Annotated in this window: 104 protein-coding genes, 1 pseudogene and 3 riboswitches (1 of these 108 cut by a window edge); of the genes and pseudogenes, 45 read left to right on the forward strand and 60 right to left on the reverse strand. The window is 75.4% G+C overall.

Features of this window, described 5'->3' with window-relative positions; all coding sequences use genetic code 11:
- From ACI79S_RS06175 to ACI79S_RS06215, 9 genes are all read right to left on the reverse strand, one after another.
- On the reverse strand, positions 1 to 757 hold a 757-nt coding region (locus ACI79S_RS06175), incomplete at its 3' end, for a siroheme synthase family protein (RefSeq protein ID WP_456592557.1).
- On the reverse strand, positions 754 to 1,155 hold the full coding sequence (locus tag ACI79S_RS06180) for a cobalamin biosynthesis protein (RefSeq protein WP_456592558.1): 402 nt from the start codon (positions 1,153 to 1,155) through the stop codon (positions 754 to 756). The genes ACI79S_RS06180 and ACI79S_RS06175, both read right to left, overlap by 4 nt.
- On the reverse strand, positions 1,152 to 1,997 hold the full coding sequence (locus ACI79S_RS06185; protein ID WP_456592559.1) for an energy-coupling factor ABC transporter ATP-binding protein: 846 nt from the start codon (positions 1,995 to 1,997) through the stop codon (positions 1,152 to 1,154). Before ACI79S_RS06185 ends, ACI79S_RS06180 begins: the two co-directional genes overlap by 4 nt.
- Positions 1,994 to 2,731 carry a cobalt ECF transporter T component CbiQ gene (gene cbiQ, locus ACI79S_RS06190; protein WP_456592560.1) on the reverse strand — a complete coding sequence of 246 codons (738 nt, stop codon included), beginning with the start codon at positions 2,729 to 2,731 and terminating at the stop codon, positions 1,994 to 1,996. Before cbiQ ends, ACI79S_RS06185 begins: the two co-directional genes overlap by 4 nt.
- Positions 2,728 to 3,048: an energy-coupling factor ABC transporter substrate-binding protein gene (locus ACI79S_RS06195; RefSeq protein ID WP_456592561.1), complete on the reverse strand. Its 321-nt coding sequence runs from the start codon at positions 3,046 to 3,048 to the stop codon at positions 2,728 to 2,730. Before ACI79S_RS06195 ends, cbiQ begins: the two co-directional genes overlap by 4 nt.
- Positions 3,045 to 3,746 (reverse strand): energy-coupling factor ABC transporter permease, encoded by a 702-nt coding sequence (locus tag ACI79S_RS06200; protein WP_456592562.1) that lies wholly within the window; start codon positions 3,744 to 3,746, stop codon positions 3,045 to 3,047. The genes ACI79S_RS06195 and ACI79S_RS06200 overlap by 4 nt, the downstream gene beginning before the upstream one ends.
- Positions 3,733 to 5,139, reverse strand: a complete 1,407-nt coding sequence (locus ACI79S_RS06205; protein ID WP_456592563.1) for a cobyrinate a,c-diamide synthase — start codon at positions 5,137 to 5,139, stop codon at positions 3,733 to 3,735. The genes ACI79S_RS06200 and ACI79S_RS06205 overlap by 14 nt, the downstream gene beginning before the upstream one ends.
- Positions 5,133 to 5,732, reverse strand: coding sequence for a cob(I)yrinic acid a,c-diamide adenosyltransferase (cobO, locus tag ACI79S_RS06210; RefSeq protein ID WP_456592564.1), 600 nt, complete (start codon positions 5,730 to 5,732; stop codon positions 5,133 to 5,135). Before cobO ends, ACI79S_RS06205 begins: the two co-directional genes overlap by 7 nt.
- A 16-nt stretch (positions 5,733 to 5,748) precedes the next feature.
- On the reverse strand, positions 5,749 to 7,830 hold the full coding sequence (locus ACI79S_RS06215; protein ID WP_456592565.1) for a putative cobaltochelatase: 2,082 nt from the start codon (positions 7,828 to 7,830) through the stop codon (positions 5,749 to 5,751).
- A 63-nt stretch (positions 7,831 to 7,893) separates the two neighbouring features.
- Positions 7,894 to 7,984, reverse strand: a riboswitch (adenosylcobalamin (AdoCbl) riboswitch).
- Between the two features lie 123 nt (positions 7,985 to 8,107).
- Here ACI79S_RS06215 and ACI79S_RS06220 point away from each other — a divergent pair.
- The 3 genes from ACI79S_RS06220 (at position 8,108) to cobM (ending at position 11,192) form a co-directional block, all read left to right on the forward strand.
- The gene (locus tag ACI79S_RS06220) at positions 8,108 to 8,710 is read left to right on the forward strand and encodes a TetR/AcrR family transcriptional regulator (protein WP_456592566.1); all 603 of its coding nucleotides are present in this window, start codon (positions 8,108 to 8,110) and stop codon (positions 8,708 to 8,710) included.
- A 512-nt stretch (positions 8,711 to 9,222) separates the two neighbouring features.
- Positions 9,223 to 10,455 (forward strand): precorrin-6y C5,15-methyltransferase (decarboxylating) subunit CbiE, encoded by a 1,233-nt coding sequence (cbiE, locus tag ACI79S_RS06225; protein WP_456592567.1) that lies wholly within the window; start codon positions 9,223 to 9,225, stop codon positions 10,453 to 10,455.
- On the forward strand, positions 10,452 to 11,192 hold the full coding sequence (cobM, locus tag ACI79S_RS06230) for a precorrin-4 C(11)-methyltransferase (RefSeq protein ID WP_456592568.1): 741 nt from the start codon (positions 10,452 to 10,454) through the stop codon (positions 11,190 to 11,192). The genes cbiE and cobM overlap by 4 nt, the downstream gene beginning before the upstream one ends.
- A gap of 74 nt (positions 11,193 to 11,266) precedes the next feature.
- Here the strand turns inward: cobM and ACI79S_RS06235 are convergent, their stop codons facing one another.
- Positions 11,267 to 12,358 (reverse strand): cobalt-precorrin-5B (C(1))-methyltransferase, encoded by a 1,092-nt coding sequence (locus ACI79S_RS06235; protein WP_456592569.1) that lies wholly within the window; start codon positions 12,356 to 12,358, stop codon positions 11,267 to 11,269.
- Positions 12,359 to 12,384: 26 nt separating this feature from the next.
- Between ACI79S_RS06235 and ACI79S_RS06240 the strand changes: the two genes are divergently transcribed.
- Positions 12,385 to 13,122 carry a cobalt-precorrin-6A reductase gene (locus ACI79S_RS06240; RefSeq protein WP_456592570.1) on the forward strand — a complete coding sequence of 246 codons (738 nt, stop codon included), beginning with the start codon at positions 12,385 to 12,387 and terminating at the stop codon, positions 13,120 to 13,122.
- A gap of 208 nt (positions 13,123 to 13,330) precedes the next feature.
- On the opposite strand, the gene ACI79S_RS06245 is transcribed toward ACI79S_RS06240, so the two are convergent.
- From ACI79S_RS06245 to ACI79S_RS06285, 9 genes are all read right to left on the reverse strand, one after another.
- Complete coding sequence (locus tag ACI79S_RS06245; RefSeq protein ID WP_456592571.1) at positions 13,331 to 14,557, reverse strand: MFS transporter; 1,227 nt, start codon at positions 14,555 to 14,557, stop codon at positions 13,331 to 13,333.
- A gap of 47 nt (positions 14,558 to 14,604) precedes the next feature.
- Complete coding sequence (locus ACI79S_RS06250; protein WP_456592572.1) at positions 14,605 to 16,101, reverse strand: precorrin-2 C(20)-methyltransferase; 1,497 nt, start codon at positions 16,099 to 16,101, stop codon at positions 14,605 to 14,607.
- Positions 16,098 to 16,724 (reverse strand): precorrin-8X methylmutase, encoded by a 627-nt coding sequence (locus tag ACI79S_RS06255; protein WP_456592573.1) that lies wholly within the window; start codon positions 16,722 to 16,724, stop codon positions 16,098 to 16,100. The genes ACI79S_RS06250 and ACI79S_RS06255 overlap by 4 nt, the downstream gene beginning before the upstream one ends.
- Positions 16,725 to 16,769: 45 nt before the next feature.
- Entirely contained in the window at positions 16,770 to 18,026 is a 1,257-nt protein-coding gene (locus tag ACI79S_RS06260) for a DUF222 domain-containing protein (RefSeq protein WP_456592574.1), read from the reverse strand.
- 120 nt (positions 18,027 to 18,146) lie between these two features.
- Positions 18,147 to 19,322, reverse strand: coding sequence for a precorrin-3B synthase (gene cobG, locus ACI79S_RS06265; RefSeq protein WP_456592575.1), 1,176 nt, complete (start codon positions 19,320 to 19,322; stop codon positions 18,147 to 18,149).
- A 45-nt stretch (positions 19,323 to 19,367) separates the two neighbouring features.
- Positions 19,368 to 20,702 (reverse strand): reverse transcriptase family protein, encoded by a 1,335-nt coding sequence (locus ACI79S_RS06270; RefSeq protein ID WP_456592576.1) that lies wholly within the window; start codon positions 20,700 to 20,702, stop codon positions 19,368 to 19,370.
- A gap of 243 nt (positions 20,703 to 20,945) precedes the next feature.
- Positions 20,946 to 21,518: a hypothetical protein gene (locus ACI79S_RS06275; protein ID WP_456592577.1), complete on the reverse strand. Its 573-nt coding sequence runs from the start codon at positions 21,516 to 21,518 to the stop codon at positions 20,946 to 20,948.
- A 31-nt stretch (positions 21,519 to 21,549) separates the two neighbouring features.
- On the reverse strand, positions 21,550 to 22,011 hold the full coding sequence (locus tag ACI79S_RS06280; RefSeq protein ID WP_456592578.1) for a GNAT family N-acetyltransferase: 462 nt from the start codon (positions 22,009 to 22,011) through the stop codon (positions 21,550 to 21,552).
- A 159-nt stretch (positions 22,012 to 22,170) separates the two neighbouring features.
- Entirely contained in the window at positions 22,171 to 22,953 is a 783-nt protein-coding gene (locus ACI79S_RS06285) for a DUF4383 domain-containing protein (RefSeq protein WP_456592579.1), read from the reverse strand.
- 158 nt (positions 22,954 to 23,111) lie between these two features.
- On the opposite strand from ACI79S_RS06285, the gene ACI79S_RS06290 reads away from it, so the two are divergent.
- The 6 genes from ACI79S_RS06290 (at position 23,112) to cobN (ending at position 31,931) form a co-directional block, all read left to right on the forward strand.
- The gene (locus tag ACI79S_RS06290) at positions 23,112 to 24,725 is read left to right on the forward strand and encodes an ABC transporter substrate-binding protein (protein WP_456592580.1); all 1,614 of its coding nucleotides are present in this window, start codon (positions 23,112 to 23,114) and stop codon (positions 24,723 to 24,725) included.
- The gene (locus tag ACI79S_RS06295) at positions 24,707 to 25,840 is read left to right on the forward strand and encodes an ABC transporter permease (protein ID WP_456592581.1); all 1,134 of its coding nucleotides are present in this window, start codon (positions 24,707 to 24,709) and stop codon (positions 25,838 to 25,840) included. The genes ACI79S_RS06290 and ACI79S_RS06295 overlap by 19 nt, the downstream gene beginning before the upstream one ends.
- Positions 25,837 to 26,697 carry an ABC transporter permease gene (locus tag ACI79S_RS06300; RefSeq protein WP_456592582.1) on the forward strand — a complete coding sequence of 287 codons (861 nt, stop codon included), beginning with the start codon at positions 25,837 to 25,839 and terminating at the stop codon, positions 26,695 to 26,697. Before ACI79S_RS06295 ends, ACI79S_RS06300 begins: the two co-directional genes overlap by 4 nt.
- Positions 26,694 to 27,494 (forward strand): ATP-binding cassette domain-containing protein, encoded by an 801-nt coding sequence (locus tag ACI79S_RS06305; protein ID WP_456592583.1) that lies wholly within the window; start codon positions 26,694 to 26,696, stop codon positions 27,492 to 27,494. Before ACI79S_RS06300 ends, ACI79S_RS06305 begins: the two co-directional genes overlap by 4 nt.
- Positions 27,494 to 28,117 carry an ABC transporter ATP-binding protein gene (locus ACI79S_RS06310; RefSeq protein ID WP_456592584.1) on the forward strand — a complete coding sequence of 208 codons (624 nt, stop codon included), beginning with the start codon at positions 27,494 to 27,496 and terminating at the stop codon, positions 28,115 to 28,117. Before ACI79S_RS06305 ends, ACI79S_RS06310 begins: the two co-directional genes overlap by 1 nt.
- Before the next feature lie 52 nt (positions 28,118 to 28,169).
- A riboswitch (cobalamin riboswitch) is annotated at positions 28,170 to 28,250 on the forward strand.
- 54 nt (positions 28,251 to 28,304) lie between these two features.
- The gene (gene cobN, locus ACI79S_RS06315) at positions 28,305 to 31,931 is read left to right on the forward strand and encodes a cobaltochelatase subunit CobN (RefSeq protein WP_456592585.1); all 3,627 of its coding nucleotides are present in this window, start codon (positions 28,305 to 28,307) and stop codon (positions 31,929 to 31,931) included.
- A 69-nt stretch (positions 31,932 to 32,000) separates the two neighbouring features.
- On the opposite strand, the gene ACI79S_RS06320 is transcribed toward cobN, so the two are convergent.
- Together ACI79S_RS06320 and ACI79S_RS06325 are read right to left on the reverse strand one after the other, a co-directional pair.
- Positions 32,001 to 32,357 carry a hypothetical protein gene (locus ACI79S_RS06320; protein WP_456592586.1) on the reverse strand — a complete coding sequence of 119 codons (357 nt, stop codon included), beginning with the start codon at positions 32,355 to 32,357 and terminating at the stop codon, positions 32,001 to 32,003.
- Positions 32,354 to 32,785 (reverse strand): DUF1622 domain-containing protein, encoded by a 432-nt coding sequence (locus tag ACI79S_RS06325; protein WP_456592587.1) that lies wholly within the window; start codon positions 32,783 to 32,785, stop codon positions 32,354 to 32,356. Before ACI79S_RS06325 ends, ACI79S_RS06320 begins: the two co-directional genes overlap by 4 nt.
- A gap of 60 nt (positions 32,786 to 32,845) precedes the next feature.
- Between ACI79S_RS06325 and ACI79S_RS06330 the strand changes: the two genes are divergently transcribed.
- From ACI79S_RS06330 to ACI79S_RS06340, 3 genes are all read left to right on the forward strand, one after another.
- Complete coding sequence (locus tag ACI79S_RS06330) at positions 32,846 to 33,310, forward strand: SRPBCC family protein (RefSeq protein WP_456592588.1); 465 nt, start codon at positions 32,846 to 32,848, stop codon at positions 33,308 to 33,310.
- A gap of 116 nt (positions 33,311 to 33,426) precedes the next feature.
- The gene (locus ACI79S_RS06335; RefSeq protein ID WP_456592589.1) at positions 33,427 to 34,299 is read left to right on the forward strand and encodes an alpha/beta fold hydrolase; all 873 of its coding nucleotides are present in this window, start codon (positions 33,427 to 33,429) and stop codon (positions 34,297 to 34,299) included.
- A 163-nt stretch (positions 34,300 to 34,462) separates the two neighbouring features.
- Positions 34,463 to 35,491, forward strand: coding sequence for an LLM class flavin-dependent oxidoreductase (locus ACI79S_RS06340; protein WP_456592590.1), 1,029 nt, complete (start codon positions 34,463 to 34,465; stop codon positions 35,489 to 35,491).
- 51 nt (positions 35,492 to 35,542) lie between these two features.
- Here ACI79S_RS06340 and ACI79S_RS06345 read toward each other — a convergent pair whose 3' ends face one another.
- Complete coding sequence (locus ACI79S_RS06345) at positions 35,543 to 35,761, reverse strand: hypothetical protein (RefSeq protein ID WP_456588303.1); 219 nt, start codon at positions 35,759 to 35,761, stop codon at positions 35,543 to 35,545.
- Positions 35,762 to 35,931: 170 nt separating this feature from the next.
- Between ACI79S_RS06345 and ACI79S_RS06350 the strand changes: the two genes are divergently transcribed.
- The gene (locus ACI79S_RS06350) at positions 35,932 to 36,768 is read left to right on the forward strand and encodes an HpcH/HpaI aldolase/citrate lyase family protein (RefSeq protein ID WP_456592591.1); all 837 of its coding nucleotides are present in this window, start codon (positions 35,932 to 35,934) and stop codon (positions 36,766 to 36,768) included.
- A 25-nt stretch (positions 36,769 to 36,793) separates the two neighbouring features.
- On the opposite strand, the gene ACI79S_RS06355 is transcribed toward ACI79S_RS06350, so the two are convergent.
- Positions 36,794 to 38,395, reverse strand: coding sequence for a diguanylate cyclase (locus tag ACI79S_RS06355; RefSeq protein WP_456592592.1), 1,602 nt, complete (start codon positions 38,393 to 38,395; stop codon positions 36,794 to 36,796).
- Positions 38,396 to 38,466: 71 nt separating this feature from the next.
- Positions 38,467 to 40,101, reverse strand: coding sequence for a glycoside hydrolase family 13 protein (locus ACI79S_RS06360; RefSeq protein ID WP_456592593.1), 1,635 nt, complete (start codon positions 40,099 to 40,101; stop codon positions 38,467 to 38,469).
- 145 nt (positions 40,102 to 40,246) lie between these two features.
- Between ACI79S_RS06360 and ACI79S_RS06365 the strand changes: the two genes are divergently transcribed.
- The 4 genes from ACI79S_RS06365 to ACI79S_RS06380 all read left to right on the forward strand — a co-directional run bounded on the left by ACI79S_RS06365 (position 40,247) and on the right by ACI79S_RS06380 (position 45,223).
- On the forward strand, positions 40,247 to 41,476 hold the full coding sequence (locus ACI79S_RS06365; RefSeq protein ID WP_456592594.1) for a saccharopine dehydrogenase family protein: 1,230 nt from the start codon (positions 40,247 to 40,249) through the stop codon (positions 41,474 to 41,476).
- A gap of 48 nt (positions 41,477 to 41,524) precedes the next feature.
- On the forward strand, positions 41,525 to 42,103 hold the full coding sequence (locus ACI79S_RS06370; RefSeq protein ID WP_456592595.1) for a DNA-directed RNA polymerase subunit alpha C-terminal domain-containing protein: 579 nt from the start codon (positions 41,525 to 41,527) through the stop codon (positions 42,101 to 42,103).
- Between the two features lie 12 nt (positions 42,104 to 42,115).
- Entirely contained in the window at positions 42,116 to 43,780 is a 1,665-nt protein-coding gene (locus ACI79S_RS06375; RefSeq protein WP_456592596.1) for a bifunctional 3'-5' exonuclease/DNA polymerase, read from the forward strand.
- A 152-nt stretch (positions 43,781 to 43,932) separates the two neighbouring features.
- Positions 43,933 to 44,084: riboswitch (cyclic di-AMP (ydaO/yuaA leader) on the forward strand.
- A gap of 257 nt (positions 44,085 to 44,341) precedes the next feature.
- Positions 44,342 to 45,223 carry a hypothetical protein gene (locus tag ACI79S_RS06380; RefSeq protein WP_456592597.1) on the forward strand — a complete coding sequence of 294 codons (882 nt, stop codon included), beginning with the start codon at positions 44,342 to 44,344 and terminating at the stop codon, positions 45,221 to 45,223.
- A 22-nt stretch (positions 45,224 to 45,245) separates the two neighbouring features.
- Here the strand turns inward: ACI79S_RS06380 and ACI79S_RS06385 are convergent, their stop codons facing one another.
- Complete coding sequence (locus tag ACI79S_RS06385; RefSeq protein WP_456592598.1) at positions 45,246 to 45,992, reverse strand: SDR family oxidoreductase; 747 nt, start codon at positions 45,990 to 45,992, stop codon at positions 45,246 to 45,248.
- A 233-nt stretch (positions 45,993 to 46,225) separates the two neighbouring features.
- On the opposite strand from ACI79S_RS06385, the gene ACI79S_RS06390 reads away from it, so the two are divergent.
- Positions 46,226 to 48,136 (forward strand): protein kinase domain-containing protein, encoded by a 1,911-nt coding sequence (locus tag ACI79S_RS06390; RefSeq protein ID WP_456592599.1) that lies wholly within the window; start codon positions 46,226 to 46,228, stop codon positions 48,134 to 48,136.
- Positions 48,137 to 48,172: 36 nt separating this feature from the next.
- Here ACI79S_RS06390 and ACI79S_RS06395 read toward each other — a convergent pair whose 3' ends face one another.
- From ACI79S_RS06395 to ACI79S_RS06405, 3 genes are all read right to left on the reverse strand, one after another.
- Entirely contained in the window at positions 48,173 to 48,328 is a 156-nt protein-coding gene (locus ACI79S_RS06395) for a hypothetical protein (protein WP_456592600.1), read from the reverse strand.
- A gap of 69 nt (positions 48,329 to 48,397) precedes the next feature.
- Positions 48,398 to 49,861 (reverse strand): protein adenylyltransferase SelO, encoded by a 1,464-nt coding sequence (locus ACI79S_RS06400; protein WP_456592601.1) that lies wholly within the window; start codon positions 49,859 to 49,861, stop codon positions 48,398 to 48,400.
- 43 nt (positions 49,862 to 49,904) lie between these two features.
- Positions 49,905 to 50,243, reverse strand: coding sequence for a WhiB family transcriptional regulator (locus ACI79S_RS06405; RefSeq protein WP_456592602.1), 339 nt, complete (start codon positions 50,241 to 50,243; stop codon positions 49,905 to 49,907).
- Positions 50,244 to 50,452: 209 nt separating this feature from the next.
- On the opposite strand from ACI79S_RS06405, the gene ACI79S_RS06410 reads away from it, so the two are divergent.
- Positions 50,453 to 51,331 carry a mechanosensitive ion channel family protein gene (locus ACI79S_RS06410; protein ID WP_456592603.1) on the forward strand — a complete coding sequence of 293 codons (879 nt, stop codon included), beginning with the start codon at positions 50,453 to 50,455 and terminating at the stop codon, positions 51,329 to 51,331.
- Here ACI79S_RS06410 and ACI79S_RS06415 read toward each other — a convergent pair whose 3' ends face one another.
- The 10 genes from ACI79S_RS06415 to ACI79S_RS06460 form a co-directional block, all read right to left on the reverse strand.
- Positions 51,332 to 53,158, reverse strand: a complete 1,827-nt coding sequence (locus ACI79S_RS06415; protein WP_456592604.1) for a helicase-related protein — start codon at positions 53,156 to 53,158, stop codon at positions 51,332 to 51,334.
- 279 nt (positions 53,159 to 53,437) lie between these two features.
- Positions 53,438 to 55,627 (reverse strand): MMPL family transporter, encoded by a 2,190-nt coding sequence (locus ACI79S_RS06420; protein ID WP_456592605.1) that lies wholly within the window; start codon positions 55,625 to 55,627, stop codon positions 53,438 to 53,440.
- Between the two features lie 5 nt (positions 55,628 to 55,632).
- A complete protein-coding gene (locus ACI79S_RS06425) occupies positions 55,633 to 56,232 on the reverse strand; it encodes a TetR/AcrR family transcriptional regulator (RefSeq protein ID WP_456592606.1) in 600 nt (199 codons plus the stop codon).
- Between the two features lie 99 nt (positions 56,233 to 56,331).
- The gene (locus ACI79S_RS06430) at positions 56,332 to 56,802 is read right to left on the reverse strand and encodes a heme-degrading domain-containing protein (RefSeq protein ID WP_456592607.1); all 471 of its coding nucleotides are present in this window, start codon (positions 56,800 to 56,802) and stop codon (positions 56,332 to 56,334) included.
- A gap of 91 nt (positions 56,803 to 56,893) precedes the next feature.
- On the reverse strand, positions 56,894 to 58,069 hold the full coding sequence (locus tag ACI79S_RS06435) for an alpha/beta hydrolase family protein (protein WP_456592608.1): 1,176 nt from the start codon (positions 58,067 to 58,069) through the stop codon (positions 56,894 to 56,896).
- 22 nt (positions 58,070 to 58,091) lie between these two features.
- Complete coding sequence (locus ACI79S_RS06440; protein WP_456592609.1) at positions 58,092 to 58,844, reverse strand: SDR family NAD(P)-dependent oxidoreductase; 753 nt, start codon at positions 58,842 to 58,844, stop codon at positions 58,092 to 58,094.
- A complete protein-coding gene (locus ACI79S_RS06445; RefSeq protein ID WP_456592610.1) occupies positions 58,841 to 59,803 on the reverse strand; it encodes a fumarylacetoacetate hydrolase family protein in 963 nt (320 codons plus the stop codon). The genes ACI79S_RS06440 and ACI79S_RS06445 overlap by 4 nt, the downstream gene beginning before the upstream one ends.
- The gene (locus ACI79S_RS06450) at positions 59,803 to 60,741 is read right to left on the reverse strand and encodes a VOC family protein (protein WP_456592611.1); all 939 of its coding nucleotides are present in this window, start codon (positions 60,739 to 60,741) and stop codon (positions 59,803 to 59,805) included. The genes ACI79S_RS06445 and ACI79S_RS06450 overlap by 1 nt, the downstream gene beginning before the upstream one ends.
- A 96-nt stretch (positions 60,742 to 60,837) precedes the next feature.
- Positions 60,838 to 61,968, reverse strand: a complete 1,131-nt coding sequence (locus ACI79S_RS06455; RefSeq protein ID WP_456592612.1) for an FAD-dependent oxidoreductase — start codon at positions 61,966 to 61,968, stop codon at positions 60,838 to 60,840.
- 18 nt (positions 61,969 to 61,986) lie between these two features.
- Positions 61,987 to 62,970, reverse strand: a complete 984-nt coding sequence (locus tag ACI79S_RS06460; protein WP_456592613.1) for a cyclase family protein — start codon at positions 62,968 to 62,970, stop codon at positions 61,987 to 61,989.
- 85 nt (positions 62,971 to 63,055) lie between these two features.
- On the opposite strand from ACI79S_RS06460, the gene ACI79S_RS06465 reads away from it, so the two are divergent.
- From ACI79S_RS06465 to ACI79S_RS06480, 4 genes are all read left to right on the forward strand, one after another.
- Positions 63,056 to 64,012, forward strand: coding sequence for a LysR family transcriptional regulator (locus tag ACI79S_RS06465; RefSeq protein WP_456592614.1), 957 nt, complete (start codon positions 63,056 to 63,058; stop codon positions 64,010 to 64,012).
- 86 nt (positions 64,013 to 64,098) lie between these two features.
- The gene (locus ACI79S_RS06470) at positions 64,099 to 65,262 is read left to right on the forward strand and encodes a substrate-binding domain-containing protein (RefSeq protein ID WP_456592615.1); all 1,164 of its coding nucleotides are present in this window, start codon (positions 64,099 to 64,101) and stop codon (positions 65,260 to 65,262) included.
- A gap of 64 nt (positions 65,263 to 65,326) precedes the next feature.
- Positions 65,327 to 66,931 (forward strand): sugar ABC transporter ATP-binding protein, encoded by a 1,605-nt coding sequence (locus ACI79S_RS06475; protein ID WP_456592616.1) that lies wholly within the window; start codon positions 65,327 to 65,329, stop codon positions 66,929 to 66,931.
- Positions 66,928 to 67,983, forward strand: coding sequence for an ABC transporter permease (locus ACI79S_RS06480; protein WP_456592617.1), 1,056 nt, complete (start codon positions 66,928 to 66,930; stop codon positions 67,981 to 67,983). Before ACI79S_RS06475 ends, ACI79S_RS06480 begins: the two co-directional genes overlap by 4 nt.
- A 132-nt stretch (positions 67,984 to 68,115) precedes the next feature.
- On the opposite strand, the gene ACI79S_RS06485 is transcribed toward ACI79S_RS06480, so the two are convergent.
- A complete protein-coding gene (locus tag ACI79S_RS06485; RefSeq protein ID WP_456592618.1) occupies positions 68,116 to 69,642 on the reverse strand; it encodes a DUF2252 family protein in 1,527 nt (508 codons plus the stop codon).
- An 80-nt stretch (positions 69,643 to 69,722) separates the two neighbouring features.
- Entirely contained in the window at positions 69,723 to 70,583 is an 861-nt protein-coding gene (locus ACI79S_RS06490; RefSeq protein ID WP_456592619.1) for a siderophore-interacting protein, read from the reverse strand.
- A 64-nt stretch (positions 70,584 to 70,647) separates the two neighbouring features.
- Here ACI79S_RS06490 and ACI79S_RS06495 point away from each other — a divergent pair, with 64 nt between their 5' ends.
- Both ACI79S_RS06495 and ACI79S_RS06500 read left to right on the forward strand, forming a co-directional pair.
- Positions 70,648 to 71,481, forward strand: coding sequence for an acyl-CoA thioesterase (locus ACI79S_RS06495; protein ID WP_456592620.1), 834 nt, complete (start codon positions 70,648 to 70,650; stop codon positions 71,479 to 71,481).
- A 116-nt stretch (positions 71,482 to 71,597) separates the two neighbouring features.
- Positions 71,598 to 72,626, forward strand: coding sequence for an ATP-dependent 6-phosphofructokinase (locus ACI79S_RS06500; protein WP_456592621.1), 1,029 nt, complete (start codon positions 71,598 to 71,600; stop codon positions 72,624 to 72,626).
- Here the strand turns inward: ACI79S_RS06500 and ACI79S_RS06505 are convergent.
- Positions 72,623 to 73,201, reverse strand: a complete 579-nt coding sequence (locus ACI79S_RS06505) for a TetR/AcrR family transcriptional regulator (protein ID WP_456592622.1) — start codon at positions 73,199 to 73,201, stop codon at positions 72,623 to 72,625. The genes ACI79S_RS06500 and ACI79S_RS06505 overlap by 4 nt on opposite strands.
- A gap of 56 nt (positions 73,202 to 73,257) precedes the next feature.
- Between ACI79S_RS06505 and ACI79S_RS06510 the strand changes: the two genes are divergently transcribed.
- From ACI79S_RS06510 to ACI79S_RS06520, 3 genes are all read left to right on the forward strand, one after another.
- Positions 73,258 to 74,907, forward strand: a complete 1,650-nt coding sequence (locus ACI79S_RS06510) for an FAD-binding protein (protein WP_456592623.1) — start codon at positions 73,258 to 73,260, stop codon at positions 74,905 to 74,907.
- A gap of 63 nt (positions 74,908 to 74,970) precedes the next feature.
- Complete coding sequence (locus tag ACI79S_RS06515) at positions 74,971 to 75,792, forward strand: mycofactocin-coupled SDR family oxidoreductase (RefSeq protein WP_456592624.1); 822 nt, start codon at positions 74,971 to 74,973, stop codon at positions 75,790 to 75,792.
- A 1-nt stretch (position 75,793) separates the two neighbouring features.
- Positions 75,794 to 76,753, forward strand: a complete 960-nt coding sequence (locus ACI79S_RS06520) for an alpha/beta hydrolase fold domain-containing protein (RefSeq protein WP_456592625.1) — start codon at positions 75,794 to 75,796, stop codon at positions 76,751 to 76,753.
- A 78-nt stretch (positions 76,754 to 76,831) separates the two neighbouring features.
- Here ACI79S_RS06520 and ACI79S_RS06525 read toward each other — a convergent pair whose 3' ends face one another.
- From ACI79S_RS06525 to ACI79S_RS06535, 3 genes are all read right to left on the reverse strand, one after another.
- Complete coding sequence (locus ACI79S_RS06525) at positions 76,832 to 77,341, reverse strand: phosphohydrolase (RefSeq protein WP_456592626.1); 510 nt, start codon at positions 77,339 to 77,341, stop codon at positions 76,832 to 76,834.
- Between the two features lie 70 nt (positions 77,342 to 77,411).
- Positions 77,412 to 77,696 (reverse strand): putative quinol monooxygenase, encoded by a 285-nt coding sequence (locus ACI79S_RS06530; protein WP_456592627.1) that lies wholly within the window; start codon positions 77,694 to 77,696, stop codon positions 77,412 to 77,414.
- Between the two features lie 2 nt (positions 77,697 to 77,698).
- Positions 77,699 to 78,907 (reverse strand): FAD-dependent oxidoreductase, encoded by a 1,209-nt coding sequence (locus ACI79S_RS06535; protein ID WP_456592628.1) that lies wholly within the window; start codon positions 78,905 to 78,907, stop codon positions 77,699 to 77,701.
- 106 nt (positions 78,908 to 79,013) lie between these two features.
- Here ACI79S_RS06535 and ACI79S_RS06540 point away from each other — a divergent pair, with 106 nt between their 5' ends.
- Together ACI79S_RS06540 and ACI79S_RS06545 are read left to right on the forward strand one after the other, a co-directional pair.
- The gene (locus tag ACI79S_RS06540) at positions 79,014 to 79,670 is read left to right on the forward strand and encodes a TetR/AcrR family transcriptional regulator (RefSeq protein WP_456592629.1); all 657 of its coding nucleotides are present in this window, start codon (positions 79,014 to 79,016) and stop codon (positions 79,668 to 79,670) included.
- A 134-nt stretch (positions 79,671 to 79,804) separates the two neighbouring features.
- The gene (locus ACI79S_RS06545; RefSeq protein WP_456592630.1) at positions 79,805 to 80,431 is read left to right on the forward strand and encodes an FGGY-family carbohydrate kinase; all 627 of its coding nucleotides are present in this window, start codon (positions 79,805 to 79,807) and stop codon (positions 80,429 to 80,431) included.
- Here ACI79S_RS06545 and galK read toward each other — a convergent pair.
- The 5 genes from galK to ACI79S_RS06570 form a co-directional block, all read right to left on the reverse strand.
- A complete protein-coding gene (gene galK / locus ACI79S_RS06550; RefSeq protein ID WP_456592631.1) occupies positions 80,359 to 81,510 on the reverse strand; it encodes a galactokinase in 1,152 nt (383 codons plus the stop codon). The two genes, ACI79S_RS06545 and galK, sit on opposite strands and share 73 nt — an antisense overlap.
- Positions 81,507 to 82,517: a UDP-glucose--hexose-1-phosphate uridylyltransferase gene (locus tag ACI79S_RS06555; RefSeq protein WP_456592632.1), complete on the reverse strand. Its 1,011-nt coding sequence runs from the start codon at positions 82,515 to 82,517 to the stop codon at positions 81,507 to 81,509. The genes galK and ACI79S_RS06555 overlap by 4 nt, the downstream gene beginning before the upstream one ends.
- An 87-nt stretch (positions 82,518 to 82,604) precedes the next feature.
- On the reverse strand, positions 82,605 to 84,290 hold the full coding sequence (locus tag ACI79S_RS06560; protein WP_456592633.1) for an MDR family MFS transporter: 1,686 nt from the start codon (positions 84,288 to 84,290) through the stop codon (positions 82,605 to 82,607).
- A gap of 101 nt (positions 84,291 to 84,391) precedes the next feature.
- Complete coding sequence (locus tag ACI79S_RS06565; RefSeq protein WP_456592634.1) at positions 84,392 to 85,000, reverse strand: TetR/AcrR family transcriptional regulator; 609 nt, start codon at positions 84,998 to 85,000, stop codon at positions 84,392 to 84,394.
- Positions 85,001 to 85,104: 104 nt separating this feature from the next.
- Positions 85,105 to 86,595 carry a diguanylate cyclase gene (locus tag ACI79S_RS06570; protein ID WP_456592635.1) on the reverse strand — a complete coding sequence of 497 codons (1,491 nt, stop codon included), beginning with the start codon at positions 86,593 to 86,595 and terminating at the stop codon, positions 85,105 to 85,107.
- A gap of 160 nt (positions 86,596 to 86,755) precedes the next feature.
- On the opposite strand from ACI79S_RS06570, the gene ACI79S_RS06575 reads away from it, so the two are divergent.
- Positions 86,756 to 87,730, forward strand: coding sequence for a patatin-like phospholipase family protein (locus ACI79S_RS06575; protein WP_456592636.1), 975 nt, complete (start codon positions 86,756 to 86,758; stop codon positions 87,728 to 87,730).
- Positions 87,731 to 87,737: 7 nt separating this feature from the next.
- Here the strand turns inward: ACI79S_RS06575 and ACI79S_RS06580 are convergent, their stop codons facing one another.
- Positions 87,738 to 88,607: a polysaccharide deacetylase family protein gene (locus ACI79S_RS06580; protein WP_456592637.1), complete on the reverse strand. Its 870-nt coding sequence runs from the start codon at positions 88,605 to 88,607 to the stop codon at positions 87,738 to 87,740.
- A 138-nt stretch (positions 88,608 to 88,745) separates the two neighbouring features.
- Here ACI79S_RS06580 and ACI79S_RS06585 point away from each other — a divergent pair, with 138 nt between their 5' ends.
- Positions 88,746 to 89,570, forward strand: a complete 825-nt coding sequence (locus ACI79S_RS06585; protein WP_456592638.1) for a sulfite exporter TauE/SafE family protein — start codon at positions 88,746 to 88,748, stop codon at positions 89,568 to 89,570.
- Positions 89,571 to 89,783: 213 nt separating this feature from the next.
- Positions 89,784 to 90,938, forward strand: coding sequence for a glycerate kinase (locus tag ACI79S_RS06590; RefSeq protein WP_456592639.1), 1,155 nt, complete (start codon positions 89,784 to 89,786; stop codon positions 90,936 to 90,938).
- A 136-nt stretch (positions 90,939 to 91,074) separates the two neighbouring features.
- On the opposite strand, the gene ACI79S_RS06595 is transcribed toward ACI79S_RS06590, so the two are convergent.
- Positions 91,075 to 92,037, reverse strand: coding sequence for a hypothetical protein (locus ACI79S_RS06595; protein ID WP_456592640.1), 963 nt, complete (start codon positions 92,035 to 92,037; stop codon positions 91,075 to 91,077).
- Positions 92,038 to 92,261: 224 nt separating this feature from the next.
- Here ACI79S_RS06595 and ACI79S_RS06600 point away from each other — a divergent pair, with 224 nt between their 5' ends.
- The gene (locus ACI79S_RS06600) at positions 92,262 to 92,489 is read left to right on the forward strand and encodes a hypothetical protein (RefSeq protein WP_456592641.1); all 228 of its coding nucleotides are present in this window, start codon (positions 92,262 to 92,264) and stop codon (positions 92,487 to 92,489) included.
- A gap of 29 nt (positions 92,490 to 92,518) precedes the next feature.
- Here ACI79S_RS06600 and ACI79S_RS06605 read toward each other — a convergent pair whose 3' ends face one another.
- Positions 92,519 to 93,490 (reverse strand): zinc-binding dehydrogenase, encoded by a 972-nt coding sequence (locus ACI79S_RS06605; protein ID WP_456592642.1) that lies wholly within the window; start codon positions 93,488 to 93,490, stop codon positions 92,519 to 92,521.
- A gap of 205 nt (positions 93,491 to 93,695) precedes the next feature.
- On the opposite strand from ACI79S_RS06605, the gene serA reads away from it, so the two are divergent.
- The 6 genes and pseudogenes from serA (at position 93,696) to ACI79S_RS06635 (ending at position 99,302) form a co-directional block, all read left to right on the forward strand.
- Positions 93,696 to 94,904, forward strand: coding sequence for a phosphoglycerate dehydrogenase (serA, locus tag ACI79S_RS06610; protein ID WP_456592643.1), 1,209 nt, complete (start codon positions 93,696 to 93,698; stop codon positions 94,902 to 94,904).
- 48 nt (positions 94,905 to 94,952) lie between these two features.
- Positions 94,953 to 96,350 carry a thioredoxin family protein gene (locus ACI79S_RS06615; protein WP_456592644.1) on the forward strand — a complete coding sequence of 466 codons (1,398 nt, stop codon included), beginning with the start codon at positions 94,953 to 94,955 and terminating at the stop codon, positions 96,348 to 96,350.
- Positions 96,347 to 96,865 (forward strand): annotated as a pseudogene (locus ACI79S_RS06620) (UGSC family (seleno)protein). The gene ACI79S_RS06615 and the pseudogene ACI79S_RS06620 overlap by 4 nt, the downstream one beginning before the upstream one ends.
- A gap of 31 nt (positions 96,866 to 96,896) precedes the next feature.
- Positions 96,897 to 97,499, forward strand: coding sequence for a peroxidase-related enzyme (locus tag ACI79S_RS06625; RefSeq protein WP_456592645.1), 603 nt, complete (start codon positions 96,897 to 96,899; stop codon positions 97,497 to 97,499).
- Positions 97,500 to 97,527: 28 nt separating this feature from the next.
- Positions 97,528 to 98,397 carry an SMP-30/gluconolactonase/LRE family protein gene (locus tag ACI79S_RS06630; RefSeq protein ID WP_456592646.1) on the forward strand — a complete coding sequence of 290 codons (870 nt, stop codon included), beginning with the start codon at positions 97,528 to 97,530 and terminating at the stop codon, positions 98,395 to 98,397.
- Between the two features lie 167 nt (positions 98,398 to 98,564).
- The gene (locus ACI79S_RS06635; RefSeq protein WP_456592647.1) at positions 98,565 to 99,302 is read left to right on the forward strand and encodes an HpcH/HpaI aldolase family protein; all 738 of its coding nucleotides are present in this window, start codon (positions 98,565 to 98,567) and stop codon (positions 99,300 to 99,302) included.
- Positions 99,303 to 99,375: 73 nt separating this feature from the next.
- Here the strand turns inward: ACI79S_RS06635 and ACI79S_RS06640 are convergent, their stop codons facing one another.
- On the reverse strand, positions 99,376 to 100,674 hold the full coding sequence (locus ACI79S_RS06640; RefSeq protein WP_456592784.1) for a D-arabinono-1,4-lactone oxidase: 1,299 nt from the start codon (positions 100,672 to 100,674) through the stop codon (positions 99,376 to 99,378).
- A 179-nt stretch (positions 100,675 to 100,853) separates the two neighbouring features.
- Here ACI79S_RS06640 and ACI79S_RS06645 point away from each other — a divergent pair, with 179 nt between their 5' ends.
- On the forward strand, positions 100,854 to 101,510 hold the full coding sequence (locus ACI79S_RS06645; protein WP_456592648.1) for a TetR/AcrR family transcriptional regulator: 657 nt from the start codon (positions 100,854 to 100,856) through the stop codon (positions 101,508 to 101,510).
- A gap of 2 nt (positions 101,511 to 101,512) precedes the next feature.
- On the opposite strand, the gene ACI79S_RS06650 is transcribed toward ACI79S_RS06645, so the two are convergent.
- From ACI79S_RS06650 to ACI79S_RS06680, 7 genes are read right to left on the reverse strand one after another with little or no spacing between them, the layout of a single operon-like run.
- Complete coding sequence (locus ACI79S_RS06650) at positions 101,513 to 102,283, reverse strand: enoyl-CoA hydratase-related protein (protein ID WP_456592649.1); 771 nt, start codon at positions 102,281 to 102,283, stop codon at positions 101,513 to 101,515.
- Entirely contained in the window at positions 102,276 to 103,877 is a 1,602-nt protein-coding gene (locus tag ACI79S_RS06655) for a class I adenylate-forming enzyme family protein (RefSeq protein ID WP_456592650.1), read from the reverse strand. The genes ACI79S_RS06650 and ACI79S_RS06655 overlap by 8 nt, the downstream gene beginning before the upstream one ends.
- Positions 103,867 to 105,915, reverse strand: a complete 2,049-nt coding sequence (locus ACI79S_RS06660) for an ATP-binding protein (protein WP_456592651.1) — start codon at positions 105,913 to 105,915, stop codon at positions 103,867 to 103,869. The genes ACI79S_RS06655 and ACI79S_RS06660 overlap by 11 nt, the downstream gene beginning before the upstream one ends.
- On the reverse strand, positions 105,912 to 107,492 hold the full coding sequence (locus ACI79S_RS06665; RefSeq protein WP_456592652.1) for an acyl-CoA carboxylase subunit beta: 1,581 nt from the start codon (positions 107,490 to 107,492) through the stop codon (positions 105,912 to 105,914). The genes ACI79S_RS06660 and ACI79S_RS06665 overlap by 4 nt, the downstream gene beginning before the upstream one ends.
- Positions 107,489 to 109,264: an acyclic terpene utilization AtuA family protein gene (locus tag ACI79S_RS06670; RefSeq protein WP_456592653.1), complete on the reverse strand. Its 1,776-nt coding sequence runs from the start codon at positions 109,262 to 109,264 to the stop codon at positions 107,489 to 107,491. The genes ACI79S_RS06665 and ACI79S_RS06670 overlap by 4 nt, the downstream gene beginning before the upstream one ends.
- Complete coding sequence (locus ACI79S_RS06675; protein ID WP_456592654.1) at positions 109,261 to 110,067, reverse strand: TIGR03084 family metal-binding protein; 807 nt, start codon at positions 110,065 to 110,067, stop codon at positions 109,261 to 109,263. The genes ACI79S_RS06670 and ACI79S_RS06675 overlap by 4 nt, the downstream gene beginning before the upstream one ends.
- Positions 110,064 to 111,209: an acyl-CoA dehydrogenase family protein gene (locus ACI79S_RS06680; RefSeq protein ID WP_456592655.1), complete on the reverse strand. Its 1,146-nt coding sequence runs from the start codon at positions 111,207 to 111,209 to the stop codon at positions 110,064 to 110,066. The genes ACI79S_RS06675 and ACI79S_RS06680 overlap by 4 nt, the downstream gene beginning before the upstream one ends.
- A 179-nt stretch (positions 111,210 to 111,388) precedes the next feature.
- Between ACI79S_RS06680 and ACI79S_RS06685 the strand changes: the two genes are divergently transcribed.
- The 3 genes from ACI79S_RS06685 to ACI79S_RS06695 form a co-directional block, all read left to right on the forward strand.
- Positions 111,389 to 112,411: an LLM class F420-dependent oxidoreductase gene (locus ACI79S_RS06685; protein ID WP_456592656.1), complete on the forward strand. Its 1,023-nt coding sequence runs from the start codon at positions 111,389 to 111,391 to the stop codon at positions 112,409 to 112,411.
- Between the two features lie 159 nt (positions 112,412 to 112,570).
- Entirely contained in the window at positions 112,571 to 112,711 is a 141-nt protein-coding gene (locus ACI79S_RS06690; protein WP_456592657.1) for a hypothetical protein, read from the forward strand.
- Between the two features lie 91 nt (positions 112,712 to 112,802).
- Positions 112,803 to 112,981, forward strand: partial view of a sodium:solute symporter family transporter gene (locus ACI79S_RS06695; protein WP_456592658.1) — the 5' portion only. It continues 1,408 nt past the right edge of the window; only the first 179 of its 1,587 coding nucleotides appear in the window; it begins with the start codon at positions 112,803 to 112,805; the stop codon falls past the right edge of the window.

Raw genomic sequence — 112,981 nt, forward strand, 5'->3', positions numbered from 1 at the left:
CCTTGAGGCGCACGACGCGGCGGCCGGCGCGGGCGTGGGTGACCAGCAGGTCGTTGATGGTCTCCTGGGCCATGGAGCGGCCGCGGGGCAGCTTCGAGGCGTCGATGACCTCCACCTCGGGGGGGAGGGAGGCGAGCAGCGACTGGGGGCCGAGGTGGTCGGCGACGACGACGTCGGCGGTGGCCAGCGCCTGCCGGCCGCGCACGGTGATCAGCCCCGGGTCACCCGGGCCGCCGCCGACGAGGACGACCCGCCCCGGCCCGCCGTCGGACCGGCGGACCGGCAGGGTGCCGTCGGCGACCCCGGCGAGGACCGCGTCGCGGAGCCCGGCCGCCGCCCGGGGGTCGGCCGCGTCGTGCACCGCCACCACGAGGTCACCGGCGCGCCCGGTGACCGGCAGCTCGGCGCTGGCCGCCCCGGGGCCCTCGGCGCGCGCGCAGAAGACCCGGTTCCGGTCGGCGTCCCCGGCCACCGCGGCGTCGACGTCGGGATCGCCGGTCGCGGCCAGCGCGAACCACGCACCGGTCAGATCCCCGGCGGCGTAGGGCCGCGGGCACCACTCCAGGCGCCCGGCGGCGGCGGCCGACTCCAGCGCCGGCGTCAGCACCGGGCTGACCACCGCCACCTCCGCGCCGGCGGCGAGCAGGCCGGTCACCCCGCGGTGCGCGGCCGCACCCCCGCCCACGACGACCACGCGCCGGCCGGCCAGCCGCAGCCCGACCGGGTGCAGGCCGTCGCCGCCGGGCTGGGTGGTCACAGGTCCTCCTGGGGCATCGGGTGCGGTGGGCGGGGCTCGGGAGCGGGGTCCGGCGGCCGTGCGACGGCGACGGTCACCCGGCCGCGCACCGTCTTCCCGACCTCCAGCACCCCGCCCGCGAGGAGCGCCGCGGCCTCGGCGACCGACGGGGTGCCCACCCGGTCGGCGACCGCGCCGGAGGGTGCGGGCACCCGCACCCCCGCCAGCGCCTCGGCCGGGTGGCCGGCGAGCGGCCAGCCGCGCAGGGCGGCGGCGTCGACCAGCCCCGGCTCGCGCACGCGCGTGTCCAGGGTGGCCAGCCGGACCGGCCCGCACGGCCGGGGGAGCACGGCGTCGACCGCGGCGAGCACCTCGGCGGCGCTCACCCCGGTGGCCAGCCCGACGCCGACGGTCCTCACGTGGGCACCCCGGGCCGGTCGGGGAGGGCACCGAGCAGCCCGGCGGCGTCCCGGGGGAGGGGCCCCTCGGGGAGCAGGCCGAGCTCGCGCAGCCGGGCCCCGATCTCCAGCGCCCAGGGGCGGGAGAGCCGTGCGCGGGCCAGCAGCTCGCCGTCGCCGAGGACGTCGTCCGGGGCGCCCTGCACCACCGCGCGGTCGACGACGACGGCCACCTCGTCGGCCCAGCGCAGCGCCAGGTCGACGTCGTGGGTGCTCATCACCACGGTGGAGTCGTGCTCCTGCAGCCGGGCGAGCGCGGCCAGCGCCTCGGTGACCGCGGACGGGTCCAGCCCGGCGGTCGGTTCGTCGAGCAGCAGCACGCACGGCCGCATCGCCACCGCGCCGGCGATCGCCACCCGCTTGCGTTCGCCGTAGGAGAGCTGGTGGGTGGGCCGGGCGGCGAGGTGGTCGACGGCGAGCAGGTCGAGGGCCTCGGCGACCCGCGCCCGCACCGCGTCCTCGTCCAGCCCCAGGTTGAGCGGACCGAACGAGACGTCCTGCGCCACGGAGGCGGAGAACAGCTGGTCGTCGGGGTCCTGCAGCACCAGCTGGACGATCTGCCGGTGCCGCCGCAGGCCGCCACGGGTGTGCTCCAGCGGCACGCCGTCCACGGTCACCGCGCCGGAGACGGGCGCCAGCGCGCCGGACAGGCAGCGCAGCAGCGTCGTCTTGCCCGAGCCGTTGGCGCCGAGCACGGCCAGCCGCCGGCCGGCGGGGACGGTGAGGTCGGCGCCGTCGAGGACCGGCCGGCCGCGCTCGTAACCGACGACCAGCCCGGTGGCGCCGAGGGTCCGGTGGCTCATGCCACCACCACGCTGACCGCGACGATCCCCGCCAGGCCGGTGAGCGCCGTGGCCAGGAAGAGCCGGGACGACGGCAGCACCTCGGGCAGCACGCGCAGGTCGGTCTCCATGCCCCGCCCGGCCAGGCCCTCCTGCAGGCGGCGGGCGCGGTCCCAGGAGCGGGTGAGCACCCCGGCCGCGAGCAACCCGGCGGAGCGGTAGGAGCGGCGCGGGGAGGACCAGCCCATCCGCGCGGTCTGCGCCTCGCGGATCGTGTGCAGGCTGTCGAGCAGCACGAACAGCAGCCGGTAGGTCACGCCCGCCACCTCGACGACCGCGGCCGGGACCCGGAGCCGGCGCAGCGCGGGCAGCAGGTCCGACATCGGGGTGGTGGTGGCCAGGAGGAGGACCGCGGCGCTGCCGGCGACCGAGTGACCGACCAGCGAGCCGGCCCGGGCAGCGGCGTCCGGCGCCCAGCCGATGCCGCCGTCACCGACGGACATCACCGCGGTGAGCGCACCGATCGCGATGAACGCCAGCGGCCAGCGGATCGCCCGGCCGAAGGTGCGGGCGGGCACCCGGGCCGGGCCGAGCGCCAGCCCGACGGCGGTCAGCCCGACGAGCACGCTGCCCGGCCAGGCGGGCAGCACCAGCGCGCAGCCGACGAGGCCCGCGCAGAGCAGCAGCTTGTCCCCGGGCGAACGCCCGCGCCACGCGCTGCGCCACGCCGCGTCGTCGACCGCGAGGCCGCTCACCGCGGCTCGGTCTCCGCCGGAGTGCTCGTGGCGGGCCCCGGAGCTGCCGCCCGCCGGCCGCGCAGCCGGCCCAGCACGTAGCCGAGCACGCCGCCGCCGAGGGCGGCCTGCAGGGCGAACAGCCCGGACTCGACCTCACCGGCCGGGCTGAACAGCGAGTCGAACCACGGGGTGTAGCCGTCGGCCTCGAGCTCCTCGGTCACCGCCGCGTCGGTGCCGCCGAACTCCGACCTGCCCCCGTCGAGCAGCAGCGGGACCGCGAACAGCGCGATCACCGCCACGACGAGGAGCGTGTTGACGAGCGCGCGGCGGTTCACGCGGTACCTCCGGCGGGCGCGGCTGCGGGGACGGGGGCGGGCTTCAGGATGCCGAGCCGCTCGAGCTCGGGGCGGGCGTTGACCGTGAGCACGCGGAACAGCATCACGCCGAGCAGGCCCTCGCCGATGGCCAGCGGGATCTGGGTGACGGCGAAGACGCCGAGGAACTTGGCCAGCGCCCCGGCGAGGCCGCTGACCGGGTCGGGGAAGGCGAGCGCGAGCTGGATCGACGTGGTGACGTAGGTGGCCAGGTCGGCCAGCGCGACCCCGGCGAAGACGGCGGGCAGCAGCCCGGCCCCGGCCGCGCGGGTCAGCCGGTAGACGGCGTACCCGGCCCACGGCCCGACGACGGCGAAGGCGAAGGCGTTGGCCCCGAGCGTGGTGAGCCCACCGTGCGCCAGCAGCAGCGCCTGGAACAGCAGCACGATCGTGCCGAGGAGCGCCATCACCGGCGGCCGGAAGAGGATGGCGCCCGGCCCCGTGCCGGTCGGGTGGCTCGAGCTGCCGGTGACCGAGGGCAGCTTGATCGCGCTGAGCACGAAGGTGAACGCCCCGGCCGCGCCGAGCAGGAGGGTCGACTCCGGGTTCTCCCGCACCTCCGTCACCACGGCCCGGGCGCCGTGCACGACGAAGGGCGCGGCGGCGATCGTCCAGCCGATCGCGTGACCGGCGGGCAGGAACCCCTCAGCGATGTGCATGGTGCTGCTCCGATCGGGAGGACGGCGTATGCGCGCACGCGGCGGCGAGGCGCTGGGCGAGCGCGGGGGCGCCCGCCCAGTTGAGGTGCAGGTAGGAGGCGTGGACCCCGCCGGAGACGAACCCCTCCGCGTGAGCGGGCCCCGGCGGAGCTGCCGACCACCGCCAGGCAGGGGTGGGGCCGGCGGGGGGATCGGCGTGCGTGCGGTGGAACTCGTGGCCGCGCACCCGGGTGCCGGCGGGGGCCAGCACGGAGTCGGCGGTCGCGACGGCAGCGCGGTAGCCGAGGGTCAGCCGGGGGGCCATCGCCGTCCCGACGTCCAGGACGCCGCACATCGGGACGCCGTCCAGCTCCCGGGCCAGGTAGAGCAGGCCGGCGCACTCGGCGGCGATCGGGGCGCCGCGGGCGGCGAGCGCGGCGACGTCTGCCCGCAGGGACTCGTTGGCCGACAGCTCCGCGGCGTAGACCTCGGGGAAGCCACCGCCGACGACGAGCCCGGCGGTGCCCGGGGGGAGCGCCTCGTCGCGCAGCGGGTCGACGGTCACCACCTCGGCGCCGGCGGCCGCGAGCAGCTCGGCGTTCTCCGCGTAGCCGAAGGTGAACGCCGGGCCGCCGGCGACGGCGATCTGAGGCCGGCCGCCCGCCGGCACCACCTCCGCGCCCGGGTCCCAGGGCTGCGCCACGAGATCGGGGGCCGAGCGGGCCAGCCGCAGCACCGCGGCCAGGTCCACCCCGGCGGCGACGACCTCGCCGAGCCGGCGCACCGTGGCCACCGCCTCGGCCGACCGCTCGGCGGCCGGCACCAGGCCCAGGTGGCGGGAGGGTGTGTGGAGCGTCTCCAGCCGCCGGATCGCGCCCAGGACCGGGACGCCGGCGGCGCCGAGCGCCTCGCGCAGGATCGTCTCGTGCCGGTCGCTGCCGACCCGGTTGAGCACGACGCCGCCGAGCCGCACCGACGGGTCGAACGAGGCGAACCCGTGCACGAGGGCGGCGACGCTGCGGGCCTGCGAGGAGGCGTCGACCACGAGCACCACCGGCGCGCGCAGCAGCCCGGCCACGTGCGCGGTGGAGGCGAACCCCGGCTCCACCGAGGGGTGGGTGGCGCCGTCGAACAGGCCCATGACGCCCTCGACGACGGCGACGTCGGCACCGCGGGCCCCGTGCAGGAGCAGCGGCGCGATCCGCTCCTCGCCGACGAGCCAGGGGTCGAGGTTGCGGCCCGGCCGGCCGGCGGCCAGCCCGTGGTACCCGGGGTCGATGTAGTCGGGGCCCACCTTGTGCGGGGAGACCGTCAGCCCGCGGGCGGTGAGGGCGGTGATCAGCCCGGTGGTGACCGACGTCTTGCCGGCGTTGCTCGACGGCGCGGCCACCACGATCCGCGGCACGGTCACCATTCGATGCCCCGCTGGCCCTTCTGGCCGGCGTCCATCGGGTGCTTCACCTTGGTCATCTCCACGACCAGGTCGGCGGCCTCGACCAGCGCCGGGGGAGCGTCCCGCCCGGTGATGACGACGTGCTGGCTGCCGGGCCGGGCGGTCAGCGTCTCCACCACGTCGTCGACGTCCACCCAGCCCCACTTCAGCGGGTAGGTGAACTCGTCGAGCACGTAGAACCGGTGCGCCTCGGCGGCGAGGTCGCGCTTGATCTGCGCCCAGCCCTCGGCGGCGTCGGCGGCGTGGTCGGTCTCCTCGCCGTGCTTGCGCGACCAGCTCCAGCCCGCGCCCATCTTGTGCCAGACGACCGGCCCGCCCTCACCGGTCTGCTCGTGCAGCCGGCCCAGCGCGGTCAGCGCGTTCTCCTCGCCGACCTTCCACTTGGCGCTCTTGACGAACTGGTAGACGGCGATCGACCAGCCCTGGTTCCACGCCCGCATCGCCATGCCGAACGCGGCGGTGGACTTGCCCTTCATCTCGCCGGTGTGCACCGCGAGCAGCGGGCGGTTGCGGCGTTGCCTCGTGGTCAGCCCGTCCTGCGGGACGACGCTCACCTGCCCCTGCGGCACCTCAGGCCGCCTTCCGCGCGTCGCGGACGGTGCTCGCCAGCGACTCGGCGCCGAGCTCTTCCAACCGCAGCGTCTGCGCTCCCAGCGCGGAGGCCAGGGAGGCCGCCAGCCCCAGCCGCACCGGTCCGGACTCGCAGTCGACGACGACGCTCGCGACCTCCGCGCCGGCCAGCAGGCCGGCCGCGCGGCGGGCCTCGCCCAGGTGGTCGCCGCCGCGAGCACCGGTGGCCCGGCCGTCGGTGACGACGACCAGCAGCGGGCGGCGCCGCGGGTCGCGCACCCGCTCCAGCGTGAGCGTGCGGTGCGCCTCGAGCAGCCCGGCGGCCAGCGGGGTGCGCCCGCCGGTGGGCAGGTTGCCGAGGCGGGCGGCGGCCGCCTCGACCGACCAGGTGGGCGGCAGCGCGAGTTCGGCCGCGCCGCCGCGGAAGGTGATCAGCCCGACCTTGTCCCGGCGCTGGTAGGCGTCGAGCAGCAGGGAGAGGACGGCGCCCTTCACCGCCGCCATCCGCGAGCGGGCGCCCATCGAGCCGCTGGCGTCGACGACGAACAGCACGAGGTTGCCCTCCCGGCCCTCGAGCACGGCCTGGCGCAGGTCCTCGCGCTCGATCCGCAGCCCCGGGCCGCTGCGGCCGCGGGCGCGCTGGTGGGGCGCCGCGGCCAGCACGGTGCCGGCGAGGTGCAGCTTGGTGACGGAGCCCTCGGGGCGGGTCGACCCGACCACCCGGCCGCGCTCCGACCGCGCGCGCGACCGCCGGCCCGCGGCCCCGGTACCGATGCCGGGCACCTCCAGCCGCCGGGTGCGGAACGGTTCCGACGGGGCGACCGCGGCCCGTTCCGGCGCCGGGGCGGCGTCGGTGTGCCCGCCGCCCTCGCCCCGCGGCGCCGTCGTCGGCGGCTCGCCGGCACCCCCGCCGTCCTCGGGCACAGGAGGCTCCTCCTGCGTTCCGGCGCCGGATCCGTCGGCAGTGCTTCCTGCGCCGGGGTCCGGGGCGCCGCCGTCGGGAGCCCCGCCCCCCGGGCCGTCGTCGTCGGGCCCGTCGTCGTCGGGTGCGCCGTCCTCCGGGCCCCCGTCCTCGGGCCGGCTCTCCTCCAGCGCCTGGTCCAGGGTCTCCTCGTCGAGCCCGGGCGCGTCGAACGGGTTGCGCCGGCGCCGGTGCGGGAGCGCCAGCCGGGCGGCCACCCGCACGTCGTCCTCGGTGACCTCCTCGCGCCCGCACCAGGCGGCGTGCGCGATCGCCGCGCGGGCGGTGACGATGTCCGCGCGCAGACCGTCGACGTCGAACGCGGCGCAGACGGCGGTGACCTGGCGCAGGGCGGCGTCGGAGAGCACCACGCGCGGCAGGCGGGCGCGGGCCTCGGCGATGCGGGCGGCCAGCGCCGATTCGTCGGCGGCCCACTGCGCGGCGAAACCGGCCGGGTCGGCGTCGGAGGCGAACCGCCGGCGCACGACCTCCGCGCGGACGGCGGGGTCGCGCGGGGCGGCGACCTCCACGGTCAGCCCGAACCGGTCCAGCAGCTGCGGGCGGAGCTCACCCTCCTCGGGGTTCATGGTGCCGACCAGCAGGAAGCGGGCGGCGTGCCGCACCGAGACGCCCTCGCGCTCGACGTAGGCGGTCCCCAGCGCGGCGGCGTCGAGCAGCAGGTCCACCAGGTGGTCGTGCAGCAGGTTGACCTCGTCGACGTAGAGCACCCCGCGGTGGGCGGCGGCGAGCAGGCCCGGCTCGTAGGCCTTGACCCCCTCGGTGAGCGCCCGCTCCAGGTCCAGGGAGCCGACGAGCCGGTCCTCGGAGGCGCCGACCGGTAGCTCGACCAGCCGGGCCGCGCGGGTGCGGGCCGCCGCGCCCGGCTCGTGCGGGCCGTCGGGGCAGGCGGGGTCGGGCGCGGCGGGGTCGCAGGCGAACCGGCAGCCCGCGACGACGTCGACCGGCGGCAGGACCGCGGCCAGCGCGCGGACCGTCGTCGACTTCGCCGTGCCCTTCTCGCCGCGCACCAGCACCCCGCCGACGGCGGGGGAGACGGCGTTGAGCAGCAGGGCCAGCCGCAGGTCGTCCATGCCGACGACGGCGGTGAAGGGAAAAGTCATGCGGGGTACCCGCGCATGGCACGCGTCCTCTCCCCGGGTGTCCACGCCCGGAGGTGGCAGGAGGCGACGGCGGGAGTTCCTGACTAACCGGAGAACCGGCTCACAGTGGCGGGACCGCGCCGGATTCTCACCGGGCTTCCTCCACTGCCGTCGCGTGTGGCGGCGTCATCAGACCACAACCGGTCACGGGGCCGACAGCCCCCGGGCCGGTCGGATCCGCCGCTGCCGCCGCCCCTCCGGCTTGCCAGTGACAACTTGTCAGTGACAAGCTGTGCCCGTGGGTGAGCTCCGGAGAGATGCCGACCTGCGCGCCGCGTTGCTGCGCTCGGCGGCCGAGGTGGCGGCGCGCTCCGGGGTCGGCGCGGTGTCCATCCGGGCGCTGGCCCGGGCGGTGGGGGTGTCGCACGCCGCGCATCGCCACCACTTCTCGTCTCGAGTGGGCCTGCTGACGGCCCTGGCCGCCGAAGGCCACCGGCTCCTCGCCCGGGCTCTCGAGGAGGCGGCCGCCACGGACTTCCGCGAGGTCGGTGTGGCCTACGTGCGCTTCGCCCGCGACCACCCCGGCCACTTCGCGGTGATGTTCACCCCTGACGTCCTCGATCCGGCCGACGGTGAGCTCTCCGCCGCCCGGGCCCGGACGTTCGCGGTGCTGCAGGGCGGGGCGGACGCGCTGTCCTCGGCCGGCCGGGTGGACGACGCCCGGGCCGCCGTCGTGGCCGCCTGGTCGCTGGTGCACGGATTCGCCGGCCTCGCGGCGACCGGGAACCTCGCTGGAGCCGGGCTCGCCCCCGACGCGGGCGAGGACGCGCTGCTCGATCTCGCCCGGCGGGCGACCGGGATGCTGTACGGCTCACCCGGAGGGGGTGCCGGACGTGCATGACGCGCTGCTCTCCGTCCACGTCGTCGTCGGCACCGTCGGGCTGCTCCTCGGGCCGGTGTGGCTGGTGGCCCGTTGCGCGGGGCGGGGAGGCCGGTGGCCGGCGGCCGGCTACCAGGCCGCCGTCGTGCTCGTCGCCGCCACCGGAGGGATCCTCGCGGCGACGTCGCCCGGCCTGCTCTGGCTCCTGCCCGTCGCCGTCCTCACCGAGATCCTCGCCGTGGCGGGCGCGCTCGCCCGTCGGCGGGGATGGCGTCACTGGGCCACGCTGCAGCCGCACCTGCTCGGCGGCTCCTACATCGCCCTGGTGACCGCCCTGCTGGTCGCCGAGACGGGCAACCCGACGTTCTGGGTGCTGCCCGCCGCCCCCTGGGTCAGCTCCCCATCGCGGTCGCCAAACGACGGCTGCACGTCGGTCCGGCACCCGCCTGAGCCCGCCGCCGCCGGGCCCGCCGGCGCCCTCCCGGTGCCCGTGCACCGACCGCTCTCCGGAGCGCTCCCTAGGATCGGCGCCCGTGCCAGCCCCGGAGGTCCCCGCCGAGCGCCCGATCGTGGTCGTGGGCATCGGCGCGGACGGCTGGGACGGGTTGTCCCCGCGCGCCCGGCGGGAGATCGCCGACGCCGAGGTGCTGCGCGGCAGCGCCCGGCAGCTCGGCCTGGTGCCGGCGGAGGTGGCCGCCGATCGGGTGCCCTGGCCCTCGCCGATGGCGCCGGCGCTGCGGGAGGTGGCCACGGCGCACCCCGGTCGACGGGTGGTGGTGCTGGCCAGCGGTGACCCGATGCTCTCGGGCGTCGGCACCTCGCTGGTGCGGCTGCTCGGCCCCGAGGCGGTGGACGTCGTCCCGCACCCGTCCTCGGTCACGCTGGCCTGCGCGCGGCTGGGCTGGGCGGGGGAGGAGACGCAGGTGGTCTCCGTCGTCGGCCGGCCGGTGCAGTTGCTCGCGCCGCACGTGACGCCGGGGCGTCGGCTGCTGGTGCTGGGCTCCGACGGCTCGACCCCGGCCGCGGTCGCGGCGCTGCTGGTCGAGCTCGGCCACGGGGCCAGCCGGCTCACCGCCCTGGCCCAGCTCGGCGGGCCGGGGGAGCGGGCGTTCACCGGCACCGCGGCCACCTGGCCGTACCCGGACACCGACCCGCTGGTGGTCACCGCGGTCGAGGTGGTGGCCGATCCGGGCACGGTGCCGTTGCCGCCCCTTCCCGGGCTGCCCGACGAGGCCTACGAGCACGACGGCCAGCTGACCAAGCGCGACGTCCGGGCGGTGACCTTGGCCCGGCTGGCCCCGCTGCCGGGGCAGCTCCTCTGGGACGTCGGGGCGGGCGCCGGCTCCATCGGCATCGAGTGGATGCGCACCCACCCGTCCTGCCGCGCGGTCGCCGTGGAGAGCAGGCCGGAGCGGGTGGCGCGGATCGCGCGCAACGCCGGGCGGCTCGGCGTCCCCGACCTGCGGGTGGTGCAGGGCAGCGCCCCGGACGCGCTGGCGGGGCTGCCCGCCCCGGACGCCGTCTTCGTCGGGGGCGGCGCGACCGCCCCCGGCGTGCTGGACGCCTGCTGGGCCGCGCTGCCGCCGGGTGGGCGGCTGGTGGTCAACGCGGTCTCGCTGGAGAGCGAGGCCGTGCTGGCCGACCGGCACGCGCGGCACGGCGGTGAGCTGGTGCGCCTCGGCGTCGCCACCGCCGCACCCGTGGGTGGCTTCACCGGCTGGAAGGCCGCCATGCCCGTGACGATCTGGTCAGGAGTCAAGCCGTGACGGTGCACTTCATCGGAGCCGGCCCGGGAGCGGCGGACCTGATCACCGTGCGGGCCGCGCGGCTCATCGCCACCGCGCCGGTCTGCCTCTACGCGGGCGCGCTGGTGCCCCGCGAGCTGCTGGACACCGCCCCGCCGGGCGCGCGCCTGGTCGACACGGCGAACCTGGACCTGGACGAGATCACCGCCGAGCTGGTCGCGGCGCACGAGGCCGGGCTCGACGTCGCCCGGCTGCACTCCGGCGACCCGTCGGTCTACAGCGCGATGGCCGAGCAGATGCGCCGCCTCGACGCGGCCGGCGTGCCCTACGACGTCGTCCCCGGGGTGCCCGCCTTCGCCGCCGCGGCCGCCTCGCTGAAGCGGGAGCTGACCGTGCCCGGCGTCGGGCAGACGGTGATCCTCACCCGCACCTCGGCGCGGTCGACGCCGATGCCGCCGGGGGAGGACCTGGCCACCCTCGGCGCCTCCCGGGCCACCCTGGTGCTGCACCTGGCGGTGCAGCGGATCGCCGAGCTGGTGCCCGAGCTGGTGCCCTCCTACGGGGCCGACTGCCCGGTCGCGGTCGTCGCGCGCGCCAGCCGGGACGACGAGCTGATCCTGCGCGGCACGCTCGCCGACATCGCGGCGCAGGTCACCGACGCCGGGGTGAAGCGGACGGCGGTGGTGGTCGTCGGCTCGGTGCTGACCGCCGGGGAGTTCCCCGACAGCCACCTCTACTCGACCAGCCGATGCCGATGAAGGACCGTGCTGCCCCCCACCGCTCGCGAGCTCGCGGCGGGCCCCTGCAGCACGGCCGTCCCACCGGACGAGGCCTAGCTCCGGCCGACCACGGTGCCCGCGCGGTCGATGACGATCACGTCGACCGCCACGGGGGCGCCGCGCAGCACGCCGAGCGCGGTCTCCCGCGCCGCGGCGGCCACCAGGTCACCCAGCGGCAGGCCCGCCGCCCGGCACTGCTGGAGCGCGTCCAGCGCGGTGTTGGCGCCCCGCACCCCGTCGACCAGCTCCGGCGGCCCGCCGGCGCCGCGCACCCGGCCGGCCAGCGACTCGAAGGACACCTGCGAGCGGCCCGAGTGCAGGTCGAGGTGCCCGTCGGCGAGCTTGGCCAGCTTGCCGATGCCGCCGGCGATCGTGAGCCGGCCGATCGGGTGGCGGCGCAGGTACTTGAGCACGGCGCCGGCGAAGTCGCCCATGTCCAGCAGCGCGTCCTCGGGCAGCCCGTACGTGTCGACGGCGACCCGCTCGCTGGTGCTGCCGGTGCAGGCCGCCACGTGCGCGTACCCGGCGGCGCGGGCCACGTCGATGCCCCGGCGGATCGAGTCGATCCACGCCGAGCAGGAGTACGGGACGACCACGCCCGTGGTGCCCAGGATGGACAGCCCGCCCAGGATGCCCAGGCGGGGGTTCCAGGTCCGGCGGGCGAGCTCCGCGCCGTGCTCGACCGACACCTCGACGACGACGTCCCCGGAACCGCCGTGGCGGGCGGCGACCGCGGCGACGTGCTCCCGGATGAACTGCCGGGGCATCGGGTTGATCGCCGGCTCGCCGACCGGCAGCGGCAGGCCGGGTTTGGTCACCGTGCCCACGCCCTCGCCCGCGCGGAAGGTGACCCCGCTGCCCGGCGCCCCGTGGGTCACGCGCGCGGAGACGAGCGCGCCGTGGGTGACGTCGGGGTCGTCACCCGCGTCCTTGACCACCCCCGCGCTCGCGGCGCCGTCCTCGAGCCGTTCGGTGGCCAGCGCGAACGACGGGTGCCGGTCGTGCGGCAGGTCGATCGTCACCGGGTCGGGGAACTCGCCGGTGAGCAGCGCGGTGTAGGCGGCGGTGGTCGCGGCGGTCGCGCAGGCGCCGGTGGTCCAGCCCGAGCGCAGGCCCGTGCCGTCCGTTCGATCCGCCGTCGTCACGTGATCAGCATGCACGGCGGTGCCGGGTGACCGGCCGGGTGCTGGTCCTGGGCGGGACCGGGGAGGCGCGGCAGCTGGCCGCCGCACTGGTGGGTGACGGGATCGACGTCGTCAGCTCGCTGGCCGGGCGCGTGGCCGAGCCCCTGCTGCCACCGGGTGCGGTGCGGATCGGCGGGTTCGGCGGCGCGGAGGGGCTGGCGGCCTGGCTGCGGGAGGCGCCGACGGTGGCCGTGGTCGACGCGACGCACCCGTTCGCCGCCGGGATGACCGCGGCGGCGGCGGAGGCGGCCTCGACCACCGGGATTCCGTTACTGCGACTGCAACGACCGGGCTGGACCGCCGGGCCGGGGGACCGGTGGCGCTGGGTCGGGTCACTGCACCAGGCCGCGGCAGCGGTGACCGGGTACGGCTCGGTGTTCCTCACGACCGGGCGGCAGGGGCTCGCCGCGTTCGCCGACGTGCCCGGGCACTGCCTGGTGCGGTCGGTGGACCCCCCGTCGCCGCCGCTGCCCCGGCGGCGCACGGTGGTCCTCGCCCGCGGGCCGTTCACGGTGGCGGACGAGATAGCGCTGATGCGCGCGCACGCCGTGGAGGTCGTCGTCACCAAGGACAGCGGGGGCGGGATGACCGCCGCCAAGCTGACCGCCGCCCGCGAGCTGGGGGTGCCGGTCGTGCTGGTGCGCCGTCCGCCGCTGCCGCCGGGCGTCGCGGTGACCGGCACCGTGGACGAGGCCCGGGCGTGGGTCCGGTCGCGCGCGACCTGATCATCGTCTGCGGCTGCGCAGGTCGGCGGGGCAGTGCACCCGCAGGACGGCGCCACGCCCTCCGTGCCCTCACCCTCATCTGCAGCGTCAGGCTGCACCCGCGGAGACGCCGGAGGCGGTCGTCGCCACGACGGCGACCCCGGCCGGGATCGCCGCCCACCTGGCCCGCGCGCTGAAGGGAGCCCCGTACCCCGGGCGCTGACCCGGCTCAGGCGGCCAGCGACTCCGCGGCGTCAGTCGCCCGGTCGGGCGGGGTCGCTCGGCGGCGCAGCCGGACGCCGGCGACCGCGGTCAGCGCGAGGATGACGAGGACGGCGGCGTAGATCTCGGCGACCGTCCCGAGCCCGACCACGGCGGACAGCACACCGGCGATGATGGCCGGAATGCTGAAGCTCAGGTAGCCGACCACGAAGACGCTGGACAGCAGCCCCGCCCGCTCGGCCGGGGCCACGCCGGCGCTGGAGAGGGCGACGGCGCCGAGGAACCCCATGCCGAAGCCGAGCCCGGAGACGACCGCCGAGACGAACAGGACGGCGGTCTCCACGGTCAGCAGGGCCGCGATGGTCCCCGCGACGCCGGCGGCGAACACCGACGCGCCGGCGACCATGGACCGCTCCGGCGCCAGGTTGTGACCGACGACCGCACCGACCGCAGCGGTCCCCTGCATGGCCAGGACCAGCAGGCTGCCGACCAGCGGCGCCTCGATGCCGAAGACGGTCGCGGCCAGCGAGGGGCCGAGGGAGAGGTAGAGCCCGCCGAGCGCCCAGGCGGCGACGAGCACCGGGAGCGCGGTGAGGAAGGCCGACCGCTGGGACCGGGGCACGCGCACGGTCGGGCGGAGCGAGGCCAGGGCCCCGGGTGCGCGGGGGGAGGTCTCGGGCAACACCGCCACGACGGCGGCGGCCACGACCATGGCGACGGTGAGGGCGGCGAAGATCCAGCGGGTCGGCGAGGCCGCGAACTCGACCACGAGCCCGGCGCCGACGACACCGGAGGAGAGCCCCAGCCCCGGAGCGGCGCTGTTGAGCAGAGGTCCCAGCGGCCGGTCGTGGCGCTGGGTGTCCAGCAGCAGCGCGCCCAGCGTGCCGGTGAGCGCGCCCACCGACACGCCCTGCACTACACGTGCCGCCAGGAGCCAGCCGACGCCGTCGGCGGCCAGGAAGACCGCCATCGCGGCGGCCTGGAGCAGCAGCCCACCGACCAGGACCGGACGCCGTCCGACGTGGTCGGAGAGTCCGCCCACGACCAGCAGCGTGGCCAGGAGCGCGAAGGCGTAGATGCCGAAGACGATGGTCAGCATCCCGGGGCCGAACCCGAACTGCTCCTGGTAGACGCGGTACAGCGGCGTCGGCACGCCCGAGGCGGCGAGGACCAGCAGAAGCAGGCCGGCGGTGGTCCAGAACGCGGGGGTCCTGCGGAGCGTCGGAGGTGCCACGACGGTGGGAAAGGGCAACGATCTCGCCGGCATTCCCGTCCGGCGTGTCAGCCCGGGTAGCTGCGGGACGTGTAGACCGCGCCGGAGGCGGTGACGCGGGTCTGCGAGGAGCCGATCAGCACCAGGCAGCGCATGTCCACGGTCGCGGGGTCCAGCGCGCCCAGGGTGCCGACCCGGAGGCTCTCCTCGGGTCCGCCGACGTCCCGCCCCACGACGACCACGGTCTCCGGCGGGCGCACCTCCAGCAGCACCCGCAGCGCCTCGCCGAGCTGGTGCGGGCGGTGCTTCGAGCGCGGGTTGTAGAGGGCGATGACCAGGTCGGCGGCGGCGGCGTGGCGCAGCCGGTCGACGATCACCGCCCAGGGCTTGAGGACGTCGGAGAGCGACAGCACGCAGAAGTCGTGGCCCAGCGGGGCCCCCGCCCGGGAGGCAACCGCCTGGGCGGCGGTGAGACCGGGCACGACCCGCACCGGGACGCCGGTGAACTCGGGTCGTTCGGCCACCTCCAGCACGGCGGCGGCCATGGCGAAGACGCCGGGGTCGCCGCTGGAGACCACCGCGACCCGCCGGCCCTCGCGCGCCAGCGACAGCGCGTGGGCGGCGCGGTCGGCCTCGACGCGGTTGTCGCTGGGGTGCCGGGTCTGGCGCGGGTTGACCGCGACCCGGTCCAGGTAGGGGCCGTAGCCGACGAGGTCGTCGGCGGCGGCGAGCGCCTCGGCCGCCTCCGGGGTCGTCCAGCTCCGCGCGCCGGGACCGAGGCCGACGACGACGACCTCGCCGGCGTCGGATGGCCGGTCCGCTGCGGGCGCGGGCTCGGTGACCGGCGGCGTGAGGGGGCTGGGCAGCAGGGCGAGGGAGAAGTACGGGACGCTCGCCGGGTCCACCTCGGCCAGGGGCAGGCACCGCTGCCGGTCGGTGGTGGCTCGCTCGACGTAGAGGGCCCGGTCGAGCACGCCGGCGCGCTCGAACGCCTCCCGCACCTGCGGGAAGGTGCGGCCCAGCTTCATCACCGCCGCCGAGTCGGTGCCGGCCAGGCGGGCGGCGAGCTCGTCGGCCGGCAGCGTGCCGGGGAGCACGGTGAGCACCTCGTCCCGCTCGACCAGGGGCCGGCCGACCGCGGCGGCCGCGCCGCTCACGCTGGTCACCCCCGGCACGACCTCGGTGGGGTAGCGGTGCGCCAGCCGCTTGTGCATGTGCATGTAGGAGCCGTAGAAGAGCGGATCGCCCTCGGCGAGGACGACCACGTCGCGGCCGGCGTCGAGGTGCGCGGCCAGCCGCGCGGCGGCCGCCTCGTAGAACTCGTCGATCGCGCCCTGGTAGCCGCCGGGGTGGTCGGTGGTCTCGGTGGTGACCGGGTAGACCAGCAGCTCCTCGATCTGCCCCTCGCGCAGGTAGGGCTCGGCCAGGCCGCGGGCCACCGACCGGCCGTGCCGCGCGGCGTGGAAGGCGACGACGTCGGCGGCGCCGATCAGCCGGGCGGCCTTGACGGTGACCAGCTCCGGGTCGCCGGGGCCCAGCCCGACCCCGTACAACCGGCCGGTCATTCGACGTCGCTCGCGATCGCGTTGACCGCGGCCGCGGTGATGGCGCTGCCGCCGCGGCGGCCACGCACGACCAGGAACTCCAGGTCGGCGGCGGCCAGCGCGTCCTTGGACTCGGCGGCGCCGATGAAGCCCACGGGGATGCCGAGGACGGCGGCGGGGCGCGGTGCGCCGGCGGCGACCATCTCGAGCAGGTGGAACAGCGCGGTGGGGGCGTTGCCGATCGCGACGACCGCGCCGTCGAGGCGGTCGCGCCACAGCTCCAGCGCGGCGGCGGTGCGGGTGGTGCCCAGCTCGGCGGCGAGCCCGGGGATGCGCGGGTCGTTGAGGGTGCAGACGACGGCGTTGTCCTTCGGGAGCCGCCGCCGGGTGATGCCGCTGGCCACCATCTGCGCGTCGCACAGCACCGGTGCGCCGGCGTCGAGCGCAGCGCGGGCGTGCTGCACGACGGCGGGGGAGTAGGCGATGTCCTCGACCAGGTCGACCTGACCGCAGGCGTGGATCATCCGGACCGCCACGCGCGCGACGTCGTCGGGCAGGCCGCCCAGCTCCGCTTCGGCGCGGATCGTCGCGAACGACTGCCGGTAGATCTCGGCGCCGTCCTTCTCGTACTCGTAGACCACCATCGGCCGCAGAGGCTACGTCGGTGCCCCTGCGGGGCCGCCGCCCGGTCAGCCGGTTCGTGCCCGTTCGGGTTCTCCGGTGAGGCGGGGGAGGATGAGGATCTCGGTGCCGTCGGGCCGGTAGGTGCGCCATCGGCCGTCGGGTTGGCGGACGATGGAGAACCCGTGGTGGACCTGGGTGTGGTGGCGTTCGCACAGGAGCACGCAGTTGTCCTGGTCGGTCTCCCCGCCGTCTGCCCAGTGCACCAGGTGGTGGACGTCGCACCAGTGCGCGGGGGCATCGCAGCCGGCGAACACGCAGCCACGGTCGCGGTGGTCCAGGGCTCGGCGCAGCGGCGGCGGGGCGATCCGCTGCCGGCGGCCGTAGTCGAGCACCTCGCCCTCCGGGCCGATGACGATCCGGCTGACGTTGCCGTCGCAGGCCAGCCAGCGGGTGCGGGCGGCGGAGATGGTCGCCCCGAACCCGAGCTTCGCGGCGGCCGGGCCGATGGCGGGGTCGACCAGGTCCTCGAGATCCACCCGGACCACCACGTGCGGTTTGTGGGTGCGCAGCACCGGCAGGTGGCCGGCGGCCAGGGCGTTGTCGCACAGCTGGACGAGGGCGTCGCCCTGCTGCTGGGCGCGGGTCCGGGCGTCCCCGGCGGGCCGGTTGGCCTGCACGATCGATTCGACCGCGGCCTGCAACTTCTCCCCGCCCACGGCGTCCAGTTCCCCGCGGAAGGAGAGCGACCCGTCGGCATGCTTGGTCATCGACAGCGACCGGCCCTCGGTCGGGTCGGGTTCGGGGCCGTCGGGATCGAGGCGGGCGAGGTAGTGGGCCACGACCTGGCGCAGCTCGGCGTGCGGGCGGGATGCCGCGACCTCGGCCAGGGTCGCGTCAACCCCGGCCAGGTCCACCCCCTGGGCCTCGGCCGCGGCGAGGTTGGCCGGGGAGGCCACGGGGGCGATCGCGGCCACCGCCTCGGCGGTGATCGCCCCCGCTGTGAACGCCGCGGCCACCGCTGGCAGCTCCGGCAGCACCCGGCCCGACCGCACCAGCCGCGACGCCGCCCCGGCTGACAACAGGGCGTGCCCGCGCAGCCAGGAGGCCATCGACGCCTTGCCGTCGTGCTCGGCGGCCTGGGTGACCTCGCACTCCCGCACCCGGCGCGCCACCTGCGCGGCCAGCCGGTTCGCCGCGGTCAGCAGCGAACCCAGTTCCTCGATGAGCTGCGGCCCGAACCGGCCGGCCAGGTCCTCACCGGCCAGGTCGTCCAGCGCCGCGGCCAGCCGGCCCAGCGCATCGGACCCACCCATCGAACACATGTACGAATGCTACCGCTGTCGCGGATGTCGTGCAGCCCGAATCCCCAGGTCAACGGCGTATCAACAGACTCGAGCCGGATCTTGGCAGCGAGCTTGCGAGGTCGACGAACCACCGTGCCGTCAGCTGGCCGGCGTGTCCACCCGGTAGCCGGTGCCAGTGGCGACCACGTCCACGACCGCGCCACCTGGCCGGCCGCAACGCCGCTCGCACCCGGCCCAGTGCTGACGCGCCCCGCGGGCCGGGAGAGGCCCGGTGATCACGGCAGCGGTCGCATCCGCCCGGACGTCGGCCCGCGACTTCGCGCACCCGGGCAGCCCCGCGCAGGCGGTCACGCGCGTCCACGGGCTCGCGGGGTCGAGCACCAGGCCGGCGTCGGCGAGCACCCCGGCCGCCGACCCGTCGGCCAGATCGGGCACGACCACCCCGCGCCACGGCGATAGCTGCACCTCCGTCGCGAGGTCGGCCAGCAGCGCGAGGTGCGCGGCGGTCAGCCGGCCGAGTGGCACCACCGCGGCGAGCGCCGTCCGGCCGTCGTCCTGCCGTACCGCACCGATCGGGCGCACCCGCGGCTCGGCCGGCACCTCGACGCGGGTACCGACCGGCGCGCCGTCCACCCGCGCCGCCACCCGCACCGGTCCGTCGGTGAGCTCGGTCAGCCGCCAGGCCGTCCCGCCCTGGGCGGCGCGCTCGTCGAGGAACGCCCGGGTGGCCGCAAGCGCGAGGGCGACGGCGTCGGCCGGGGCGGCGCGCAACCCGGAGTCGGCGCCGGCCAGGGTCAGGGCGACGACGCCGGGGGAGAGCGCGAACAGGCCGACGTCCCCACCGAGGGCGGCGACGTCGCCCCGGCCGTCGTCGAACGTGACCAGGAAGCGCCCCGGCAGCGCGGCGAGCGACGGGTCGGCGCACAGCCCGGCGTCGAAGGCGCGCACCCACGGCCGGGCGTCGAGCAGCCCCCCGGCCCGCCCGCTCAGCACGCTGCCCAGCAGGTTGCGCGCCGTCTCGTGGCTGTCGCTCGGCAGCAGCCCGGCCGCCGCCAGCCGGCCGCCGAGCTCGCCCGCCGAGCCGGACCGCAGCCCGCGGAGCTGCACGTTGCCACGGCTGGTGAGCTCGAGCGCGCCGTCCCCGAGCTCGACGGCGGCCGCACCGAGGACGCGCAGCTGGTCGGTGCCGAGCAGCCCACCGGGCACCCTCACCCGCGCGAGCTCGCCGTCGGCGGCGGAGTGGGTCTGCAGCGCGCCCGGGCAGGCGTCGGCCCGGTCCCGGAGGGGTGACGTGGGCGGTCCGGCTGATGACATGGCGCCCGCGAGGCTACGTCCCGGGCCGTCCCGAGCCGCCGGCGGTCAGCTCCAGTCGATCCGCTGGGCCAGCGCCCGCAGCCGCGCACCGGACGCCGGATCGACCGACGCGGCCCAGGCCACCCGACCCAGCACGTGGTCCCGGAAGGTGGCGGGGTCGCGGCCGCGGAGCTGGGTGGTCCAGCCGCGGGTGGCGCAGTTGTGCAGCAGGGCGCGCAGCGCGTCCCGCTCGCGGCGGGGCAGCGCCGGGTGGTCGTTGACCACGACGCCGAGCACGTCCTGCCGGCGGGCCGAGCTGATCGCGCGGGTCTTCGCGGCGTTCACCCGGAAGCCCTCGTCCCGGGCGATCTCACCGACCAGCTCGGCCAGCCGGCCGCGGCCCACCCGGGTGCCGCCGCTGAAGGTCAGGTCGTCGACGTAGCGGGTGTAGGTGGCGTCGAACGACGCGGCGAGCGCGGCGAGCCGGCGGTCCAGCCGGTAGCAGACCAGGTTGGCCAGCGCCGGGGACGTGGGCGCGCCCTGCGGGAGGTGCGGTACGGCCAGTCGCGCGCCGAGCCGCCGGTGCCGCTCCCGGGCCGCGGGGTCGTCCGGCGGCGGGAGGCGCCGCCACACCGCGGCCGGCACCACGGTGGTGACCAGGCCGGTCACCGCGTACGCGACCGGCTCGGGGAGCCCGGCCTGGCCCAGCAGCAACCCGTGCACGCGGGCGGCGGGGACGCTCGCGAAGAAGTGCTCCAGGTCCATCCGCAGGACGACGGCGGCGCGGGCGTGCGGGCCGGCCGCCGTCCGCACGGACCGGTCCGGCACGCAGCCGTGCGCGGCACCGTGCACCGGGACCGGGTCGAGCACGTGCCGCAGGAGGCGCCGCTGGATCTCCTTCAGCCGGGGCTTCGGTGCGGCCAGCAGCCGGACGCCGGCCGGCCGGTCCACCGCCCGCCAGCGGTAGTGGCGCAGGGGCTCCGACGCCGTGCGCTCCAGGGTGCGGGCGTCGGCGAACCAGGCCAGCTCGCCCTGGTCCAGGTCGAGCAGCCGGGCCAGGGCGCTCAGGTCGGACAGCTCGACCGTGGGGAGCCGGGGGCGGACGACCGAGGTGGCGACCGGCTCCCAGCGCACCACCCGGGGCGGCGGCCCGGACGCGGTGCCACGGGCCCAGCCCCCGGTGGCCCGCACGAACAGGGCGAGCTCCCGCGGTCGGTCGGCCGGCGGGTGCCAGTAGGCGTCGAGCACCTCGCCGACCAGGGCGCCCACCCAGCGCGGTGCCCGCGGGTACCCGAGCGCGACGGCGACCCGGCGCACCATCTCCCGCCGCCGCCAGGCGCCCGCCAGCAGCGCGGTGGCGACGCCGCTGGCGGTGACCTCGGCGCGTCGGTTCGCCGTCACCGGCCGGGCCGCCGGGAGGGACGGCGGGGAGGGCAGCCGCTCCGTGACGGAGGCGCCGGGACGTGCGCGGAGCGCGCCGTCCGGCGGGTGACGCATCGCCCTGCTCTGCTGCGAGACCCCGGGGTTGCCCCGGAGGGACCGGCTCCTCGCCGGTCGTCCTGCCCTCCCCGCCGCACCCGGCCACGGTAGGGGGCCGATCCGGCCCTGACCAGTCCGGACGGCGCATCCGCGCTGGTCGGGCGATCAGGAGGGGTCGCGGTACGCCTCGGGGAGGCGGCGGCGCCGCAGGTCCACCCGACGGGCGGCGAGCAGCCGGCCGTCGGCGGCGAGCGCCTCCGCGACCGGTGGCGGGCCGTCCCAGACCACCACCAGGTGCCCGTGCCGCGGCACCCGGATCTCCCGTGGACCGACGACGACCCGGTCGACCTCCGCGCTCGCCCGGAGCACGGCGTAGGTGATGTACCGGGCACCCCAGGGCAGCAGCCGCCCGGTGTTCCGGAGCGACGAGCCACCGCCGCGCCAGAGGAGGTGACCGCCCAGGGCCGCGGCGGCGGGGCGGTCGGCCAGGTCGTCGTCCTCGAACCCGCCGCCCCCGCCGCCCCCGAGCAGGACCCACTGCGCGCCGCGCCGCACGAGCACCCAGGTCTCCTGCACCGCGCAGCCGACGCTGCGGCGGGCGAAGAGGGTGCAGGCGGCGTCCCCGTCGACGTCGACGGCCAGCGGGGCGAACCGCCGTCGCCGGCTGATCCGCGGCGGGGAGTCCGGCACACCGCGCTCGATGAGCGCGATGCTCTCCGCCAGCGGGTCGTAGGCCACCGCGGCAGGCTAGGGCGGCCGACCGGGCGCGTCAGCCCGATATGCCTGCCGCGCCGCTCAACGCCTCGAGGGTCTCCCGGTGCAGGAAGGCCAGCCGCGCGGGCTTCTGCGGCAGGTCCACCTCCGGCCCCAGCTCGAACCCTGTCCGCCAGACGCGCTCCAGGGCCAGCTCGTTGCCGGCGTCCGGCCCAACGACGATGCGGCGCACGGCCGGGTTCCCCAGCAGCACCGCCCCGAGGGCGGCCACGAACCGGGCGGTGAAGCCCGCCTCCCGGCTCCGGGCGGGGGCCAGCAGCAGGTGGACGCCGAGGTCGCTGTCCTGCACGGGGTAGGTCTCGGCGACCGGATCCGCCGCCGGCTCGTAGGTCTGCAGCAGCGCCACGGGGGTGTCGTCGACCGAGACCAGGCGGGCCGGCGCGTCGACGTCGACGCCGTGCTGGGGCAGTGCGCGGAGCAGCCGCAGCGGGCCGGAGGCGGGGGTCTCGGAGTCCACGAGCAGCGCCGCAGGTCGTCGGCGGTCAGGCCGGTGCGGTCGCCCGCACCTTCGACCTGGAGTTCGTGCTCCACGACGGCCCGGCGGCGGACTGGCCCCTCGCTGCCCGCCGTGAACTCGCTGCTGGCGGGCGGCCAGGGACCGGGTCTCCGCGGTCGGCTACTGGTCGGCCACCTGCGGCCTCGCCCCGCCGGCGGGCTCGTCGAAGGAGAGCCAGATCCGGCGGCGGTCCCCCCGGCTGTGCGCCGCTGACATGGCCGCCACGCGGCGCTGCTGGTCGGGGGTCGCGGTGTGCTGCACGACCGCCACCTCGGCGTCCCGCATCGCCCGCTCGGCGGCGAACTCCGCCGGGGTGGAGGGGTGCTCGCCGGCCGGGTCGGGGTCGTCACCGCCGGCATCGACGCCGGGGCGGGCGTAGGGGCTGTCGGGCGGCAGGTTCCCGCTGACCCGCCCGTAGGCGCCCAGGACCAGCAGGACCAGTCCGGCGACGACCGAGAAGACGACGTTCGTGAAGCGGAACGCGAGGATGTTGAACCCGGTCTGCAGCACGGCCAGGTTGGCCAGCGCCGAGACCAGGAACAGCACGCCGACGACGATCATGACCGTCGACGCGATGCGCGGGCCGCGGAGGGCTGCCGCGACGAGCACGGCGGCGGTCACCACCGACACCGTGGACAGCAGGCCGTTGGACGACAGGCCCAGGATCCGCTCGCCGTCGGTCGAGAAGAACTCCAGCCCGTCGGCGAAGCCGAGGATGCCGAAGACCGCGATCACCGCGGCGACGACCAGTGCGCCGATCCGGTGCACGGTGAGGACCCGGACCCCGGCCGGGCCGCGGCTGCCCGCAGGTGGGGCGAGGGACTCCGGCGCGGCGGCTGCGCCGGACGCCGGTGGGGCCCCGGTGGCGGAGCCGGTGCGGCGGAGGTGGGGACGCGATGCCATGACGGCTCCCTGGGGTGGACGGGTCGACACCCCTGCTTCGCCCGGGCGGCCCGATCCGGATGCGCCGGGTGGCGGCGCCGGTCCCGGCACCGTCCAACCTGTTGCGAACCTTTTGCAATAGAGTCGGCGGTCGGTACGGGTCGACGACGGGAGCGGGCATGGGTGGGAAGTGGCCGGCCGGGCGCGTCGCCGCGATCGGTGCGGTGGCCCTGGTCGCCCTGAGCGCCTGCGGCGGCGGGGGAGCGGCCGCGCCGGCCGACGACGCCCCGCCGGCCGAGCTGCGCCTGGCCATCGGCGGTGAGCCGGACGACGGCTTCGACCCGACCCTCGGCTGGGGCCGGTACGGCTCGCCGCTGTTCCAGTCCACCCTGCTGGCCCGGGACGCGGAGCTCGATCTCGTCCCCGACCTGGCCACCGACTGGTCGGTGAGCGACGACGGGTTGGTCTGGACCGTCGACATCCGCACCGACGCGCGCTTCACCGACGGCGAGCCGGTCACCCCCGACGACGTCGCCTACACCTTCACCACCGCCAGCCGCAGCGGCGGCCTCACCGACGTCACCGCGCTGGCCGAGGCGGTCGCCGTCGACGAGGACACCGTGGAGCTCCGCCTGGCGCGACCGCAGAGCACCTTCGTCAACCGGCTCGTCTCGCTGGGCATCGTCCCCGAGCACGCGCACGGCCCGGACTACGCGCGCGACCCGGTGGGCTCGGGGCCGTTCACCTTCGTGCAGTGGGACGAGGGGCAGCAGCTCATCGTGGACCGCAACGAGGACTACTACGGCGAGCAGCCGGAGTTCGAGCGGATCGTCTTCCAGTTCACCGGTGAGGACACCTCGCTGGCGGCCGCCACGGCGGGCCAGGTGGACATGGCCGCGGTCCCGTCCGCGCTGGCGACGACGCAGGTGCCGGGCATGCGGCTGGTCGCCGTCCCGTCGGTCGACAACCGCGGGATCATGTTCCCGTACGTGCCGGACGAGGGGCGCACCACCGACGACGGGCAGCCGATCGGCAACGACGTGACGTCCGACCGGGCGATCCGCCAGGCGGTCAACCACGCGGTGGACCGGGCGGCGCTCGTCGACGGCGTCCTGGAGGGCTTCGGCTCCCCGGCGACCGGGCCGGTCGACGGGCTGCCCTGGGCGGAGCCGGCGGCGGCGATCGAGGACGCCGACCCGGCGCGGGCCGGGCAGCTGCTGGACGAGGCAGGCTGGGTGGATGCCGACGGCGACGGCGTGCGGGAGCGGGACGGCGTCCCGGCGGCGTTCCGGCTGCTCTACCCCGCGGACGACTCGCTGCGGCAGGCGCTCGCGCTCTCCGTCGCCGACATGCTCGCGCCCGTGGGCATCGAGGTCACCGCGGACGGCGCGAGCTGGGACGTCCTCGACCAGCGGCTGCACGCCGACGCCGTCCTCTTCGGCTGGGGGAGCCACGACCCCACCGAGATGTACAACCTCTACTCCTCGCGCCAGGCCGGGGTCGAGTACTGGAACCCCGGCTTCTACGCGAACCCGGCGGTCGACGAGCAGCTCGAAGCGGCGATGACCGCGCCCGACCAGGAGAGCGCCGTCCCGCACTGGCGGGCCGCCCAGTACGACGGCGAGGGCACCGGCTTCGGGCCGTCGGGGGACGCGGCGTGGGCGTGGCTGGTCAACCTCGACCACACCTACTTCGTCGACGAGTGCCTCGAGCTGGGCTCGCCGCAGGTCGAACCGCACGGGCACGGCTGGCCGATCACCGCGGGCATCGCCGGGTGGCGGTGGAGCTGCTGAGCCGCGCCCGACCGGCGCTGCGGTGGACGGGTGGCCGGCTGGTGCGGCTCGTGCTCCTCCTCGCCGCGGTCGCGGTGGCCTCGTTCACGCTGATGGTCCACTCACCGGTCGACCCGGTGAACGCCTACGTCGGCGGCGACGTGGCCGCGATCGGTCCGGAGCAGCGGGCGCAGATCGCCGAGCGGTGGGGGCTGGACGAGCCGGCGCCCGAACGCTTCGCCGCCTGGCTGGGGCAGGTCGTGCAGGGAGACCTCGGCCGCTCGCTGACGTTCAACCAGCCGGTCGCGGAGGTCATCGGCGAGCGCTTCCTCGCCAGCCTGGCGCTCATGGCCACCGCCTGGCTGCTGTCGGGGCTGTTCGGGTTCGCGCTCGGCGTGGTCGCCGGGGCGCGGCGGGGACGCTTCGCCGACCGGGCGATCTGCTGGTGGGCCTACACCCTGGCCTCCGCGCCGACCTTCTGGGTCGGGCTGCTCCTGCTCTACGTCTTCTCGGTCCGGCTGGGGTGGACGCCGGTGTGCTGCGCCGTGCCGGTGGGCACGCTCGCCGAGGACGTGACGCTGCTGGACCGCCTGCACCACCTGGCGCTGCCGGCGCTGACGCTGTCGATCGTGGGCATCGCCCCGGTCGTCCTGCACACCCGCCACGCGGTCGTCGAGGCGCTGGCCAGCGACTACGTCGCCTTCGCCCGCGCGCAGGGGGAGTCGACGCGCGGCGTCGTCGTCCACCGGGTGCTGCGCAACGCCGCGGCGCCGGCCGTGCTGCTGCAGTTCAGCTCGCTGGGCGAGCTCTTCGGCGGTGCCGTGCTGGCCGAGCAGGTGTTCGCCTACCCCGGGCTCGGCGCCGCGACGACGGCCGCCGCGCTGGGCCAGGACGTGCCCCTGCTGCTGGGCATCGTGCTGTTCACGACGGTGTTCGTCTTCGTCGGCAACCAGCTCGGTGACCTCGTCCACGCGCGGCTGGACCCACGGGTCTCGGTGGACCTCGCCGGCGCCCGCCGGGCGCGGCGCGGCCTGCGCGGCCCGGTGCTCGCGCCCCGCCCCCCGTCGCCCGACGAGCTGCCCGACCGGGCGCCCTCGCCGGCCGCCCCGTCCCCGGCCGGGCAGGGGGTGCGATGAGCGCCGTCGCCGCCGAGCCGGCCGCCCGGCCGGGGTTCCTCGGTGACCGCCGCCGCCGCACCCTCGCCTGGACCGGCCTGTCGCTGGCGGTGGTGCTCGCCGTCCTCGTCGCCGGGGGGTTGGCGGCCGACGACGCCGTCACCACCCAGCTGGGCGAGCGCAACCTGGCGCCGTCGGCGGAGCACCCGTTCGGCACCGACCCGCTGGGCCGGGACGTGCTCGCCCGCGTCCTGTCCGGGCTCCGGCTCAGCCTCCTCGTCGGGACGAGTGCGGCGCTGATCTCGGCCGGGATCGCGCTGGTCCTGGCCTGCGCCGCCGCGGTCTTCGGCGGCGTCGTCGACCGGGTCGTGAGCTGGCTGGTCGACCTGTTCCTCGCCCTGCCGCACCTGGTCCTGCTGATCCTGCTCGCGTTCGCGCTCGGCGGCGGTACGCGCGCCACGGTGCTCGCCGTGGCGCTGACCCACTGGCCGACGCTGACCCGGGTGCTGCGCGGCCGGGCGCGCGAGGTCGTCTCCTCCGACTACGTCGCCGTCTCGCGGCAGCTCGGCCGGGGTCGCGGCTGGATCGCCCGGCACCACCTGGCCGGCCACCTGACCGGCCACTTCGTCGTCGGCACGGTCCTGCTCTTCCCGCACGCGATCCTGCACGAGGCGGCGCTGTCGTTCCTCGGGCTCGGCGTGGATCCGGGTGAGCCGTCGATCGGGGTGCTGCTGGCCGAGGCGATGCGCTACCTGAGCGCGGGGGCGTGGTGGCTCGCGGTCCTGCCGGGGCTGTGCCTGCTGGCCGTGGTCAAGCTCGTCGACACGATCGGGGAGAACGGCCGCGCCCTGCTCGACCCGCGGAGCGCCCACCTGTGAGCGCGCTGCTGGAAGTCCGCGGGCTCGAGGTGGACTTCGTCCAGTACGAGCGGGGGCTGCGCCGCCGCACGGTGACCGCGCTGGCCGGCATGGACCTCACGGTCCCGGCCGGCGGGGTGGTGGCCCTGGTCGGTGCCAGCGGCGCGGGCAAGAGCCTGCTCGCGCACGCCGTGCTGGGCCTGCTGCCGCCCAACGCCGTCGAGCGGGGGACGATCGCCTTCGACGGCACCGTGCGCGCGCCGGCGGAGCGGCGCCGGCTGGCCGGTCGCGAGGCGACGCTGCTGCCGCAGTCGGCGGCGTTCCTCGACCCGACGAGCCCCGTCGGCCGCCAGGTCCGGCGGTCGGCGCGGCTGGCCGGGCACCCCGATCCGCGACGCGCCGCAGCGGAGGCGCTGGAGCGACGCGGCCTCGGTGCGGAGGTGCTCCGCCGGTACCCGCACGAGCTGTCCGGCGGCATGGCCCGCCGGGTGCTGGTCGCGATGGCGACCATGAGCCGGCCCCGGCTGCTGCTCGCCGACGAGCCGACCACCGGGCTGCCCACCGCGACCGTCCGGTCGACGCTGGCCGAGCTCCGCGGGCTGGCCGACGACGGCTGCGCCGTCGTGCTCATCACCCACGAGCTCGAGGCCGCCGTCGAGGTCGCCGACCGGGTGGTGATCTGCCGGGAGGGGCGCACCGTGGACGAGGCCGCGCCCGCCGACTTCACCGGTACGGGGGAGCGGCTGGCCCACCCCTACACGCGGGCGATGTGGCAGGCGCTGCCGGCGCACGGCTTCCGCGTGCCCACGGAGGCGTGATGCTGCGCGCCGAGGACGTCTGGTTCCGCTACGGCCGCGACCGCCCGTGGGTGCTCGCGGGGGTGGACCTCGCGATCGAGCCGGGCGAGGTGGTCGGGCTGTGCGGCCCGAGCGGCGGTGGCAAGAGCACCCTCGGGCGGCTGCTGGCCGGTTTCGTGCGGCCGCAGCGCGGCAGGATCGCCCTCGACGGCCGGCAGCCCCGGTCCGGTCGGGCGCCGCACCCGGTGCAGCTCGTCTTCCAGCACCCGCAGCAGGCGATGGACCCGCGCTGGACGGTGCGGCAGGTGCTCGCCGCGACCGGTGCGCCGGACGACGAGCTGGCGGCGCTGGACCCGCGGCTGGTCGACCCCGGCTGGCTGGACCGCCGCCCGCACGAGATCAGCGGCGGCCAGCTCCAGCGCGTGGGCCTCGCCCGGGCACTGCTGGCCCGGCCGCGCCACCTGGTGGCCGACGAGATCACCGCCAGCCTCGACCCGGTCACCCAGGCGGCGATCTGGCGGCTGCTGCTCGAGCACTGCCGGTCGGCCGGCATCGGTGTCCTCGCGATCTCGCACGACCGCCCGCTGGTGGCCGCCGTGGCCGACCGCGTCGTCGACTGGGCCGGGGCCGGGGCCGACGGCTGAGACCTCCGGTGGTCCGCCCGGTAGCGTCTGCGGCACATCACGGCAGTGCAGCGAGGAAGCCGGTGCGAACCCGGCGCGGTCCCGCCACTGTGAGCCCACGCTGCGCTGCGGAGCGGGGGCGAGCCAGACACTCCGGCTGCCGTGCCCGACGACCCGGGGCGCGGACCCCGAGGGAGGCCGCACGCACGTGTTCACCCTGCTCTCCACCAGCGACACCGACCTGCTCTCCGCCCGTGCCAGCGGCGCCGGCTGGCGGCTGGGCAACCCCGCCCGCCTGGACGCCGCCGGCATGGCTGCCCTCACGGAGGGCAGCGAGCTGGTCGTCGTCCGCATCCTGGGCGTCCGCCGGCAGTACGAGGAGGTGCTCGCGCCGCTGCTGGCCTCCGGCGTCCCCGTCGTCGTGCTGGGCGGGGAGCAGGTGCCCGACGCCGAGCTGATGGAGCTCTCGACGGTGCCCATGGGGGTGGCGACCGAGGCGCACGGCTACCTGGCGCAGGGCGGGCCGGAGAACCTGACCCAGCTGCACCGGTTCCTCTCCGACACCGTGCTGCTCACCGGGGAGGGGTTCGAGCCGCCGTCGGTCGCGCCCGACTGGGGTCTGCTCGAGCGGAGCTCCCGGGGCGACGGCCCGACCGTCGCGGTCCTCTACTACCGCGCCCACCACCTGGCCGGGAACACCGCGTTCGTCGAAACCCTGTGCACCGCGGTCGAGGAGGCCGGCGGCCGCGCCCTGCCGGTGTTCGTGAGCTCGCTGCGCAGCGTCCCCGACGACCTGCTGGACACCCTCCGCACGGCCGACGCGCTGGTGGTCACGGTCCTGGCCGCCGGCGGCTCCCGCCCCGCGACCGCGCAGGCCGGCGGCGACGACGGCGCCTGGGACGTCGGTGCGCTGGCCGCGCTCGACGTGCCGGTGATCCAGGGGCTGTGCCTCACCCGCTCCCGCGAGGAGTGGCTCGCCGACGACGACGGGCTCTCGCCGCTCGACGTCGGCAACCAGGTCGCCATCCCCGAGTTCGACGGCCGCCTGATCAGCGTGCCGTTCTCCTTCAAGGAGACCGACGCCGACGGCCTGACGCACTACGTGCCCGACCCCGAGCGGGCCGCGCGGGTGGCCGGCACCGCCGTCGCCCACGCCCGGCTGCGGCACACCCCGCCCGCGGAGCGCCGGATCGTCGTCATGCTCAGCGCCTACCCGACCAAGCACGCCCGCATCGGCAACGCGGTGGGGCTGGACACCCCGGCCTCGGTCGTCCGGCTGCTGGCCGCGATGCACGGCGCCGGGTACGACATCGGACCGTTCGACGGCCCCGACGCGCTGCCCGGCGTCGCCGACCTCGACGGTGACGCGCTGGTGCACGCGCTGATCGCCGCCGGCGGGCAGGACGAGAACTGGCTCACCGAGGAGCAGCTGAGCGGGAACCCGGTCCGCATCCCGGCGGCCGAGTACCGGCGCTTCTTCGCCACCCTCCCCGCCGACCTGCGCGCGGCCGTGGTCGAGCACTGGGGCGAGGCCCCCGGCTCGCTCTTCGTGGACGGGTCCGGCCAGGACCAGGCGATCGTCTTCGCCGCGCTCCGCGCCGGCAACGTCGTGGTGATGGTGCAGCCGCCGCGCGGCTTCGGCGAGAACCCGATCGCGATCTACCACGACCCCGACCTGCCGCCGTCCCACCACTACCTCGCCGCCTACTGGTGGCTGCGGTCGGTGTTCGGTGCGCACGCGCTGGTCCACGTCGGCAAGCACGGGAACATGGAGTGGCTGCCGGGCAAGACCGTCGGGCTCTCGCCCTCCTGCGGGCCGGACGCCGCGATCGGCGACCTGCCGCTGATCTACCCGTTCCTGGTCAACGACCCGGGCGAGGGCAGCCAGGCCAAGCGCCGCGCCCATGCCACGCTGATCGACCACATGGTGCCGCCGATGGCCCGCGCCGACTCCTACGGCGACATCGCCCGGCTGGAGCAGCTGCTCGACGAGCACGCCAACGTCGCGGCGATGGACCCGGCGAAGCTGCCGGCGGTGCGCGCGCAGATCTGGACGCTCCTGCAGGCGGCGAAGCTCGATGCCGACCTGGGGCTGAACGAGCGGCCGGAGGACGACCACTTCGACGAGATGATCCTGCACGTCGACGGCTGGCTCTGCGAGATCAAGGACTCGCAGATCCGTGATGGGCTGCACGTGCTCGGCACCCCGCCGGCCGGGCAGGATCGGGTCGACCTCGTCGTGGCGATGCTGCGGGCCCGGCAGATCTGGGGCGGCTCGGTCGCCCTGCCCGGGCTGCGCGAGGCGCTCGGCCTGACCGAGGACGGCACCGCGGGCCTGCGCGAGACCGACCGGGTCGAGGAGCTCGCGGCCGCGCTGGTCGGCGGCATGGAGACCCGCGGCTGGACGGCGGCCGCCGTCCCCGAGGTCGTGCGGGAGGGGCTGGACCGGGACGACGACGCCGTCGCCGCGGTGCTGCGGTTCGCCGTCGAGGAGGTGGTGCCGCGGCTGGCGCGCACCACCGACGAGCTGGACGCGACCCTGCACGCGCTCGAGGGCGGCTACGTGCCCGCCGGGCCGTCGGGCTCCCCGCTGCGCGGGTTGGTCAACGTGCTGCCGACCGGGCGCAACTTCTACTCCGTCGACCCGCGCGCGGTGCCTTCCCGGCTGGCGTGGGAGACCGGTCAGGCGATGGCGGAGTCGCTGCTCGAGCGGTACCGCGCCGACACCGGCGAGTGGCCGCGCTCGGTGGGGCTCTCGGTCTGGGGTACCTCGGCGATGCGCACCTCCGGCGACGACGTGGCCGAGGTGCTCGCGCTGCTCGGGGTCCGGCCGGTGTGGGACGACGCCTCGCGGCGGGTCACCGCGCTGGAGCCGGTCCCGCTCGACGAGCTCGGCCGGCCGCGGATCGACGTCACGGTGCGGATCAGCGGCTTCTTCCGGGACGCCTTCCCGCACGTGGTCACCATGCTCGACGACGCCGTCACCCTGGTCGCCGGCCTCGACGAGCCGGCCGACGCCAACTTCGTGAAGGCGCACGTGGACGCGGACGAGGCGGCCCACGGTGACCGGCGCCGGGCCACCACCAGGGTGTTCGGCTCGAAGCCGGGCGCCTACGGGGCCGGGGTGCTGCCGCTGATCGACTCCCGCAACTGGCGGGGGGACGCCGACCTCGCCGAGGTCTACGCCGTCTGGGGCGGCTACGCCTACGGCCGTGATCTCGACGGCGTCCAGGCGCGCCCGGACATGGAGGCCGCGTACAAGCGGATCGCCGTCGCGGCGAAGAACGTCGACACCCGCGAGCACGACATCGCCGACTCCGACGACTACTTCCAGTACCACGGCGGGATGGTGGCCACGGTCCGGGCGCTGACCGGCCGGGCGCCCGCGGCCTACATCGGTGACTCCACCCGGCCCGAGCAGGTGCGCACCCGGTCGCTCACCGAGGAGACCGCCCGCGTCTTCCGGGCCCGCGTCGTCAACCCCAAGTGGCTGGCCGCCATGCGCCGGCACGGCTACAAGGGCGCCTTCGAGCTCGCCGCCACCGTCGACTACCTGTTCGGCTACGACGCCACGACCGGCGTGGTCGCCGACTGGATGTACGAGAAGCTGGCCCAGACCTACGTGCTCGACCCGGAGAACCGGGAGTTCCTGGAGAAGTCCAACCCCTGGGCGCTGCACGGCATCGCCGAGCGGCTGCTCGAGGCGGTGGACCGGAAGATGTGGGCCGAGCCGGATCCGGCGCTGCTCGCCGAGCTGCAGCAGGCCTACCTCGACACCGAGGGCGACCTGGAGGGCGGGCAGACACCGGCGTCGGCGGGTCCCGGGCGGTCCTGACCGCCCGGTGACCGCGGGCCGGGTCAGGGCAGCCGGGTCGTGGCCCGCAGGTGCGCCAGGACGACGGCGTCACCGCCGCCAGGCGGGGGAGAGGGCACGGCGAACCTCGTCCTGCAGCCGCCGCGGGACGAGGGTGGACCGGACCGCGCGGGAGACCGAGGCGCTGTGCCAGGACGCGGCTCCGAGGCGCAGGCCGTAGCCGGCCAGGTGCCGGATGGCGATGACCACCGCCGCGGTCATGATCGCCTGCCAGCTCGGCTCGCCGACCAGCCGGAGCAGCCCGGCCGCGACCAGGTGGTCGAGAGCGATCCCGAGGGCCGGTGCCGGCTGACGGGTCACGGCCAGCGCCAGCGCGCCGGAGAGCAGGGCGACCACGACGACCACCTGCGCGGCCGCACCGGCGACCGTGGCCAGCCAGGCGTTCACCCCGGCCGCCCACGACGGTCCGGCGCCGTCCCGCCCGCGTGCCGCGGTGATGCGGCGTCGTCCGATCCCTGGGCGGACCGGTCGCGGTCCTCCGCGACCTCGCGGCGCTCCTCGGCGATCTCCTTGCCGAGGAAGTAGTTCAGCGCCGTCCGGATGGCGGCGATGGCGGCGAGCTGCCCGATCTCCTCCCAGCTGGGCGCCACGGCGGTGCGCAGGACGTCGCTCGCGAGCTGGAACTCCAGCCCCAGGGCGAGGAACCGGCCCAGCGTCAGCCGGACCGGCACGAAGCCGTGCACATCGCGGTGCCGCAGGCCGGCCCACAGGAACCGGATGAACGCCCAGACGGCGCCGATGATGATCACGGCGGCGCCGCAGGCCTCCACGATGACGACGAGGACGTCGACGACGTCCTGCAGCAGCTCTTCCACGCGGCGCGCATACCCGGAGGGTCGCGCTCAACCACGCAGGTCGCCTGCGAGACTGCGCCGATGAGCGAGCTGCGTCACTCCCGGTCGATCACCATCGCGACGTCGCCCGAGGACCTGTACGACCTGGTCTCCGACGTGACCCGCACCGGGGAGTGGAGCCCCGTCTGCCGGGAGTGCTGGTGGGACGAGGGCGCGTCGGGCGCGGTCGGCGACTGGTTCAGCGGCCGCAACGTCACCCCGGAGCGGACCTGGGAGACGCGCTCGGAGGTGGTGGTGGCCGACCGCGGCCGGGAGTTCGCCTGGGTCGTCGGCGGCAACCTGGTGCACTGGAGCTTCACGCTCGCCCCCGTCGACGGCGGGACGGAGCTCACCGAGTCCTGGGAGTTCCTGCCCGGTGGGCTGGCCCTCTTCGCCGAGCGCTACGGGGAGCGGGCGGACGAGCAGATCGCCGAGCGCACCCGGCAGGCACACGAGGGCATCCCCGCCACCCTCGCCGCGATCAAGCGGATCGCCGAGTCGGGCTGAGCCGGCCGCCGGTCCTCGCGCGCGCCACCCCGGCGGCCGGCCGGCACCCGGCTGGACGGGGACCCGACGTCGTCCGTGGACGCGTGGCGGCCCCCGGGCACCCGTAGCCTCCCGGCATGCCGGATCAGACCTTCTCCTTCGACTCCGCCTCCGACGTCCGCGTCACCGCCTACCGGTGGGACCCCGCCGGGCCCGCGCGGGGGATCGTCCAGCTCACCCACGGGATGGGCGAGCACCTGCTCCGCTACGAACCGCTGGCCGCCGCGCTGACCGGCGCCGGCTGGGTGGTGGTCGGCCAGGACCACCGCGGGCACGGCGCCACCGCGCAGGACGGCCACCGGGGAGAGCTCGGCCCCGGCGGCTGGGACGAGCTGGTGCGCGACATCGGCCGGCTCACCGCGCACGTGCGCGCCGAGCTGCCCGACGCCCCGTTGGTGCTGCTCGGCCACAGCATGGGCTCCTTCGCCGCCCAGCAGTACGTCCTCGACCACTCCGCCGACCTCGCCGGCCTGGTGCTCACCGGGACGACGGTGCTGGACCTGCTCGAGCCCGTCGTCGACCTCGACGGACCGACGGACCTCTCGGCGTTCAACGCGCCGTTCGCGCCGGCCCGCACCGACTACGACTGGCTCTCCCGCGACGAGGCGCAGGTCGACGCCTACGTCGCCGATCCGCGATGCGGGTTCGGCCTCGCCACCGCGGACAGCCGGCAGATGTTCGTCTCGGGGCGGCAGCTGGCCGACGCCGACCGGCTGCGCGGCATCCGCGGCGACCTGCCGGTGTACGTCGCGGTCGGCGACGCGGACCCGCTCAACGGGCAGCTGGCGCTCGTCCAGGTCCTCGTCGACCGGCTGCGCGGGGCCGGCGTGGAGGACGTGACGCTGCGGGCCTACCCGGGCGCCCGGCACGAGGTGTTCAACGAGACCAACCGCGACGAGGTCGTCGCCGACCTGCTGGCCTGGCTGGACCGGGTGGTCCCGGCCGGCTGACCCCCGGGTCCGGCGGTTCACCGCCACCGCCGGTGGGGCTCACGGAGGACGCCGTGCCGGGGGAGGGGCACCCCGGGGAGCGGGCGCGGCCGGCGCGGTCGCGGTGTTGACTGGGCGACGGGACCACCCGGTCCCGCCCCCACCGAGCTCCTGGAGGACCTCCATGCACGTCGGCGTCGACAGCTTCGTCGCGGCGGTGACCGATCCGCGCACCGAGCGGCTGATCGGCCCGGAGGAGCGGATGGCCCACCTGCTGGAGGAGATCGAGCTCGCCGACCGGGTGGGGCTGTACTCGTTCGGCATCGGCGAGCACCACCGCAGCGAGTACTACGACTCCGCGCCGCCGGTGATCCTCGGCGCCGCGGCGGCGCGCACCTCCCGCATCCGCCTCGGCAGCGCGGTCACCGTGCTGAGCGCTGCCGACCCGGTCCGGGTCTTCCAGCAGTTCGCCACCCTCGACCTGATCTCCCGGGGCCGGATCGACCTCGTGGTGGGTCGCGGGTCCTTCACCGAGGCCTTCCCGCTGTTCGGGCTGAGCCTCGCCGACTACGACGAGCTGTTCGCCGAGAAGCTGGACCTGCTGCTGCGCATCCGGGCGTCCGAGCACGTCACCTGGTCGGGGAAGCACCGGCCGTCCCTGACCGGGCAGGGCGTGTACCCGCGCCCGCTGCAGGACCCGCTGCCCATCTGGGTGGGCGTCGGCGGCACCCCGGAGTCCTTCGCCCGGGCCGGGCTGCTCGGCCTACCGCTGATGGTGGCGGTCATCGGTGGGGAGCCACGGCAGTTCGCCCCGCTGGTGGATCTGTACCGGCGGGCGGGTGCGCATGCCGGGCACCCGCCCGAGGCGCTGCAGGTCGGGCTGCACGTGTTCGGCTTCGTCGCGGAGAGCACGCAGGCGGCCGCGGACACGATCTACCCCGGCTGGCACGAGATGTTCGCGAAGATCTCCCGGGAGCGGGGCTTCGCCACGCCGACCCGGTCGCAGTTCGACGCGACCAGCGGGCCGGACGGCGCGTTCTTCATGGGCGACCCGGAGACCGTGGCCGCCAAGCTGCTGCGGGTCTCCGAGCAGCTGGGGGGCGTGGACCGGGTGGCGCTGCAGATGACCAACCCGCGGCTGGCGCACGAGGACCTGCTCCGCGGCATCGAGCTGCTGGGGACCGAGGTCGCCCCCCGGGTGGCCAGGGCCTGACAGCGGCCCGTCGCGCGCCTCCCCGGAGGGGGCCGGCGACGGGCCGCGGCCTCAGGCCAGACCCTCGTTGTGCGGCTCGATGCTCGCCGAGGGGTCGACGCCCTCGTCGGCTGCGGGCTGCACCGGGCCCTCGCCGGGCTCGGAGCCCGAGCCGGCAGCGGTGTTGCGGGACGAGCGTTCCGGGTCGGTGACGTCGGTGGTCGTCGGCGCCTGGCCGATGCGCTTGGCGGCGTCTCCGGTGCCGGTCTGCTCCAGGTCTCCCTCGGTCACGAGTGCTCCTCTCGTACGGGATCGTCCGTGCGTGGTCGCCCTACCCAGGGCAGGCCCGGGAACACGTGCGGGCGGGAAGACGGGGGCGCACGCACCGGTCAGGTCGTCCGGACCGATCGGCGCGGGCGCGCCGGGCGGTGCTGGGAGGGGATCCGTACGAGGATGGGACCGTGGTGAGAAGCAGGAAGGTCGGGCCCGAGGACGCACGCTCCTGGCTGCTGGTGAACGGCGCCCGCACGGAGCTGTTCGACGTGGCGCACGAGTCGAGGGCGGACTCGGTGGTGCTCGACATCGAGGACGCCGTCGACCCCGCGCGAAAGGCGGAGGCCCGCGAGGGCGTCGCCCAGTGGCTCTCCCAGGAGGGGCGCAGCGCCTGGGTGCGGATCAACGACCACTCCACGCCCTACTGGGCCGACGACATGGCCGGGCTGGCCGGGGTGCCTGGGCTGCTCGGCGTCATGCTCGCCAAGGCCGAGGCCGCCGAGCACGTGACCGAGACGTTCGACCGGCTCGGTGGCGCCACGCCCGTCCTGGCGCTGGTCGAGTCGGCCCTCGGCATCGAGGAGGCGGTGAACATCGCCCGTGCCCGCGGGGCCTTCCGGCTCGCCTTCGGCAGCGGCGACTACCGCCGCGACACCGGTACGAGCGCCGACGAGCTGGCCATGTCCTACCCGCGGACCCGCCTGGTGCTGGCCAGCCGCATCGGTGGACTCCCGGGTCCGATCGACGGGCCGACCGTGAGCAGCAGCCTCCCGGTGCTCCGGGAGCAGAGCGCCGTCACCGTCTCCCTCGGCCTGACCGGGAAGCTGTGCCTGGACATGGACCAGCTGCCGGTCATCAACGAGGTCATCAGCCCGGCGCCCTCCGACGTCGCCTGGGCGCGGGACTTCCTCGCCGACTTCGACGCCCGCGGGCAGGTGATCCGCGACGGCAGTGACCTGCCCCGGCTGGGGCGGGCCCGCAAGATCGAGCGCCTGGCCGGGATCTTCGGCGTCGAGCCCGTCTGACCTCCGGGGCGTGGCGGCACGGGTCCTAGGCAGCGACGACCCGGTCGCGACCCCGCCGTTTGGCGGCGTACAAGGCGGCGTCGGCCCGGCCGAGCGCGTCCGCCGGTGTGCTGCCGCCGCCGGCCGTGCCGATGCTGACGGTGACCGGCAGGCCACCGGTCAGCTCCCCCCACGGGTGCTCCGCGATCGTCCGGCGGACGTCCTCCAGGTGCCGCGTCGCGGTGGTGGGGGCGGCGCCGGCCAGCACGAGGAGGAACTCCTCCCCGCCGAGCCGGGCGACGAACGAGCCCTCGGCGGCGGACTCCGGACGGCCGTGTGCCTGGAGGAGCTCCGCCACGGTGCGCAGCACCCGGTCGCCCACCTCGTGCGAGCACGTGTCGTTGATCTGCTTGAAGTGGTCGAGGTCCAGCAGCGCCACCGTCACCTCGCCGGGGTGCGCGGCCAGCACGCGCGGCAGCTCGTCGTCGACGTAGCGGCGGTTGTAGAGGCCGGTGAGCGGGTCGCGCAGCGACAGTTCGCGGTACCGCCGGCTCTGCCGGCGGGCCTCGGTGGTCTCGTACATGGCCTGCAGCGCCCGGGCCCGGGCGTCGCGCTCGGCCGACTGGAGCTCGACGAGCTCGTCGCAGTACAGCCGGTGCTCCTCGTACGCGGCCCGGAAGTCCCCGGCGGCGGCGTGCAGCTCGGCCTCCTCCCGGCGGGCGCGCACGCGGATGGACGTCAGCCCGTACCGCTCGCAGCGGCGCACGCATTCGTCGAGGCTGTCCCGGGCCCGGTCGAGGTGCCCCCGGCGACGGCGGATCTCGGCCAGGGTCAGCAGGAAGTCCGCACCTGCGTCACCGTCCAGCGAGGCGTCGAGGACCTCCGGGTGCAGACCGGGCAGCAGTGCGGCCTCGGCGTCCTCCAGCCGGTCCAGCGCCAGCAGCGCGCGGCCGACGGTGTCCAGCCGACCGACTCGGAGGGGGACGCCGTGCCGCGCCGCCAGGTCCTGCAGCTTCGTGCTCCAGACCAGGGCCTCCTCGAAGTGACCGGAGAGGATCTCGCAGTAGGAGCGGTTGTTGAGCACCAGCAGTTGCCGGTCGACGTCGCCGATCTCGTCGGCGAGCCGGAGCACGTGGTCGTAGCGCTCCCGCGCGGCGAGGTCGCCGTTGAGCCCCAGGCAGTCGGCCAGCCGGGCGTGGTGGTCGATCCGTTGCTGGGGCCGGACGTCCTCGTCGAGCAGCTCGACGGCGCGGACGGCGTTCTCCAGCGCCAGGGACAGATCGCCCAGCTCCTGGAACACCGCGGCCAGGACGAAGTGGCTGCGCGCCAGGAGGCAGCGGGAGCCGTGGTCGGCAGCCCAGCGCTGGATCTCCTGGGCGAGCCGGCCGGCCTCGGCGATGTTGCCGCGCCGCCGCACCAGGTCGGCCTCGACCAGCCGGGCGCGCTGTTCCAGCTCGGCCGTCCCGACCTCGCGAGCGTCGGCGAGAGCCCGCTCGGCCCGCTCCTCCAGGCCGTCGTCGTCGAACCGGGAGCGGTCCTCCAGCTCGGCGATCCGTTCCCGCAACCCCGCGGCACCGGCGTCCATGGCAGCCGATCCGGGGACGGCGGAGCCGCCTTCCCCACCGGATCGTTCCGCCACGCTGGTCACCAGACCTCGATCGGCCGGTCGCCGGGACGGCTCCAACCCCAGGGGCGCGGACATGACCCGTAGGGAGGAGCTCAGCTCTCGGCGAGCCAGATCGCCGTGTGCGGGGGCAGCGCCACGGTGGCCGGTGACCGCCGCACGCTGGTGTTCGACGCCAGCAGCACCGTGCCGCGCGTGCGCACCAGCGTCGTGCCGGTCCCCATGTTGACCACGCACCGCACGACGCTGCCGTCGGCGGCCGTGCACCGGACGGTGAGGACGTCGCCCCGGGTGCTGACCGTGGCCTCGCCCGAGCCGAGCGCCGGGTGCGCCTCGCGCAGCGCCAGCGCGCGCCGGTACAGGGTCAGCATCGAGCCGCCGTCGCGCGACTGGCGGGAGACGGCGTACCGGTCCCACTCGTCGGGGATCGGCAGCCAGGGCTCGGCGTCGGGCTGGGCGGAGAAGCCGACCCCCGGGGAGGGGTTCCACGGCATCGGCACGCGGCAGCCGTCCCGCCCGCTGCGGGCGCCCCCGCTGCGGAAGAAGATCGGGTCGCGCTTGGCCTCGTCGGGGACGTCGGCCTGCGGCAGGCCCAGCTCGTCGCCGGCGTAGATGTAGGCGGAGCCGGGCAGGGCCAGCATCAGCAGCGCGGCGGCCCGGGCGCGGGCGGCGCCCACGGCGCCGCCGCCGAACCTGGTGACCTGCCGGTCCTTGTCGTGGTTGCCGAGCACCCAGGAGACCGGGGCGCCGACCTCGCCGAAGGCGTCCAGCGCGCTGCGCACGCCGTCGGCGAAGGCCTCGGTCGACCACGCCGACTTCAGCAGCCGGAAGCTGAAGGACTGGTGCATCTCGTCGGGCCGCGAGTACAGGGCCACCTCGCGCGGGTCGGCCAGGCACACCTCGCCGACGAGCATGGTGTCGGGGTGCTCGTCGCAGATCGACCGCCAGCGCCGCCAGACGTCGTGCACCTCGGGCTGGTTCCACGTCATCGCCTGCTCGGGGCCGTGCCCGAACAGGGTGGGGGAGTAGGCGCCCGGGTTGTCCCGCAGGCCGGCGTCCTTGAACAGGCCGTAGGCGACGTCGACGCGGAACCCGCTGACGCCGCGGTCGAGCCAGAAGCGCAGCGTCCGCTCGAAGTCGGCGGCGACGGCCGGGTCGCGCCAGTTGAGGTCGGGCTGCTCGGGGGCGAACAGGTGCAGGTACCAGCGGCCGTCGGGGGTGCGCGACCAGGCCGGTCCGCCGAAGAGCGACTGCCAGTTGTTCGGCGGCTCCTCCGACGGCGGCGCGAAGTGGTAGCGGTCGGCCTCCGGGGAGTCCGGGTCGGCCAGCGCGGCCTGGAACCACGGGTGCTGGTCGGAGGTGTGGTTGGGGACGACGTCGAGCACCACGCGCAGGCCGAGGGCGCGGGCCTCGGCGACGAGCGCCTCCAGGTCGGAGACGTCACCGTAGTCGGGGTCGACGGCGCGGTAGTCGACGATGTCGTAGCCGCCGTCGGCACCCCCGGAGGGGTAGTGCGGGTTGATCCACACCGCGTCGACACCCAGCCACGCCAGGTAGGGCAGCCGGGACCGCAGCCCGGCGAGATCCCCGATGCCGTCGCCGTTGCCGTCGGCGAACGAGCGCAGGTAGACCTGGTAGACCACCGCCGACCGCCACCACGGGGACGTCGACGTCTGGGCCGCGACCTGATGACGGGTCGCGGTCCGCACCGTTGCGAGCCGCACTGCCATGCGACCTCCATCGGCACCTCCCCGCAGTTCCTTGCGCACGGGGGAGGTCGGAGTGACCCGTGTGCCATCCCGTGACCTCCCCGTGAGGTGGCGCCCCGGGGGAGCGCGGGCTGCCGGTGCTCCCCGGGCAGGTCAGGATGGCGGCATGGCAGATGAGGGACGGACCTATGACCTGGTCGTCTACGGGGCCACCGGCTTCGTCGGGCGGCTGCTCGCGGCCTACCTGGCCGAGCACGCACCGCAGGAGACCCGCATCGCGCTGGCCGGACGCTCCCGGCGGCGCCTGGAGGAGGTCCGCGACGCGCTGCCGGCCGCCGGCCGCGACTGGCCGCTGGAGGAGGCCGACTCCACCGATCCCGCGTCGCTGGACGCGCTCGCCTGCGCCACCCGGGTGCTGGTCACCACGGTCGGCCCCTACGCCCGGTACGGGCTGCCGGTGGTGGAGGCCTGCGCGCGGGCCGGCACGCACTACGCCGACCTGACCGGTGAGGTCCTGTTCGTCCGTGACGCCATCGAGCGATGCGACGCCGCCGCGAAGGAGACCGGCGCCCGCCTCGTCCACGCCTGCGGCTACGACTCCATCCCGTCCGACCTCAGCGTCCTCCTGCTGGGACGGCGGGCCGCCGCCGACGGTGCAGGAGGCCTCCGCGACGTCCAGCTGGTCGCCACGGCCCGGGGTGGGTTCAGCGGCGGCACGATCGACTCGATGCGGGCCCAGGTGGAGGCGATGCAGGAGGACCCGTTGCTGCGTCGCGTCGTCGGCGACCCGTTCGCGCTGAGCCCGGACCGGGCTGCCGAGCCCGACACCCCGCAGCCCCCCGACGGCGCGCTGCCGAGCCGGACCGACGACGGGCGATGGACGGCCGCCTTCGTCATGGCGCCGTTCAACACCCGCATCGTGCGGCGAAGCAACGCGCTCCAGGGCTGGGCGTACGGGCGCGACCTGCGCTACGGCGAGGTCATGGGGGTGGGGCGCGGGCCGTTCGGTGCCGTGGCAGCGGCCGGTGTCTCCGCCGGGCTGGTCGCCACCGTGTCCGCCATGAGCCTGGCGCCCACCCGCGCGCTGCTGGACCGGGTGCTGCCCGCGCCGGGCAGCGGGCCGAGCGAGTCCGTCCGGCGGAAGGGCTGGTTCCGGATGGTGGTCGACGCCACCACCGAGGGCGGCCGCCGCTACCGCGCGACCGCGGCGGGCAGTGGCGACCCGGGCTACGCCGCCACCGCCGTCATGCTCGGCGAGGCGGCGCTGGCGCTCGCCCTCGACGGGGAGCGGCTGCCCGACCGGGCCGGTTCGCTGACGCCGGCGACGGCGCTGGGGGAGGTGCTCGTGGAGCGGCTGCGCGCGGCGGGGCACACCTACGAGGTGACCGAGGTCTGACCGTGCTGCCGGCGCGACCGCGAGCCGGCATCGCTAGGGTTGACCGACATGCCGACCAGCTCAGCGGGACAGCGCGCCGGGACGATCCGTGACCTGGGTCTGCCGACGCGGGCCGTCAGCGCGCTGACCCGGGCGGGGATCACCGACGTCGAGGCGCTCGCCGCGCTCACCCGGAGGGAGCTCGGCGCCGTCGCCGGCCTCGGACCGGGCCTGGTCGCGGCGATCCGCGCCGTCGTCCCGGAGCCGCCGGCCGAGCTGCCGGGCGCCGGCGCGGCGGTGGGCAGCCGGCCGACCGGTGGGCGGCCGGGCGGTGACGAGCCGTCCGAGGACGACGGTCCGGTGGCGCCGGCCATCCCGTCGTTCGACTCGCTCCGGGGCCCGCGACGCCGGTCGGCGGTCGACCTGCTCCTCACCGAGGCCCAGGCGCCGGCCCCGCCGGTCGACGAGGCCCGGGGGCCGGCCGCCGACCGGCCGTCACCCGGCCGGGCCGGGGCGGGTGCCACCGTCCGCCCGCCCGACTACGCCGACCTGCTGCGGCTGGGCGTGCACGTGGCCCGGGCCGTCCTCGGTGCCCCGGCGCGCTGCCTGCACCGGTTGCTCGGCCGGGGCGGCCCGTCCGCCCGGTAGGGCCGACCGCACGTGCAGCGGGTCCTGCTCCGCCGCCGGGAGTCCGCGGTGGAGATCACCGAGCTCGCCGACGACGGGTCGACGGGGTCGGTCACTCGCGTCCCGGCCGGGGGACTGCCCGCCGTCGTGGCGCAGCGGGAGGCCGCTGCCGCACCCGTCCGCTGGGTGTGGGACGACACCACCCGCTGGTACCCCGCGCTGCTGGCGGCGGGGGTCCGCGTCGAGCGCTGCACCGACCTGCGGCTCGGGCACGCGATCCTGCGACGGTCCCCGTTCGCGGCCCAGGAGCTGCTCACGGGGGACGACACCCACGGGTGGGACGCGCTGCAGCCCGGCCCGCCGCCGGAGTCCGCCCTCTTCCCGCTGGCCGACCCGGCCGACCTGCTCGACCCGGTGGCCGAGCAGCGGCGCCAGCAGGCGGCCCTGGCCGCCTCCCCGCACGGCGACCGGCTCGCGCTGCTGCTCGCGGCGGAGTCCGCCGGCGCCCTGGTGGCCGCCGAGATGACGCACACCGGCCTGCCGTGGCGGGCGGACGTGCACGAGCGCCTGCTCACCGACCTGCTCGGCCCGCGCCCGGGAAGCGGTGGGCGCCCCGCGGTGCTCGAGCGGCTGCTGGGCGAGATCCGCGCGGCGCTGGGCACCCCGTCGCTCAACCCCGATTCGCCGGCCGAGCTGCTGCGGGCCCTCCAGCAGGCCGGTCTCCCGGTGGCCGACACCCGCTCGTGGACCCTCGAGCAGCTCGACCACCCGTGCGTCCCCCCGCTGCTCGAGTACAAGAAGCTGATGCGGCTGCTCACGGCGAACGGCTGGAGCTGGCTGGAGACCTGGGTGCAGGCGGGGCGGTTCCGCTCGGCCTTCCTGCCGGGCGGGGTGGTCACGGGTCGGTGGGCGTCCCACGGCGGGGGTGCGCTCTCGGTGCCCACGCTCATCCGCCCCGCGGCGGTCGCGGACGACGGCTGGCGGTTCGTCGTCGCCGACGTGGCCCAGCTGGAGCCCCGGGTGCTCGCCGGGATGAGCGCGGACACCGCGATGGCCGAGGCGGCGCGGGCCTCGGACCTCTACGCGGGCATGGTCGCCGGTGGTGCAGTGGCGACCCGGACGGAGGCGAAGCTGGGCATCCTCGGCGCCATGTACGGCGGCACGCGCGGGGAGAGCGGTCGCATGATGCCCCGGCTCGCCCGCCGCTACCCGCGCGCCATCGGCCTGGTCGAGGAGTCCGCCCGGGCCGGCGAGCGCGGCGAGGTGGTGCACACCCTGCTGGGCCGGGGGTCGCCGTCGCCCACCGGGGCGTGGGCGCAGCGGGCGGACGGGCTCGGCGAGGCCGCGGATCAGGCCGGGTCCCGGGAGGACCGCGACCGCGCCCGCCGCGCCTGGGGCCGGTTCACCCGCAACTTCGTCGTCCAGGGCACCGGAGCGGAGTGGGCGATGTGCTGGCTGGCCGACCTCCGCAACCGGCTCTGGCGGCTGGGCGGCGACGGGCCGCTGGAGACCCGGGCGCACCTGGCCTTCTTCCTGCACGACGAGGTCGTCGTGCACACCCCCGAGCACCTGGCCGACGCCGTGGCCGAGGCGGTGCGCGCCGCGGCCACCACGGCCGGGCGGCTGCTGTTCGGCGCCTTCCCGGTGGACTTCCCGCTCGACGTCGCCGTCGTCCGGTCCTGGGCCGACGCGGGCTGAACGGCCCGCCCTACACCACCGAAGGGGCCGGCGAGCTGCCGCGACACGCGTCACGATCTGCGGAAGTGGCCGCTTCCGCATTGTCACGACTGCATAACGACGGTTACCGTGGCGGAGCCCGACCGATCGTTCTCTCCCCATCCGGGGAGGTCTGCCGGGCGCCGCCGAGTTGCCCTTCGGGGTGAGCCGGGGACCCACCGAAGTTCTGGGGTGAATCGCGCGCCGGGCACGTCCTGGTGCGGGTAGGGCAACTTCTGAGCCCGAATCCGTCAGCTAACCCGGTAGGCGGCACGACGGAAGAAACGGAGAGCCGCCGCATGGCGCGCCCCTGCACTGCCGCACCACCACGCGCCCGCCGGCACCGCCGCCTCCAGGGGCGTCCCCGGACCTGACCGCACGCGCACCCGGCGTCCCGCCGGTCGCCCACCGCCACCGATGAACCGCACCGGCCGAGCCGCCGGTGCCCGGTGGCCCCGCGACCCGGCGCCGGTCCGCAGCCCGCATCCCTCGCGGTCCGCCTCGCCCGGCCGACCCCGCCGCACCCCCGGAGCACCCGCACCCATGGATCCCCGCACCACCACCTCGGGCCGTCGTGGCCCGCTCGCCCTCCGCCGTCGCCCGCCCTCGGGCCTCCGCCGTCCCGCGCTCTACCTCGGGGTGGCCGCCGCCGGCGCCCTCCTGGTCAACACCCTCGTCGGCGTGGACCCGGGCGCCCAGGCCGAGGCCGGCACCCCGCAGTCGGTGAGCGTCGCCCAGGAGCTGGGGCTGACCTCGCGTTCCGGGCCGGTCGACGTCGCCGAGGACCTCGCCCCGTTGCAGGACCTGGCGGCCAGCCGCAGCAGCCGCGAGGCCGAGCAGATCGCGGCCCAGGAGGCCCAGGCCGCGGCCGACCAGGCCGAGCTCGACCGGCAGCAGGCCGAGGCGGAGGCCGCCGCCCGCGCCGAGGCCGAGGCGGCCGAGGCGAAGGCGGCGGAGGAGGCCGCGGCCGCGGAGCAGGCGGCCGCAGCGCCCGCCGCGGCGACGCCCACGCAGCAGCAGGCCCGGGCCGCCGCGACCGCCGCCGCCTCCGTGGCGGCGACGGCGGTCGCCCGGATCTCCAACACCGCCGGCAGCGTCAAGCCGCAGGTCCAGACCGCGGCGGACGCCGTGATCAGCAACGTCCCCGGCGCCGCGGGGATCACCCTCGGCGGCACCCGGGCCAGCGCCGCCGACCCGGGCGGGCACCCCTCGGGCCTCGCGCTGGACTACATGGTGATGTCCGACGCCGCCCTCGGGGACGCGATCGTCGCCTACCACCGCGCCCACTGGGCCGAGCTGGGCGTGGACTACCTGATCTGGCAGCAGCGGATGCTCTCGTCCGCGGGCGGGTCGTGGCAGGCCATGGAGAACCGGGGCAGCGCGACGGCCAACCACTTCGACCACGTGCACGTGAACTACAACTGACCACGCCGTCCCGCGGCGGTTCCTAGGTGAGCCGGCGGACCACGGACAGCGGCAGCACCCGCATGGCCAGCCCGAGCGGCACCCAGGGCCACGCGGGCACGTAGGCCGTGGTCCGCCGGGCCTCGATGGCGGCCACCATGGCGCGGACGCCGGTCGGGGTGTCCACCATGAACCGGGTCCGCTGCTGCACGTGCTGGTTCATCTCCGACCGGATGTAGCCCGGGTAGATCACCGACACGTCCAGGCCGGGGACCCGCTCCGCCCGCAGCCCCTCGGCGAGGGACGCGACCCCGGCCTTGGTGGCGGCGTAGGTGGTCATCGACCGGCGCATGCCGCGCAGCGCCGACATCGAGGAGATCAGCACGAGGTGACCGCGGCCCTGGCGGCGGAAGATCTCCAGCGCCGCCTCCGACTGCGCCAGCGCGCCGACGAAGTTCGTCATCGCGGTCTCGCGGTTGGCGTCGGCCCGTCCGGTGCCCAGGGGGGCGCCCTTGCCCAGGCCGGCGTTCACCACCACCCGGTCGATCGCCCCGAACGCCGCGGCGAACGCGGCGAAGACCCTGGGCACGGCGTCGGCGTCGGTGACGTCGAGCGCCGCGGTCTCCACCCGCCGGCCGGTGGCCGACCGGATCTCCGCGGCGAGGGCGTCCAGCCGATCGGTGCGCCGGGCGCAGAGCGCCAGGTCGTGGCCGCGGGCGGCGAACTGCCGGGCCATCTCCTCGCCGAGGCCGGAACTCGCGCCGGTGATGAGGACGACGCCGGTGCTCATGGGTGCTCCTGTCGATCGGTGCGGCGAGCCCCTGCGGCCGGCCGGCACGCACGGTACGAGAGCCCCGCAGGGGGAGCGTGACCGGCACCGCCGGCGCCCGGTGGCACCCACCGGGTTCCACCTCGTGGGCTCCATCGGGGTTCAGCGGGCCTCCGGACGGGCACACCGGGAGGACGCACGAGCACGGGACGCGCGGGCGCGACCACGCGGCACCGACACGAGGGGATTCGGGAGTGACGACGGCCGGAACCAGTCGACGGTGCCTGGACGGCCGCTACCAGCTGCAGGAACTCATCGCCGTCGGCGGGATGGGCGAGGTGTGGCGGGCGCGCGACCTGCAGCTCCACCGGTCCGTGGCGGTCAAGGTGCTGCGCAGCGAGTACGCCGACGACCCGGTGTTCGTGGCCCGCTTCCGCTCCGAGGCCCGGCACGCGGCGGCGCTGAGCCACCCCAACATCGCCGCGGTCCTCGACTACGGGGAGACCACCGCCGAGGACACCGGCGAGCGGCTCGCCTACCTGGTGATGGAGCTCGTGGAGGGCCCCCCGCTGTCGGCCCGGCTGGCCGAGGTGGGGTCGCTGGACACCGCCGCCGCGCTCTCGCTGCTGCGGCAGGCGGCGGCCGGGCTGGCCGAGGCCCATCGCGCCGGCGTGGTCCACCGTGACGTCAAGCCGGCCAACATCCTGCTCGGCCCGGACGGCACGGTGAAGCTGACCGACTTCGGGATCTCGTGGTCGGCGGGGAGCGCGCCGATCACGGGCACCGGGCAGGTCGTCGGCACCGCTCAGTACATGTCGCCCGAGCAGGCGCGGGGTGAGCACGTCAGCCCTGCCAGCGACGTCTACGCCCTCGGCCTGGTCGGCTACGAGTCCCTGACCGGCCACGCGGCCTTCGACGGCGACAACCCGGTCACGGTCGCGCTCAAACAGGTGCAGGAGCACCCCGAACCTCTCCCCGCCGCGCTGCCGTCCGGCGTGCGCGCCCTGATCGACGCCGCCCTGGTCAAGGACCCGGCGCAGCGCCCGCGGGACGGCGGCGCCTTCCTGTCGGCCGTCGAGGAGGCGATCCTCCGACCGGCGGGGACGGCGCCGCGTCGAAGGCCGCTGGTCACGCGCCCGGTGCGGGCGGCGCGCCCGTCGTCCCGGGGCACCCGGGCGGCGCCGGGGCGGGCCGGCCGTCGCCCGGCCCTGGCCGTCGCGACGCCGCTGGCGGCGTTCCTCCTGCTCGGGGGCGGCGCCCTGTGGGTCATCCCGGATCCGGACGCGGGCGCCGGCCGGTCCGCCGGCGCCGTCTCGACCCCGTCGGCAGCCGCGGGTGTCGTGCTGGCCGTCGAGGAGTACCTCGGCCGCCCGGCCGCCGAGGTGGCCGCGGAGCTCGGCGCGCTGGGGCTGACGGTGCGGCAGGAGGAGGACGTGACGGCGGAGCAGGCCCCGGGGACGGTGACCCGCCTCGAGCCGGCCGCCGGCATGCTGCTCCCCGGTGACCAGGTGCGTCTCGGCGTCGCGGTCCGGCCAGGTGTGACGGAGCCGGAGCTGCCGCCGTCGACCGGTGGGGGCGCCATCCCGGTGGGGCGCCCCGAGCCCGTGGCGCCCGCCCCGGAGGTGACGGTCGCCGAGGAACCGGTGCGGAGCGCCCCGGCATCCCGCGGCCCGGCAGAGGAGAGCACGGGTCCGGCGAGGGGCGCGACGTCACCAGGCGGGGACGCCCCCGAGCCGAGCACCCCGCCGCGGAACGGAGAGGTCATCGCCGGGCCGAGCACACCGCCCGAGGGTGGCGGCGGCACGACCGAGCCGACCAGCCCGCCGGAGGGTGACGGCGGCACGACCGAGCCGACCAGCCCGCCGGAGGGTGACGGCGGCACGACCGAGCCGACCAGCCCGCCGGAGGGTGACGGCGGCACGACCGAGCCGACCACTCCGCCGGAGGGTGACGGCGGCACGACCGAGCCGACCACTCCGCCGGAGGACGACGGCGACGACGGTGAGCAGACCGCCGCCCCGGAGGAGGACGACGAGGACGCCGGTGAGCAGACCGCCGCCCCGGAGGACGACGACGACGCCGGTGAGCAGACCGACGCTCCGGAGGAGGACGACGACGCGCCGGAGCGGGACGACGACGAGGTGGCGCCCGCCGCCCGCATCTGACCCGGCGTCGCCCGGCACCGACCGGGCAGCCGGCCGTCAGAGCAGCCGGTCGAGGTCGTCCGGCCCGGGACCGGTGCCGCCGGAGTCGCGCAGGGGAGAGGTGTCGGGGACGTCGTCCTCGGGGGGCTCGGGGGCCACCGGCCCCTCGGCGTACAGGGTGTCCGGGTCCCGGGGGTCCATCTCTCGTGGCACGGATCGCGACTACCCGGTGCGGCCGGGACGAACCCGCCGCGAGCGGTGCCGGGGCTCAGGTCCTGCGGCTCAGGTCCCGCAGAAGGTGCGGTAGGCGCCGAAGTCCTGCGGGGCGGGCGCGGCGTAGCGCTCCAGTCCCGGGCGCTCGTCGAAGGGGGCGGTCACCACGGACAGGAGCCGCTCCAGCGGTGCCAGATCCCCGCCGGTCGCCGCGTCCAGGGCCTCCTCGACGAGGTGGTTGCGCGGGATGTACGCCGGGTTGACGCCGTCCATGGTCGTGGCGTCGGGGGCGAGCGCCCGCCAGCGCCCCAGCCAGTCGTCGATGCCGGCGAGGTCGAGGAAGAGCAGTCGGACGCGCTCGACGTCCCCCCGCGCCGCCGACCCCAGCCCGCGGAAGAACGCCGTGAGGTCGACGTGGTCCCGGGCGAGCAGGGTCAGCAGCTCCTCGGCCACCTGCCGCACGAGGGCGTCCTCGACGCCGTCGGGCAGGCCCAGCTTCGCGCGCATCCCGGCGGTCCAGGCGGCCTCGTACCGCGGGGCGAAGCGGCCCAGCGACTCGACGGCGAGGGCGACGGCCTGCTCCTGGTCGTCGGACAGCAACGGGAGGAGCGCCTCGGCCAGGCGGGCGAGGTTCCACTGGGCGGCCGCGGGCTGGTTGCCGTAGGCGTAGCGCCCGCTGTGGTCGATGGAGCTGTAGACCGTGGCCGGGTCGTAGGCGTCGAGGAAGGCGCACGGGCCGTAGTCGATGGTCTCGCCCGAGATGGTCGTGTTGTCGGTGTTCATCACGCCGTGCACGAAGCCGACCAGCATCCACCGGGCGACCAGCTCGGCCTGGGCGGCGACCACCGCGTCGAAAAGGGCGAGGTGGGGGTGGTCGGCACCGGCGGCCGCCGGGTGGTGGCGGGCGATGGCGTGGTCGGCGAGGCGGCGCAGCAGCTCGACGTCGCCGAGGACGGTGGCGTACTGGAAGGTGCCCACCCGCAGGTGGCTGCTCGCGACGCGGGCGAGCACCGCGCCGGGGAGCAGGGTCTCGCGGCGCACCGGGCGGCCCGTCGCCACCACGGCCAGGGCGCGCGTCGTCGGGATGCCGAGGGCGTGCATCGCTTCGCTGACCACGTACTCGCGCAGCATCGGGCCCACCGCGGCCAGGCCGTCGCCGCCGCGGGCGAACGGTGTGCGGCCGGAGCCCTTCAGGTGCAGGTCGCGCAGCGCCCCGCCAGGGCCGGTGAGCTCACCCAGCAGGAGCGCGCGCCCGTCACCCAGGCGCGGGGTGAACCCGCCGAACTGGTGGCCGGCGTAGCCCTGCGCCACCGGGGTGGCGCCGTCGGGGACCAGGGTGCCGACCAGCAGCCGGACACCGTCCGGGCTGCGCAGCGTCGCGACGTCCAGGCCCAGCTCCGCGGCCAGTGGCTCGTTGAGCACCAGCAGCCGCGGGTCGGGAGCCTCCTCGGCCCGCCAGGGGACCGCCAGCTCCGGGAAGTCTCGCGCGAAGCGGTCGTCCAGGGCAACGGTGCGTGCCGGCGCGGAGGTCATTCCTCCGAGGGTACGAGGGTTGCCGGGGAACGGCCGGGGACGATCAGGCGCTGATGGTGTCCCGGCGCTGCAGGCGCACCCGGCGGCGCTCCCGCTCGGAGAGGCCGCCCCAGATGCCGAAGCGCTCGTCGTTGGCCAGCGCGAACTCCAGGCACTCGGCCCGCACCGGGCATCCGGTGCACACCCGCTTGGCGTCCCGGGTCGAGCCGCCCTTCTCGGGGAAGAACGCCTCCGGGTCGGTCTCGGCGCAGAGCGCGTCGAGCCGCCACGCGTCGTCGGCCTCCGTCAGGGCCGGCCAGGCCGGGGCGTCGTCGATCGGCGCGAGGTGCTCGGTGGCGGAACCGGGGACCAGGGTCAGGACGGGGCGGGAGAAGGAAGGCACGGGAAGCTCCTCGGACGGTGGTGTGGGGGCAGGCGGGGTGACGGACCGGTACGGCCTGCTTGCTGCCTGTGACGTTACGGAGAAGGTGTCGCGTCGGCACTGGCAGAATCCGTACGAAACCGTCTCGTCCGTTTGGCCAGTTGTGTGCTCCCGCCGTCACCGGCCGGTGTCGGGCAGCGGGATCCGCGGGCGCTGCCTAGCCTCCGGGGGTGGCCGGACCGCATCTCCTGAACCCACTCCTGGCGGCCGAGGACGAACTCGTCTCGGACGCGATCACGTGGCAGGAGGCCACGCAGGCCCTGGTGGCGCTCGTCCTCGGGATCGTCCTCGCCGCCGCCGTCCGCCGGGTGATGGTCCGTGCGATCGACCGCGAGGGCAACCGGCACATCGGCCGCGTCGTCGGCCGGTTCGCCAGCGTCGTCATCGCCGCGGTGGGCGCCGTCTACGCGCTGGGTCTCATCGGTGTGCAGATCGGCCCGCTGCTGGGGGCACTCGGCGTGGGCGGTATCGCGATCGCCTTCGCCGCCCAGGACATCCTGCAGAACTTCATCGCCGGGGTGCTGCTGCAGGTCCGGCACCCCTTCCGCGTGGGGGACCAGATCGGCAGCGGTGACCACGAGGGCGTGGTCGACGACGTCAACCTCCGGACGACGGTCCTGCGCACCTACGACGGGCTGGTCGTGTACCTGCCCAACGCCGAGGTGCTGAAGAACCCGATCGTCAACTACACCCAGACCCCGGTGAGCCGCACCTCGCTCACCGTGGGGCTGCCCTACGACGCCGACCTCGAGCGGGCCCAGCAGGTGCTGCTCCAGGCGTGCCGTGACACCGACGAGGTACAGCCCAGCCCGCCGCCGGAGGTCTGGGTGGAGGAGTTCGCGGACTCCTCGATCAACGTCGCCGTCCGCTACTGGCACCCGGCCGACATCGCCAGCCGCTGGCGGGTGCGCAGCGCCGTCGCCATCTCGCTCAAGGCGGCGCTGGACGCGGCCGGGATCTCCATCCCCTTCCCGCAGCGGGTGCTGTGGTTCCCCGAGGGCACCGGTGCGGGGGAGCGGGCCGGGGAGGGGAGCGGACGGCCCGGCTGATCAGCTCCGGCGGGTCCTGCCCCGGGGGCCGCCCTGCCGCCCACCGAGCGTGCGGCCGGCCGCGCGACCAGCGGTCCGGCGGCCGCCCGTGCTCGGACGGCGGTCCCGCTCGCCGCCGCCGCGGCCGGCGGGGGCGCTGCAGGGCCGGCACGTGGTGAACCAGGGTGCGATCGCGCTGCCGCACTCCACGCACTTCCCGGACCGGCCCAGGGCGATGGCGTCGGGGAGCAGCTCGGTGATCATCTCGGCGCACTCCTCCTCGACCCACGCGGCGTCCTCGCTGTCCAGGCCGGCGACGCCGGGGAACTGGCGGAGCAGGGTCTGGGCGTCCCGGGCCGCCGCCGCGGCCTGCTCGTACTCCTCGACGGTGCCGCCACGGGGGACGTCCGGCAGCACCGTCTCCGGCGGGACGGGCAGCCCCACGGCGTGCTGCAGCGCCGCCTTGGCGAGCACCAGCCAGCGGGTGCGCCGCGGCGGGTTGTAGTCGATGGCGAGGTTGACCAGCCGCCAGACGGTGTTCAGGTCGCCGGCCGCGCCCAGCGGACCGCGGAGGAGCGGCAGCAGGGCGTGCACCCGGAGGACGAGGCTGGTGACGTCGTCGGCGGTCATCGCCTCGTCGCGCGTGGCCGCCCGGGCCCACGCCATCCACCGGGTCAGCGCCTCGGGGAGGTCGACCGCCTCGAAGGCGCCGAGATCCTCGAGCTCCGGCCGCAGCCGGGGCGCGCGCTTGGGCAGGTCGCTCATCTCGTCACCGCGTGCCACGGCGGCGCCGGCGCCGACCAGCGACGCCACGGGCTTGAGGCCGCTGACCCCGATGAGGATGCCGACGGCACCGTGCCCGGTCAGGCCGTAGCGCCCGGCCCGCCCGGCGATCTGGGCGGCCTCCCAGGTGCGCAGCGGCCGCATCTCCTGGCCGTCGAACTTGGTGGTCTCGGCGAAGAGCACGGTGGTGGCCGGCACGTTGATGCCGTGGCCGATGACGTCGGTCGTGACCAGCACGTCGAGCTCGCCGCTGGTGAACCGCTCGATGACCTCGCGCCGGGTGGCCGGGGGGAGCGCGCCGTAGAGGACGCCCACCTTGCCGGGCCGGTGCTGGTCGAGCTCGGCGGCGACGGCGTAGACGGCCTTGCGGGAGAAGGCGACGACGAGGGTCTGCGGCCGCACGTTCGCCGGTCGCACCGGCGCGCGGAGCACGTCCAGCCGGGAGAGCCGCTTGTGGTTGATGACCTCGACGTGCTCGGCGTCGGAGACCAGCGGCTTGAGCACCAGGTAGGCCTCGGCGGCGGAGATCAGGTGCATCTCGCGGTACTCGCCGGTGAGCAGGAGCCGCGCCCAGTGGTGGCCGCGGTCGGGGTCGGTGACCCAGTGCGCCTCGTCGAGCACCAGCATCTCGCCGCGGTCGGGGGCCTTCTCGACGGTGCAGCAGACGATCGCCGCGTTGGGGTCGATCTCCTCCTCGCCCGTCGAGAGGCCCACGGTGCCCTCGGGCAGCTGGGCCGAGAGCTTGGCGTAGGCCTCGTGGGCGAGCTGGCGGAGCGGCGCGGCGTAGACGCCGGAGCCGGTGGCGGCCAGCGCCTGGAGGGATTCGTAGGTCTTGCCGGAGTTGGTCGGGCCGAGGTGGAAGACGACCTCCTCCGGCCGGGTGGCGCGGGCGGGAAGCTCGGGTGCGGCGCCTTCCACCCAGCTCTGCTGGGCTCGCTGCTCCTCGCGCGCGGCGGCGCGGTCGGTCTCGCGTGCGGCGCGGTCGGTGCCGCGGGCGGCGGCCGGGCGGGTGGCGGAACGGTTCCGCCGGCGGGCGGGCGCGGGCTGGGGGTGGTGCTCGGGCAAGCGTGATCCTCGAGGTGCTCGGGGGCAGGTGCGCGCCTCTGCCGAGTCGCGTCGTCGCCAGAGCCAACACCGAGGGTCACCGATCCATGCCCGCGGGGTCGGTAGCGGGTTCGTCCCCAGCACGAACGCCTCGTCCGGCGCCCGGTCAGCCGGTTCGTGCGCGTTCGGGTTCTCCGGCGAGGTGGGGAGGAGGAGGATCTCGGTGCCGTCGGGCCGGTAGGTGTGCCATCGGCCCGCCTGCGCGGGGCAGGCGGGCCGTTCGGCGGGGGACGGTGCGGCTCAGTGGGAGGCTGTGCCGACCGGCTCCCGGTCCCGCGGGGGCGCCGACTTCTCCAGCGCGGAGCCCTCGACGTCGAGCACCGGCAGCCACTGCAGCCAGCGCGGCAGCCACCAGGCCCGCTCGCCCAGCAGCGCCAGCGCGGCGGGGACGAGCACCATGCGGACGACGAAGGCGTCGAACAGGATGCCCGCGGCCAGGGCGAACGCGATCGACTTGATCGTCGCCTCGCCCGCCGGCACGAACCCGGCGAAGACCGAGAACATGATCAGCGCGGCGGCGACGACCACCGGGGCGGCCTGGCGGAACCCGGTGCGGATCGCCTGCAGGGGTGCCACGCCGTGGGCGTGCGCCTCGTGCATCCGGGACACCAGGAAGATCTGGTAGTCCATCGCCAGCCCGAACAGGATGCCGATCACCAGGATCGGCGTCAGGCTGATCAGCGGCCCGGTGGTGTCGAGGTTGACCGCGTCGGCGAGCCAGCCCCACTGGAACACCGCCACGGTGGCGCCGAGCGAGGCGCCGATGGTCAGCACGAAACCGAGCACGCCGACCAGCGGCACCAGCAGCGAGCGGAACACCAGCACGAGCAGCACCAGCGCCAGGCCGACGACGAGCGCCAGGTACACCGGCAGGGCTTCGTCGAGGCTCCGCGCGACGTCCACGCTGACCGCCGTCTGCCCGGTGACCGACGCCTGCACGCCCTCGAGATCGGCGAGCTCGGCACGCAGGTCGGCCACGAGCTGCTCGGTCGCCGGGTCGGTGGGGCCGGACTCGGGGATGACGGTGAGCAGGGCGGCGCTGCCGTCGGCGTTCGGCACCGGCGGCGTCACGAGGGCGACGTCGTCGAGCCCGGAGATCGTGCCGCTGACCTGTGCGGCCTGCTCCACGGCCCCGGCGCCCTCGAACAGCACGGTGATCGGCCCGTTGAAGCCCTCGCCGAAACCGTCGGCGAGCAGCTGCTGGGCGCGCGCCTGGGTGCTGTCGGCGGGGGGCGTCTGCACCAGCGTGGTCTGCATCGAGAAGAACGGCACGGCGATGGCGCCCAGCACGACGATCGCGAGCAGCAGCGAGGGGATGCGGTGGCGGGTCACGGTGTCCGCCCACCCGGCGAGCAGCCCCCGCCGGTGCGACGTCGCGACGCCCCCGGCGGCCCCCTGCGCGGTCGCCCGCTGCGCGCGCGGCAGCGCGCGGTACCCGAGGTAGCTCAGCGCGGCCGGCACCAGGGTCAGCGCGACCAGGACGGCGACAACGATGGTCAGCGCCGCCGCCACGCCCATCTGCGTGAGGAACGGGATGCCGACGACGGCCAGACCGGTCAGCGCGATGACGACGGTCAACCCCGCGGTCACCACCGCGGAGCCGGCGGTGCCCACGGCGGTTGCGATCGCTGTGCCCACGTCGGCGCCGGACCGCAGCTCCTGCCGGTGGCGGCTGACGATGAACAGCGCGTAGTCGATGCCGACCGCCAGCCCGAGCATGGCGGCGAGCGTCGGCGTGGTCGAGGAGAGGTCGGTGAACCCGGTGGCGATGGTGATGCCCAGGACACCGATGCCGACGCCCACGAGGGCGGTCAGCAGGTTGAGGCCGGCGAGGACGAGCGAGCCGTAGGTGACGGCGAGGACGACCAGCGCCACGACGACGCCGATGGCCTCCGCCGGGCCGCCGACGTGCGGCGCCTCCTGGGTGGCCTCACCGGAGACCTCGACGGTGAACCCGCCCTCCCGTGCCCCGTCGACCGCCTCGAGCAGCGCCTCCTGCTGCGCGGGTGTGACCTCACCAGGCGCCGCGTCGTAGGTGACGGTGCTGTAGGCGGTGGTCTGCTGCTGGTTGACCGCCGGCGCCGCCGGGTCCAGCGGGTTCGTGGCGTTGACCACGCCGGGCAGCTCGGCGAGCTCGGCGACGAGCTCGCCCACGACCGGCGCGTTCTCCGGCGTGGTGAGGGTCTCGCCCTCGGGCGCCTGCACCACCACGCGGGCGGTGGCGCCCTCGGCGCCGGCGCCGAACTCCTCGCCGATCCGCTCCAGGGCGTTGGTCGACTCCTGCCCGGGGATGGAGAAGGAGCTCGACGTCTCGCCGGCGAGCGTTGCGGCGCCGGCCCCGCCGGCGACGAGCACCACCAGCCAGACCAGGATCACCGGGAGACGGCGCCGGTGCGCGAACGCACCGAGCCGGGACAGCAAGACAGCCATGAGGATCAGGCCTCCACCTGGTCGGTAGCGGGAAGAGCGGCGCCGGCCCCGTGGTGGCCGAGCGCGTCGAAGCAGGTGGCGACGATGAGGGGCCGCCACGTGGTGGTGCCGTCCTGCTGCCGCGCCGCCAGGGTGAGCACCGCGAGCGCGGTGAGCGCGCCGACGACCCGGATGGCCCGCTCGGTCTCGAGCGCGCCGGGGGCGACACCGAAGGCCTCCAGGGCCGCCGCCACGGCGTTCTCGACCTCGGGCCCGGTGTCCTCGGCGCCCGCCTGGGTCAGCGGGGCGAGGAGCAGCGCGACCAGCCCGGGGTGGGCCAGAGCGATGTCGACGAGCGCGTCCAGCGCCAGCCGGTCGCGCGCCGGGCCGGGCGGCAGGTCGACCACCTGGTCGAGCACCCGCTGGCCGAGGGCGCCGGCCTGGGCCAGCACGGCCGCGTGCAGCGCTTCCTTGCTGGGGAAGTGGTGGAGCAGCCCGGCCTTGGACAACCCGACGGCGGCAGCGACGTCCTGGACCGACGTCTTGGCGAAGCCGCGCCGCGCGAAGAGGGCGGCGGCGTGGTCGAGGATGCCCCCGTCCACCTGCTGCCGGAACGGTCGCGCCACGGAAAGCAGGTTACGCGCGACCGACCGGATCGGTAGGTCTACCGACCACTTCGGTCGGTGGTGTCCGTCACGCCGGCCGTCGGAGGACCGGGTCCGGTGTCAGCGCCCCGGGTGCTCGCCCAGGACCGAGGTGACCATCCGGTGGTCCTCCAGCTGGGGGAGCCCGGAGACCGCGACGACACCCACCGGGCCGACGTCCCGCACCAGCAGCGGGAAGGCGCCGCCGTGCGCGGCGTAGAGCTGCGGGTCCAGCCCGAACTCCGACTCGAAGGTGGTGCCGCGCTCGATGCTGGCCTGCCGGACGTACAGCGAGCTGTGCCCGAACCGGTGCACCACCCGCGACTTCCGCTCGATCCAGTGGGCGTTGTCGGGGGTGGCCCCGGGCAGCGCGACCGAGAAGAGCCGGTGGCCGTTGCGGGTGATCTCGATGGCGACGGGGGCGGCATCGCGCCGCGCGGCGGCCACCAGCGCGCAGCCGAGCACCCAGGCGTCCTCGTTGGTGAACGAGGTGAGCTGGAGGTTCTGCTCCTCCGCGGCGAGCTCGGCGACGGTGGGGAAGGGCTGCGTCATGGGTCCTTCCTACCCGCCGACGCGTCCCGCCGGGCGACCCCGTGAGCCTTCGCGCGCGAGGCTCACGGGGATCCGGCGGGCGGCGCGGGGATCAGCGGCGCAGTTCGGCGAACGTGTCGGCCACCCAGTCGGCGATGAACGTGCTGACGTAGGGGAGGTGGTCCAGGCCGATGTGCTCGGTCGCGCCCTCCTCGGGCGTGAACACGCGCAGCTCCCGCTTCGGGGAGTTGACCGCCTGGTCGTAGGAGCGGTGCGCCATCTCCAGCGGGATCTGCCGGTCGTTGGCGCCGTGCGCGATCAGGAACGGCACGGTGATCTGCTCGACGACGCCCTCGAGGTTCACGGCGTCGGCGAAGTCGAGGAACCCGTCGAGGTCCTTCTCGTCGCCCTCCTGCCCCCACACCCAGAGCACGTGCTCCCAGTAGTGCGGGACCGGGCGCTCGCCCTCGCGCTCCCTGCGGCGGCGCTGCACCGCACCCCAGTCGTGGTTGGCGCCCCAGGCGACGCAGAGCGCGAACCGCTTCTCGAACGCCGCGGCGCGGGGGGCGTAGTAGCCGCCCAGCGACCAGCCGACGATGCCGATCCGGGAGGCGTCGACGTCGTCGCGGTCCTCCAGCCAGTCGACCGCCGCGCCGGCCCAGACCTCGGTGTCGATGCGGGCGGTCAGGCCCTGCAGCCGCAGCGCTTCGCCGGTGCCCGGCTGGTCGAGCATCAGGCAGGAGATGCCGCGGGCGGCGAGCTCCTCCCAGTGGTTGGAGGCGTACATGTGCTCCTTGGTGGAGTCCAGCCCGTTGACCAGCACGACCACCGGAGCGGGGCCGTCGTCGGTGGCCGGTGCCTGGCTGAAGTAGGCCGGCAGCGTGGTGCCCTCGTAGGGGATCTCGACGCGGGAGACGCGGGGGCTGTGCGTGTCGAAGGCCTTCTGCGCCAGCTCGAGCATCCGCCGGTAGGTGGGCACGCGGTTCGGGTCGGAGTGCGCCAGCATCCGCTCGGCCTGCGCCAGGTAATTGCTGGCGCGGAACCACAGCTGCCCGGCGGTGCGGACGTGCCCGGCCTTCTCCGCCGCCTCGGCCTGGTCGACGAGCTGGTCGGTCAGCGCCCGCCAGGCGCGCAGGAAGTCGGGTGTCCCGGCGTCCTCGCCGGCGTTCGCGGCGTCCTTGATCGGCCGGCAGGCGCGGTCGACCTCGTCGATCAGCCCGCCGGAGTTCAGCGTCGCGACGACGCTGAGGTTCCAGGTGTAGGGGCCGGTGGGGAAGTACTCGAACACGGGTGGTTCCTCTCGCAGGTGTTCAGGAGGCGGTGCGGACGGCGTCGCTGATCGACTTCACGCCGCCGTGGGCGGACATCCCGCCGTCGACGGGGATCTCCGCGCCGGAGATGAAGGAGGCCTCGTCGCTGAGGAGGAAGGCGACGAGCGGCGCCACCTCGTCGACGGTTCCGGTGCGCCCGAGCGGGGTCTCGGCGACGTTGGCGTCGCGGAAGGCCCGCGCTGCGGAGGCGGTCATCGGCGTCTCGATGTAGCCGGGGTGCACGGTGTTGACCCGGATGCCCCGCGGCCCGAGCTCCAGGCACGCGGCCTTCGCCAGTCCGCGCAGCGCCCACTTGCTCGCCGTGTACGCGACCGGGAAGTGACCGGTCAGCGCGGCCACGGAGCCGACGACGACGACCGAGCCGCCCGCGGTCATCAGCGGGGTGAGCGCCTGGATGCCCAGCAGGGTGCCGGTCACGTTGACCTCCGACACCCGCGCCAGGTCGGCCGGGTCGAGGTCGGCCAGCCGGGCCCGCCAGGTGACGCCGGCGTTGGCGACCAGCCCGTCCACGCGGCCGAAGCGTGCGCGGAGGTCGGCAGCGAGCGCCGTCCAGCCGTCCGCGTCGGTGACGTCGAGCCGGTGGTACTCGACCCCGGGGAGGGCCTCGGTGGGCGCCTCCCCGAGGTCGAGAGCCAGCACGGTCGCGCCCGCGGCGGCCAGCAGCCGGGCCGCGGCCGCCCCCTGGCCCTGGCCGGCTCCCGTGACGACGACGACCTTCCCGGCGACCCTCACGGCACCCGCTTGCGCGTCCGTGGTCGCGGCCGGGCCGGGGCGACGGGGGGCAGGTCCACGCCCTCGACGACGCGGTTGCGGATCGTGCCCAGCCCCTCGACGGTCATCTCGACGACGTCGCCGGGCCGCAGCGGCGGGGGAGCGGCCTCGCCGCGGGTGCCCCACAGCTCGGCCAGGCAGCCACCGTTGCCGCAGGTGCCCGAGCCGAGCACGTCGCCGGCGCGGACCTCGGTGCCACGGGAGGCGTAGGAGATCAGCTCCTCGAAGGGCCAGCCCATGTTCGACAGCAGGTCCTGACCGACCTGGACGTCGTTCACCGAGACGCGCACGTCCAGCGCGAGGAAGCCGTCGTCGTCCCGGTAGGGCTCGAGCTCGTCGGCGGTCACCAGCCAGGGGCCGAGCGTCGTCGCGGAGTCCTTGCCCTTGGCCGGGCCGAGCTTGACCGCCATCTCCCGGAACTGGAGGTCGCGGGCCGACCAGTCGTTGAAGATCGTGTACCCGAAGACGTGCTCGCGGGCCTGTTCCGGGGTGAGCGAGGCGCCGTCGCGGCCGACCACCACGGCGACCTCGAGCTCGAAGTCGAAGCGCTTCGACCCCGGGGGCACCGGGACGTCGTCGAAGGCGCCGACGAGCGCGTACGGGTTGGTGAAGTAGAACGTCGGCGCCTGGTACCACTCCGGCGGGACGGCCTCGCCGCTCGGTGCCACCATCCCCTCGACGTGCTCCTCGAACGCGACGAAGTCCCGGACCGTCGGTGCGGCCAGCGGCGGCAGCAGCCGGACGGAGCCGACCGGCACGGCCGGCCCGTCCAGCGCGGCGGCGCCCGCCTCGAGCGCGGCCGGTAGCCCCGCGCGGACGAGGTCGAGGACGCTGAGACCGTCGGGAAGGGCGTGCAGGCCGGCGGTGTCCACCACGCCGGCCTGCACGCGGCCTTCCGCCTCCCAGGTGGCGAACCGCATCAGACCGGGGGAGCCACGAAGAGACCCTTGTCCGGGTCGTTGAACGACTTCTGCGCGACGAACTCGTTCATCGCGTTCGCCGTGCCCCACTGGTCGCTGACCTCCGGGTTGCTGATGTCGTAGAGGTGCGGGTGCCAGGTGTCCTCGTCGAGGGTCTCCAGCTCGGTCGTGTACTCGACGGTGTTGCCGTGCGGGTCCAGGAAGTAGCTGAAGGTGTTGTTGCCGGCCAGGTGCCGGCCGGGGCCCCAGATCTTCTCGACGCCGGCGCGCAGCAGGCGACCGGTGCCGCGCATGTACTCGTCGACGCCGCGCATCTCGAACGAGGCGTGGTGCAGCGAGGCGTGCGGGCCGCGGGCCACGGCCATGCTGTGGTGCCAGGCGTTGGTGCGCAGGAACCACATCATGTTGCCCATGCGCGGGTGCATCAGCGTGTCCGACAGCGAGAAGCCGAGGTGCTTGTCGTAGAAGGCGACCGTCCCCTCGGGGTCGGCGGAGTTGAGGACGACGTGCGAGAGGCGCACCGGGATCGACTCGCCCTCCTCGATCGCGCGGTGCTGCCGCACCCCGACGTCGGAGCTGATCTCGATCGTGCGGCCCTCGTTGTCGAAGAACCGGAAGCCGTAGCCACCCCCGGGGGTCTGCAGCGTGCCCGGCTCGGTCACGAGCCGGACGCCGTCGCGGGCGAGCTGCCCGGCCAGGGTGTCGACGTCGGCGGCGTTCGCCGCGCCGAACGAGATCAGGTCGATCCGCTTGTCGGCCGCCTCGCGCAGCCGCACGATGTACTGCTCCGGCGACCCCTCGGCGGCCAGGAAGGCCAGCCCGGAGTCGGTGTGCTCGGTCGTGAGGCCCCAGGTGCCGGAGTAGAAGTCGAGCTGCTTGGCGAAGTCCGGCACGGCGAGGTCGACGTGGCGCAGGTGGGTGATCAGTCGCTGGGTCATGGTGTCTCTCCGAATTTGCGGGCGAGATCTGCACACTCGCCCTCATCAGGGGCTCCGGACGGGCGACTGTGCAGATCTCGCCCGGGTGGAGGTGGCTTATGCGGGCTGGCTGGTGAGCATGGCGATGGAGCGCATCAGGCCCGGGATGTCGCCCTGGACGTGGTCGAGCTGCCACCGGGCGAGCTGGTTGGAGGCGTCGACGACGGTCTTCGCGCGGTCGAAGCGGCGGGCCGTGAAGGCGTCCCAGAGGTCCTGGTCGAGGGCGTCCCGCTCGACGAGCAGCTCGGCGAGGACGACGGCGTCCTCCAGGGCCATGGCGCCGCCCTGGGCGATGGTGGGCGGGCAGGTGTGGGCGGCGTCGCCGATGAGCACGACCCGGCCGCGGTTCCACGGCTCGTCGAGGACGTGCGTCTCGAACCAGGTGTAGTTCACCCGGGACGGGTCGGTGAGCGTCTCGCGGATCTCGTCCCACGGGCCGTGGTAGGCCTGCGACAGCTGCTTCATGGTGGCCAGCTGCTCGTCGGGGGAGAGGGCGCTGCGGTCCTGGGCGTCCTCGACGATGTAGGCGTAGAGCGAGTCGTCACCGGTGGGGCAGTACCCGGCGATGTAGGAGGGGCCGCCGTAGTAGAGGTCGGTGCGGGTGACGCTGGCCGGGCGGGGCCCGAAGGCGCGCCAGATGCCCATGCCGACCGACGTCGTCTCCAGGTTGACGCCCAGTGCTCGGCGCGTCCAGGAGCGGACCCCGTCGGCGCCCACGACCAGGTCGTACCGGCCGGTCGAGTGGTCGGCGAAGGTGACGTCGACGCCGGCCTCGTCCTGGGCGAGCCCGGTGTGGGTCGTGCCGTACCGCAGCTTCACGCCGACCTCGGTGGCCCGCTCGCACAGGATGCGTGCCAGCTCGGGACGGGGCATGCCCATGGCGGCGGGCAGGTCCGGGCCCCCGGTCTTGGCGTCGGGGATCTCGGCCACCACCGTGCCGTGCGGGTCCGGGGCACGGATGCCGGTGACCTCGAAGGCGTAGCCCGCGGCCTGGACCTGGTCCCAGACCCCCAGGGAACGCAGCTCGCGCAGGGCGTTGCCCTGCAGCGTGATCCCGGAGCCGATGGCGGCGATGTCCGGCTTGATCTCGAGGAGGTCCACGGCCACACCGGCCCGGGCCAGGTGGATGGCGGTCGCCGCGCCGGCCAACCCGGCTCCGACGACGAGGACGTTGTTCACGGCAGGCATGGGGTCTCCAACCTCGGTCTACTTGACGGCGATCGGGTTCACGGGGGCGCCGACGGCGCCGGTCACGCGCAGGGGGGCCGCGGTGAGCCAGAAGTCGTACCGGCCGTCCTCGGCGCAGTCGGCGGCGAGCGCGTCGAGGTCCCACATCTCGCCGATGAACAGGCCCATGTTCGGGATGGCGACCTGGTGCAGCGGCTGGAAGGCGACGTCGAACTCGTTGGGCCGGACCTCGAAGCCCCAGGTATCGGTGGCGATCCCGGCGATCTCGCTGGCGTGCAGCCAGTCGGCGGTGGTGAAGGACAGGCCCGGGGCGGCACCGCCGGCGTAGTCACCCCAGCCCTCCCGACGCGCACGGGTCAGCCGCCCGGTGCGCACCACGAGGAGGTCACCCCGGCCGACGCGGGACGACTCGCCCTGCGCCGCGATGGTGGCCTCCAAGTGCTCGGCGGTGATCGCGAAGCCGTCGGGCAGCTCGCCGTCGGTGCCGATCGCCCGTCCCACGTCGAGCAGCACGCCGCGGCCGGCGATCAGCGAGGCGACGGTCTCGATGCCGGTCACCGAGTCGCCGAGGCTGGTCACGACGTCGCCGGCGCGACGCCCGTTCCAGGCGTGGCCGTGGTCGAAGATGTGCCCGAGGCCGTCCCACTGGGTGGAGGCCTGCAGCGGCATGACGATGTAGTCGTCGGCCCCGCCGATGCCGTGCGGGAAGCCCTGCACGCCGCGCTCGGCGTCGACCCCCGTGTCGGTCATCGTGTGCACGGGGTTGTTCCGCCGCCGCCAGCCCTTCTGCGGGCCGTCCTCGTCGAAGGACTGCGACAGCGAGAAGCTCGCCCCCCGGCGGACCAGGGCCGCACCTTCGCGTCGCTTCGCCTCGTCGAGGAAGTTCAGCGTGCCCAGGACGTCGTCGGCGCCCCACCGACCCCAGTTCGAGCAGCGCTTCACGGCGGCGGCGATGGCGCCCTCGGGATCGGTGCGGTCCAGGCGGTCAGGGGTCTCGTGCATGTCCTCGACAGTGGGCCAGCCCACAGGAGTGAGGGAAGACGGAATGCCTGATGACGGTCATCAACGCGATGGATACGGTGCGCCCGTGAACATCGCGAGCCTGGACCTGAACCTGCTCGTGTCGCTCGACGCGCTCCTGCAGCAGCGCAGCGTCACGCGGGCCGCGGCGCAGATGGGACTGAGCCAGCCCGCCCTCTCGGCATCCCTGGCGCGGCTCCGCCGCCACTTCGACGACGAGCTGCTGACCCGTGTCGGCAACGAGTATCGCCTGACGCCGCTGGCCGTGCAGCTGAAGGAGCTGGCGCGGATCGCGCTGTCCGGCGTCGAGCGGGTGTTCTCCGCGCAGCCGGAGTTCGACCCGGCGTCCTCGACCCGCGAGTTCACGCTGCTGGTCAGCGACTACGTCGTCGCGGTGCTCGGCGACACGGTGGCCGGCCTGCTGGCGGAGGAGGCGCCGCACACCCGGCTGCGGCTGAGCACGCACTCGCCCGCGGTCGTGGACCGGGCGGAGCAGGCGCTGCTCTCCGCGGACCTCCTCTTCCTGCCGCCCGGCTTCCTCACGGACCTCTCCCGCCGTGACCTGTACCGCGACGAGTGGGTCTGCGTGGTGGCCGCCGACAACCCGGTCGCGGACGCAGGGCTGACGGTGTCCGACCTGGAGACCCTGCCGTGGGTGGCCACCTACCACGGGCCGACGGCGTCGACGCCGGCCGCGCGCCAGATGCGCATGCTGGGTATCGAGCCGCGGGTCCAGGTCGTCGTCGAGAACTTCCTGACCGTGCCCGCGCTGGTCTCCGGCAGCGACCGGATCGCCCTGCTGCAGCGCAGGCTGGTGGACCTGCTGCCGCTCAACATCGGCATCCGCGCGCTGCCGTGCCCCTTCGACGCGGGTCCGCTCATCGAGGCGATGTGGTGGCACCCGGTGTTCGACGACGACCCGGAGCACGCCTACCTCCGTGACCTCGTCGTGCGGGCAGCGAAGCTGGCCGTGGCGGCCCCGGCGGGTATCGACAGCACTGATACAGGGCAGCAGAAGAAGTGATTTCCGCTCGATCGCTCCGGTCCTGACACTTCGGCGGCAGTGATGCCCGTCACCGATGACGGACAGCTCGCGTCGAAGGGAACTTCATGACCCGCTCCTTGCGCCGGCTCGGCGTGACCGCCGTCCTCAGCCTGGTCGCCACCCTCGGCCTGGCCGCCTGCGGATCCTCCGAGGGGGACCCAGCCAGTTCCGGGAGCACGACCGGCGCCGCCGGCGGCGACTCGGCGGCGACCCAGGAGCTGCTCCAGGTGGCCTACGAGGGGCAGATGGGCACGCCCCCGACCACGCCGACGACGCCGGCCGAGGACGTCGAGCTCTGGGCCATCTCGTGCGGTGAGCAGATCCCGAGCTGCGCCACGCCGACGGCTGCGGTGCAGGAGGCGGCCGAGGCCGTGGGCTGGAGCGTGCGGCTGTGCGACGGGAAGCTGAACCCCAACGGCTGGGGTGACTGCGTGCGCCAGGCGGTCAGTGCCGGGGCCGACGTGGTGGTCCCGGTGGGCATCGACTGCGCCAGCATCCAGCAGCCGTTCCAGGAGGCGAAGGACGCCGGGGTCACCGTCGTGGGTGCCGGTGGCGCCGACTGCGATGCCGTCGGTGGCCAGCCGCTGTGGGCCAGCGAGCGGTTGCAGCTCGAGGGCATGAGCGTCAAGGAGAGCTTCGAGCTGCAGGGCAAGCTCGCCGCGGACTGGATCATCGGGACGACCGATGGACAGGCGAAGGTCCTCCACCTGGTCTTCACCGACCCGCTGTGGGGTCCGTGGCTGGCGGAGGGCTTCGAGAATGAGATCGCCACGTGCGGCGGCTGCGAGATCGTCGGCACGCTGGAGGTCGCCAACAACGACGTCATGACCGGTGCGCTGCCGCAGAAGTTCTCCACCGCCCTGCTGCAGGAGCCCGACATCGACTCGGTGTTCGTGCCGCTCGGCGGCTGGATGCCCGCCGGTCTCGCCCAGGCGGTCGTCTCCTCCGGGCGCTCGGCCGACCTGAACGTCATCAGCGGCCTCGGCAACGTCGCCAACATGGAGCTCATCCGCAGCGACGGGGGCCAGGACGCGATCGTCGGCTACCCGACGCAGTGGGGCGGCTGGGGCTCGGTGGACACCGCCATCCGGGTGCTCAACGGCGAGGAGCCGCTCGTCCAGGGCGACGGCTTCCAGGTCGTGGACGCGGAGCACAACCTGCCGCCCCAGGGCCAGGACTTCGAGCCGGTCGACTACCGCGCCGCCTACCAGGAGGCATGGGGGGTCTGACCCCTTCTCCCGCCGAGACCGGTGGCCGCCCGCGTCCCGGGCGGCCACCGGTGAGAGGACTTCCATGACAACGACGGCGACCCCGCCGGCGGCCGCGACGGACGTCGTCCTGCGCGTCTCCGGCATGACCAAGCGGTTCGGGGCGACCCTCGCCCTCGACGGCGCCGGCCTCGCCCTGCGGCGCGGCACCGTGCACGCCCTGGTGGGCGGCAACGGGTGCGGCAAGTCGACGACCATCAAGGTGCTGGCCGGGGTCCACCGGGCCGACGCCGGCCGCATCGAGGTGGCCGGTTCCTCGTGGACGGCCGCCGATTACGACGCGCGGGCCGGGCGGGCCGCCGGCCTGCGCTTCGTCCACCAGGACCTCGGCCTGTTCCCCGAGCTGTCGGTCGCGGAGAACGTCGCGCTCGACGCGGGCTACCCCCGGGGAGCGGCGGGCCGGGTCTCGTGGCGCGCCCTGCACCGGCGCGTCGCCGGGCTGCTGGCGGACTACGAGATCGACGCGGGGCCCTCGACCCCGGTCATGGCGCTGCGCCCGGCGCAGCGCACCCTGGTCGCGATCGCCCGGGCGCTCCAGGACCAGGAGAGCGACCGGCACCTGGTCCTCGTCCTCGACGAGCCCACCGCCACGCTGCCGCAGCACGAGTCCCAGGTGCTCCTGGAGGCGGTGCGCCGACGGGCGGACCACGGCCAGACGGTGCTGATGGTCAGCCACCGGATGCCCGAGGTGCTCGCGGTGTCCGACGACTTCACGGTGTTCCGCGACGGGCGCACGGTGGCCACGGTCGTGGACTCGCAGCCGACCGAACGCGAGCTGGTCGCGCTCATGACCGGCTCGCCTACGGCGGCCGAGCGGCCGGGGCCCCGGGCGGGCACCGACGCTCCCGGCGACGGCTCCGACGTCGTCCTCGACGTGGCGGGGCTGGCGGGGGGACCGCTGCGCGGGGTCGACCTGCAGGTCCGGCGGGGCGAGATCGTCGGCGTCACCGGGCTCGTGGGCTCCGGGCGCACCTCTCTGCTGAAGACCGTCTTCGGCGAGCACGAGCCGGAGGCGGGCACCGTGCGGATCGCCTCGGGGTCGGCCGGCGCGGACGCGGGGAGGGGTACGCCCCGCCGGATCGCGGCCGGCGTGGCCTACGTGCCGGAGGACCGCGGCGGGGAGGCCGCCTTCGCGGACCTCACCGTCCGGCACAACCTCTCGGCGACCGTGCTGCGCCGGTACTGGCGGCCGTGGGGCATGGCCGCCCGGCGGGAACGGGCGGAGGCGGCCGAGCTCATCCGCGAGCACGGCATCAAGGCGCCGTCGTCGGAGGTGCCGTTCGCGGCGCTGTCCGGCGGCAACCAGCAGAAGGCCGTGCTGGCCCGGTGGCTGCGCCGGTCGCCTTCGCTGCTGCTGCTCGACGAGCCGACCCAGGGCGTGGACGTGATGTCCCGCGCCGACATCTACCGCACCGTCCGCGAGACCGCCGCCGGCGGCTGCGCGGTCCTGGTCGCCTCCTCCGACCTGATCGAGCTGTGCTCGCTGTGCGACCGCGTGCTCGTGCTGCGGGACGGCCGCGTCGCCGCCCAGGTGCACGGCGCCGAACTGACCGCCGACCGGCTGACCGAACTGACCCAGAGCACCGACGAGACGCCCGGCCCCGCGCCGGCCCCAGGAGCCCAGCGATGAGCCTGACCAACACCGAGCACGTCGAGACCGGGTCGCCGGCCGATCCGGGGTCGACCGCCCCGGTGGAGGAGCCGCCCGCGGCCCGCTCGTCCGGGCTCAAGGGGTTCGCCGAACGGAACGCGCTGCTCGCGCTGCTGCTGGTGGTCATCGCCTTCTTCGCGCTCTACCCCGGCAGCTCGGACACCTTCTTCACCACGCAGAACGCCGGCGTGCTGCTCGGCAACCAGTCGGTGGTGGCGCTCCTGGCCCTGGCGGTGATCCTGCCGCTGGTCACCGGTTACTTCGACTTCTCCCTCGGCGCCATCGCGGCGACGTCCAGCGTGCTGACCGCGGGGCTGATGAGCTTCTCCGGCCTGCCGCTGGGCGTGGCGGTCGCGGTCGGCGTGGGGGTCGGCGCGGTCATCGGCGGGATCAACGGCCTGCTGGTGACCCGGTTCGGGCTCAACAGCTTCGTCACGACCCTCGGCATGGCGACGCTGCTGGGCGGCCTGATCCAGTGGTACACCGGCGGGCAGACGATCCTGGCCGGCATCGACCCGGCGCTGCCGCGGTTCGGCGGCTCCACCTGGCTCGGGCTCCCGCGGGTCGTGTTCGTGGTGGCGCTGGCCACGGTGGCCGTCTGGTACCTGCTGTCGCAGACCCCGTTCGGCCGCAGCCTCTACGCGATCGGGTCGAACCCCCGGTCCGCCCGGCTGGTCGGCGTGCGGGTCGACCGGTCGGTGTGGGCGACGTTCGTCCTGGCCGGCGCCCTCGCCGGGGTCACCGGCGTGCTCGCGCTCGCCCGGGCCGGCAGTGCGACGGCCGACAACGGGACCGCTCTGCTCTTCCCCGCGCTGGCCGCCGCGTTCCTCGGGGCCACCGCCGTCGTGCCCGGGTTCTTCAACGCGGTGGGCACGATCATCGGGGTGCTGTTCGTCTCGGTGGCGGTCAGCGGGCTGACCCTCTCCGGGGCCAGCGCGTGGGCCAGCCCGGTGTTCAACGGGGCGGCGCTGCTGGTCGCCGTCGGGCTGTCGCACTACCTGGGCCGCCACCGCGGGGCCCGGGCCGGCTGACCCGTCGCGTGGCGGGTGAGAGCACCGCTTCCCCGGGCCGCGGCGTCGACGACCGGGCGGCTGTCCCGGCGCCGGGCGGCGGGTGCGCGCACGGCGGTGGCCGAGCGGCCCGACGCGCCGCCCGCTGGGTGCTCAGCGGTAGACGACGTCGACGTTGCGGAAGGCGCCCAGCGCGTGGTCGGCGGCGAAGTGCGCGTGGTCCCGGCGCACCCGGGCGGCCGCCTCCTCGGCGCACCGCAGGACGTCGTCGACGAAGAGGTCCCGGCTGCCGATCGCATCCAGGATCGCCGGCTCGACGTCGTAGTCGACGATCCCGGTCTCGTCCGACATCGCGTGGGTGTGCGCCAGCACCCGGCCGCAGATCTCCGCGTAGTCCTTCCACTGGCGCTCCGAGAGCTCATCCAGGTCGATCGATTCCCGAAACGGCGCGCGCTCGCGGACCATGAAGCTGCGGCCCTCGATGTCCACGCTGCCGTAGAAGACGTCGCCGTTGACCAGGTGCGCGCGCTGGGCGTGCCGGATCCGGTCGGCCTGGCCGTCCACCACGTAGTCCGATGGAGGGACGAGATCCGCCAGGGCCGATCGACGGGCCTGCTTGCACTCCAGGAGCAGATCGTCGGTGCCGTTGGCGCGCGGCCCCTCGATCAGCACGTAGAACCGGGTGAGGCCCAGGGACGCCGTACCCGCACCCTTGCGCTCGGCGACGTCCTTCACGCGCATCCCGCGGGCCCGGTCGGGCACCGGCACCTCGTTGTCGGCGACGAAGCGGTCGATGATCTCCTGGAACTCGTCCCGGCGGCTGCTCACCGGGACCAGTTCCTCGTCCGTGCGGAAGCCGCTGCGGGACTCGTCGAGCAGGCCGGCCAGCCAGTCCGCGCGGGTGCCCTCCAGCGCGGCGTCGATCAGCTTCTTGATCAGTTTCGGGGAGTTGTCCAGCCGGAGCTGCTCGGAGTCCTCGGTGCCCTCGGCGGCGTAGGAGGCGATCCCGGCGACGTAGCCCCCGACGAACCGTCGGGCGACGGCGCGCTGCCTCTTGGCCCCGAGGCCACCCTCCTCCGCCGTGGCGAGCAGGAAGCCGACGGCGCCGCGCTTGAGGTCCCAGGTGAACGGCGCGTAGTAGGCGTCGTCGAAGTCGTTCACCCCGAAGATCGGGACGTTGTCCCCGCTCGGCATCACCCCGAAGTTGCCCGGGTGCACGTCACCGAGGGCGAGCACGGTGGGCAGCCGGGCGTCCTCACCGGCCAGGTCCCGGTAGAAGAGCAGCGCGGTGCCGCGGAAGAAGTGGAAGACCGACCGGGCCAGCTTGTCGAACTTCGCCTGCGCCTCGACGTCGCGGCTGGCGATGCGGGTCTCGTGGTCCTCGCGCACCGTCTCGCGGACGTGTATCCGGCGGTCGTTCCCTGACAGCATGCGCGGGATCGGCACCATCTCACCGGCCGCCCGGGCCTCGGCGAGCCGGCGGAAGGCGTCGACCCGGGAGCTGATCCGCCGCCGGCCGGGCCCGGGGCGGTCGGCCTCGTCCGGCGGGGCCATCCGCTTCCGCAGCTCGGCGACCAGCTGGTCCTTGGCCATCCTGCCGCGGCCGGGGATCGCGTGCTCGCGGGCCAGGCGCAGGAGCTCGTCACGGGTCGCGGTGGAGAGCTGCGAAGGGGAGTCCATGTCGTCCGCCTACCCGCCGGCCGGCCGGCCAGGCACGACGTTCGTGTGACGGTTCGCCGGCCGTCCGGTGCCTGCCCGGATCACCGGACGGCGGCGTCCTCGGCCTCGAGGGCGGCGTTCCACTCGCGCTTGCCCGACTGCCAGCGGTCCTCGGTGTCGCCGCGTCGCCAGTAGCCGGAGATCGACGTCCACTCCGGGTCCAGGCCCCGGACGGCCCGCAGGTGCCGGCGCAGCTCCCGCACGGCGTGGGCCTCGCCGTGCACGAACACGTGCCCGCTCCCGGGCGGCAGCGGCACCGCCCGCACGGCATCCACCAGCAGCGCACCGGGCTCGGCGCCGTCCCGGTGCAGCCAGCGCAGCTCCACGCCCGGGCCGACGGTGATCTCGGTCTGCTCCTCCTCGGGCCCGGCCACCTCGACGAACACCAGCGCCCGTGCGCCGGCGGGCAGCCGGTCGAGGGTCGCGGCGATCGCGGGGAGCGCGGCCTCGTCGCCGGCGATCAGGTGCCAGTCGGCGTCCGGACGGGGCGCGTAGGCGCCGCCCGGCCCCATGAACTGGATCCGGTCACCGGGCCGGGCCGCGGCGGCCCAGGGGCCGGCGAGCCCCTCGTCACCGTGGTGGACGAAGTCGATGGTCAGCTCACCCGCGGCGGCGTCCCACGCGCGCACCGTGTACGTGCGGGTGACCGGCCACTGGTCGGCGGGCAGCTCGGCACGCACCTGCTCGACGTCGTACGGAACGGCGTAGGACGCGTCCGCGGGCGGGAAGAGCAGCTTGACGTAGCGGTCGGTGAACTCACCGTCGGGAAAGCCGGCCAACCCCTCGCCGCCGAGCACGACGCGGACCATGTGCGGGGTGATCCACGAGGTCCGGACCACCTCGCCGATCCGGGGGGTCCGCTTGCGGGGCGGTCGTCCGTCGCCGTTCCGTGGCTCGCTCATCACGACTGGCGACGGTACAGAGGGCACCCTAACCCGGTCCGGGCACCCGGTTAGGGTGCCCTGCGTGGAGACCGTGGCTGCCGATCCCGACCGAAGCCCGGTGGCGGGGCCGACGGTCCTCGACGTCCTGGCCCTGGAGGAGATCGACCGCGATCTCTACCGGAGCACCCTGCTGTTCGCCGATCCGTTCCCGCTGTACGGCGGGCAGGTGGCCGCGCAGGCGCTGTACGCGGCCGGCCGCACGGTGGCGGCCGACCGCCTCCCGCACTCGCTGCACGGCTACTTCCTGCGCAGCGGTGATGCCGCGCGCCCGACGATCTTCCGCGTCGACCGCGACCGCGACGGCGGCTCGTTCTCGGCCCGGCGGGTGGTCGCCCTCCAGGGCGGCGAGGTCGTCTTCAGCATGTCGGCCTCCTTCTCGGTGCCCGGTCCGGGCCCGGATCAGCAGGTGCAGCCGACCCCCGCCGTCGAGCCGCCGGACGGGCTGCCGGCCTTCGAGCTGCCCCGGCTGTTCTCCGTGGAGGGCCGCCGGCCGCCGCAGCCCTTCCCGGACGCGCACTGGCCGACCCGGTTCTGGGCGCGGTCCACGGTGCCGCTGCCGGGGGACCGGCTGGTGCACGCCTGCGTGCTGACCTACCTCTCCGACATCGGGACCGGGCTGTCGGCGCTGCCCGACGACGAGGCCGCACCCGGCCCGAGCCTCGACCACGCCGTCTGGTTCCACCGCCACGCCCCGCTGGACGAGTGGGTGCTCATGGACATGGTTCCGCGCACCGTGTCCGGCGGGCGGGGCTGGTACACCGGATCGATCAGCACGGCCGGTGGCGTGCTCGCCGCGAGCTTCACCCAGGAGACGCTGTTCCGACCCGGCCGGAACCCCTTCCGCCCCGAGCGGTGACCGGCAGGCGCGCCGCGCCGACGGATCTGACGAACCCCGCGCGTCGACGGGCGGTCGTCAAGACGTCATGACGTATGGTCGGGTGAACCCGGCCCACGAGCGCGAGGAGCCAGCCGGTGCGCATCGGAATCCTGACCGGAGGCGGGGACTGCCCCGGCCTCAACGCCGTCATCCGTTCGGTGGTGCGCACCGCCGGTGCCCACTACGGCAGCGAGGTGATCGGCTTCCGCGACGGCTGGCGCGGCCTGCTGGAGAACCGCTGGACGCCGCTGGACGTGGCGGCGGTCGACGGCCTGCTCACCCGCGGTGGCACGACGCTCGGCTCGGCCCGCGTCGCACCGGAGAAGCTGCACGCCGGCATCGAGGAGATGATCGGCACGCTGGACGAGCACGGGGTCGACGTGCTGATCCCCATCGGCGGGGAGGGCACCCTGACCGCGGCGCACGTGCTGTCGGAGGCCGGCGTGCCGGTCGTGGGCATCCCCAAGACGATCGACAACGACATCGACGGCACCGATCTGACGTTCGGGTTCGACACCGCGGTCAGCATCGCCACCGAGCTCATCGACCGGCTGCACACGACCGCCGAGTCCCACCAGCGCGTGCTGCTGGTCGAGGTGATGGGCCGGCACGCCGGGTGGATCGCGCTGCACGCCGGACTGGCCGCCGGCGCCCACCTCACCCTGGTGCCCGAGGAGCCCTTCGACGTCGACGAGGTCGTCCGGCTGGTCTGCGAGCGGTTCGCCCGGGGGGATTCGCACGTCATCGGCGTCGTCGCCGAGGGCGCCGAGCCGCTGCCCGGCCAGATGGCGTTCCGCCGCGGCGGCGTCGACGAGTTCGGCCACCGCCGGTTCACCGGCGTCACCCAGCAGCTGGGGGAGGAGCTCGAGCGGCGCACCGGCAAGGAGGTGCGGGCCACCGTGCTGGGGCACGTCCAGCGCGGTGGGACGCCGACGTCGTTCGACCGCGTGCTGGCCACCCGTTTCGGCCTGCACGCCACCATCGCCGCGCACGAGGGCCGCACCGGTCAGATGGTGGCGCTGCGGGGGACGGAGATCGAGCTGGTCCCGCTGGCGCGCGCCGTCGCCCGGCTGAAGACGGTGACCCCCTCCCGGCTCGCCGAGATCCAGGCCTTCACCGGCTAGACCCCGGTGCCCGGCCGGGCCCACGGCGGGTCCAGCAGCGCCAGGGCCCGGTCGACGGCGGGCCGGACCGCGTCCGGAGTCGCGGCGGTCACGACCACCCCGAAGGTCATCCGGAGGGCGAGCAGCACGTCGTCGGCGGCGACCTCCCGGGGCACCGCCCCGGCGTCGCGGGCGGGGCGCAGGGCGGCCTCCACCAGCCCGAGCAGCCGTTCCGCCCCGTCGTACTCGGGCAGGTTCCGGCGGGCGTCGACGACCATCTCGACGAAGGCCGTCGTCCCGATGGCCTGGTCCACCAGGCAGCTCCACAGCCGGCCGAGGGCGCCGGCGTCGGGATCGGCGGCGATCGCCTCGAGCTCGGCGAAGTTGTCCTCGAAGACGGCGAACGCGAGATCCAGCCGCGTCGGGAAGTGCCGGTAGAGCACGCCCTGCCCCACGCCCGCCTCGCGGGCGATCGCGCTCAGCGGCACCCGGTAGCCACCCGCGGCCATGACCCGGCGGGCCGCCTGGAGGATCGCCCGCCGGTTGTCCGTGGCCGCAGCCGGGCCCCGGTTGACTCTCCCACCCGACGTGGCCATGCTCACACCTTAGCCATCCGGACAACCCTGTCCGGTTGACCGGCGAGGAGGGCACCGTGACCGCGAGCGTGGAGCAGTTCGACGAGACCTACGACGTCGTCGTGGTCGGTACCGGCGGCGCCGGCTTCGCCACCGCGCTGGGCGCCCTGGACGAGGGGCTCAGCGTGCTGCTGCTCGAGGGCACCGAGAAGTGGGGCGGGAGCACCGCGATGTCCGGGGGAGGCATGTGGCTGCCGGACAACCCGCTCATGCGCCGCGCCGGCGCCGGTGACTCCCGGGAGGAGGCGCTCACGTACCTGGAGGCGACGGTCGGGGACGAGGGGCGCGCCATGGCGCGGGAGCGCAAGGAGGCGTTCGTCGACGGGGTCGCCGACTTCGTGACGACGGCCGAGCGGCACGGCATCACCCTCGCTCGGGCGAAGGACTACCCCGACTACTACCCGGAGCTCCCCGGCGGCAAGATCGGCCGCTCGCTCGAGGCCGAGCCGCTGGACTCCAAGCAGATCGGCGACTGGTGGTCGACCCTGCGCAACGCGGTGCCGCTCCCGGTGAAGACCGACGACGTCTGGCTGCTGGGCCGGGCCTGGTCCACCCCGGGTGGCTTCGTGCGCGGCGCGCGGTTCGTGTTCCGCGCGCTCGGTGGTGTCGCCCGCGGGCAGCGGGTGGTCGGGATCGGCGTCGCTCTGGCCACCTCCTTCTGCAAGGCCGTCGTGGTCGACGGCAAGGTGCCGCTCTGGCTGGAGGCTCCGCTGGAGGACCTGGTCCTCGACGGCGAGCGCGTCGTGGGCGTGCGGCTCCGCCGCAACGGTCGCGAGGTGCGCATCCGGGCCCTGCGCGGCGTGATGCTGGCCGGCGGCGGGTTCGAGCACAACCGCGACTGGCGGCAGAAGCACCACGGCATCGACGGGGCGCCGTCGGGCAACCCCGGCAACGTCGGTGGCCCGATCGAGATCGCGCAGCGCGCGGGGGCGGCCCTGGAACTCATGGACGAGGCCTGGTGGGGTGCGTCGGTCGCGGCCCCCGCCGGGCACGCTCCGGCGTTCATCGTGGGGGAGCGGTCGATGCCCTACTCGCTGATGACCGACGCCGGCGGCGACCGCTTCGCCAACGAGTCGGAGTCCTACGTCGACCTCGGCCACCACATGCTCGAGCGCGGCTCGGACGGCCCGTTCTGGCTCATCGCCGATGCCCGGCACGCCCGCCGGTACCTGCGGACGTTCGCCCTGGACCCGCGGGCGAACAAGGCGATGCGCGAGGCCGGGATCATGGTCAAGGCGGGGAGCATCCCGCAGCTGGCCGAGCGGCTGGGCATGGAGCCGGCCCGGCTGCAGGCGACCGTCCAGCGGTTCAACGGTTTCGCCCGCGCCGGGGTCGACGGCGACTTCGGGCGGGGCAACTCCGCCTACGACCGCTACTACGGCGACCCGACCGTGCGCCCCAACCCCTGCCTCGGTCCCCTGGAGAAGGGCCCGTTCACCGCGTTCCGCGTGGTCATCGGTGACCTCGGCACCAAGGGCGGTGTGGTCACCGACGCCGACGGCCGGGCGCTGCGCAAGGACGGCTCGGTCATCGAGGGCCTGTACTCCGCGGGCAACAACTCCGCCTCCGTCATGGGCCGGACCTATCCCGGCCCGGGCTCGACCATCGGCCCCGCCACCGTCTTCGGGCTGCGCGCCGCCCGGCACATGGCCCGCCGGCCCGCCTGAGCCCGGCCCCCACCCTCCCGGCACGCGGACGCGCGCCGGTTCCCCTCACCCCAGGAGAGATGCGTGACCACCAGCACGTCCGGCCGGCTCGCCGGCAAGGTCGCCTACGTCACCGGCGCCGCCCGCGGCCAGGGCCGCGCTCACGCGGTCCGGCTCGCGGCCGAGGGCGCCGACATCATCGCGATCGACAACTGCGAGACGGCGAAGACCACGTCCTACGCCGGCCCCACCGAGGAGGACCTCGCCGAGACCGCCCGCCTGGTCGAGGCGCAGGGGCGGCGGATCCTGGCCCGCAAGGTCGACGTCCGGGACCTCGACGGGCAGACGGCGGTGGTCCGCGACGGAGTGGCGGAGCTCGGCCGCCTCGACGTCGTCGTCGCCAACGCCGGGATCTGCTCCGGCTCGATGTCCTGGGAGATCACGGTCGAGAAGTGGCAGGAGACGATCGACACGAACCTCACGGGCACCTTCTTCACGATGAAGGCGACCGTGCCGGTGCTGCTCGAGCAGGGCGCCGGCGGCTCGATCATCGTGATCAGCTCGGTGGCCGGCCTGCGCGGCCTGCCGTTCCTCGCGGACTACGCGGCCAGCAAGCACGGCATCGTCGGACTGGCGAAGACGATGGCCAACGAGCTCGGGCAGCACGGCATCCGGGTCAACACCGTGCACCCGCACGGGGTGGCCACCGGCATGCAGCCTGCGGAGATGTTCGAGCTCGCGCAGCAGTACGCCACAACGCTGGCCCCCATGCTGATGGGCGCGCTGCCGGACCCCATCTCCCAGCCCGAGGACATCGCGCATGCGGTGGCCTGGCTGGCCTCGGACGAGGCGCGGCACGTGACCGGCGTCCAGCTGCCGGTCGACCTCGGCATCCTCGGGCGCTGACGTGGCCCGCCTCGACCTGCGGGTGCGGCTGCTCGGGCGGGCGCTGCGGCTGGGGTCGGTCGCCACCCTGGACGACGAGCGGCTCGCTCGCGTCCAGCAGCGCTCGCCCGGGCACAACCCCGTGACCGACCTGCTCCTGGGCGGGGTGGCGCCGGGGGTGACCCTGCAGGACGCCGTCACCGCCGGCGCGGCAGGCCCGCTGGCGATGCGCGTCTACCGCCCCCGCGGCGCCGGCGGCGGGCCGCTGCCGCTCGTGGTCAACTTCCACGGGGGCGGCTGGGTGCTCGGCTCGCTCGACCAGGCCGACTGGCTGTGCAGCAACGTGGCCGCGACCGTGGGCGCCGTCGTGGTGTCGATCGACTACCGCCTCGCGCCGGCGCACCCGTGGCCCGCCGCGCCCGAGGACTGCTACGCGGCGCTGGTCGACGTCGCCGCCCGCGCCGGCGAGCTGGGGGCCGATCCGGGCCGGCTGGCGGTCATGGGCGACAGCGCCGGGGGGAACCTGGCCGCGGTCGTCGCGCTCATGTCCCGCGACCGGTCCGGGCCGGCGATCGCCGTCCAGGCGCTGCTCTACCCGGCGACCGACCTGACGTTCGGCAGCGCCTCCATCGCCGAGAACGCCGATGCCCCCGTCCTCACCCGGCGCGACATGGAGGCCTACCGCGCGCACTACCTGGGCGACCGGGACCGTGCGCACCCGTACGTCTCGCCGCTGCTCGCCGCCGACCACGGCGGCCTGCCGCCGGCGCTGGTGCAGGTCGCCGAGCACGACCCGATCCGCGACGACGGGCTGCGCTACGCCGATGCGCTCCGGGCCGCCGGGGTGCCCGTACGGGCGACGACCTACGTCGGGATGCCCCACGGGTACCTGGCCTTCCCGAGGCTCTGCCGCAGCGCACCGCAGGCCCTCGCCGAGCTGTGCGCGGAGCTGTCGTCCGCCCTGGGGGCGGCCGCGGGCTGATGCCCGCCCCGCCGGTCGGGCCGGCGCGTGGTGGTGCCGGCACGGGGCGGCACCACCACGACCCGCCCCGGCGCACGGTCAGACGAGGATGCGGTGGCCGTGCACCCGGTCGGCGGCCTCGGCGGCCAGGAGCATCCGGCGGACCGGGCGGTAACGGCCCTCGCGGAGGGTGCGCGCCCGGTCCGGGTCGGTCCGCGCCAGACCCTCGGTGGCGGCGAGGTCGGCCTTGTTCTCCACCAGCTTCACCAGGCGGGCGAGCGGGTGGGCGGCCACCCGGCGGACGAATCCGGACAGGTACGGCTCGCCCGGGCGCGGGGTGCCCGCGTCGATCGCCTCCACCACCACGCCCGGCACCCCGAGCGCCCGCAACCGGTCGAGGTCGTACCGGCGGGCCGGGTCGGGGTGGTCGCGGGTGCCCGCCACGACGTCCTTGAGCACGCCGGCCATCTCGGCTTCGGGGCCGAAGGGCCGGAGCGCCTCGGCGAGCGGCCGCAGCTGCGCCAGGTAGTGGTCGCGGCCGTCCTCGTCCACCTGGCCCTCGTGCACCTCCAGGGCGAGGAGGTGGGCGTCGGGAAGGGTGAAGGGCACGCACCGAGGCTAGGCACCCTTCGCCGGACCGGCCGCCCTCGGCCGTGGACCAGGGGCGGCGTGCCCGCGCCTAGGGGACGTCGTGGAAGGTCATCTCCGGCTCGCCGGTCACCAGTTCCGGGACCCTCCGCAGGAAGTCGCGGGTGTGCTCGTGCGCCATGTGCCGATCCAGCGCCGCGCGGTCGGTCCAGATCTCCACCCCGAGGACGCGGTCGGGATCGTCGAGATCGACGGCGAAGTCGTAGGTCACGCACCCGGCGTCGGCGCGGGTGGCCGCGGCGACGGCCCGAGCCGCCGCGACCAACTCGTCGCGGCGCCCGGGGGCTGCCTCGGCGCTGGACAGGACGATCAGCACGGTCAGTCCTCCATCAGGGCGAGCTGCTGGTTGATCTCGCGAGGGTTCGTGTCGCCGGCGACCTTCTGCAGGAACGGAGTGTGGTCGAACAGGAAATCGCGGAGCGGACGCAGCGGCGCAGGCGCGTGGTGGAACACCTTGCCGAGCAGGTAGGCCTGCTGGACCTGCCTGGCGGTGTGGGGCTTGCGCGGGTCCTCGTAGGACTGCAACGCGCGGGAGACGGCGACGGGGTCGGTGAGATCGACGCCGCGCAGCGCCCGGCCGAGGAAGTAGCCGTCCTCGATGGACATCCCGGCGCCGTAGGCGGCGTAGGGCGAGGTCGGGTGGGCCGCGTCGCCGACCAGCGTGGCGCGGCCCCTGGACCACTGCTTCAAGGCGGGGCGGTCGCGCAGCACCCAGCGCTGCACGTCCTCCGGCTCGGTCGCCGCGATCAGCCCGGGCAGGGGAGCGGGGAACCCGGAGGCGAGCTCGGTGGCGGTGGTCTTGAGATCGGCCGGTGCCGGGGCGTCGGGGTCGGTCGCCGTGAGCACCCACCACTGGTGGCCGTCGCGGCCCTTGTGGCGGATCGAGGTCCAGCTGCCCTGGGTCACCGCGCTGTGGGTGAGGACGCAGGTGTTCGGCCGGGTGCCTCCGGTCTCGGCGAAGGTGAAGCCGCCGAAGATGTGCAGCCGGTGCTCACGCTTGGGTGCATCGCCCCACAGCGTGCGCCGGACGAGCGAGTCGATGCCGTCGGCGCCGACGAGGAGGTCGTGCTCGGCAGTCGTGCCGTCGGCGAAGTGCAGGGTCACGGTGCGCTCGTCCTGCTCGATCCGGTCCACCTGCTGCCCGAAGCGGAGCACGCCCGGCGGGATGGCGGCGAGCATCCGCTCGTACAGCTCCGGGCGGAGCAGGCCGATGAACCCGCCGCCGAACTCCCGCTTGACGTCCTCGTCCAGCTTCACGCGCACCCTCACGTGCCCGCGCAGGTTGTGGAACTCGGAGTCGGTGGGGGCGCCCAGGTCGTCGGTGTCCACCCCGAGCGCCCGCAGCGCCTTCAGCGGCGGCGGCCACAGGTTGAGGATGTTGCCCGCCGGGCGGGCCTCCCGGTAGCGCTCGTAGACGACGACGTCGTGCCCGGCGGCGAGAGCGCCGAGGGCGGCGGCCATGCCGGCCGGGCCGGCGCCGAGGACGGCGACCCGGCCGCGCGGGACGGGGGAGGGAGGAAGGGGCACGGCACACCTCGTCGTGGTCAGAACGGTAGCGCTCGCTACCGTTGGTGGCAGACAGTAGTGCGCGTCACAGTCCTGTCAAGACGTCCGGAGCGGGGAGGATGCACGCGTGGACGACCTCCCTCCCCCCGACCTCGGCGTCCGGCTGCCGCAACAGCGCCGGAGCCGGGAGACGTGGGCGCGGGTCCTCGACGCCGGCGTCGCGCTGCTCGAGGACACCGGCTACGACGGGTTCACGATCGCGGCGGTGTGCGCACGGGCCCAGGTGGCGCCGACCGCTCTGTACGCCCGCACGACCAGCAAGGACGCCCTGTTCCTCGCCGTCTACGAGCACGGCATCGCCCGGCTGCGGGCCGACCAGGAGGTGTTCGCGGACGGTCCGCGCTGGGCGGGGTTGCCCCCGGCGCAGCTCGTGCGGAGCGCCGTGGCGGAGATGGTGAGCATCTCGCTGCGCCACCAGCGATTCCTCCGCGCAGTGGTCCTGGTCTCGGCCGCGCATGCGGAGGTGCAACGTCGCGGGTCCCGCTACAGCCAGGAGCTGGGCAGCGCCTTCGCGCGCGTGGTGCTGCGGGAGCGCGGTGCCGTCCGGCACGCCGAGCCGGAGGCCGCCGTCCGCTCCTGCTTCGGGACGGTGTTCGCCGCCTCGATCATCCGGGTCGCCTACGGTCCTGGCTTCGCCTCGCCCGCGCCGGTCGACGACGAGGCGTTCGTCGCCGACCTGGGGGAGACGGCGGTGCGCTACCTGCTGGGCGAGGTCGCCGGTTGACGTGCCGGCCCCCCGGTGAGCCCCGGACGGGTCGCCTGGTCAGCCGGCGAGGACGGCGAGCACGGGGCGTGGGGCGTCGCCGACCGGCTGCGGGGTCGACGGCACCGTGCCCCACCTGCGCAACGTGATGGGCTGTGGCTGCCGCAGGCGTCGTTGCGCTCGGGACGGCCGCCGGCCGCCCCGAGGACCTGGCCGACCTGCTCGCCGCGGCGGCCCGGGTGCCGGCCTTCACCGCGGTCGTCGACCCCGACGACGCCCGGTTCCTGCCGCCGGGGGACATGCCGGCGCGCATCGCCGAGGCCTGCCGGGAGACCGGGCAGACCGTCCCTTCGAGCCGGGCCGAGACGGTGCGCTGCATCCTCGACAGCCTCGCGCCGGCCTACCGGCGCACCCTCCGCCGGGCGGCGGAGCTCTCCGGTCGGGACGTCGAGGTGGTGCACCTGGTCGGCGGGGGCGCCCGCACCGAGTTGCCGTGCCAGCTGACCGCGGACGCGTGCGGCCTGCCGGTGGTCGCCGGCCCGGTCCAAGCAGGGGCCCTCGGCAACGCTCTGGTCCAGGTCCGTGCCGCCGGGGTGCTCACGGGAGGGCTCGCCGAGCTGCGGGCGCTCCTCCGGGCCACCCAGGAGGCGCGCACGTACCTCCCCTCGTCCGGTGCGGCGGCGGCTGCCCCCTCGAAGCGGCCGGGCGATCACACCACCCCGGTGCCGTCCGACGGCGTGCAGATCGTCGCCTCTCCCGGCCGGCCGGTGGCCGACCGGTAGGCGGCGGTGATCGCCGCGGCCGCCGCTGCCGCGGAGTCGCGCGCGACCAGCGCCACCGCGCACCCCCCGAAACCGGCGCCGGTCAGCCGGGCCCCGAGGACCCCCGCCGTGCCGCGGGCGATGTCGACCAGTGCGTCCAGCTCCGGCACGCTCACCTCGTAGTCGTCGCGCAGCGAGGCGTGCGACCGGTCCATGAGCTCCCCGAAGGCGAGCGCGTCTCCGCGCCGGAGCGCGTCGGCGGCGGCCAGCACCCGGGCGTTCTCCCCGACGACGTGCCGCGCCCGGCGCAGCTGCACGTCGTCGAGGAGGTGCGCGTGCTCGGCCAGCAGGTCGGGGGAGACGTCGCGCAGCGCCCGTAGCCCGGGATCGACGGTGCTGAGCACGGCGACGGCGGACTCGCACTCGGCCCGTCGGTCGTTGTACGCCGAGCCGGCCAGGGTGCGCGGGACGGCGCTGTCGAGGACGAGGATCGCCGTCCCGGCCGGCACGGGGACCGCCTCGGTGCGCAGGCTGCGGCAGTCGACGAGCACCGCGTGGCCGGCCAGGCCGCAGGCGATCGCGAGCTGGTCCATGATCCCGGTGCGCACGCCGATGACGTCGTTCTCCACCCGCTGGCCCAGGCGGGCCAGCGTCTCCGGTGGGAGCGCGTCCCCGGTCAGCGCCAGCAGCGCGACCATCACCCCGAGCTCCAGCGACGCGGACGAGGACAGCCCGGCCCCGATCGGCAGGTCGCTGTCGATCACCAGGTCCGCGCCCGGCAGCTCGTACCCCTCGTCCCGGAGGACGGCCGCGGCCCCGGCCACGTAGCGCGACCACCCGGGGCCCTCCTGCGGCCGCAGGTCGGCCACCGCCCGCTCGTCGTCGCCCCCCATGCGCACCGCGGTGGTGCGCAGCCGGCCGTCCCGCCGCCGGCGGGCGGCCACCACCGTGCCGCGGTCCAGGGCGGCGGGGAGCACGAAGCCGTCGTTGTAGTCGGTGTGCTCGCCGATCAGGTTGACCCGCCCGGGCGAGCGGACGACGAGTTCGGGCTCGCCCCCCACCGTCCGGGCGAAGGTCTCGCGGGCCGCGGCGTCGCTCACGCGGTCACCTCGCGCAGCCGGGCGGCCGCGCTCTCGGGCGTGAGGTCGCGCTGCGGTTGGGCCAGCATCTCGTAACCGACCATGAACTTGCGCACCGTCGCCGAGCGCAGCAGGGGCGGGTAGAAGTGCCCGTGCAGGTGCCAGCCGGGGTGCTCCTGCCCGTCGGTGGGCCGCTGGTGCAGGCCCATCGTGTACGGGAAGGGCACACCGAACAGCCCGTCGTAGCAGCGGGCGAGCCGGCCCAGCGCGCCGGCCAGCGCGTCGCGCCGAGCGCCGTCGAGGTCGGGCACCGCACCGCAGTGGGCGCGCGGGAGCACGAGGGTCTCGAACGGCCAGACCGCCCAGAAGGGGACCAGCACGGTGACGTGCTCGTCGCGGAAGACGACGCGCTCGCCCTCGGCCTCCTCGACGGCCAGGTAGTCGCAGAGCAGGCAACGGCCCGCATCGGCGGCGGCCTGCTGGGTGGCGAGCTCGCGCACCGCCTCGGTGGGCAGCCGTTCCTGCGCCCAGATCTGGCCGTGCGGGTGCGGATTGCTGGCACCCATCGCCGCGCCCCGGTTCTCGAACACCTGCACCCAGCTGACCCACTCCAGCCCGCCGAGCTCGGTGTACTGGTCTGCCCAGGTGTCCACCACCCCGCGGATCCGGTCCTCCGGCAGCTGCCCGAGCGCGAGGTCGTGCCGGGGCGAGTAGCAGATCACCCGGCACGCACCCCGCTCGCTCTCGGCGACCAGCAGGCCGGATCGGTCCGTGGCCGCGGCCGGCACGTCCGGGGTCAGCGCCGCGAAGTCGTTGTCGAAGACGAAGGTGCCGTCGTACCGGGGGGTGCGCTGCCCGCCGGCCCGCTCGTTGCCCGGGCAGAGGTAGCAGCCGGGGTCGTAGGCGGGCAGCCGGGGCACCGCCGGGTCCTCCGCCTGCCCCTGCCAGGGGCGCGCCGTGCGGTGCGGGGAGACGAGGACCCACTCGCCGGTGAGCGGGTTGCGCCGTCGGTGCGTCGAGTCGAACACCCGCTCAGCATGCGGGACCACCCGAGGGGGCTTCATCGCCAGGACCGGTGCGTCTCCGGGCGATGAAGCCTCTCGAGCGCGGGTTGGCTACGCCGGGACCGGCCGCTCCCGGCGCGGGTCGTCGTCGCGGCCCTCGTCGAGGACGACGACCTCGTCGACCGCCTCCGGCCCGGAGAGCGCGGCCAGCTCCTCCTCGGAGTTGACCGCCTCGCCGCGCGCGACCATGCCGGCGAAGTCCGACAGCGGGATCTCCTTCAGCGCCAGCGCCAGCAGGAACGCGACGGCCAGGACCGGCACCAGGTACCAGAACACCGGGGCGAGGCTGCTGGCGTAGGCGTCGACGATCGCGGACCTCAGCGGCTCCCCGGCGGCGTCCACCGCGGCGGGCACCAGGGTGTCCGGCGAGATGATGCCGGCGCGGGCCGCCTGCTCGGCGTTCGTGGTCAGCGCTCCCGTCAGGTTCTCGGCCAGCCGGCTGGTGAACAGCGTGCCGAAGACCGCGACGCCCAGGGTGGCGCCGACCTCGCGGAAGTAGTTGTTCGTCGAGGTGGCCGTACCGATCTGGGTGGCGGGCACCGCGTTCTGGGCCGCCAGCACGACGTTCTGCATGACCAGGCCGAGGCCCGCGCCGAGCAGGAAGAACATCGCGCCGATCGTCCAGAGCGAGGTGTCGCCGGTGAGGCTGGTCATCCACACCATCGCCGCCGTGATCACGCCGACGCCGGCGACGGTGAAGACCTTGTACCGGCCGCTCTTGGCGATGTACACGGCCGAGCTCTGGATCGTGACGATGATGCCGGCCGTCATCGGCAGCATCAGCAGGCCGGAGTTCGCCGCGGACAGCCCGGAGGCCATCTGCAGGAACGTGGGCATGAACGCGATGGCGGAGAACATGCCCAGGCCGACGGCCAGGCCCAGCGCGGTGGCGACCACGAAGGTGGGGTTGCGGAAGAGCGTCATCGGGATGATCGGCTCGGCGGCGCGGCGCTCGATCGCCACGAAGACGGCGGTGGCGGCCACCAGCGCGGCGAGCAGCGACAGCGCCTGCCACGATCCCCAGCCGTCACGCCCGCCGAAGTCGGTGAACAGCACCAGGGACGTCGTCGCGGCCGACAGCGCCAGGATGCCCGCGTAGTCCACCGGGGTCGTGCTCCGCTTGCGCGGCAGGGTCAGGGCGAACCAGCCGATGGCGAGCACCGCCAGGCCGACCGGCACGTTGATCCAGAACGCCCACTCCCAGCCGAACGCCGGGTGGTCGGTGAAGAACCCGCCGACCAGCGGGCCGGCGACGGCGGAGAGGCCGAAGAGCGCGCCGATCGGGCCCATGTACTTGGCCCGCTCCCGGGCCGGGACGATGTCGGCGATGATCGCCTGGGCCAGGATCATCAGCCCGCCGCCGCCGAGGCCCTGCACCCCGCGCCAGACGACCAGCCAGGTGAAGTCCGGTGACAGCGCGGCGCCGATGCTCGCGACGGTGAACAGGCCGATCGCGATGAGGAACAGGGTCCGGCGGCCCCAGAGGTCGCCGAACTTCCCGTAGACCGGCATGACCAGGGTGGTGGCCAGCAGGTAGGCGGTGGTCATCCACGCCATGTGGGAGACCCCGCCCAGCTCGCCGACGACGGTCGGCATCGCCGTCGAGACGATCGTCTGGTCGAGGGCGGCCATGAGCATGCCGGCGAGCAGGGCGGCGAAGATCGTGTTGATCCGCCGCCGGGTCAGGACGATCGGCGGGGCACCGGCGTCGGTCGGTGCCGTGGTGGGGGCGGGCAACGGAGCTCCTCGGGGAAGGACGGCGCTGGGCGGCAGCGTGGACTCGGGCGGTCGGACCGCCTGGGGAGGGCGGGTGGTGCGGACGGCGGTGTCCGCGCGGGTCAGCGGGTCGGGCGAGGGGGTGCCGGCAGCCCGGCGGTGAGGGCGTCCCAGGCCTCGTCGACGAGGTCGGGCAGCGAGGCGGTGAAATCCGTGGCCAGCCACCGCTGCAGCGACACCCGCATGGCGCAGGCCTGCACCGAGGCCAGCAGGGTCGGGTAGACGTCGGCGTCCACCCGGGTGCCGGTGCGCTCGGCGATCGCCGCGGCGAGCGCCCGCTCGGACTCGCCGAACGCGGCGACCAGCCGCTGGAGAAGCGGGGGATGGGCGTCGATCACCGTCATGCGCAACGGCCACAGCGCGGACTCGTCGGCCATCCCCCGCGCCCGCTGCCGGTGGACCGCGCGCAGCGCCTCGACCGGGGTCTCGGCGGCCGGGCGATCGGTGAAGTCGGAGGCGACCTTCGTGAGGTCCGCGGGGTCGAGCCCCACCACCGCGTCGACCTTCGTGGCGAAGTAGTTGAAGAAGGTGCGGGGGGAGACCTCGGCGCGGTCGGCGATCTCCTCGACCGACACGGTGTCCAGCCCGCGCGCGGCGACGAGTTCGAGGGCGGCCCGGTGCAGGGCCAGCCGGGTGGCGAGCTTCTTCCGCTCGCGCAAGCCGTCGGTCACATCGTGGAAGCATGCACGATCAATGCACGAACTGCAAGTTTGCACACCGTGCAGCGTGTGGTCGGCCGGACGTCACGCCCGCCCGCCGGAGGCAGGTGGCCCGGTCAGCCCGCCGCGACCTTCGCCGGAACGCGGATGAGGTTGTCGTAGCGGTCGGTGCGCGACTGCTTGTCGGCGTACATCCGCTCGTCGGCGCGGCGGACCAGGTCCTCCACCGAGCACGGCTCCCGCGGGTCCCACAGCTCGGCGCCGATGGAGAACCGGAGCTCGAAGGCGGCGCTGGAGCCGGCGTTGAAGGAGTCGAGCGCGTCCTGCACCCGCGACCGGGCGGTGGCCGCGTCCGCGCCGTCGCCGAGGAGGACGACGAACTCGTCACCCCCCAGCCGGCCGAGGACGTCGCCGGACCGGCACGCCGCCCGCAGCACCGCCGCGGCCGAGGCGATGGCCCGATCGCCCTCCTCGTGACCCAGGACGTCGTTCACCTGCTTGAGGCCGTCGAGGTCGAGGAAGACGGCCAGCCGCGTCTCGCCGGCCCGGGCGGCACGGGCCAGCTCCTGCTCGGCCAGCTCGAACCAGCCCCGCCGGTTGTGGATCCGGGTGAGCTCGTCGGTCGAGGCGATCACCGCCATCGCCTGTTCCCGGCGACGGCTCAGCACGACCAGCGCGGTGCCGGTGGTGAGCAGCAGGGCCAGCACGAGCAGTTGGCTGCGCAGGCTGGCCCGCTCCAGGTGCCCCTGGAAGGCCTCGCGCGTCTGCACGCTGAACACCAGCCAGCTGGTGCCGTCGACGCGCTGCCAGGCGCTGACGTGGTCGGTGCCGCTCTCGTCGGTGTCCACGATGCCGTTCCCGCCGCCGGTGCGCGCGGCCGCCAGCACCTCGGGGTAGGGCAGCGGGGCCCCGATCAGCTCCGGCTCCGGGGCGCCGACGACGAGCCCGGCGGCGTCGACGATCCAGCCCTCGCCCTCCCCGGCGGTGAAGTACTCGGTGGTGGTCTCGCGAGCCGACCAGAAGCAGACGAACAGGCCGTTGCTCCCGTCGGACAGCCGCACCGGGGCGCCCAGCGCGAGGGCGGGCTCGGCGCCGATGGTCACGATCCCGGACAGCGGGACCTCGCCGGCTGCCGGATCCCGGACCGCTGCGACCAACGGCTGGAACCCCGGGTCGGTGGGGGAGGCGGCGTCGCCGGTGGGCGCGTAGGACGCCACGATCTGGCCGCGGGTGTTGAAGACGGCGGCACCGAGGTCCATCGCGCCGCCCGAGGTGACGACGGTCTTCCGGATCCGCGCCGCGTCCTGTTCCGCAGCCGGCCCGTCCGTGGGCGTGGCGCTGAACGGCGGGACACCGGACTGCTCCTGGACCGTCATGACCGACGCCAGCTGCACGAAGCCGTCCCGCACGGTCTGGGCCGTCAGCTGACCGAGGACCGCCACCTGCTGGACGCGGTCCTCCCGGTGCTGCTCGATGGCGAGCGCGCCGGCCGCGTGCGTGGACACCAGCCCGAGCACGCCCATCACCCCGACCAGCAGGCCGGACACCACGAGGGCACCCCGGCTGCGCCGTCCCCCCGAGCTGGTGCTCGTGCTGTCGTATGCCACCTCGCGCCCCTTTCGGCCGACGCAGTCCCATCGGGCGTTCCCGGCCGACCTTGAGCTCCGCCGCGGCCTGCGGGTGCCGGCCACCTCGTACGGGTGAGCCGGCACAGGCCGGCCGGCGGACGACCTGCCCGCGAGCCCGGCGGGTGGCAGGCTCGGGTCCGTGACGCGCGTGGGCCTGGTGCTGGGCGGGGGCGGTGTCGTCGGGCAGGCCTACCACTCGGGCGTGCTGGCCGTGCTGCAGCACGACGTGGGCTTCGACGCGCGGACGGCCGACATGATCGTCGGGACGTCGGCCGGCTCGATCACCGGCGCTCTCCTGCGGCTGGGCGTCGCCGCCGAGGACCTCGCCGCGTGGACGGTGAAGGCACCGCTGTCCGGCGACGACGTCGTGCTCCGGCAGGTGGCCGAGGCGTCGGTGCCCGAGCTCGCGCCGTTCCGGCCCTGGGAGCTGGTGCGCCGCCCGTTGCGGCCTCCCGGGCGGCACATGGTGCAGCGGGCGCTCACCCGGCCGCTGCGGTTCCGTCCGCTGGCCGCGGGCATGGCGCTCATGGCGCCGGGGCGACGCGACGTCGTGGAGCAGCTGGCGGCGCTCCGGGAGCTGGCCGGCCGGGGATGGCCCGACCGCGACCTGTGGGTCTGCGCGGTGCGCCGGCGCGACGGCCGCCGTGTCGTGTTCGGCCGGCCCGGTGCGCCGGAGGCGCCGCTGCACCTCGCCGTCGGGGCGTCGTGCGCGGTGCCGGGCTACTTCGCCCCGGTGGCGGTCGGGGGGCACGACTACGTCGACGGCGGGGCGCACTCACCGACCAACGCCGCCGTCCTGCGCGGGCAGGGGCTCGACGTCGTCATCGTGGTCGCGCCGATGAGCGGACCCACCGGGTGGCGGCCCGGCGTGTTCCCGGCGGCCCGCCGCTACTCCGACCGGTTGCTGCAGCGCGAGGTCCGGGCGCTGGAGGCCGACGGCGTCGCGACGGTCGTCTTCCGGCCCGGGCCCGCTGAGCAGCAGGTGATGGGCAACGACATGATGTCGCGGACCCGGCTGGACGAGGTCGTGCAGCAGTCGTTCCTGACGGCGGGGGCCCACGCGGCCCGGCCGGGGATCGCCGAGCTGCTCCACGCGGCCGCCGGCCGCGGCTGACCCCCGGTCAGAACGCGGCGTCCAGCTGGGCGAGCAGCGTGGGGCCGTCCCAGGTCGGCGGGGGCATGATGCGCCGGATGGTCAGCAGCGGGTACGCCGGGTCCTGGGGGTCGGCCAGCTGGAACGCCGCCCGGTAGCCGGCCGCTGCCACGCGTGGCAGCGCCTCCGGCGACCACATCCCGTGCGGGTAGGCCAGGACCTCCACCGGGTGCCCGAGGAGCTCGCTCAGCTCGGCGCGCGGCCGGTCCAGCTGCGTCGCCCACTCGTCGCCGGTCAGGCGGTCGACCCGCTGGTGGTCCCAGCTGTGCGCACCGATGGTCATGCCGGCCCGGTCGAGGTCGCGCAGCTGCTCGGCGCTCAGCCAGTCCGGCTTGCCGAGGACCACGGTCATCGGGAAGAAGGCCGCCGGGTAGCCGAACTCCCGGAGCACGGGGAGGGCGACCGAGTGGTGGGTCGCCGAGCCGTCGTCGAAGGTGAGCACCACCGGCCGGTCGGGGAGCGGTGCGCCGAACTGCAGGTGGTCCAGGAGCTCCGGCACGCCGATCGGGGTGCGGCCACCGTCGCGCAGCGCCTGCAGCTGCGCCCGGAAGACCGCCGGCGGGGTGATGATCGTGCGGGCGTACGCGCTGTCGCCGGCGCGGAACTCGCGGAGCTGGTGGAAGCAGAGCACCGGCACGGTGGAGCGGGCCAGCACCTCCTCCGCCGTCGCCGGGGTCGGCGGCGCGCTCGTGGGAGCCGCTGTGCCCGTCGGGGGCGTGTCCGGCGCGGATGTGCGGGCGGTGCGACCGGTCGGCGTGGCCGACCGGTCGGCGGCCGGGCTGGAGCAGGCCCCCAGCAGGGTGGCCCCGGCCGCGGCGAGGAACGTTCGTCTGCGCACGGCCCCACCCTCGCGGGGGGCCGCCGCCGGGGCAAGGAGGCCACCCGCGGACCCCCGCTGACGGGTGGCGCCGGCGGGCACCTACCGTGCTCGGGGCGTGCCCGGGGCGGGCCGGGGGGCGAGGAGGTGCGGAGCCGGATGGGAGATCTCCTCCCGGGTGGGCTGCTGCCCGAGGGGCTCACCGGTGGCGTCCTCCTGCTCCTGCTGGTCGCCGCGCTGACGGCCGGGTGGATCGACGCCGTGGTCGGGGGCGGCGGTCTCGTGCAGCTGCCCGCGCTGCTGCTGGTCCCGGGGATGAGCCCGGTGCAGGCGCTGGCCACCAACAAGCTGGCATCGGTGTTCGGCACCACGACCAGCGCCGTCACCTACTACCGCCGGGTCCACCCCGATCTGCGGACCGCGCTGCCGATGGCCGGCGTGGCCCTGGTGGGCAGCATCGCGGGGGCGTCGGTGGCCGCGGCGCTCCCGGCCGCGGTGTTCAAACCGGTCATCGTCGTCGCGCTCGTCGGCATCGCCGCCTTCACCCTGCTCCGGCCGTCGCTCGGCGAGGTGACGGAGCTGCGGCACAGCGGGCGACGGCACCACGGCCTCGCTGCGGCGGTCGGGGTGGCCATCGGGTTCTACGACGGCGTCCTCGGCCCCGGGACCGGCTCGTTCCTCGTGTTCGCCCTGGTGTCGCTGCTGGGCTACGACTTCCTGCACGCCAGCGCCAAGGCCAAGATCGTCAACGTCGCCACCAACCTGGGCGCCCTGGTCTTCTTCGTGCCGTACGGGGCGGTGTACTGGGGCCTCGGGATCCTGATGGGTGCGGCCAACATGCTCGGTGGCTACCTGGGCTCCCGCACGGCGACCACGCGGGGCAGCGGCTTCATCCGCGTGGTCTTCCTCGTGGTCGTCACGGCGTTGATCGGCCGGCTCGGCTGGGACGTCTGGGTCGAGAACCTCCGCCCGCTGGTCGGCTGAGCCGAGCGCCCGCCCGGCTCCGGCGCCGCGCGGGCTCGTCCCGGCCGCTGGTCCGGGCGTGCTCCCATGCCGACGGCATGCCGTGGACCGTGCAGCCTGCCCGGAGCACCGGCCGGGAGCAGCGTCGGCACCGTGCACTCTGCCCGTGGATCCCGGTGGTGCGGGTCGCTAGCGTCCCTCTGGCAGCCACCGCCGACCGGGGAGTTCCGCCGCATGCTCGTCGTCCTCGCACCGGACTCCTTCAAGGGAGCCTCGTCCGCCCCCGACGTGTGCAGGGCGTTGGCGCGCGGCGTCCGCGCCGCCGCACCGCAGGCCACCGTCCGGGAGGTCCCGATGGCCGACGGCGGGGAGGGCACGCTCGACTGCCTGCTCGCCGCCTGGGGTGGCGCCCGCGTGGAGCTGACGGCGACCGGTCCGCTGGGCGCACCCGTGGCCGCCCACTACGGGCTCAGCAGCGATGCGACCACCGCCGTGGTGGAGGTCGCCGTCGCCTCCGGCCTCGCGCTGGCCGGTGCCTCGCCCGACGCGGGCCGGGCGAGCTCCCGGGGCACCGGCGAGCTGGCCGCCGATGCCCTTCGCCGGGGTGCCCGCGAGATCGTCGTCTGCCTCGGCGGGAGCGCCATGACCGATGGTGGAACGGGGCTGCTGCGCGCACTCGGGATGAGGTTCCTCGATGCCGAGGGCCGCGAGCTCGCCGAGGGCGGCGCCGACCTCGTGCGGCTGGCGTCGATCGACGAGGGCTCCCTCCTGCCAGGCGCTCGTGCGGCCCGGTGGCGCCTGGCCTGCGACGTGACCCTGCCCATGGTCGGCCCCACCGGCGCCGCGCACGTGTTCGGGCCGCAGAAGGGTGCCGGCACCGCGCAGGTGGAGCACCTCGACGCCGGGCTGCGCCGGCTGGCCGAGGTGCTCCACCGCACCTACGGCATCGACGTCGCCGCGTTGCCGGGTGCCGGTGCGGCGGGGGGGACCGCCGGGGGGCTCGTCGCGGCGCTGGGCGGGCGCATCGAGCGGGGCGCCGAGCTCGTCGCCGACGTGGCCGGCCTCTCCGGGGCCCTCGAGGCAGCCGACCTGGTGCTCACCGGCGAGGGGCGCCTGGACGAGCAGACCGCCCACGGCAAGGTCGTGGCGGTGGTGGCCACCCGCGCCCGGAACGCGGGCGTGCCGGCGGTGGCGCTGTGCGGCCAGGTCGTGCCCCCGCTGGATGCCGTGCACGCGGTCGGCCTGTCCGCCGCCTTCAGCATCGCCGACGGACCGCGCGAGCTGGACGCGATGGTCGACGGCGCATCGGCCCTGCTGTCCGCCCGGGCCGAGCAGGTCGTCCGGTTGTTCGCCTGCGCCGCGCAGGCGCCGTCCCCCGGGAAGGCGTGACGACGAGGCGTCCGGTCCCTACCTGCTCGTGCTGCCGCTCGCCTCGATCGTGCTCACCGGGATCACCGTCACCGCGGCGCCCGGCCTGCTCCTGCGCTGAGGGCGGGGGACGGCGGCGCCGCCCCCCGCCGGGCGGTCAGCGGTCCCGCCGGGCCCCCCGCTGCCGGGTGCGGCGGAGGAGGCGGCCGCCGGCCGTGGCCGGCGGGCCCTCCGTCGGGAGCGCGAGCGAGCCGGCGGCGCACCGCAGCTCCGTCTCGAGGTCGCACCGTCGGCGCTCGAGCTCGGCCACGTCGGCCAGCAGCGCGGCACGGCGGTCGGCGGCCTCCTGGTCCTGGCGGTCCCGGAGCGCCGCCGCCGCGTCGTCCGCGCGCCGGCGTTCCTCCCGGGCGGTCGCCAGCATCCGGACGACCTCGTCCCGGCCCTGCAGCCGCAGCTGGGCCACGTCGGCCGCGGCCTCCTCCCCGAGCCGGGCGGCCCGGTCGGCGGCGCGCTGCTCCACGGCGCGCGCGTCCGCGGCGCGGGCCTCCGCCTCCGCCGCGGCGTCCCGGCGGGCCTGCTCGGCGGCGTCGACGACCCGTTGCGCCGCCGCGACCATCGCCTCGGCCCGCGCCCCGGCGACGGCGATCGTCTCGCCGGCACGCGCCCGGGCATCCGCCAGCTCGGCCTCCGCGCGGGCCGTGAGCTCCGCTGCCTGCGCGCGGGCGGCGGCGCGCAGGGCCCCCGCCTCGGCCGTGATGCCCTCGGCCTGGTCGGCCGCGGCAGCGAGCATCGACCCGATCCGGTCCGACAGCCGCAGGAACTCGCCGCCACCGGCGGAGTGGTCGAGCAGCTCACGGGCCTCGTCGAGGGCGGCCTGGGTCTGCAGGCAGCGGGCGAGCAGGTGTTCACGCTCCCGGTCGGCGGTGGCGAGCTCGTCCTCCGCCCACTGGACGTAGGTGTCGACCTGGAACCGGTCGTAGCCGGCCAGCGCCCGGCCGAACATCGGCGCGGCCCGGAAGAGGGTGGGCAGGTCGCCGGAGACGTTCGGCCGGGCGCGCTCGGCCGGCGGTGCGCTCACGACGCCCTCGACAGCCCTGTGGTCCTGCATCGCAGTGCTCATCCCGCCGCCGACTCCTGTGCTCGTCCGGTGACCATCGCCCGACGCTAGGTCGGGGGAGCGGCGACCCGCTCGTCCACCGCGGGGCCCGTCACCCGCCCGGGTGGGGTGCGCCCCCGGTCCGGCCGTCGCCTCCGGTGGCCGTCGCCCTGCGTGACGTCCCCCGCAGGGGTGACTCCGGCCGCGCGGGCGTTCACCGCCGGCCGGGAAGGGGCACACCGTGGCGCATGGCAGCGCCCAGCCCCACCCGCGCCCCCGGCAGCATGACCGTCGACGTCCTGTTCCAGTGGGAGGTGCTGGCCACCGTCGTGCTGGTGGCGGCCGTCCTGGCGGTCGCCGCCGTGGTGGCCCTCTCGGCCGCCCCGGGAGCGAGCGACCGCACCGAGTGGCAGCGCTGGCTGGCCGCGCGGTCGCGGACGGGTGCCGCGCCGGGCGAGCCCCGCGCTGACGGCTGACCCACCGCGCCGAGGCGCGAGGTGCCCGGTCAGGCCGTGTCGAGCACGATCTTGTACTGACCGGCCCGGGGCTGGATCGCCGCCGTGAAGGCGGCCTGGGCGTCGTCGACCGGGTGGACGTCGCTGACGTAGACGTCGCGCAGTTCCGGGTGCGCGGCGAGGTAGGCGCCCGCGTCCCGCAGCACCCGGGCGCGCTCGAGCGTGACCCCGGCGCGCAGGGTCAGGTTCTTCCGCAGGAACGTGATCATGTCCAGCGGGTAGACCGGGTCGTCGGGGATGCCGAAGTAGAGGAGCTCGCCCCCCGGTGCGACGGCGGCCAGGCAGTCCTGCAGCGTCGTCACCTGGTGGCCGACGGCCTCGACGACGACGGCGGGCCGGTCGGCGTCACCGAGGGTCGACGCCCACAGGCTCGCGCCGGCGATCACGGTCTCGTCCACGCCGAAGACGTCGGCCACGGCGCTGCGGTCCACGCGGTCGACGCCGACGACGTGGCCGGCGCCCCGCTGCGTGAGCACGTGGCTGAACAGCAGCCCGATGGGCCCCTGGCCGACGACGGCGACCGTCTTCCCCCGCAGGTCGCCGAGCTGCTCCGCGGCGTAGAGGACGCAGGCCAGCGGCTGCAGCATCACGGCCGTGGTCGGCGCGAGCGCGGGGTCGTAGCCGGCCAGCCCCTCGCCATCGGTGACGACCAGCTCGGCGATCCCGTCGAACGCGGATGCCCAGCCGACGACCAGGTCACCGGGGGAGTGCGCGGGGTGCCGGCTCGCGACGACCTCGCCGACGACCTCGTGCAGCGGGAAGCCGGGCGCCCTCGTCGCCCGGGCCGCCGGGTCCGCGGCGTGCAGGAAGGGCGCGCCCTTGAAGAACGGCAGGTCGCTGCCGCAGATCCCGCCGGCCTTCGTGGCGAGCAGCACCTGCCCGGCGGCGAGGTCGCCGGCGCGCGGGGCGGCGACCTCGACCCGCTCGAAGGTGAACGGTCCGCTCAGCCGCTGGGCCCACACGTCGCCTCGCCTCCCATCCCCCCGGTCCGCCGCGATGCGGCCGTCCGGGAAGTGAACCAGCGCACGGCACGGGGCGCACCGGGACACCTCCGGGGCACCGGCCGCAGCCCGGATCGGCGCCCCCGGGATACTGGACCGGTCGCGCACGCGCGGCGACGCGTCGGCGCACCGGGCCGGCGGTTCCACGGTGGAGGAGGTCCCGGACGTGCCCAGAGCGCTGCTGCTGGAGAACATCGACCCGGTGGCGACCGAGATCCTCGGTGCCGCCGGCTACGAGGTCGAGTCCCTGCGCGGCGCCCTGGACGAGGCGGACCTGATCGCCGCGCTCGACGGCGTCGAGGTGCTGGGCATCCGGTCGAAGACCCAGGTGACCGCCGAGGTGCTGCGCCGCCGCCCCGGCCTCGTGGCGCTGGGGGCCTTCTGCATCGGCACCAACCAGATCGACCTGCCCGCGGCCGCGGCGGCGGGCGTGGCGGTGTTCAACGCGCCGTTCTCCAACACCCGCAGCGTGGTGGAGATGGCGATCGCCGAGATCATCATCCTGGCCCGGCGGCTGGTCGACCGCGACCGCGCGCTGCACGCCGGGACCTGGGACAAGTCGGCCGCCGGCAGCCACGAGATCCGCGGTCGGACGCTCGGCATCGTCGGCTACGGGAACATCGGCAGCCAGCTCTCGGTCCTCGCCGAGGCGCTCGGCATGCGGGTTCTCTTCTACGACCTGGAGGACAAGCTGGCGCTCGGCAACGCGCAGCGCTGCGACACCCTCGACGAGCTCCTCGAGCGGTCGGAGACCGTCACCCTGCACGTGGACGGGCGCGGCGGCAACGCCGGAATGTTCGGCGCCGAGCAGTTCGCCCGCATGCGGCCGCGCAGCCTGTTCCTCAACCTCTCCCGCGGCTTCGTCGTCGACCACGAGGCGCTGCGCGAGAACATCCTGAGCGGGCACATCGCCGGGGCGGCGGTCGACGTCTTCCCGCACGAGCCGCGCGAGCAGGGGGACGAGTTCACCTCCGCCCTCCGCGGCCTGCCCAACGTGATCCTCACCCCGCACGTCGGCGGCTCGACCCAGGAGGCCCAGCACGACATCGGGCGGTTCGTGGCCGGCAAGCTCGTCGACTACACCGCCACGGGGACGACGACGCTGAGCGTCAACCTGCCCACGGTCGTCCTGCACAGCACCTCCGCCGACCGCTTCGCGCTGCTGCACCGGAACGTCCCTGGCGTCCTGGCGCGGGTCGACGCGCTCGTCGGCGAGCACGGCCTCAACGTGGACGCCCAGGTGCTGGCGACCCGCGGGGAGCTGGGTTACGCGGTCACCGACGTCAACGCCCCGCTGCCGGCGGACCTGCTCTCCGGGCTCGCCGCCCTGCCCGAGACCGTCCGCCTCATGCGGTTCGGCCCCCGGGCGGACTGACCCCCGCGCGATCTGGCCGGGGGACCGGCACCTCGGTACGGTCGCGGCGTGCGGCTTCCCGACGGTCTCGTGGCCGTGGTGAAGCGCGACTGCCCCACCTGCGTCCTCGTCGAGCCGGTGCTGCGGCAGCTCGGCGCCGCCGTCTGGTGCCAGGACGACGCGGGCTGGTTCGACGGCGACGACACCGAGCTCGAGCTCTCCTACCGGCTGGGCATCGAGACCGTGCCCACGCTGCTGCGGGTGCAGGACGGCGAGGAGACGGCCCGGGTCGTGGGCTGGAGCCGGGAGCAGTGGCAGCAGCTGACCGGCGTCCAGGAGCTCGGCGCGGGGCTGCCCGAGCACCGGCCGGGGTGCGGATCGCTCTCGGTGGACCCCTCCCGCGTCGACGCGCTGGAGGCCCGGTACGGCGGCAGCGGGCTGGCCAGCCGGCGGGTCGAGCTCGCCGAGCTGGAGGACGAGCACGAAGCGCTGTTCGACCGCGGCTGGACCGACGGGCTCCCCGTCGTCCCGCCGACGCCGGAGCGGGTGCTGCGGATGCTGCGCGGCACGACCCGCGACCCCGGGGAGGTGGTGGCAGTGGTGCCGCCGGACCTCGTCGAGTGCACGGTCGAGAAGGTGGCCGTCAACGCGGTGATGGCCGGGTGCCTGCCCGAGCACCTGCCGGTGGTGCTGGCCGCCCTGGAGGCCGCCGCCGCCGCGGAGTTCGCCCTGCACGGGTTGCTGGCGACGACGTACTTCTCCGGGCCGCTGGTCGTGGTGAACGGGCCGGTGGCCGCGCGGATCGGCATGAACAGCGGGGTCAACGCCCTGGGGCAGGGCAACCGCGCCAACGCCACCATCGGCCGCGCCCTGCAGCTGGTGGTCCGCAACGTCGGTGGTGGCCGCCCCGGCGAGGTCGACCGGGCCACGCTCGGCAACCCCGGCAAGTTCACCTTCTGCTTCGCCGAGCGCGAGCACGACAGCCCGTTCACCCCGCTGGCCGCCGACCGCGGCGTTCCCGGTGACGCCGTCACCGTCTTCGCCGGGTCGGGCGTGCAGCCGGTGGTCGACCAGCTCAGCCGCGACCCCGGCTCGCTGGCCCGCACCTTCGCCGCCTGCCTGCGCGTCAACGCCCACCCCAAGCTGCCGATGGCGTTCGACGCGATGCTGGTGGTCTCGCCCGAGCACGGCCGGGTGTTCCGTGACGCCGGCTGGGACCGCGCGCGGCTGCTCGCCGAGCTCGAGGCCCTGCTCACCCTGCCCGCCGACGAGTTGGTGCGCGGTGCCGGTGGCATGGCCGAGGGGGTGCCGGCCGGTCTGGCCGGGGCCGACCTGCCCAAGTTCCGGCCCGGTGGCCTGCTGGTCGCGCACGCCGGCGGCGACGCCGGGTTGTTCAGCGCGATCATCGGTGGCTGGGTGGCCGGGGAGACCGGGAGCGCCCCGGTGACCAGAGAGGTGCGCGCATGAGGACCGTCCTGGACCCGACCGGCGAGGAGCGGGCGACCGCCCGCGAGCTGCTGCCCCGCCCCGCCTCGCTGCGCGGCCGCAGCGTGGGGCTGCTCGACATCAGCAAGGCCCGCGGCGACGTCGTCCTCGACCGGCTCGCGGAGCTGCTCGCCGCCGACGGGGCGGTGGTGCGCCGCTACCGCAAGCCGACCTTCGCCCGCACCGCACCGGTGGACCTGCGGCACGAGATCGCCGAGCAGTGCGAGGTGGTGATCGAGGCACTGGCCGATTAGGGCTCGTGCACGTCGTGCAGTGTGCACGACATCGCCGACCTCGAGCGCCGCGGCGTCATCGGGGTCTTCCTCGCCAGCGAGGCGTTCGCCGAGGCCGCCCGGGTGCAGGGCGCGGCGCTGGGTTTCCCCGCGCCCTGCGTCCTGGTGCCGCACCCGGTGCAGGACCGCACCGACGCCGAGCTGCGGTCGGCCGCCGAGGCCGCGTACCCGGCGGTGCTGGCCGCCGTCACCTCCGCGGGGTGACGCCGGCGGCCCGCGCTGCCAGGGTGGGCCGATGACCGAGATGCCGATCAGCCGCTTCCCGCTCCGGTCCGCCGACGAGCTGCCCCCCGACCTCGCCGAGCGCTACGCGGAGGTCGAGGAGAAGTCCGGCTTCCTGCCCAACGTCTTCGCGGCCCTGGCCTGGCGGCCGGACGAGGCCCGGGCGTTCTTCGCGATGCACGACGCGCTGATGGACAAGGAGACGCCGGGGCTGTCGAAGGCCGACCGCGAGTTGATCGTCGTCGCCACCAGCGCCGGCAACGACTGCCTGTACTGCGTCGTCGCGCACGGCGCCGTCGCCCGCATCCGCACGAAGGACCCGCACATCGCCGACCACGTCGCCGTCGACTGGCGCAAGGCGCCGTTGTCGCCGCGCATGCACGCCGTGCTCGCGGTGGCCACCCGCCTCGCGGCCGACCCGGCGGCGGTCACCGCCGAGGACCTGGCGGGTCTCGCCGAGCACGGGCTGACCGAGGACGACGTCTGGGACGTCGGCATGATCACCTCCTTCTTCGCGCTCTCCAACCGGCTGGCGCACTTCGCGGCGATCACCCCGAACCCCGAGTTCTTCCTGATGGGCCGGCTGCCGCGGGGCGCCGAGGCGCCGCCCGCCTGACGCACGGCCGGCGCGCTACGGTCCGCCGGTGACCGCTCCGACGACGACCGTGCTCGCCGACGACCTCGGCTTCCCGGAGGCCCCGCGCTGGCACGGGGGCCGGCTGTGGTTCTCCGACTTCCACGACCGCGTGGTCCGCCGGATGCCCCTCGAGGGCGGCCCCGAGGTGGTGCTGGAGCTCGACGACAGCCCGTCGGGGCTGGGCTGGCTGCCCGGCGGTGACCTGCTGGTCGTCTCCATGGTGCGGCGGGCCCTGCTGCGGGTGGGCGGTGACGGCACCCGGGTGCACGCCGACCTGACCGCGGTGACCCGGTTCCGGGCCAACGACCTGGTCGTCGACGCGGCCGGTCGCGCCTACGTCAGCAGCTTCGGCTTCGACCTCGAGGGCGGCGGCGCCCCGGCGGCGACCGACCTGGTCCGCGTCGACCCCGACGGCTCGGTCTCCGTCGCCGCCGGGGACGTCGTCTTCCCCAACGGGATGGTGCTCAGCCCCGACGGCCGCACCCTCGTCGTCGCCGAGACCTACGGGGCACGGCTCACCGCCTTCGACGTCGCGCCGGACGGCTCGCTGTCGGGCCGGCGCGTCTTCGCCGAGCTGCCCGGGGTCGCCCCGGACGGCATCTGCCTCGACGCCGAGGGGCAGGTGTGGGTGGCCACCGCCCGCACCCCGGAGGTGCTCCGCGTGCGCGACGGGGGAGAGGTGACCGCCCGGGTCGAGGTGGGCAGCGGCTCGCTCTCCTACGCCTGCGCGCTGGGCGGGGACGACGGCCGCACCCTCTTCGTCTGCACGGCTCCGAGCTGGCGCCCGGGTCCGCGCGCCGGGCGGATCGAGGTCGCCCGGGTGGCGGTCGGCGCCGCGGCAGCAGGGTTTTCCCCGGAGGACGTCGCCCCGGGTTGAGCCGCGCCACCGGACGTCGAGCCGCGCCGTTGCACGGCTCGACGTCCGGTGGTGCGGCTCGACGTGCCGTTCCAGCGCGGGGCGCCGCCCCTCGGTCGCGGGCGTCGCACCGTGCGCGCAGGATCGGCGAGGCGGCATCGGGTGGTCGACGACAGGGGAGGGCCGGGATGGTGGGCAGCGAGGCGGAGCTGCGGCGGCGGTGGTCGGAGGGCCGGGCCTGCCACGGGCTGTGGAGCGTGCTGCCCGGGGTGGTGACCGGTGAGCTGCTGGCGCGCGCCGGCGCCGACTACGTGGTCGTCGACCTGCAGCACGGGGCCACGGCCGAGGCCGAGCTCCCGGGCGTCGCGGCGGCGGTCACGGCCGCGGGCTCGGTGCCGCTGGTGCGCACCCGCAGCTCCCTGTTCCCCGACATCGGGCGGCCGCTGGACCTGGGTGCGCGCGGCGTGATCGTGCCCAACGTCCGCGACGCCGGCCACGCGCGCGAGATCGTCGCCGGTTGCCGGTACGCGCCCGCCGGCGGGCGGTCCATCGGGCGGCTCTCCGGCGGTGCCGACGAGCCGCTGGTGATCCCGATGGTGGAGACGGCGTCCATGCTGGACGACCTCGACGCGGTCCTCGGCGTCGAGGGCCTGGACGGGCTGTACGTCGGCCCCGCGGACCTCGCGCTCGCCCTGCAGCTGACCGGTGAGGACGACCGGAGCGAGCTCCGCTCGGTGCTGTCCTCGATCATCGCCCGGGCGCGGGCGGCCGGCGTGCCCGTGGGGGTCCACGCCCGCAGCGGCGAGGAGGCGGCCGGCTTCGCCGCGGAGGGCGCCACGGTGGTGACGGTGGCCGTCGACGCCGTCCTGGTGGCCGAGGCCGCCGCGCACCACCTCGGCGTCGCCCGGGACGCCGGCCACGGCTGACCGCGCCCGGGGCGACGGGCGGGGGACCCCGTCACCGGTCGAGCGACGAGCGCCCCGACGATCCGCCGTCCGGTCACCCGAACGCGGCGACGGTCCGGTCCAGGAAGTCGTTGCGGAAGGCGCCACGCGGATCGAAGCGGCGGACCAGCTCGCGGAACGCGGGCATCCGGGGATACAGCGAGGCGAGCTCGTCGGCACCGGTGGTGAAGAGCTTTCCCCAGTGCGGTCGGGCACCGTAGGGGCGCAGCGCCGCCTCGATCTCGGGCAGCAGCGCGCGGACCCGCGCTTCCTGGGGCAACCAGGTGAAGTGCACCGCCAGGACGTCCCCGCCGGTGGCGGGGCTCAGCCACAGGTCGTCCGCCGCCACGGTGCGCAGCTCGCTCACCTGGAGGAGCGGGGCGATCCTCGGCGCGAGGGAGCGCAGGGCGTCGCAGGCCTGCTGCCCGTACCGGCGGGGGACGAAGTACTCGCTCTGCAGCTCGTCGCCGTTGCTGGGGGTGAAGCCGGTGCGGAAGTGCGGCAGCCGCTCGTGCCACTCGCCGGGTAGGCCGAGCTGATCGGTGAGGTTCTCGACCGGGGTGCCCGGCAGCATGTGCGTCGGCTCCGTCGCGGCCCGGGCACCGAAGAACTCCTCCGGCACGACGTCGTGCTCGTCGGTGCGCGCCTTCACCCACACCTGCGTCACCTCGTGCCAGTCGGTGAACACGCTGACGCTGTAGGCGGCGTCGGCCACCGCGTCGAAGTCGGCGAACAGCCGGTCCCAGGTCAGCCCGACGAAGACGGTGGTGCCGACCTGGAAGGTCGGCTGGAAGCGCAGGGCGATCCGGGTCACCACCCCGAGCGCGCCGAGGTGGACGACGGCGCCGGCGAGGTCGGGGTGCCCGGGCCCCAGCGTCTCGAGCTCACCGTCGGACCGGACGAGCTCCAGACCGGCGACGGCGGTGCTGAGCGAGCCGTTCCGGTTGCCCGACCCGTGGGTTCCGGTGGCCGTGGCGCCCACGACGGTGATGTGCGGCAGGGAGGCGAGGTTGTGCAGCGCGAAACCCTGCTCGGCCAGTCGGGGCACCACCTCGCTGTAGCGCGCGCCTCCGGGGATCCAGGCGATGCCGCCGCCCTCGTCGCTGCGCGGTTCGACCACCACCTCGCCGGGGAGCGCGTCGAGGGCCACCAGGTCGGCGGGAGTGTCGGCGATGTCGTTGAAGCAGTGCCGCGAGCCCAGCGCCTTGACCCGGTCACCGGCGGCCACGACGGCCCGGAGCTCGTCGAGGCTGGTCGGCCGGTGCAGCCGCGCCGCCCGGTAGGAGACGTTCCCGGCCCAGTTGGTCCCCGGCCCGTCGGTACCGGCCGGGGCAGCGGACGACATCTCGTGCATGCTCACTCGCGATCTGCTCGGGGGAGGGCGGCCGGGCAGCCCGCCGGAGGAGTCGATGATGCTCGACGCGGGTCGGGTGCCCTCCCGCCGCCCCGCGGACGGCCCGGGGTGCCCCGGCGTGCGCCGGCTCGCCGGCACGGTGTGGCAGGCTGCTCCGGCCCGGTTCTCTCGGAGGTGGCATGCCAGGCGCGGAGCAGGAGCAGCTGCCGGTCACCGACCGGGGCCGGCGGACGCGGGCCGCCCTGCTGCAGGCCGGGCGCGAGCTGTTCGAGGAGCGCGGGTTCGCCGACGTCCGGATCGACCTGGTGGCGGAGCGGGCCGGCGTCTCGCACGGCACCTTCTACACCTGGTTCGACTCGAAGGAGTCGTTGCTCCGGGCGATCGTGGCCGTCGTCGTCGAGGACGTGTTCGCCGCGACGACCGTCGGCTCGCGGCTGCCGCCGGACGACCCGTACGGGCGGATCGAGGCGGCCAACCGGCTCTACCTCGGCGCCGTCACCCGGCACGCCCGCATCCTCCGGGTGCTCGACTCGCTGGCCGACACCCGTGAGGAGTTCCGGCGGCTGCGCGTCGACGTCCGCGAGGCGTTCGTGCGCCGCGGGATGGAGGGCCTGCTGCGGCTGCAGGAGCTGGGGCTGGCCGACCGGACGCTTCCGCCGCGGGCCACGGCCAGCGCCCTCGGCGCGATGGTGGAGTCGTTCGCGCACCTGTGGCAGGACCCCGTGGAGGACCTGGACGAGGACGCCGCCGTGGAGGTCCTGACCCGGCTCTGGGCCGGGGCGATCGGCCTGCCGCCCGCCGTCTGGCCGGACCGCGCGGCCGGTCGCCCCGGCTGAGCTCAGGCGCCGAGGGCCCAGTCCGGTCGGCGCTTCTCCAGCAGCGCGGCGATGCCCTCCCGCGCCTCGGCCGAGGCGAAGCGCTCGGCGGACACCTCCGCCATGCGGCGGAAGTCGTCCTGGAGGTCGGCGCCGGGCAGCTCGCGCAGCAGCCGCTTGGTGACCGCGAGCGCCTCCGGGGCGCCGCGGCCGAGCTGCTCCACCAGCTCGTCGACGGCGGCGTCCAGCCGGTCGTCGGGCACGACCCGGTCGAGCAGACCGGCCGCCCCGGCCCGGGCGCCGTCGAACGGCTCGCCGGTGAGGAAGAGCTCCCGCGCCGCCCGCGGGTCCATCCGCCGCAGGACGGGGACGGCGATGATCGCCGGCGCCACACCGATCCTGACCTCGCTGAAGGCGAAGGTCGCCCCCGCGGGGCCCACGGCGAGGTCGCAGGCCGCGATCAGCCCGAGGCCGCCGGCCCGCGCCGGCCCGTTCACCCGGGCGACCACGGGCTTGGGCCCCGTCAGGAGCAGGGTCAGCACCTCTGGCAGGCCGACCGCGCCGGGAGCTCCGCCGGCCCGCTGCTCCTTCAGGTCGGCGCCCGAGCAGAACACCGGCCCCGCCCCGGTCAGCACGACCACGCGGACCTCGGCGTCGGCCAGGGCCGCAGCCAGCGCGGCGTGGAGCTGCTCGACCAGGGCACGCGAGAGCGCGTTGCGGTTGTGCGGAGAGTCCAGCGTCAGCACGGCGGCCGGCCCTCGCCGGGTGACCCCGACCAGGCGGCCGTCAGGCACGGAACTCGTCCCGCAGCTCGTGCTTCTGGATCTTCCCCGTCGCGGTCTTCGGCAGCCCCGTGCGGACCTCGATCCGCTTGGGCACCTGGAAGCCGCCCAGGTGCTGCTTGCAGTGGGCGAGCAGCCGCTCGGCCAGCGCGACCGCGTCGACGTCCGGGTCGGCCGGCACGACCACCGCGGTCACGGCCTCGCCCCAGCGGTCGTCCGGCACCCCGATGACCGCCGCCTCGACGATCTCCGCCGACGCCAGCAGCACCCGCTCCACCTCGACCGAGGAGACGTTCTCGCCGCCGGTCTTCACCATGTCCTTGACCCGGTCGGTGAACCAGACGACACCTTCGTCGTCGAGGTGGCCGACGTCGCCGCTGTGGAACCAGCCGTGCGCGAACGCGGCGGTGTTGGCGGCCGGGTTGTTCCAGTAGCCGCTCATCACGTGCGGGCCGCGGTAGACGATCTCGCCGGTCTCGCCGGGGGGCAGCAGCTGCCCGGCCGGGTCCATGATCCGGGTGTCGACGGTGACCGTGGACGGGCCCCAGGACGCCGCCTTGGTCTCCTGGTGCGCCGGCCACTGGAACACCGTCGCGGGCACGCACTCGGTCTGCCCCGAGCCGAGCAGCACCTGGGCGTTCGGGAAGGCGGCGGCGATCGCGGTGATCCGCTCCTGCGGCATGGGGGCCATGGCGTAGATGCACAGCCGCACCGAGGAGAGGTCGCGGGTCCGGATCCCGGCGGAGGCCAGGAGCGCGCCGTACATCATCGGCAGCAGCATCAGGTGCGTCGCCCGCCGCTGCTCCACGACCTCGAGGAAGCCCTCCGGCTCGAAACCGCGGGGGAGGACGGCGGTGCCGCCGGTGAGCAGGATCGGCAGCAGGAGGGTGTCGAGCGCGGTCGTGTGGAAGAGCGGCAGCACGATCGGCAGGACGGAGAACTCGTCCCCCCGCCGGTGCCCGGTCTGCAGCGCGTTGCTCAGCACGCCCACGTGCACCGACAGGTGGCTGGTGAGCACGCCCTTGGGCCGGGCCGTCGTGCCCGAGGTGTAGAGGCAGTGCAGGGTGTCGCGGTCCTCGACGATCACCTGGACCGGGGTGGGGTCGGTGGCGACGTCGTCCCAGCGCCGCACCTCCCGGCCGGCGACCGACGCCGGGGCCTGGTCACCGGTCACGATCACCGTGGTGATCTGCGGCAGCTCCGGCAGCACCGCCTCCAGCAGCGGGAGGAACGGCGGGTCGGCGACGACGGTGCGGGTCCCGGAGTCGGCCAGGATCCAGCCGATGTCCTCCGGCGCCAGCATCAGGTTCACCGGGAGCGCGACCAGCCCGGCCTTGGCGCAGCCGAAGAAGCTGGCGGCGAACCGCCACGAGTTGCCCAGCAGGAAGGCGACCGGCTCCTGGTGGCCCACGCCGGCGTCGAGCAGGCCGCGCCCGAACGCTTCGGCCGCGCCGTCCAGCCGGGCGTAGCTGATCTCCTCGTCGCCGTCGACGATCGCGGTGCGCTGGGCGAACAGCTGGGCGGTGCGGGTCAGCATGTCGCCGACCGAGAAGCGGGTGGCGAGGTTGAGCTCCAGGGGGTCGACCCCGGACAGGTCAGGACGCATGGCTGTTCCCTTCGGTCTCGGTCTGCGGTGCGGGGGGTTCGCCGACGACCGCGAGGACCGCGCCCGTCTCCACCTGCCGGCCCACGTCGGCGTGCAGGTGCGTGACCACCCCGTCGGCCGGCGCGACCACGGGGTGCTCCATCTTCATGGCCTCCAGGACCAGCACCAGCTGGCCCGCGGCGACCTGCTCGCCCTCGGCCACCGCCACCCGGACCACGGTCCCGGGCATGGCGGCGGTGAGGGATCCGGGCTGCACGGCGGCGGTCGGCTCCGGGAACCGGGGCTGCTCGACCAGCGTGCTGCCGCCCTCGGGCCCGTCGACGTGCCAGCGGCCGCCGTCGGCGTGCACGTCGTAGGTGCTGCGCAGCCCGCCGGCCTCGACGTCCAGGCGGACCCGGCCGGGGCGCGGAACCGCTGTGCCGAGCACGGTGAGCGGCACCGGCTCGCCGTCGACGTCGGCCGTGACCCCCGACCGGTCGATGCGGTAGCGCACCGTGCCGGCGTCGAAGACCGTGAGCTGCGGGGCCGTGGGGTTGTTGCGCCAGCCCGAGGGCAGCCCGCCCAGCACCGGCGCGGCAGCTCGCCGCAGCGCCGCCCCGGCCAGCGCCGCCACGACGGCGTGCCGGCGCCGGCCGGCCTCGTCGACCAGCGGGGCGGCCAGCCGGTCCAGGCCGTGCCGGTCGAGGAAGGCCGTGTCGGTCTCCCCGGCGAGGAACGCCTCGCTGCGCAGCACACGGACCAGCAGGTCGCGGTTGGTGGTCAGCCCGTGCAGCCGCGCCCGGGCCAGCGCCCCGGCCAGGGCCAGCGCGGCCGAGTCGCGGTCAGGCGCCCAGGCGATGACCTTGGCCAGCATCGGGTCGTAGTGCACACCGACCTCGCCGCCGGCCTCGACCCCGCTGTCCACCCGGATGCCGGGCCCGGCGGTGCTGCGGAAGGCGGCGTCGGCCGGGATCGCGAACTCGGCGAGCCGCCCCGACTGCGGCAGCCAGCCGCGTGCCGGGTCCTCGGCGTAGAGCCGCACCTCGATCGCCGAGCCGGACAGCGCGGGCGACACCGCCGCGGCCGGTAGCGGACGGCCGGCGGCGACGTCGAACTGGAGGCGGACCAGGTCCAGCCCGGTGACGGCCTCGGTGACCGGGTGCTCGACCTGCAGCCGGGTGTTCATCTCGAGGAAGAAGAACTCGCCCGCCTCGTCGAGCAGGAACTCCACCGTGCCGGCGCCGACATAGCCGATCGCCCGCGCGGCGGCCACCGCGGCGTCCTGCAGCCGGGTGCGGAGCTCCGGACCGACGGCGGGGGAGGGTGCCTCCTCGACGACCTTCTGGTGCCGGCGCTGGATGGAGCACTCGCGCTCGAACAGCGCCACCGTGGTGCCGTGCCGGTCGCCGAACACCTGCACCTCGATGTGCCGTGGCCGCTCGACCAGGCGCTCGAGGAAGACGGTGCCGTCGCCGAAGGCCGAGGCCGCCTCCCGGCCGGCGCCGGCCACCGCGTCGGCCAGTTCGTCCGGCCCGCGCACGGCACGCATGCCGCGGCCGCCCCCGCCGAAGGAGGCCTTGACCAGCAGGGGGTAGCCCACCTCGCCGGCGGCCTTCTCCAGGGTGTCGCCGGTCAGGCCCGTGGCGTCCACGCTCGGCAGGGTGGGCACCCCGGCGCGGCTCATCAGCTCCTTCGCGGCGAGCTTGCTGCCCATGGCCTCGACGGCCTCGGGGTCGGGGCCGACGAACACCAGCCCCGCCGCCTCCACCGCGCGGGCGAAGCCGGCGTTCTCGGAGAGGAACCCGTAGCCGGGGTGGACGCAGTCGGCGCCGGCCCGCAGCGCGGCCTCGACCACGAGATCGGCGCGCAGGTAGGTCTCCGCGGGCGTGCTGCCGGGCAGCCGGACGGCGACGTCCGCCTCGCGGACGAACGGCGCGTCGGCGTCGGCGTCGGAGTGCACGGCCACCGTGCGCAGGCCCATGGCGCGTGCGGTGGTGAAGATCCGCCGTGCGATCTCGCCCCGGTTCGCGACCAGGACGCAGCTCAGGGTGCGGCTCACAGCCGGAACACCCCCCATCCGTCGTGCAGCCCTCGGACCGGTGCGTTGGAGATCGCCGAGAGCGCCAGCCCGAGGACGGTGCGGGTGTCGCGGGGGTCGATGATGCCGTCGTCGTAGAGCCGCCCGGAGAGGAACAGGGCCAGCGACTCCGCCTCGATCTGCTGCTCCACCGCGGCGCGCATGGCGGCCGCGGCCTCCTCGTCGTAGTCGCGGCCGCGGGCCCGGGCGCTGGCCCGGCCGACGATGTCGAGGACGCCGGCGAGCTGGGCGGCGCCCATCACCGCGCTCTTGGCGTTGGGCCAGGTGAAGAGGAAGCGGGGGTCGTAGGCGCGGCCGCACATGCCGTAGTTGCCGGCTCCGTAGGAGGCGCCGATGTTGAGGGTGATGTGCGGGACCGCGCTGTTGGAGACCGCGTTGATCATCTGCGACCCGGCCTTGATGATGCCGTCCTGCTCGTACTCGGTCCCGACCATGTAGCCGGTGGTGTTCTGCAGGAACAGCAGCGGGGTGTCGGTCTGGTTGGCCAGCTGGATGAACTGGGCGGCCTTCTCGGCGTCCTGCCGGAACAGCACGCCGCGGGCGTTGGCGAGCACGCCGATCGGGTAGCCGTGCACGCTCGCCCAGCCGGTGACCAGCGAGGTGCCGTACAGGGGCTTGTGCTCGTCGAAGCGGCTGCCGTCGACGATGCGGGCGAGCACGTCGCGCGGGTCCAGCGGCTGCCGCAGGTCGGCGGGCGCCAGGTCGAGCAGCTCCTCGGGGTCGTGCAGCGGCGGGTCGGCCGGCCGTGAGGGGCCCGGGCCCAGTTTGCGCCAGTTGAGGTTGCGCACGATCTGCCGGCCCAGCCGGATGGCGTCGACCTCGTCGACGGCGAGGTGGTCGGCGCTGCCGGAGACCCGGGCGTGCATCGACGCCCCGCCGAGGGACTCCTCGTCGGCCTCCTCGCCGGTGGCCATCTTCACCAGCGGGGGGCCGGCGAGGAACACCTTGCTGCGGCCGTCGATCATCACCACGTGGTCGCTCATCCCGGGGACGTAGGCGCCCCCGGCGGTGCTGTTGCCGAACACCAGCGCGACGGTGGGGATGCCCTGGGCGGAGAGCCGGGTGAGGTTGCGGAAGCCACGGCCGCCCGGGATGAAGATCTCCGACTGGGTGGGCAGGTCGGCGCCGCCGGACTCGACGAGGCTGAGGAAGGGGAGCCGGTTGGTCTCGGCGATGTCGTGCGCGCGCTGCGACTTGCGCAGCGTGTACGGGTTGGACGTGCCGCCGCGCACCGTCGGGTCGTTGGCGGAGATCATCACCTCCACGCCCTCGACGACGCCGATGCCGGTGACCGTGCTCGCGCCGACCGGGAAGTCGGTGCCCCAGGCGGCGTAGGGGGAGAGCTCCAGGAAGGGGCTGTCCCGGTCGAGCAGCAGCTCGATCCGTTCCCGCACGGTGAGCTTGCCGCGGCCGCGGTGCCGGGCCACGGCGCTCTCGCCGCCGCCGGCGTTGGCCCGGCCGCGTTGCTCCTCGAGCTCGGCCAGCCGGTCGAGCATCGCCGCGCGGTTGGTCGCGGCGCGTTCGTCGAGCAGGGTCATGAATCCACCTCCGGTGGCAGCAGCCGGGCCGGGACGTCGACCACGCGGGCGCGCAGCCACTCGCCCACGGCCTTGGCCTGGGGGTCGAACCGGGTGCCCGCGGCGACGCCGTCGCCGAGGAGACCGGGCAGCTGGAACAGCACCGCCCGCAGGCCGGGCAGCAACTCGCGGGTGACCGGGAGGGCGGCGGTCTCGGGGAGCAGCGCCCGCAGCCGGTCGGGGGTGAGGAACGTGGCGAGCCAGGCGTAGCCGTCCTCGGTGCGGGCGTAGACGCCGAGGGTCGCTGCCCCGCCCTTGTCGCCGCTGCGCGCCCCGGCGACCCGCCCGAGCGGAGCGGCGACGGTGGGGCCGTCGTCGTCCCACCGTGGTGGCCCCACCGGGGCGGGGGCGAGGGTCGGAGGTGCCGGGGGAGCGGTGGCGGTCAGCGTCTCCGTCGAGCCGTCGGGCAGGCCGACGACCTGCGGCACCTCCCCGGCCGGCACCCAGGCCGCCGAGTAGACCCCGTACGGCGACGGGCTGGGCGGCGCGGCGGTGGCGTGGAAGCCCGGGATGCTGGCCAGGCCGAGCTCGATCACCGGGACGGTGAAGCCCTTGCCCACCTTCCTCCGGTCGCGGTCCTTGACCGTGACGTGCAGCAGGGCCGCGGCCTCCTCCTGCACCGCCGCATCCGGCGAGTCCGTGCGGGCGAGCGCCACCGTGACGTCCTCGATCCCGGCCAGCGCGGGGGCGAGCTGGCGGCGGAGCAGCTCCGCCTTGCGCTCGATGTCGAGACCGGTCAGTGGCAGGGTCATCGAGTTCCGGAAGCCGCCGAGGCGGTTGACGGCCACCTTGAGCCACTCCCCGGCGGGCAGCCCGCGGGAGCCGGTGATCTCGACCCGGTCGGGGCCGGCCTGCCGCAGCCGGAGATCGTCGAAGCGGGTGACGACGTCGGGGCCGCCGTAGGCGCTGCCGGTGAGCTCGTAGAGCAGCTGCTCGGTGACAGTCCCCACGGTGACCGCCCCGCCCGTGCCCGGGTGCTTGGTGATCACCGAGGTGCCGTCGGCGGCGATCTCGGCGAGCGGGAAGCCGATGCAGTCCAGCGCCGCGGGGTCGGCGTCGAGAAGCTCGGCGAAGAAGCTGAAGTTCCCGCCGGTGGCCTGGGCGCCGCACTCCAGGACGTGCCCCGCGACGGTGGCCCCGGCGAGCGCGTCCAGGTCGTCGGGCCCCCAGCCGTGGTGCCAGGCCGCCGGGCCGACGACGAGGCTGGCGTCGGTGACCCGGCCGGTGACGACGACGTCCGCGCCGGCCTGCAGGGCCCGCACGATGCCCCGGCACCCCAGGTAGGCGTTGGCGGTGAGGACGTCGGGGACCTCGCCGTTCCCCGGCGGGGTGTCGCCCGCCCGGAGCAGGCCACGCCGGCGCAGGTCCGGGAGGCGGGGCAGCAGGTCGTCGCCGCTGACCGTGGCCACCCGCACCGGTACCCCGAGCCGTCGGCCGAGCTCGGTGACCGCCGCGGCGAGCCCCTGCGGGTTGAGCCCGCCCGCGTTGCTGACGATGCGGACACCGCGTTCGAGCGCGGTGCCCAGGCACTCCTCGAGCTGGGAGAGGAAGGTGCGGGCGTAGCCGGCCGTCGGGTCCTCGGCCCGCTGGCGTCCCAGGATCAGCATGGTCAGCTCGGCGAGGTAGTCGCCGGTGAGCACGTCGACGTCCCCACCCGCGAGCATCTCCTGCATGGCGCTGTGCCGGTCGCCGTAGAAGCCGGAGACGTTGGCGACGCGGACCGGCGCCGTCACCGCGCACCGCCCAGCGGCTGCCGGCCCGCGCCGGGCGGACCGGCGAAGGCCTGCGCGATCGACATCCACTCCTCGGCCGCCGGCCCGGTGACGTCGAGGGCGAGGTCGTCGCGGTGCCGGCGCTGGGTGACCAGCAGGCAGAAGTCCAGCGCCGGGCCGCGGACGGTGTCGGCGGCGTCCGCCGGCCCCCACGTCCACCGCTCGCCACCGGGCCCGGTGAGCTCCACGCGGACCGGCCGGGCGGGCACCGGCAGCCCTCTCACGGCGTAGGAGAACGGCCGGGCGCGGACGCCGATCTCGGCCACCGAGCGCAGTCGCGGCGTGGCCGCGCGGTCCTGCCCGAGCGCGTCGACGACGTCCTGGCCGTGCGCCCACGTCTCCATGAGCCGGGCGGTGACGAACGACGCCGGGCTCATCGGCGGGCCGAACCACGGCACCCGCACGCCGGGATCGACCGCCCGCAGCGCGTCGGCCAGGGTGTGACGGCCGGCCCGCCAGTCCGCGAGCACCTCTGCGGGCGGCGTGGCCCGGCCCTCGGCCGTGCGCCGCTCGACGTAGTCGCCGGCCGCGTCGCCCGGGCCGGCGACCAGGGCGGCGAACCCGGCGGGATCGGTCACCGCCAGGAGGGCGTCCCGGTCGAAGAACCGCAGGTGGTTGATCGTGTCGCGGACGTCCCAGCCGGCCGCGGGGGTGGGGGTGCGCCACGCGGCGTCGTCGAGGGGGGCCACCCGGGCGTCGAGGTCGGCCCCCTCGGCGAGGAGGTCGTCCACCAACGCGTCCAGCAACGCGCTGCGGTCGTTCACGCGGAGAACCCCTGCATCCGGGCCAGCACCTGCAGCATCACCTCGTCGGCGCCGCCACCGATCGAGGCGAGCCGGCTGTCCCGGAAGAACCGGGCGGTCCAGGTCTCCTCCATGTAGCCCATGCCGCCGTGGAACTGCAGGCAGGTGTCGGCCACCTCGCGCAGCAGCCGGCCGGCGGTCAGCTTGGCCACCGTGGCCTGGCGGGTGGTGTCCTCGCCGTTCAGGTAGGCCTCCGCGCACGCGTAGTTGTGCGACTGCAGCAGGTCGACCTGCGCGGCGAGCTCGGCCAGCCGGAAGGCGATGTACTGGCTGGCCAGCAGCGGCCCGCCGAAGGCCTGGCGCTGCTGCAGGTGGTCACGGGTGCGCTCCAGCGCCATCCGGCAGCTGCCCACCGCGCCGTAGGCGGCGAACATGCGCTCGACGACGAACTGCGCCATCTGCTGCTGGAAGCCGCGGCCGACGGCGCCGATGGTGTTCGACACCGGCACCCGCACGTCCTCGAAGTACAGCTCGGCGGTGTCCGACGAGCGGTTGCCCAGCTTGTCGAGCTTCCGGGAGACGGCGAAGCCGGGGGTGTCGGTGGGCACGATGATCTGGCTCATCCCGCGGTGGCCACCCTCGTCGGAGGTGCGGGCCAGCAGGCACAGCCAGTCGGCCTGGGTGCCGTTGGTGATGTACAGCTTGCTGCCGTTGATCACCCACTCGTCGCCGTCCCGCACCGCCCGGGTGCGCAGCCCGGAGACGTCGGAGCCGGCGCCCGGCTCGGTCACCGCGATGGAGCAGACGGCGGTGCCCCGGATGGCGGGTTCCAGGTAGCGGCGCTTGAGCTCGTCGCTGCCGAACTCGTGCAGGGACGGCGTCGCCATCATGGTCTGGACGCCGATCGCCATGGGCACGCCGGCACACCCCGACCGGTGCAGCTCCTCGCACAGGATCACGCTGAACAGGTGGTCGGCGCCCTGCCCGCCGTACTCGGGGTCGTACTCCAGGCCCAGCAGGCCGAGCTCGCCGAGCTTCGGGAACAGCTCGTGGGCCGGGAACGTGCCCGCCCGCTCCCACTCGTCGACGTGGGGGGCGATCTCCCGGTCGACGACGTCGCGCACCAGCTTCCGGAAGGCGTGGTGCTCGTCGGTGAAGCGCATCGGAACTCCCGGCGGTGATGGTCGGCGGCAGCGCCACCGGCCGAACTTGACGACAGCGTCAGGTCTATCAGCCGGGTGTGACCGGCACAACAACCGGCTGCGCTAACGTCGCGCCTCGTCGTCGGCCGACCACGCCGGTCGACCGCCGACGCAGGGCACGCCGGACAGGAGGGGGCGCGATGAGGCTGGGGCTGTCGCTGGGGTACTGGGGGGCCGGGCCGCCGCCGGGCCAGGCCGAGCTGGTCGCCGAGGCCGAGCGCCTGGGCTTCGAGTCGGTGTGGACCGCGGAGGCGTACGGCTCCGACGCCCTCACCCCGCTGGCCTGGCTGGGCAGTGCCACCACCCGGCTGCGGCTCGGCACCTCGGTGGTGCAGATGTCCGCCCGGACGCCGACGGCCACCGCGATGGCGGCGCTGACGATGGACCACCTCTCCGGTGGGCGGTTCGTCCTGGGCCTGGGCGTCTCCGGGCCGCAGGTGGTGGAGGGCTGGTACGGCCAGCCCTATCCCAGGCCGCTCGCCCGCACCCGCGAGTACGTCGAGGTGCTGCGGCAGGTGTTCGCGCGGCAACCCGTGCGCCACGACGGCGAGCACTACCGCATCCCGTTCCCGGGCGGCACCGGGCTGGGCAAGTCGCTGCGGCCGACGGTGCACCCGTTCCGCCCCGACATCCCGGTCCTGCTGGCGGCCGAGGGGCCCAAGAACGTGGCGCTGGCGGCGGAGATCGCCGACGGCTGGATCCCGCTCTTCTACTCGCCGCACGACGACGCGCACTACCGGGAGTCGCTCGCCGAGGGCTTCGCCCGCCCGGGGGCCCGCCGCGGCGCCGGTGACTTCGAGGTCGCCTGCATGGTGCAGGTGGAGGTGGCCGACGACGTCGACTCCGCGGCCGACCGCGTGCGGCCGATGCTCGCCCTCTACGTCGGCGGGATGGGTGCCCGGGGCGTGAACTTCCACTACGAGGTCTTCGCCCGGATGGGCTTCGAGGCCGACTGCGCCCGCATCCAGGAGCTGTACCTGGCCGGCCGGAAGGACGAGGCGGTGGCGGCCGTCCCGCTGGCGATGGTGGAGAAGGTGGCCCTCGTGGGGCCGCGGGCCAAGATCGCCGACGACCTCGCGGCCTGGGAGGAGTCGCTCGTCACCACGATGCTGGTCGGCGGTTCCCCCGAGACCCTCCGCATGATGGCCGAGCTCACCGGCTGACGACGGCGCCGGGAGTTCACCGCGGACACCCTCGCCCGCGGCCGGTCGAGCCGTGAGCGTGCGGCGGGTGGCGATCTCGGTGGACGAGCGGCCCGCGCCGGCCGGGCAGGATCCCTGCCCGACGATGTCCTGCACGCTCCCGCCTTCCTGGGGGTGTCGGTGGACGCCGGCCGCAACGACGGGGCGACCGGGGACGCCGACATCAGCGCTGACGGCGCACCGGTGCGGACGGTGGTGGTGACCGCGCGCGAGGACCTCGAGATCCGCCGCCAGGTGGTGGAACTGCTCGCTCCGGGCTGACCGGCCGAGGCGTGCCGGTTCCGAGTCGCGACAGAGCCGCTCATCCGCCACCTTGGACCCTGGCGCGCCGCGACGCAGGGGAGGCCAGGCCATGCCGGAGTTCGATCTCGCGACCGTGGACCTCGTGGTCATCGGCGCCTACGTGGTCATGATCATCGGGATCGGCTACTGGGTGTCCCGGCGGACCTCGGACTCCGACGACTACTTCCTCGCCGGACGTGGCATGGCGTGGCCCCTCGTGGGCTTCTCGCTCATCGTCACCAACTTCTC

The organism is Blastococcus sp. SYSU DS1024 (assembly GCF_054050795.1).

What these genes read in the sequence shown, in the direction of transcription:
- ACI79S_RS06595 (WP_456592640.1), bottom strand. Translation starts at nt 92,037, where the DNA reads ATGAGCACTGCGATGCAGGACCACAGGGCTGTCGAGGGCGTCGTGAGC.
- ACI79S_RS06600 (WP_456592641.1), top strand. Translation starts at nt 92,262, where the DNA reads ATGGCAGCGCCCAGCCCCACCCGCGCCCCCGGCAGCATGACCGTCGAC.
- ACI79S_RS06310 (WP_456592584.1), top strand. Translation starts at nt 27,494, where the DNA reads ATGCTGCGCGCCGAGGACGTCTGGTTCCGCTACGGCCGCGACCGCCCG.
- ACI79S_RS06360 (WP_456592593.1), bottom strand. Translation starts at nt 40,101, where the DNA reads ATGGCAGTGCGGCTCGCAACGGTGCGGACCGCGACCCGTCATCAGGTC.
- ACI79S_RS06205 (WP_456592563.1), bottom strand. Translation starts at nt 5,139, where the DNA reads ATGGTGACCGTGCCGCGGATCGTGGTGGCCGCGCCGTCGAGCAACGCC.
- ACI79S_RS06255 (WP_456592573.1), bottom strand. Translation starts at nt 16,724, where the DNA reads ATGGTGGTCTACGAGTACGAGAAGGACGGCGCCGAGATCTACCGGCAG.
- ACI79S_RS06485 (WP_456592618.1), bottom strand. Translation starts at nt 69,642, where the DNA reads ATGGACTCCCCTTCGCAGCTCTCCACCGCGACCCGTGACGAGCTCCTG.
- ACI79S_RS06480 (WP_456592617.1), top strand. Translation starts at nt 66,928, where the DNA reads ATGAGCCTGACCAACACCGAGCACGTCGAGACCGGGTCGCCGGCCGAT.
- ACI79S_RS06505 (WP_456592622.1), bottom strand. Translation starts at nt 73,201, where the DNA reads ATGGCCACGTCGGGTGGGAGAGTCAACCGGGGCCCGGCTGCGGCCACG.
- ACI79S_RS06475 (WP_456592616.1), top strand. Translation starts at nt 65,327, where the DNA reads ATGACAACGACGGCGACCCCGCCGGCGGCCGCGACGGACGTCGTCCTG.
- ACI79S_RS06400 (WP_456592601.1), bottom strand. Translation starts at nt 49,861, where the DNA reads ATGACCTCCGCGCCGGCACGCACCGTTGCCCTGGACGACCGCTTCGCG.
- ACI79S_RS06285 (WP_456592579.1), bottom strand. Translation starts at nt 22,953, where the DNA reads ATGGCATCGCGTCCCCACCTCCGCCGCACCGGCTCCGCCACCGGGGCC.
- ACI79S_RS06260 (WP_456592574.1), bottom strand. Translation starts at nt 18,026, where the DNA reads ATGTGTTCGATGGGTGGGTCCGATGCGCTGGGCCGGCTGGCCGCGGCG.
- ACI79S_RS06460 (WP_456592613.1), bottom strand. Translation starts at nt 62,970, where the DNA reads ATGCACGAGACCCCTGACCGCCTGGACCGCACCGATCCCGAGGGCGCC.
- ACI79S_RS06380 (WP_456592597.1), top strand. Translation starts at nt 44,342, where the DNA reads ATGGATCCCCGCACCACCACCTCGGGCCGTCGTGGCCCGCTCGCCCTC.
- ACI79S_RS06645 (WP_456592648.1), top strand. Translation starts at nt 100,854, where the DNA reads ATGCCAGGCGCGGAGCAGGAGCAGCTGCCGGTCACCGACCGGGGCCGG.
- ACI79S_RS06300 (WP_456592582.1), top strand. Translation starts at nt 25,837, where the DNA reads ATGAGCGCCGTCGCCGCCGAGCCGGCCGCCCGGCCGGGGTTCCTCGGT.
- ACI79S_RS06430 (WP_456592607.1), bottom strand. Translation starts at nt 56,802, where the DNA reads ATGACGCAGCCCTTCCCCACCGTCGCCGAGCTCGCCGCGGAGGAGCAG.
- ACI79S_RS06455 (WP_456592612.1), bottom strand. Translation starts at nt 61,968, where the DNA reads ATGCCTGCCGTGAACAACGTCCTCGTCGTCGGAGCCGGGTTGGCCGGC.
- ACI79S_RS06340 (WP_456592590.1), top strand. Translation starts at nt 34,463, where the DNA reads ATGCACGTCGGCGTCGACAGCTTCGTCGCGGCGGTGACCGATCCGCGC.
- ACI79S_RS06200 (WP_456592562.1), bottom strand. Translation starts at nt 3,746, where the DNA reads ATGCACATCGCTGAGGGGTTCCTGCCCGCCGGTCACGCGATCGGCTGG.
- ACI79S_RS06450 (WP_456592611.1), bottom strand. Translation starts at nt 60,741, where the DNA reads ATGACCCAGCGACTGATCACCCACCTGCGCCACGTCGACCTCGCCGTG.
- ACI79S_RS06470 (WP_456592615.1), top strand. Translation starts at nt 64,099, where the DNA reads ATGACCCGCTCCTTGCGCCGGCTCGGCGTGACCGCCGTCCTCAGCCTG.
- ACI79S_RS06290 (WP_456592580.1), top strand. Translation starts at nt 23,112, where the DNA reads ATGGGTGGGAAGTGGCCGGCCGGGCGCGTCGCCGCGATCGGTGCGGTG.
- ACI79S_RS06370 (WP_456592595.1), top strand. Translation starts at nt 41,525, where the DNA reads ATGCCGACCAGCTCAGCGGGACAGCGCGCCGGGACGATCCGTGACCTG.
- ACI79S_RS06250 (WP_456592572.1), bottom strand. Translation starts at nt 16,101, where the DNA reads ATGACCGGCCGGTTGTACGGGGTCGGGCTGGGCCCCGGCGACCCGGAG.
- ACI79S_RS06585 (WP_456592638.1), top strand. Translation starts at nt 88,746, where the DNA reads ATGGGAGATCTCCTCCCGGGTGGGCTGCTGCCCGAGGGGCTCACCGGT.
- ACI79S_RS06385 (WP_456592598.1), bottom strand. Translation starts at nt 45,992, where the DNA reads ATGAGCACCGGCGTCGTCCTCATCACCGGCGCGAGTTCCGGCCTCGGC.
- ACI79S_RS06335 (WP_456592589.1), top strand. Translation starts at nt 33,427, where the DNA reads ATGCCGGATCAGACCTTCTCCTTCGACTCCGCCTCCGACGTCCGCGTC.
- cobG (WP_456592575.1), bottom strand. Translation starts at nt 19,322, where the DNA reads ATGTCATCAGCCGGACCGCCCACGTCACCCCTCCGGGACCGGGCCGAC.
- ACI79S_RS06490 (WP_456592619.1), bottom strand. Translation starts at nt 70,583, where the DNA reads ATGAGCGAGCCACGGAACGGCGACGGACGACCGCCCCGCAAGCGGACC.
- ACI79S_RS06445 (WP_456592610.1), bottom strand. Translation starts at nt 59,803, where the DNA reads ATGCGGTTCGCCACCTGGGAGGCGGAAGGCCGCGTGCAGGCCGGCGTG.
- ACI79S_RS06625 (WP_456592645.1), top strand. Translation starts at nt 96,897, where the DNA reads ATGACCGAGATGCCGATCAGCCGCTTCCCGCTCCGGTCCGCCGACGAG.
- ACI79S_RS06330 (WP_456592588.1), top strand. Translation starts at nt 32,846, where the DNA reads ATGAGCGAGCTGCGTCACTCCCGGTCGATCACCATCGCGACGTCGCCC.
- ACI79S_RS06665 (WP_456592652.1), bottom strand. Translation starts at nt 107,492, where the DNA reads ATGACCCTGCTCGACGAACGCGCCGCGACCAACCGCGCGGCGATGCTC.
- ACI79S_RS06640 (WP_456592784.1), bottom strand. Translation starts at nt 100,674, where the DNA reads ATGCACGAGATGTCGTCCGCTGCCCCGGCCGGTACCGACGGGCCGGGG.
- ACI79S_RS06365 (WP_456592594.1), top strand. Translation starts at nt 40,247, where the DNA reads ATGGCAGATGAGGGACGGACCTATGACCTGGTCGTCTACGGGGCCACC.
- ACI79S_RS06185 (WP_456592559.1), bottom strand. Translation starts at nt 1,997, where the DNA reads ATGAGCCACCGGACCCTCGGCGCCACCGGGCTGGTCGTCGGTTACGAG.
- ACI79S_RS06655 (WP_456592650.1), bottom strand. Translation starts at nt 103,877, where the DNA reads ATGCGTCCTGACCTGTCCGGGGTCGACCCCCTGGAGCTCAACCTCGCC.
- ACI79S_RS06635 (WP_456592647.1), top strand. Translation starts at nt 98,565, where the DNA reads ATGGTGGGCAGCGAGGCGGAGCTGCGGCGGCGGTGGTCGGAGGGCCGG.
- ACI79S_RS06680 (WP_456592655.1), bottom strand. Translation starts at nt 111,209, where the DNA reads ATGCGCTTCACCGACGAGCACCACGCCTTCCGGAAGCTGGTGCGCGAC.
- ACI79S_RS06590 (WP_456592639.1), top strand. Translation starts at nt 89,784, where the DNA reads ATGCTCGTCGTCCTCGCACCGGACTCCTTCAAGGGAGCCTCGTCCGCC.
- ACI79S_RS06420 (WP_456592605.1), bottom strand. Translation starts at nt 55,627, where the DNA reads ATGGCTGTCTTGCTGTCCCGGCTCGGTGCGTTCGCGCACCGGCGCCGT.
- ACI79S_RS06215 (WP_456592565.1), bottom strand. Translation starts at nt 7,830, where the DNA reads ATGACTTTTCCCTTCACCGCCGTCGTCGGCATGGACGACCTGCGGCTG.
- ACI79S_RS06685 (WP_456592656.1), top strand. Translation starts at nt 111,389, where the DNA reads ATGAGGCTGGGGCTGTCGCTGGGGTACTGGGGGGCCGGGCCGCCGCCG.